The following is an 89,864-nucleotide window of genomic DNA, read 5'->3' on the forward strand; positions in this document are numbered from 1 at the left end:
AGTAGAGGGCCTAGAGCAAAAAAAATATTAACCCCCCCCATAGGGCAACCTATGTAATATTTGTAAATGAAGTGTACCCTTGGCAAGCACCTTTGGTGTTTAAGTTGTTTTATTTTATTTGGTATAGTTAAGCTATCTGCACAATCTGGTGATGCCGGGAACTTTGGCATTGAGGCAAATCTATACTCCGGTGAGCCCAGTCCGGGAACTGACGATTGGTTTAGCGCAGGTACCGGATTGGGTGTCATTGACGAAAGCGATCTTGTTTCTTTTCAACAAATAATAAATTTGGGTCAAAATGAGGCTTTTCAAGCATCCATGGCGAAACCTAATTATAGTACCCAAAATGGGAGACTGTGGTATGGAGCCAATTTTGGACATGACTATATTGCCGATAATAATGATAAGACCGCATTTTCCAAAGGACGCAATGGAGAGAATCCGGCAGATTGGAAAGTAGAGTCTTCCAAAATTTCCAAAAAAGCCGATATCGTTGATTCCTATGTGCATGTGAGGAGGGACGGACTTAGTCTAGCTGATGATCTTTGGGTTACCGCGGCGGTAAGTACCGCTGATAACGGAGGTTCACATTATACGGATGTTGAATTTTATATTGAAGAATTGAAATTGGAAAGTAATTCCTTTTCCAATTTGGGACAGGAAGAAGGGCATACCGCATGGCAATTTGATAATGAAGGTAAGGTTTTAAAAATTGGAGACCTTGATCTTGGGCTCAGCTATTCGGGGTCTAGTGTAATGAGTTTGGATGTCAGAATTTGGATATCCCGGGAAGATTATCAATCCAATAATGGATTTAATTACAATAGTTTTCATGGGGAAGGAGATAATTCAATATATGGGTATGCTCATGTAGATTACGGAGCAAACACCTTTAGTAAAATTAACAGCAAGGCTACAAATGCTCCGCCTTGGGGTACATATGACGATGATTTAAGTCCAAAAGCTACTTATAGCAAAGAAGCCTTTGCTGAGGTGGGTGTCAATTTATCAAAATTGGGTTTTGATCCAGCATTGATTTATGGATTGGACGGCCCATGTTATTTTCCCTATAGTGCTGTTTTGATAAAAACAAGGGGGTCTTCATCTTTTGATTCCGGCTTGGTTGATTTTGCAGGGCCATATCCCTTTTTGGGGACGGCAACGGAAGGACAGATAGATACCAGTATCCTAGAACCGCTAAATATTGACAGTTGTACCCCTGGGACAACTATAGCTTTGGAAGCAAATTTTAAATCAGCTGCTGCGATTTACTTCTGGGAATCCCTAACAACGGATGTTACTTTTCCAGATGGAAGTACCACTTTGGAGGGAGTAGGCCTGGATAAGGTAGATATAGATAGCCCAGGGACCTATTCATTAAATATAGCACCCTGCCCAGGTTGTGTACCGGATCCTTCCAACGCCAGCAGCATTATCGTTAAGGCCAGCCCATGCGCCAATGATGACGAGGAACAGGTTACAAAAAATGGTACAGTCGTAATTCAGGTAATAAATAATGATATGGACCTGGATAACAATATAGACATTACAACTGTAGATAATACCGGACTTCTACAGCCCTCTAACGGTAAGGTCACTATTTCAAAACCAACAGGAGAGCTTGTATATACCCCATATACTAATTATTTGGGTACGGATGTTTTTGAATACAAAATTTGCGATACGGACGGACTCTGTGATATAGCTCAGGTAACAGTGGAAACCTATGAGAATATACCGCCCCCTTTTGTGGACTCTGACAAGGACGGAATTCTGGATCGTTCCGATCTGGATGATGACAATGATGGCATCCCCGACCTTCAGGAGCTAAATACCATCATAGCCAATTCCCAACCAGAATGTGGGGGAGAGACCACCTTGGATTTTAGTTCCAATGCCATATTGATTTCGGGGTCGGCACTGCAACAGGGAGCTGTTTATAGAATCCCTAATGTGACTACGGGAACCGATGCCTTGGTTACTATAGTCCAAATCTATAATGCCACGGTAACCGAAATAGATAATAATAGCATGGCCAAAGAAGCCTTTAGGCCCTATACAGCCTTTAATTTTGCAAACAAGGGAGACCAAGGGCTAATAGAATATAAAATTCGTTTTGTTACCACCGGGGGATCAAGTCCGGTTGTGCTGGATAAGATATTCATGAACTTTAATGACATTGATGGCACCCATCAATACGGAGAGCAGACTTGGAGTTATAACCCAACGAGTTATGTAATTTCAAACCCCACGGAATTAACCATGTCCACAGATGGTAAATGGGTTATAGGTACGGCCGGAACCACCACTTACCCCACAGGGAGCAATGTTGTGCCACAAGTTAATTTTGGAGTAAACTATAACTCCAGATCTGAAATATCCATTCGTGTAGGTGCCGTGGCCAGGGTAGCAGGGGCATCTTCTACGCAAAGGCAGCACAATATAGAGTTTGGATGTGTTACCAATTATATAGACCCACAAGTTTATGGGTTGGACAATGATTGGGATGGGGTTACCAACCAATTGGACCTTGATGTGGATAATGACGGTATTTATGATGCCGTGGAGGCTGGCCATGATCAACCACATACCAATGGTATTGTAGACGGGAGTTATGGGGGCAATGGTTTGGCCAACAGTGTTGAAACTGTAGCGGACAGTGATATTATTAACTATGAAATAGTAAATACCGATGGCACACCGGGCCCGGATTATATGGATACGGATAGTGATGATGACGGATGTAGTGATGCCAACGAGGCATATAATGACCCTAATGCCGATAGGGGGGACAATGCTTTTTATGGCAGTGGTTCCCCCTCTAAAATAGATGAGAATGGTCTGGTTGTAGATGCCGCCTATACCCTTCCAGCGGATTTGAATACTAATAGTATATTTGATTTTAGAGAAAATACCGCTCCTTATTTTATTAGTCAGCCCACAGATAGATCCATCTGTCCGAATGGCACGGCTACTTTTACCGTAGAGGCACAAAATACTACTGCTTATCAATGGCAGATGTTCAATGGATCGGCTTGGGAAGATCTTGCTGATAGTGGCATACATACCGGTACCAAAACCAACATACTTACTGTAACCAATGCTTCATTGGAGGATAATGGAAACAGCTATAGGGTTGTTATTTCCAATGATATCCATATTTGTCCCATTGATGCTTCCAATCCGGCAACCTTAAATGTAAATACTCCACCAACTGTTACGGCCAACGCCTCCAGTACCCGTATCAATTCTGGAGAATACGTTACCTTAACAGGATTGGGAGCCGAGATCTATGTCTGGGACAATGGTGTAGTTGACGGGGTTCCTGTTCAGTTATTTAAAACAACAACCTTTACAGTTACCGGGAAAGATACCCAGGGTTGTGAGAGTATAGATACCATTACCGTTGAGGTAATGGGAGATTCGGATCTTAGTCTCAGCAAAAGTGTGAATAATGCCAAGCCAAATATTGGTGATGTAATAAAGTTTACCTTAGAGATTGGCAACCAAGGGCCCGAGGAGGCAACAAATGTCACCATAGAAGACCTTATCCCATCGGGGTATACCATTAAATCTGTTGATGATGGTGCAACAATCAATGGGAATATTCTTAGCTGGACACTTTCTACGCTGGCGGTGGGTGAACAAATGTTAAGTTATGAGGTGGTAGTAAACCCACCCACTGGGGCAACGGATGAATATAAGAATGTGGCCCAAATTATTAAGGTAGATCAGCTTGATCCTGATTCCAGTCCCAATAATGATGATAATGACCAAAGTGAGGATGATGAGGACAGCCTAACCATTCCTACGCCAATGGTAGATGTAAGCATTACCAAAACGGTGGACAAAGACGAAACCTATATAGGGGATACGGTGACCTTTACCATAGAAGTGGGCAACACTGGGGATTATAGTGCTACCAATGTGGTTGTTACGGATCCATTACCATCTGGGTATTCCCTAATTTCTTCCCAAGCAGATAACGGTAGCTACAATCCTTCAACTGCGCTATGGGAAATACCATTTTTAGATATCAACCAAACCGCAACTCTGGACATATTGGTCGCAGTAAAGGATATGGGCGATTATACCAATATTGCAAAATTGGAAAGTGTAGATCAGTTAGATTCAAATGCAAGCAATGACCAAGATGAGGCGTCTATTACTCTTGTTCCATTGGTGGATATCAGCCTTAGTAAATCGGTAGACAAACTTGCACCCAATGTGGGGGAATCTGTTCTCTTTACCCTTACCCTTACCAATAACGGGCCCGATACGGCAACCAATTTGGAAGTGGAAGATGTGCTTCCTTTAGGATATACGGCAGGGGTAATAAGTGATAACGGAAATATTGACGGAAACATAATAAAATGGTCTATATCCAGTCTTCCTGTTGGTTCGGTAAACTTATCTTATGAGGCAATCGTTAATATCCCTACTGGAGTATCCGGAGAGTATAAAAATACGGCACAGTTAACAAGGGTAGACCAAATAGACCCGGATTCGAGCCCCAATAATGATGATAATGACCAAAGTGAGGACGATGAGGACAGTCATATCATCCCTACGCCTATTGTAGATATTGGTATAGTCAAGTCTGTGGTGCCGGATATTGGCGCTGTTGGCGATGAAGTAGTGTTTTCCATTCTAGTGACCAATCACGGACCCTATGTGGCAACCAACCTTGGAGTGATTGAAGACCTTCCAGAAGGATATAGTTATGTGTCCGCCACTGCGGAAAGAGGTAGCTATGACCTTGTGTCAGGAGTATGGGAAATTGAAGCTTTGGGTATTGATGAGACCACAGAATTAAGTATTACTGCTGTTATAACCAATAAGAACGATTATTTTAATATTGCCTCCTTGGCCTATGTTGATCAGCTAGATTTTATGCCAAAAAATGATACCTCAATGGCCAATATAAGTTTGACAGAATATGAGGTCAACGATATTGATTCGGATTGTATGGTGGTCTTTAATGAGTTCTCTCCCAACAGCGATGGATTAAACGATGTATTTTATATAGAATGTATAGAAGATTACCCCAATAACTATCTTCAAGTGTTTAATCGTTGGGGGAAAAAGGTTTTTGAAACCAAAGGGTATAAAAATAATTGGGACGGTACGGTCTCTACAGGAATCTTAAATGGTTCCGATACGAATCTTCCGGTGGGCACCTATTTTTACCTCCTTGATTTTGGGGATGCAGAGACCCCTGTAAAAAGCGGATGGCTATATATAAGCCGTTAAAACAATATTCTAATTCTAAAAGAGAAAAATACCTTTGATGATTTCCCCTAAAGCCTTGTTATTTACAGTTTTATTATTTCTTGTATTTTTATGTTCCCAGGCACAACAAGAGCCTCAATATACCCAATACAATTATAATACCATGACGGTAAATCCGGGATATACCGGTTCTCGTGGTCATTTGACCATATTGTCGCTTTACCGTAATCAATGGACGGGAATTGAAGGGGCGCCAACCACAATAACCTTTGGTATAGAATCGCCGGTTGGACTTTTTGATGGGGTTGGACTATCTATTTTGCATGACGAATTGGGCCCTTCCCAAGAAACCTATATAGATGGGAATTACGCCCATCATTTGATCTTGAACCGAAATGGGGACCGTCTTGCCCTGGGTTTAAAGGCAGGAATCAAATTCCTCAGCCTAGATTGGTCAAAAGGGCGGTATAGGGAGCCCGAAGCTGCTTTTAATGAGAACATAAATAGTGAGTTGCTACCATCATTGGGGGCTGGCCTATTCTACTATACCAATCGGTTTTACTTGGGTGCTTCTACACCCAATATACTAACTGGAAAGCACTATGATGCCATAGCAGAATCTGAAGCTTCGGATAAAATACACCTGTATTTTATAGGAGGTTATGTCCTTGATTTAAATCCGGATTTAAAATTTAAGCCATCCCTCTTTGTACAAAATGTTGTAGGAGGTGCGGTGTCTATTGATGTGTCTACGAACTTTTTATTATACGAAACTCTAAATTTAGGCGTTAACTATAGACTAGAGGATTCGTTGAGTGCTCTTTTGGGTTTCCGCATAAGTACCCAGATAGATATGGGATATGCCTATGATTACAGTATAAATGACCTAAATAATTACAATAAGGGAACCCATGAGATATTTTTTAGATATCAGTTGATTTCTAAAAGTAAAAAACTCAAATCCCCTAGATTTTTCTAATTAAACCATTATGAAAAAAATTATAACGTCCTGTTTGCTTGCGTTTGCCCTAACTGGCAGTGCCCAGGAAATTGGTAATAATGGCCAGTCCGCCGCAGACGAGCGGTTTAATAGTGTTGACCATTATACCAAATTTAACTCCAATACCAGCCTGGCCTATAACAGAGAGATTACTCCCAAGAGCTTTAAAAGAAGAACCCAGAGTAATAATATTAAGAGTAGAACTTTTAAGAATTTGGGAGCGGTAGCAGAAGGGTTTTATATAATTTCCGGGGTATTTTCCAATTTGGACAACGCTAAGAATTTGGCTAAAAAATTGGAGGGGCAAGGATTTAAATCTGGATTCATTAGCAATGCCAAGAACGGTCTTAATTATGTTTATTTACAGAAATACAACTCTTTGGAAAAGGCATTGGCATCATGTACTTCTAATTTAAACGGACGTTATACAGATGCTTTTTGGTTAATGAACGTGGATAATGGAGAACAAACCAAAACCGAGAGTGCAAAAGTAGATTTGGCTACCTCTGTTTCAATAGCGAAAAATACTAAAAAAAATAGTCCGCTAATTCAGAAGTCTACTAAGTTAGCTTCCATTGAAAAACTAAGTAATCCTAAGGAATCCCTTGCAGTTGATGAGGTAACTTACGAGATCCTAAGTGGAGCAGAGGTAGAGGCTAATAATACAAACATATTCCCTAACAAGAAGGGGTCGGTTTCCTCCACTGGGGGCAACAAACCCAATGCTAGCAAGCTTATTCAAAAAGCCGATCAGTATTTCGATAAAATGTGGTACGCAGAAGCGGCTAAATTATATGAACAAGCCCTGAACAAGAGCGAAAAGAATTACTCCCTTGAAATTCTTCAAAAAGCAGGGGATTCCTATTATTTTAATACCAATATGGAGAAAGCCTATTACTGGTACAGCATTTTGTATGAAAGGTACGAGGATGAACTTTCTCCAGAACACCTATTTAAATATGCCCACACCTTGAAGGGTACTGGTAGGTATGGTAAGTCTAAACGGTTGATGAGACTATATGACAAGGAGATGAAAAAAACTGGGGGTATAGGTTCCCAGGCAGTATTAAGAGCTGAAAAAAAAGAAACCGTATTGGATAATATCCTGAAGATGGAAGAGGTTTTTGGTATTAAGAATTTGGCAATTAACACCAAATACTCCGAATTTGCACCTATGTTCCACAATTCGGATCAAATTGTATTTGCCTCCGCCAAGGACTCCTCTATTTTTAGTACCAGACGGTATAAATGGAACAACCAGCCTTATTTGGATCTATATGTTGCCAAGGTAAACAAGGAATCTCAGGACCTTAAGGAGGCCATAAGATTCTCCAAGAAAATCAATACCAAATATCACGAGGCTTCCGTGACCTTTTCTCCAGACAATACAACCATGTATTTTACGCGTAACAACTATGGCAAAAAGTTAAAGAGGGATAAAAACGGAATTAATCACCTCAAAATTTATGTATCCCAAAAAGTAGATGGAGAGTGGACAGAGGCCAAAGAAGTGCCATTCAATAGTGATGAGTACTCTACAGGGCACCCAGCTTTGAGTCCGGACGGCAAAAAGTTATATTTTGTTTCGGACATGCCCGGAACAATTGGGGATACGGACATTTTTGTAGTGGATGTAATGGGTGATGGGCAGTTTTCAGAACCAAAGAATTTAGGCCCGGAAATTAATACGGAACGAAAGGAAATGTTTCCTTTTATCAATGAAAAAAAGATGTATTTTGCTTCCAATGGCCATGTGGGCTTAGGGGGATTGGACGTGTACGAGGTGGCCTACGATGAGGAAGGGTTTAAAGAAGTACGAAATATGGGAAAACCCATAAACAGTAGTAAGGATGACTTCTCCTATATTGTAAAGGAAGAAGACCAAAGGGGTTATTTCGCCTCCAACCGCCGCGGAGGCAAAGGGGATGATGATATTTATTCTTTTGAACGCTTGGTCATGGAAGAAGTGAATGAGAATGCTATCGCGGGGGTGGTCATAGAAATGGTTACAGACGAAGTAATGCCCAAGGCATTGGTTACCTTGTTGGATGAAAACAATATTAAACTCAAGGAAGTGGTTACTGGAGACGACGGTAGCTTTGTTTTTGAGGATCTGGATTCCAATACCAAATACACCATTAAAACTACCAAGGATGAATTTGTTGAAAATGTTATTACAACCAAGACCAAGGAAAATGAGGTGAAGCATGTTGATATTGGCATGAAAAGATTAAAGGAATTGGTGGTAATAGAAGATGGTATTAAAAAGTTGAAAACGGATATGATTCATTTCGACTTTGATAAATCCTATATTAGAAAGGATGCTTCCCAGGAGCTCGATAAGCTGGTGGAGGTGATGAAAACAAATACCAATATCGTTATAAAAATTGAATCCCATACCGATTCCCGGGGTCCAGCAGTCTACAATAAATACCTTTCGGACAAAAGGGCAAAATCTACTAGGGCCTATCTTATATCCAAGGGTATTGCCAAGGAGCGTATTAAAAGTGCTATTGGATACGGAGAAGAACGTTTAATCAATGAGTGTGGAGATGGGGTACGCTGTAGTAGGGAGAAACATGAGCTCAATAGACGTTCCGAATTTATAATCGTAGATATGTAGTTAGCTATAACGCCCAAAAAAATATAAGAGCCGCCGTCTAAAAAGTGATGGGCGGCTTTTTTTTTCTGTAATAGGAAATGTATTAATTATACCGAAAGGGTTTTTATTTGGTCAATAAAGTTGTATTATCTTGTTGTCCTATACGTCGGGGACAAGAACACGGCCCTTATATGCCCATGGGATTGTTGGTTAGACTTCAATCCTTGTTTTGGTGGGGTCGGGCTAAAGCTGTATTTAATTATAGACCAGTAGCTTTTTTGATGCCAACTCTATGCTGTATATCTCTTATTATTAATAAAGTTATACCCATCCCTCAGAGGAGAATTGCTCTACTGGGTTAGGGGACAAGGAGCTAAATGAGTACCCTATGGCAAATGACAGTTGCCATGCATGAGCTAAGACCCAAAAAAGGGCCTTTATAGGCCCTCAGTTAATACTTTGATTGAAAAAGGTACTATTTGGGGTCTTCGAACTTTATCGTTTTTAAAATAGCTTCCAACTGAAACATATTATCCCGTTTTTCGGTTGCAGGAGCAAATACAAAGCCTTCTACAACCACTTTTCTGTTGTTTTGGTCATCGTTGATGATATAGGTCAGAAATGGACCGGCCATGGGATAGCCGTTTATTTCCCATATACCACGTACTTCAGCTCCTTTCCTACCCGCAATTTCTACAGGAAAAACGTAGGGGGCAAAGGCTTTTTCGGTCATCATATGGGTAGTTTTTCCGGGTACATCCGGACCTGGTATATACTGTTTGCCAATAGAATCGCGCATGGCAACTATATCTTTAACAAAGGTAGAATCACTTGTAAAGTAGTCATTCGGAATATCGTAGGCAATAATATTCATGCTCCCTTTTTGAATCTGCCTATCTATCCAAATAAAATTGTTTTCCTGTTTTCCTACCTTGTAAATGGATGGTAAGGATAGGGTAATCCCCAACTTTTCCTTTAAGGCGGTTTCCTTACTCAGGGATTTTAAAAAACGCTTTTGGGATTCCTGGATTTCTACCGACTTAAAAGCCTCGATGACCTCATCTGCCTTGGCGTTTAAATTGTCAATGATTTCCTCGTCGGTTGTTCCTTTAATGACCCCGATCTTTTGAGGGGTGGCATATACATCACTTTTAATATGGGCAAGACTTAAGGTGTCCTTGGCAATAAATAGCACGGAACGGGTCTGTAAGATAGATCCAGAGAAGACCTTGGCCGGCATTTGGTTGATAGTAAAAAGTGGTTCCTCCCAGGTAAGCCCCAAAACAGGTGCTGCAAAATGTTGTCTTACATGGTCGCCAACTTTTCCTTCCCACAGCTCATTGTCCATTACTACGGCCAAGGAGTTGATAGCGCCTATGGATTCTGGTAAATAGCTTTTTTTCTGCTTTTCCTCACAGGAAATAAAGATGGTAAAAGTCAATAATAAAAGTGTCCCAATTTTTTTCATATAGTTGTTTATTTACGAAGAACAATCGCACAATTTTAATTTTGTGCCCGGTTTTATGTCATTACCACTAATACCGTTCCATTCTCGTAAATTATCTATACTAATTCCAGGATATTTTCTGGAAATTGTCCAAAGTGAGTCGCCTCGTTGTACTGTATGCACCTTAGAACCTGCCGCCGCAACAGAATTTGTTGAGCTCTTATTGGTGTTTTTGGAGCTAGTTGGAATCTTCCTTGGATAGATGGTCAGGCGCTGTCCTATTCTAAGGTTGTTGCTTCTTAACCCATTCCAACTTTTTATCTGACTTACCCTCACACCATATCTTTCGGCAATTTTACCCAGATAGTCGCCACTTCTTACCCTGTATCGTATTTGATCTTTGGATTGTACAATTTGCGGCAAGGGTTTCTCTTTTGTTTTAAATTGATTCTCTACATGCGCATAGATGGCCTCCTCGTTGGCAACAAATTTCCCCATAGCATCAATGGGAAGTCGCAAAGTATAGTTTTTGCCTTTTATATAGGGTATGGCGTCTAGCTTGTAGGCCGGGTTCAATACCTTTAATTCTTCTACCGTCACATTTACCAATTCGGAAATTTGGTCAAATGTAATGGTGCTCTTAACGTGTATGGTGTCCGTTTCAAAATAGGGCCTTTCTGCAACCCTTTGTTTTAATCCGTGATCCTCGGCATATTCAAAAAGATACATAGTAGCCATAAAAGCGGGTACATAACCTGCCGTTTCCCTAGGGAGGTTTCTTCTTATATTCCAGTAATTCTTATATCCCCCAGACCTTCTGATAGCCTTGTTTACGTTTCCGGGGCCCGAGTTGTAGGCAGCTAGGGCCAAATCCCAATCATTAAATATACCGTATAGTTTTTTTAGATAGACTCCTGCGGCTTTAGTAGACTTTATGGGGTCGCTACGCTCGTCTACATAACTACTCACATCCAAGTTTAACATTTTGCCTGTACCGTACATAAACTGCCATAATCCTGTGGCACCTACCCTGGAACGTGCCTTTGGATTTAAGGCAGATTCCACAATGGCCAAATACTTAAGCTCTAAAGGAAGGTTTTGGTTGTCCAATTCCTGCTCAAACAACGGGAAGTAAAACTGACTCGCCGTTAACATCCTATTCATAAAATCCCTTTTTCGCGTTAGGAAGTATTTAATTACATTCTCCAAGGAGGGATTATAGACAACGTTAAAGGGCGTTTTTTGGTTAATTATTTCCAACCTAGCCTTTAAAGTATCAGTGTTCATGCTGTATTCGTATACCGAATCTATTTCCAGGCTAGAAATATCCTCATAGATGGAATCGAATAAGGTGGAATTGTCGTACAATTCTTTCATCCATAAGCTGTCGTACAGAGCAGCCTGTGGATGATCCTTTAAATCATATCGCTTTTGTCCCTTCAGTAATACCAATGGATTGTCCTGAATGCTGTCCTTTGCCTCCATGATTTCCATCTGCTCCACTCCATCCATATCTGTTTGAGTGGTGTCTACGGTTATTGTATTGGTAGGTATGGCGTTAAGTCCGGTTTTGTTCGTGGGGATAGAGTCAGCCTCTTGAGCTACATTGGTAGCCACGAAACCCATGGACAGAACGCCCAGCAATATATATTTGGATGTGTTCATAAGGTTTATGTTTTAAAGCGGAACGAACGAAAAACGTGCTTTTCTCGTAAACGTATAATTTAATCCTTAATATAACATTAAAAATTAAATAATCCACATTGTATAACGCTACAGTTATGCCAATATTGCCGCAATACCAGGTAGCGTCTTGCCTTCAAGGCTCTCTAACATGGCTCCGCCGCCAGTGGACACATAACTCACCTTGTTTTCAAAGCCAAACTGCTTTACCGCGGCTACAGAATCACCCCCACCAACTAACGAAAACGCACCGTTTTTGGTAGCTTCATCAATAAAATTACCCACGGCAATGGTTCCTTTGGCAAAACTTTCCATCTCAAAAACACCTACTGGACCGTTCCATAGAATGGTTTTGGATTGTAGGATAACATTTTTAAAATTTTCCAAAGTCTGTGGTCCCGCATCCAATCCTTGCCAACCATTGGGAATCTCATTGGAATTTACCACCTTGGTATTGGCATCGTTGCTAAAATCGTCGGCAGCCAAAACATCTACAGGAATATGCACTTCCACACCTTTTTCCTTGGCTTTTTCAAGAATCTCCAGCGCTAAATCCATTTTATCATCCTCACAGATAGAGTCTCCAACCGTTCCTCCTTTGGCCTTAACAAAGGTGTAGGTCATTCCCCCTCCAATGATTAGGTGGTCTACCTTGTCCAATATATTTTCTATGATAGTGATTTTAGAAGATACCTTTGCGCCACCCAAAATTGCGGTTACGGGTTTTTCCCCAGTTCGCATCACTTTCTCTATGGCTTCAATCTCCTTGGCCAGTAGAAATCCAAAACATTTCTTTTCTGGAAAAAATTGGGCAACAATAGTGGTAGAGGCATGGGCCCTATGGGCAGTGCCAAAAGCATCGTTTACATAGATATCCCCCAATTTGGAAAGTTTTTCTGCAAAGCTTTCATCGCCTTTTTCTTCTTCTGAATGAAATCTAAGGTTCTCCAGCAACAGGACTTCACCACTTTTAAGGTCAGATACCGCTTTTTCGGCTTCAGGACCTACACACTCTGTAGAGAATTTAACCGTAACACCAAGTACTTCGGATACCTTGCTGCAAATGTGTTTTAGGGACAAGTCCGGATTAACAGCTCCTTTGGGTCTCCCCAAGTGGCTCATAAGTACAGCGCTACCACCATCTTCCAAAATCTTTATGATGGTTGGCTTGGCAGCTTTTATCCTATTGTCGTCAGTAACATTTAAATCTGCATCCAAGGGAACGTTGAAGTCTACCCTAATTAATGCTTTTTTATCTTTAAAATTAAAATCCTTGATGGTTTTCATTTGCCCTTTGGTTTTTAGAGAATGACAAATGTAAAGATTTATGGGTAGTGTAAAAAGGGACTGTTCCAAATATTTGTGGCCAAGCCTTCTTAATTTTATGATCCGGCACATAAGTATCTGTAATTGAGGACGGTTTTTAATGGTGGGTTTTTAGCTGACAAATTGGGTAAAAACCGTAGCATACCAAGCTGGGGGAAGCTGGTGTGGTAAGGATAAAAACCATTATATTTGGACCATGTTATTCAAGGATGTTTTGGGGCTTTCACATATTAAGAGCCATTTGGTTTCCAGTGCCGATGCTGGGCGTATTCCCCATGCCCAACTTTTTGTTGGTCCGGAAGGCTGTGGCACTCTGCCCATGGCCCTGTGCTATGTGCAGTACCTTCTTTGCGGGAACAGTGGAGGGGAAAATGATACAGGTAATAGCGCCTGTAATATAAAATTTAATTCCCTGGCCCACCCCGATCTGCATTTTGCCTTTCCAGTATCCAATTCCAGTAAAGTTAAGAGTCACGCTGTAAGTGATCACTATCTGGAAGATTGGCGTCAGTTTATAAAAGAACAACCCTATGGAAACCTTTTTGATTGGTACAAATTAATTGGAATAGAAAATAAACAGGGGCAAATAGGGGTAGATGAGGCGCAGGATGTGGTTAAAAAGCTATCCTTGAAATCCTACGAAGGGGGGTATAAGGCTTTGATTATTTGGATGGCCGAAAAAATGAATACCGCTACGGCCAACAAATTGTTGAAGTTGATAGAGGAACCACCCGACAAAACAGTTCTTATCTTAATTGCAGAGGATGAAGAGCAAATTATACAGACCATAAGATCTAGATGTCAGATTTTGCATTTCCCGCCATTGGCCGAAGAGGCCATAACCACCGCGCTGATAGAAAAGGGGCTTGGCCGGGAGGAGGCCATTAGGATTTCACATGAGGCCAATGGGAACTACAATAAGGCACTGGATTTTATGAATAACGATTCTGAGGATTTGGTGTTCGAAAAATGGTTTGTGCAATGGGTGCGCTCTGCCTTTAAGGCCAAAGGTAACAAGGCGGCTATACACGATTTGATAGCTTGGAGCGAAGTTGTGGCCAAGACAGGCAGGGAAACCCAGAAAAAATTCCTGAATTACTGTATGTCCGTAATGCGCCAAGCACTGATGATCAACTATAATACCCGGGAGCTGGCATTTATGAGGATCCATGTAGAGGGATTTCAGTTGGAGAAATTTGCTCCCTTTGTGCATGAAAACAATATTCTTAACATTGTTAGTGAGTTGGAAGACGCTATCTATCACATTGAGCGGAACGGCAATTCCAAATTAATTTTGATGGACCTGTCCATAAAACTCACTCGGTTGCTACATAAAAAAGCGGCCTAAATAATAAAATCGTAAAAACTTTTAACTATGACCAATTTGTATACCTATTCCACAGAATTGCTCTTACTTCTTTTTCTGATAATTACTTTTCTACAGAGTGCCTATGATAAGTTGGCAGATTGGAAAGGGAATCTATCTTGGCTAAAGAGCCATTTTGCCGAAACCCCGCTTAAGAATATGGTGCCCCTGCTTTTGGGTACCGTCCTGGTAACCGAATTGGTGGCCGGTGTACTTTGTGCCATAGGCTGGTATTTACTTTGTTTTCAAGGGGAATCCGGTACGGCATTAACCGGGGCCATAGTAGCCTGTTTGGCCTTGTTGATGTTACTTTTTGGGCAACGAATGGCCAAAGATTACGATGGCGCAAGGACCATCGCCATCTACTTTGTACCCGCCATATTCCTTGTGTTTCTGCTGCAAGGCTAATCTTGATCCGCCAGAATTTAGGTCTGGATGCAATATTATAATGTTAGCTTATTTAGTGAGGTACTGTTTGAGGATAGTAGTTATATAAACCGACCTTAAATGTTGCTTTGCCTATTTTTCCAAACATTGTGGTATTTGAAAACTGCCCTGTGGACTAAATAGATCCTTACCAACCACCTGGTTGGTTTATGGCGTATTGTTAAAAATTTATCCACAGAGAAATATCGATTTATGACCTTTCACATAGTTGATATGCCTGTTAAAGCCAAAGTTCTCTGGAATTGTAGTAGCAAACCAACCAGACGGTTGGTGTTTTATTCATTATTTGGTTGTTAAAATGACTTTGAAGTAAGCCCATAATGGTTAATTTTAACCCTATTGGGCAAGGGATGCCATATGATGGATTGCTAAAACTGACAAACACTATTTGTAATGAACTTATCGGAATTAAAATCCAAATCTGTTGGACTGGTTTTGTCAGGAGGAGGTGTTAAAGGAATGGCCCATATTGGTTTGATTCGGGCACTCAATGAATTTGGGATCAATGCCCATATGGTTTCCGGCACCAGTGTAGGTGCATTGATCGGAGCCCTATATGCCAACGGTAATTCGGTGGAGGAAATGCTCCAGTTTTTTAAGGAAACTCCATTGTTCCGATACCATTTTATGACCCTATTAAAGCCTGGCCTATTGGATACGGAAAGGTATTTTGACCTTTTTGTAAAGTATTTTCCAGAAAATTCCTTTGAAGCCTTACAGCGTAAATTATATGTGGTGGCCACAGATCTGCAAAAAGGGGATGAAAAAACGTTTTATGAAGGGGAACTTATAAAGCCACTTTTGGCCTCTGCAGCCTTGCCGCCAGTCTTTAGTCCGGTTGATATAGAGGGAAGTCTGTATGCCGATGGGGGGATTATGAATAATTTTCCCTACGAGCATGTGGCCAAAGAAAACAATTTTGTAATCGGTAGCAATGTGTCCGCCGTTAAGGAAATACCCAAAGAAGGTATAAAATCTTCACTGCAATTGGCTAACAGGACCACTTCCTTGATGATTTATGCCATAAACAGGAAAAAAGTGCATCAATGCGACCTGGTCTTTGAACCCCAAGCCTTGGAGCTCATCGGGATCTTGGATAAGAAGGGGATTGAAAAAGCCTATAATATAGGCTATGAGCATGCGGTAAGGGTTATTGAACAAAGGTTAGGCGCAACATAAATATTTAGGTTGTGGAATGGTTGCTTAAAAGCTGTTTTATATAAAAAATAAGCCCCATTGTCTTGTGGGACTTTGGGGCTTATTATACATCATATGTATTAACGCTCTTGTCGTAGTTTATACATCGTCATAATCTACTGTTAGGGTAGGTGTGGTAGGGTGTGCCTGACAGGTCAGGATTAACCCTTCTGCTATTTCGCCATCGGTAAGGATCTGGTTTTTGACCATATCGGCCTTACCTTCCTTAACACGTGCAATACAACTGCTACATACCCCTCCTTGGCAGGAATAGGGTGCGTCTATATTTTCCTTTAAAACGGCATCGAGGACCAAGCTGCCCTTGTCCATGGAAAGTGAGAATTCCTCGTCATCCACAATGACCTTAAGTGCTGTTTTTCCATCTGGCTTTTCTGGTAGTTCGTCCTTGATTTCAGTAGAGGTGAACAGTTCAAAGTGAATTTTATCTTCCGTAATACCCTTTTCCTTAAGGTTGTTTGTAACCAATTGGATCATGGCCTCGGGACCGCACAAGTAGTAGTCGTTGAAGTCTAAATTTTTGTGCTTGTTGTTGAGTACAAAATTTACGGTAGAAGCTTCAATACGTCCAAAAATGGATTCGTCTTCTTGGGTCTGACTCAAAATAAAATAGATATGGAACCTATTGGTGTATTCCAATTGCAGCTTCACCAAATCTGTATAAAACATGGTCTCCTTGTAAGACTTGTTACCATATACCAGAACAAAATTGTTATCCGGGTTGCTTTCCAATACTGTTTTGGCAATGCTCATGATAGGGGTTATCCCACTACCCGCGGCAAAGGCTATGATATTTTTATTGGCAGATGTAGGTTTGTATACAAACCTGCCCTCCGGTGGCATTACCTCCAATACATCCCCTACTTTTAGTTTGTTGTGGGCGTAATCTGAAAATCCCCCTCTATCCACTTTTTTTACACCTATGGTAATTCCTTCACAGGTAGGGGTGGAGCTAATAGAGTAGGCCCTTCTGAGTTCTTTTCCCTTGATTTCCTTTTTAATGGTGATGTATTGACCCGCAATAAAATTAAAAGTCTGGATCAAGTCCTTTGGTATAGTAAAGGTAATCGCTACAGAATTGGGCGTAAGTGCTTTGATCTTTTGAACGGTAAGTGGATAAAAATTGGCCATATTAAATATTTCGTGCAAAATTAAGGAAAGCTCGGACGATTTAAAACGGGAAATCAAAAAAATAAGGACGGTTTGTAACAAATAATTTAATTTAGACACTTACCAATATGATTTTCCCTATATCTGTTTTAGGATACTTTTTTACGATGGTTGGGGTAGAGCAATACATGTTATGCTGAAGCACTTTCTTAGACTGGAATGGAAGTCTTTTTTTAGATCGGCCTCTTTTAAGGCCAATATGGCCATTAAAATCGCCATGATTTTTGCGGCAATCTATTTTATGCTGGTTTTTTTGGGGTTGGGAATAGGCGCTTATTATTTTATTGAACAAAATAATTGGGGCGATCCCCTGCAGCTGGTAAATAAGTTTTTGGTCTATTATGTAGTGGCAGATCTGTACCTTAGGTATATGCTACAAAAAATGCCGGTTACCAATATAAGGCCGTTATTGTATTTACCTATAAAAAAGGATAAGGTTGTGGGATATTCCTTGGGGAAAACTATGTTCTCATTCTTCAATTGGTCCCATGCCTTCTTTTTTGTCCCTTTTTCCGTTGTATTGGTTATAAATGGCTACGCCACTGTTGGGGTAATAGGATGGCATTTAGGGATGATGGCCTTGCTGTTTTGTAATAACTTTATAAATATACTGGTCAACAATAAGGATGGCCTTTTTTACGTCCTTATTGCCTTATTTTCTGTCTTGGGCATTTGTCAATATTATGGTTTTTTCGATATAACTGTATTTACGGCCCCATTTTTTAATTCACTTTATGGGCAGCCATGGATGGCTTTCTTGGCATGGATCCTCTTGATTGCTCTCATTACCTCCTCATTCCTCTATTTTAAAAATCATATGTATTTGGATGCAGGTCTTGCGGGAAAGACCTTGGTGGCCAAAACCGAAGATTATATGTGGCTGAACCGTTTTGGTATTTTGGGAACTTTTTTAAAGAACGATATAAAGCTTATAAGAAGGAACAAGCGATCCAAAACAGCCGTCATAATGAGTGTTTTTTTTATTTTTTACGGACTGTTTTTTTTGACTGGGGGAATTGAAGCCTATGAGGGGCCTGTATGGAAAATTTTTGCCGGTATTTTTATATCCGGGGGCTTTTTGTTCAGTTTTGGTCAGTTTGTTCCAAGTTGGGACAGTTCCTATTACCCACTAATGATGAGCCAGAACATCCAATACAAGGAGTATTTGGCCTCTAAGTGGTATTTAATGGTAATAGCAACTTTGGTAAGCACTATTTTGGCCTCCTTTTATATCTATTTTGGATGGGACACCTATATGGCAGTCCTTGTGGGGGCTGTATACAATATAGGTGTAAATTCCTATTTGGTACTATGGGGCGGGGCGTATATTAAAACCCCAATAGACCTTAGCTCCAATAAAAAGGCTTTTGGGGATAAACAGGCCTTTAATGCCAAAACATTGATGCTGACCTTGCCGAAACTTATTTTGCCCCTTGGTTTTTATGCCCTAGGGCATTACTGGGTTAGTCCAAGTGCAGGCTACCTTTTTGTTGCCTTGGCCGGGGTTTTGGGTTTTGCCTTTAAAAACAAGGTTTTTGGCTTGATAGAGGAAATCTATAAAAAAGAAAAATACAAGACTTTGGCCGCTTACAAGCAAAAGCCATAAAAGAAACACGTTTATGATTACAGCTCACAATTTAACCAAAGTATACAATTCTGTAGCGGTTTTGAATATAGACAACCTGGAGATCCCCAAAGGACAGAGTTTTGGTTTGGTAGGTAATAATGGCGCGGGGAAGACCACCTTTTTTAGTTTAATGCTAGATCTTATTCAGCCCAGCTCTGGATGTATAAACAACAATGGGGTGCAGGTAGATCTGAGCGAGGCTTGGAAACCATTTACTGCCGCCTTTATTGATGAATCGTTTTTAATAGGATATTTAACTGCAGAAGAATACTTCTATTTCATAGGGGAATTAAGGGGCAGGAATAAGGCCGATGTGGATCAATTGTTATCAGGGTTTAAAGACTTTTTTCATGGAGAGATTCTGGGTCAGAAGAAGTATCTCAGGGACCTGTCCAAGGGAAATCAGAAAAAGGTTGGCATTGTTGCCACCTTTATAGGCGATCCGGAGGTAATTATATTGGATGAGCCCTTTGCCAACTTGGATCCCACCACCCAGATAAGGTTAAAAACCATCATAAAAGACCTGGTAGCCAAAAAGGAGGTAACCGTTTTGGTATCTAGCCATGACCTAAGTCACGTTACGGAGGTTTGTGAGCGCATTGTGGTCCTCCATAAAGGGGAGGTGGTCAAGGATATACAGACCTCTGCCCAAACCTTAAAAGAATTGGAAGTTTTTTTTGGGAGATAAATAGTTGGCATAGGAAGGTCATTACAGGCCAACATATAATTAAATGCTCCCTTTAGGGTCTTTATGCATCTTTGTAATGGGCGACAAGGAGACCTAGACAATTGCTTTGGTATAGTGCTTTATTATTTTTGCATGGTCGGAAATGGAATAGCCCCAACCAAAAATATTCCTGTATTTATAGACCAACTACATAATAATCCGACAGATTTTAAGTTAAGGTTACGTACGAATACATAGAATTTTGAAGCTTCGCAATACACTTATTTTAACTTTTGCTTTTGGAGGGTTGGTCTTTAATGCCTGTTCTACGAAGAAAGACGCCATGTTAAACCGTAACTGGCACGCCCTAAACACCAAATTTAATACCTTGTACAATGGCAATATTGCCTTTGAGGAAGGGCGTGAAGGGCTCAATGCTGTCTACCAGGACAATTATTGGGACATTTTGCCAGTAGAACGTTTGGAGGTAACCGATGATATTAAACTTGATTCCGAGGACAACAACCCCAATTTCCTTATTGCCGAAGAAAAGGCAACCAAAGCCATACAAAAACACAGTATGGATATTAAGGATGAGGAGAGAAATCCCCAGACCGATGAAGCTTTTTTGTTATTGGGGAAGGCCAGGTATTTTGATCAACGCTACATTCCGGCTCTGGAGTCCTTTAATTACATACTTCATAAATATACGCAGAGCGATAAGCTGAACGAGGCTACTATTTGGAGGGAAAAGGTAAATATTCGTTTAGAAAACGAGGAGCTGGCCCTTAAGAACCTTAAGCGCTTATTAAAACAAGAGTACTTAAGCGATCAGGAGTACGCCGATGCCCGCTCCATGATGGGGCAGGCCTATATAAACCTAAAAATAGCCGATACCGCCATTCAGCAGTTGAAAATTGCTTCGGCCTATACCAAGAAAAACCCTGAAAAAGGTCGGTATTATTACATTATTGGTCAATTGTACCATCAATTGGGGTATAAGGATAGTGCCAATTACGCTTTTGATAAGGTAATTGCCTTAAATAGAAAATCGCCCAGAGTGTATATGATAAATGCACATTTGCAGAAAATTCAGAATATAGAACTTACCGATGCCAATAGGGAGGAAGTGTACGAGTATCTGGTAGACTTGGAGGAGGATAGGGAAAACAGGCCTTTCTTGGACAAAATTTACCGCCAACTGGCAGAATTCCACAGGGAGAGCCAAAACGATAGTCTTGCAGTGGTGTACTATAATAAATCTCTCAGGGCCACAGTGAACATGCCACATTTAAATGCGCTGAATTACGAAAATCTGGCGATATATAATTTTGATAGGAACAACTATAAGATTTCCGGGGCTTACTACGATAGTGTATTGCCCAACTTAAAGGAGAACAGCAAAAAGTATAGGGCGGTAAAAAAGAAATTGGACAATTTGGAGGATGTTATTAAATATGAGGAAGTAGCCCAGTATACCGACAGTGTTATTAGCTTGTATGAATTTTCCATTGATGATAGGATTAAGTACTTTGAGAACCATATAGCCCAACTAAAATCCCAGGCCGAGAAGGAGAAAAAGAGGGAGGAAGGAATGGCCAATGCCGGTTTTGCGGCATTTGGCAAAACTAAGGGGGGTAAGGAAAACAAAGGAAAATTCTATTTTTATAATATTACGACCCTAGGATATGGCAAAAGCGATTTTAGGACCAGATGGGGCAAGCGCAACTTGGAGGATGACTGGAGATGGTCCAATAAGAACAAGGCACAGAACTTGGATTTAGCAGAGAATAATGTAGCGGGGGCCACCGTACAAAATGCCGTAGCAGCAGGGGAGGACCAGAAATTCAGCCTTGATTTTTATCTCAACCAAATACCTACCGATGCCAAATTGATAGATAGCCTAAGGAAAGAGCGAAATTTTGCCAATTATCAGTTGGGTTTAATCTATAAGGAAAAATTTAAGGAGAACCTCCTGGCAAGCGCCAAATTGGAAAATGTTCTGCAGTCTGATCCTGAAGAGCGATTGGTTATTCCTTCAAAATACAATCTTTATAAGATATATCAGGAAACACAGAGTCCGTTGGCCACGGAAATGAAGTATGACATCATTAAAAACCACCCGGAGTCCAGGTATGCCGAAATACTATTAAACCCACAGGCTGTATTAACGGGAAGCGCAGACAGTCCGGATGCCAAATATGTGCGATTGTATAAAATGTTTCAAAACCAGGAATTTTTAAAGGTTATTACCGGGGCAGAGGAACAAATTAACAAGTACACCGGCGATCCCATTGTGCCAAAATTTGAAATGCTAAAGGCCAACGCAATTGGTAGGTTACAGGGCTTTGAGGACTTTAAGGAAGCCTTAAATTATGTAGCCTTGAATTATCCCAACAATCCAGAAGGTAAAAAAGCACAGTCCATGGTAGCTGAACAATTGCCAAAATTGGAATCCAAAGCTTTTATTGTGGAGACTGGTGTGCAGGGGGCAGGAAACTGGAAGGTAGTATTCCCATTAAAGATTAGGGACAACAAAAAGGCGCTCAGACTAAAGGAGCTTTTGGAGAAATCCATAAAAGAACTTAAGTATAGGAATAAAGTGTCCAAGGATATCTATAATCTTGAGGATCAGTTTGTAGTGGTGCATGGGTTTAAATCCAAGGATTTTGCTCTAGGGTATGCAGAATTAATAAAAAACAATAAGGATTACAGGATCGATGACGAGAATTTCGTAATTTTATCGGCCAACTATAAAACAATACAAGTACATAAAAATTTAATGGAATACAGAGCCCAACAATAACCCCAAAATCCAAGAACAATGTTTTCAGACAACAAAAAACCTCGTGTTATGACAGAATTAGGTGGACAGCCCAATAGAATTGAGAAAAACACCAAAATAAAAGGTGATATTATATCCGAAGCCGATTTTAGGATTGATGGTAAGTTGGATGGTAATGTTAAGACTTCGGGAAAGGTGGTCATTGGGATAGATGGTTATATCCACGGTAAAGTGGAGTGTGTAAATGCCGATATAGAAGGTAATTTTAATGGGGAATTGATCGTTGCCGATTTGTTGTCCCTAAAATCTTCTGCTTTTATAGAGGGTACGGTTAGTGTTGCTAAATTGGCCGTGGAGCCCGGAGCAACCTTTAACGCCTCCTGTACAATGAGGGGCAAGGACGCTAAAACGGGCAGCGCCACATCCAAAAATTCAGTGACTGCGAATGAGTCAGCAAAAGCCTCCTAATAAGAACAATGGCCTTAAAAATGCCGCCATACTCTCTGGTATAGCGCTGGAAATGGGTGGGATAATATTTTTATCTGCCCAAGGCGGAAAATGGCTGGACACCTATTTTGAAATGGAGTCCAAAACCTTTGTTATTATTCTTACCCTGCTTGGTGTCGCCATTTCAATTTATTTGGTGCTACAGCAATTGAAACGCATTAAGTATTAATGTCCAAATATAATTTTCTTTTTTCTTTCTATTTCTCCTTGGGACTGGTTTGCTTACTGGTCTTTGGTGTTCACATCCTGGTATTGTATCTTTTGGGGTTACCACTCTTTGGGTATATGATGGTGCAGGCCTATCTTCTTAATGTATTTTTGGCCATTGTAATTTTTTCTTTTCTGTTTCTGTTCCGGGTGAAGTGGAAAGATCAGATCGGCTTTCTTTTTTTGGGAGGCAGTATGCTCAAGTTTGTATTTTTTTTCATCTTTTTTTATCCTGTTTACAAGAGTGACGGACAGATGGAAACCATGGAGTTCATTTCGTTTTTTATTCCCTATCTAGTCTGTCTGTTATTAGAGACACTTTTTACGGCTAAAATGTTAAATAGCAAGTCTTAAGGCCTATTTCCATATTCGTTTTCTTGAAAGCTTTAAAATAAACCAATTAATGCTTTTTTCTTTTTGATTTAAAAGCGTACATTTGCACGGATTTTTTGAGACCGATATTTTAAGCGATATGCAAAAACCATTTTACGTTAAAGTTCTTTTAGTTGTTACACTTCTTTTGGGTGTCAATGCTTTCGCAGGGGGAAATGACCCTTCAACCGGCGATGAAAAAGAAAGTCTAAAAAGTGAAATCAAGGAATTTATTGGGCACCACTTGTTGGACTCCCATGATTTTACGCTTTTTACCATAGATGAGGAGAAAAACGAGCACGTAGGTTTTCCGCTACCCGTAATTCTTTGGGATGATGGCTTAAAGGTTTTCTCTTCCGCAAAATTCCACCATGGTGAATCTGTTGCTGAGGTAGACGGTAATTACTACGCTCTTTATCACGGAAAGATAGTGAAGACCGATGCTGAGGGTACCATTAATTATGATGAGGATCACCACGCTACCAATGAAAAGCCATTGGATTTTTCCATAACCAAGAATGTTGTCTTTATCTTTTTGGTGGCACTTCTAATGTTGGTTCTTTTTGGTAAAATGGCCAAGTCGTACAAGACCAGCTCCTTGCCAAAGGGTGTGGGGCGTTTATTGGAGCCTATTGTATTGTATGTGCGTGATGATATTGCTATTCCAAATATTGGAAAGAAACACTACAAGAAGTACATGAGTTATTTGTTGACCGTGTTTTTCTTTATATGGATCATTAACCTTTTAGGGCTTACGCCTTTAGGGGTGAACGTTACCAATAACATTGCGGTAACTTTTGCTTTGGCCATACTTACCTATTTGATAACTACTTTTACGGCCAATAAGAATTACTGGAAGCATATTTTCTGGATGCCGGATGTGCCTGTGTTTATGAAGGTGGTTTTGGCGCCCATAGAGCTATTGGGGACCTTTATTAAGCCTTTCTCGTTAATGATTCGTTTGTATGCAAACATTACGGCAGGCCACGTAGTATTGATGAGTATTTTGGGAATGATGTTTATCTTCAAGAACTGGATAGGAAGTCCGTTGTCATTTGGTTTGGCCTTTGCGCTTTCTTTGTTGGAGTTGTTGGTGGCGGCCTTGCAGGCTTATATTTTTACAATGTTGTCGGCGCTGTATTTTGGTTCTGCCGTTGAAGAGCATCATGATCATTAATAAATTGAATGTTTAATAATTAATTATATATTTTATGGAAATCCCAACTATTGTAGGAGCTGGTTTGATCGTTATCGGTGCTGGTTTAGGTATTGGTAAAATTGGTGGGTCCGCTATGGATGCCATCGCTCGTCAGCCAGAGGCTTCAGGTAAGATCCAAACAGCAATGTTGATTGCTGCGGCACTTATTGAAGGTATTGGTTTTGCTGCTCTTTTTGCGGCCTAATCGAACAAAGCAAAGAAACAGCTATAACGGTTGGTTATAGCTGTTCTTTTCCCATTAAAAGTTAAACATATACATTTCATATATTTAGAACATGGAAAAATTAATAGAGCAGTTTTCATTTGGATTGTTTTTTTGGCAATTGTTTTTGTTTATAGGATTGCTTCTTTTGTTGCGCAAATTTGCTTGGAAGCCTATACTTGATGCAGTTGAGAATAGGGAAAGCGGAATTAAGGATGCCTTGGAGGCAGCGGAAAATGCCAAAAAGGAAATGCAAAATGTTACTGCCGATAGCGAGCGTCTTTTGCAGGAGGCACGTGTTGAGCGTGAGTCAATGATCAAGGAGGCACGTGAAATGAAAGATAAGATCGTTGCCGATGCAAAGGATTTGGCCCAGTCCGAAGCCGATAAGATGATCAAGCAGGCCCAAACAGCTATTGAGAGTGAGAAGAAGGCTGCTATGGCCGATATCAAGAACGAGGTGGCTACACTTTCTCTGGAAATTGCAGAAAAGGTGATAAAAGGTCAGTTTTCGGACAAGGGCAAGCAATTGCAGTTGGTAGAGGAAATGGTAGGTGATATCAAGCTAAATTAAGGATTGGGATATGAACGAATCTAGAGCAGCAGTAAGATACGCAAAAGCAATTTTGGACTTGGCGGTAGAGAAAAAGGCTACCGAAGAGGTGGAAAAGGACGTTAGAAATATTGTTTCCACTATAGCCAACAGCCCAGAGTTGAGGGAGATGCTTGGGAGTCCGGTTCTAAAAGGAGCGGATAAGAAAAGTGCCCTATTGGAAATTTTTAAGGGAAGTAGCGCTATCACTGAGGGGCTTATAAATGTGTTGATAGAAAATAAGCGTATTTCTATTTTAAATGATGTTGCCGAGAAGTTCATTATTTTAAATGAAGCACGTAAAGGTCAGGATGTGGCCATGGTTACTACGGCAGTACCTTTGAGTGCTGATCTGGAAAAGAAAATATTGGGTCAGGTGGTTAAGTTGACCGGTAAGGAATCCACTATACAGAACAAGGTGGATGAGAGTATCATTGCTGGGTTTATTTTAAGGGTAGGGGATTTGCAGTATGATGCAAGCGTTGCCAATAAATTAAGCAGTTTAAAAAGAGAGTTTACAAATAGTCTATAAATAATTTTTTTGGGCGACCTTGGTTATCAATGGGGTCCTAATCTTATATCTATAACAAATGGCAGGAGTAAAAGCCGCTGAAGTATCAGCAATATTAAAAAAGCAGTTATCGGGGTTTGAAGCATCAGCTTCATTAAACGAGGTAGGTACCGTTCTACAAGTTGGTGATGGTATCGCTAGGGTCTACGGACTGTCCAACGTTCAATATGGAGAGTTGGTTGAGTTTGAAGGTGGACTTCAAGGTATCGTTCTAAACTTGGAAGAAGATAATGTTGGTGTGGTATTGTTGAGTCCATCCAGAAATGTAAAGGAAGGATCTGTTGTAAAACGTACCCAGACCATTGCTTCCATAAAAGTGGGTGAAGGTATTGTAGGGCGTGTTGTAGATACGTTGGGGGCACCTATTGACGGTAAAGGTCCCATCACTGGTGAACTATACGAACTACCCTTGGAGCGTAAAGCACCAGGTGTTGTTTTCCGTCAGCCGGTAAACGAGCCATTGCAAACAGGAATCAAGGCAATTGATGCCATGATTCCTGTAGGTAGAGGTCAAAGGGAGTTGGTTATTGGTGACCGTCAGACCGGAAAGACTACTGTTTGTGTAGATACTATCTTGAATCAAAAGGAATTTTATGATGCAGGAGAGCCTGTATACTGTATATATGTTGCCATAGGTCAAAAGGCCTCTACGGTAGCCAACATCGCCAAGACATTGGAAGATGCAGGAGCTTTGGCCTATACTACTATTGTAGCCGCCAATGCTTCGGATCCTGCTTCAATGCAGGTATATGCACCTTTTGCCGGAGCGGCCATTGGTGAATACTTTAGGGATACCGGTAGACCTGCATTGATTATTTATGATGATTTGTCCAAGCAGGCAGTTGCTTACCGTGAAATTTCTTTGTTGTTAAGAAGACCACCGGGACGTGAGGCGTATCCTGGGGATGTATTCTATCTTCACTCAAGATTATTGGAGCGTTCCGCAAAGGTTATTGCCGATGACAGCATTGCTAAGAATATGAACGATTTGCCAGACGCTTTAAAGCCAATGGTAAAAGGAGGGGGTTCCTTAACGGCCTTACCTATCATTGAGACCCAAGCAGGGGATGTATCTGCTTATATCCCAACAAACGTAATTTCTATTACGGACGGGCAGATCTTCTTGACCCAAGACTTGTTTAACCAAGGGGTGCGTCCTGCGATTAATGTGGGTATTTCGGTATCCCGTGTAGGAGGTAGTGCCCAGATAAAATCAATGAAAAAAGTAGCTGGTACCCTTAAGTTGGACCAGGCCCAGTTCCGTGAATTGGAGGCTTTCGCCAAATTTGGTTCTGATTTGGATGCTGCTACCTTGAACGTTATTGAGAAAGGACGTAGAAACGTTGAAATATTAAAGCAGGCACAGAACGATCCTTATACGGTAGAGGATCAGGTGGCTATTATATATGCGGGATCAAAGAACTTGTTAAGCAAGGTTCCTGTTGAAAAGGTTAAAGAGTTTGAAAGGGATTATATTGAATTCTTGAATGCCAAGCACCGTGATATATTGGATCTACTTAAGGCCGGGAAATTAACCGATGAGGTTATAGATGTTTTGACCTCTGTGGCTAAAGATTTATCCGCAAAATATAATTAAGCTTAGGGTGTAGAAAGTGGGATAGGCGACGTTTTTGAACATTGCTTTAAAATTATTCCCAGCTCCAAACCCTTAATTCAGAATTAGAAAAATGGCCAATTTAAAAGAAATACGTAATAGAATTGCTTCGGTATCTTCGACTATGCAGATTACCAGTGCCATGAAAATGGTATCGGCTGCTAAGTTGAAAAAGGCACAGGATGCCATTACCGCTATGCGCCCATATTCTGATAAGTTATCGGAATTGCTACAAGGGCTTAGCGCTAGTTTGGATGCTGATTCCGGAAGTAAATTTGCAGATAATCGCGAAGTAAATAAGGTGTTAATTGTTGCCATTACCTCCAATCGTGGTCTTTGTGGTGCTTTTAATTCCAATATTATAAAGCAATGTAACCTTTTGGCCAAGGAAACTTATGCTGGCAAAGAGGTAGATTTCGTGGCTATTGGTAAAAAGGCAGATGATGCCTTGGCTAGAAAGAATAATGTAATAGCCAACCATAGTGGTGTATATGACGACCTAAGCTTTGATAATGTGGCAACTATCGCGGAAGAGCTTATGGATTTGTTTTCTGCCGGTGATTATGATAAGATCGAAATAGTCTACAACAAGTTTAAAAATGCGGCTACCCAGATCGTAATGACAGAGCAATTTTTGCCTATTGTTCCTATGGAAGGAGAGGTTAATGTTGCTGCCGATTATATTTTTGAGCCTTCTAAGGAGGAGATCGTGGAAGAATTGATCCCTAAATCCTTAAAGACCCAATTGTACAAAGGTGTTCGTGATTCCTTTGCGAGTGAACACGGTGCCCGTATGACGGCAATGCACAAGGCAACGGACAATGCGACCGAATTGAGAGATCAGTTGAAGCTTACCTACAACAAAGCAAGACAGGCAGCCATTACAGGTGAGATCTTGGAAATTGTTGGCGGTGCAGAAGCGTTGAACAATTAAAAAACTGTTGGTTTTTAAGTTGGTCAGCTTCGAAGGGATTAACATTTGGGCGTAGCGGTAGCGGAGCCAAATTCACTAATTCAGAGCCCCTGAACAATTAAAAAACTGTTGGTTTTTAAGTTGGTCAGCTTCAAAGGGATTAACAATTGGGCGTAGCGGTAGCGGAGCCAAATTCACTAATTCAGAGGCCCTGAACAATTAAAAAACTGTTGGTTTTTAAGTTGGTCAGCTTCGAAGGGATTAACAATTGGGCGTAGCGGTAGCGGAGCCAAATTCATAAATTCAGAAGCGTTGAACAATTAAGTAGTAGCTATATTTCCTTTTTTGGAAAAAAATATAATGCCCCACAGAAATGTGGGGTTTTTTTGTGCGGTGGTTTTTGGGTAAGTGGTAGGCGGCAGCAGGGGTTTCCAATGGGGCAATAGATGGTTTACTGTGCTATTTTCCAAATAAGCTATTTAACTATCTTTGTCAACATTATTTAATTGCCTAATTTTAAAGCTAATTCATAGATTTCTTTGAATCCACTTAAAAAACTATTTAAACAGACCTTTATCTATGGCTTGGCTACCGTGTTGCCTCGGATGCTATCTTTTCTTTTAACGCCTCTATATGTCAGTGTTCTCCCTACCGATGGGTATGGGGAAGTTTCCATTATTTTTGCTTGGTTTGCTATTTTCAATGTGCTGCTGGCTTATGGTATGGAAACGGCTTTTTTCCGTTTTTACCACGATGCCTCTTTAAACAAGAAAACTGTGGTGACCACCTCCTTATTATCCATAGGGGCTTCTTCCTTTACTTTTTTGCTGTTGGCTTTTATGTTTAGAGGAGCTATTTCAGCTATCAGTGACATAGATCCACAATTTATCACCTATGCAATATTGATACTTGTTTTGGATGCTTTGGTAATAATTCCCTTTTCGTGGTTGCGGGCCAATGAGAAGCCTATGCGGTATGCTTTGGTGAAGATTGCCAATGTGGTAATCAACCTTGGGTTGAATGGTTTTTTCCTAATAGCTCTTCCTATAATGGTGGAAAGCAATCCAGAAGCTCTTTTAAGTGGGCTGTATAGGCCTAACTTTGAAATCTCATATATATTCATTTCCATGCTAATTGCTAGTGGTACAACGCTTTTATTGATGTTGCGCCTCTATTTAAGAAGGCCCTATGTTTTTGACAGGGATATATGGACCAGCATGATAAAGTATGCTGCCCCTGTTTTAATTGCGGGTATCGCCTTTACAATCAACGAAGTATTTGATCGAATTATGCTGGATTGGCTTTTGCCAAATGATATTGCGGAAAGTGAAATAGGGAAATATTCTGCCTGTTATAAACTATCGGTTTTTATGACTTTGTTTGCAACAGCCTTTAGAATGGGGATAGAACCCTTTTTCTTTAGTCACTCCAATTCCGAAAACCCCCAAAAGGCCTATGCGCAGATAACCAACTATTTTGTGATTTTAGGTAGTGTTATTTTGCTCTGTGTGGTGGTCTATGCCGATATTATAAAACTGTTCTTGGTTCCCAATTCGGACTATTGGGAGGCCATGTCCATAGTGCCATTGGTGGTTCTGGCCAGCTTTTGTTTGGGGATTTATCACAACCTATCGGTTTGGTACAAGGTAACCGATCGAACAAAATTTGGCGCCTATATTTCAATTATCGGTGCCGTACTGACTATCATTATCAATTTTGTCTTTATTCCGTATTTTGGGTACATGGCCTCGGCCGTGGCTACTCTGGTGGCCTATGCTTCTATGGTGATGCTTTCTTTCTATTTTGGAAGAATGTATTACCCAATTCCGTATAATCAAAGAAAAATAGTCTTCTACTTATTTTTTTCCATTCTGTTTTCCATGCTGTCTTTTTATGTTTTTAATCGTAATTTGATTATTGGCAGTATCTTTGTTATACTATTTTTTGGAATGGTGTATAAGTTGGAAAGCGATAGACTCAAACAAATATTTTTAAGAAAATGACCATAAAGATCATCAATAAATCGTCCCACGCCCTACCTGGTTATGAGACCTTGGCTTCCGCTGGGATGGATTTAAGGGCCAATCTTACCCAATCTGTGGTATTGCAGCCCATGGAAAGAACTATTATCAAAACCGGACTTTTTTTGGAACTTCCTATAGGCTTTGAGGCACAGGTAAGGCCTAGGAGTGGTTTAGCGGCAAAAAAAGGAATAACCGTACTCAATGCTCCCGGCACAATTGATGCCGATTATAGAGGTGAGGTGGGGGTAATTCTGATTAATCTTTCCAATGAGGCATTTACCATTGAAAATGGGGAACGGATAGCCCAAATGGTCATAGCCAAGCACGAAAGAGCCGATTGGATCGCTGTGGGAGAGCTCTCGGAGACTTCTAGGGGTGAAGGTGGATTTGGGAGTACAGGGGTTAAATAAACAATTAGTTCCAAATGTACTGAAGCTCCTAGGCTTACTTTGGTTGGGAGGGTTTTTGTGAAGCCTTAAACATGGCTGGCCATTACGTTTTGGTACAGTTTTGGTTTGAGGTATGGGAGCCTATTTAGGTAAAGGGATTAATTATGATATGAATAGACGTGTTCAGATATTGTTTTGGGTCTTGGGATTAATTATGCTCCCTGCGGATTACTATGCCCAGGAAAATGGGATACCTGAAACGGAGAGTTCAGAAGTCTTTTTAGAGGAATATACCGATGAGTTTCAAGAAAAGTTTTTTGCTGCATTACAGCAAAAGAGCATAGGAAACTATGACAGGGCCATAAATCTTTTTTTGGAGTGTAAGCAATTGGAGCCGGGAAATGCGGTTTTGGATCACGAATTGGCAAGATCTTATTTGGCCTCCAAACAATTTGTATTGGCGCAACAATATGGTATCGCTGCCGTAGCGGCCAAACCAGAGGATTATTGGGTGTTGCATACATTGGTGGATATTATGAAGGGTCAAGGTGGCTCAGTAGAAGGCGTAAAGGCAAGGATTCCATTTGATGACCGTGTTTTAAAAGAAAACTTGTCGCTGATATATTATCGAGAGGGGAATTATGAAGAGGCTTTAAAAATACTTAACGGTATGCAGCGTTCGGAATTTGCTCGGGAACTAAGTATGAAGATCAATGATTCCTTACAGCTTGGCAAGTCGGCAGCGCCAGAAAAGGAAAACTTGGAACCAGCGGCCGTAGAGGATAATCCTATGGAGCACTACATATCCATAATATCCAATTTGCTGGCCAAAGAGGATTTAAAACGCGCGGCAGCGGTTAGCGCCGAGGCCCTGGAAAACTTTCCCCTACAGCCCTATTTTTATTATTCATCGGGTTTGGTTCTTAGCAGGGAACAGAAATATGGGGAGGCAATCGACATTTTGGAATCTGGTTTGGAATTTCTTCTGGAAGATGTGGATCTGGCAAATAAAATATACAAGGAGTTGGCCGATGCTAACAAGGCTTTGGGAAATTCTTCCAAGGCAAATATGTATCTTAGTAAAATAAAATCGGGCTTATAAGGCTATGAAATACGGTATTAAAAAATATTATAATTGCGCAGTGCTTTTCGCTTTTTTTATAACGGTGGTGTCCTGTAAAAGTACTAGCCTGCTAAAGAGTGGTGCAGTAGATGAAAATATGACAGCAAAGGCGGTCATTAGGAACCATTATTACTCGCACATTAATTTTAAGACCTTAAGTGGCAGGATGAAAATTGATTATTCGGATGGCAATGCTACACAAAGTGTTAGCGTAAGTGTTAGAATGGAAAAGGACAAGGCAATTTGGCTAAGTGCTCCATTGGGCATAGTCAAGGCCTACATTACACCGGAAAGGGTCTCTTTCTACAATAAATTGGACAATGAATTTTTTGATGGGGATTTCTCCTATTTAAGTGATCTGTTGGGAACCGAACTGGACTTTAGTAAGGTGCAAAACCTCCTATTGGGAGATGCTTTGTTCGATTTAAGAGATGGGAAATATACCGTGGATATTGCTAACGATAACTACTTGCTAAAACCTAAAAAAGCAGGAGACTTATTTAAAACCTTGTTTCAGGTAGAGCCCTTGAACTACAAAATGGCTACCCAACAATTGGCCCAGCCTTGGGAAAAACGTATGCTGGAAATTAATTATAATAACTATCAGAAGGTAAACAAATGGATACTGCCCAGTGAGATTTCCATTGTGGCTATTGATGGTGGGCAAACTAATAATATTAAGGTAGAATTTAGAAATATGGAGTTTAATAGGGCTTTGAATTTTCCATATAATATACCAAATGGTTTTAAAGAAATTGTATTAAATTAATATGAGAGGTAACCATTCGTATGTTATTTATATTGTGTTGTTTGCGTTCATGTTGTGTGGCGGTGGAATACTGGCGCAAACTAGTGAGCAGAAAGCACTGGAGTCCAAACGGGAGCAACTTCAAAAGGAAATAGCTGAAATAAATAGGCTATTGTTTGCCGAGAAAAAAGAAAAGGGAAATGTCTTGGATCAGATGGAGGCCATGGACCAAAAGATCAATGTGCGCCAACAGCTGATTAGGGTTACCAATCAGCAATCCAATTTGCTCAACAGACAGATCAATACCAATATAAGAAACATTGGTAAGCTAAGAAACGACCTTGCTTTTTTAAAGGAAGAGTACGGGACCATGATCCAGAAATCCTATCAAAACAAATCCGGACAAAGTAGATTGATGTTCCTATTGTCTTCGGAGAATTTTCTTCAGGCTTTTAAGCGATTTCAATACATGAAACAATATACCCAATACCGTAAGGAGCAGGGAGAGCAAATTGTGTTAAAAACCGAGGAACTTACCAAATTGAACAAGGACCTGTCTCAACAAAGAAAGGAGAAGGATAAATTGGTGGCCGAAAATACACGTATAAAAAATCAGCTTTATAAAGAAATCCAATCTCAGAAGGATTTGCTTAAAAGTATAAGGCAGAACGAGAGCAAATATGCTGCGGCCATAAAGAAAAAGAAACAGGAGGCCAAGAGGATAGACCAACAAATAGAAAGGTTGATTCGCTCTGCCATTGCTGCGTCCAATAAGGCAGCCGGAAAATCAACGGCAAGTAGTGCTGCAAGTAGCAGCAAATTTGTTCTTACCCCGGAAGCCACCATTGTGGCCAATAATTTCTCCGCCAATAAAGGGAAACTCATATGGCCGGTGGAAAAAGGGATTAAAAGGCAGGGTTTTGGTATCTATAGCGATGCGGTCTACCCTGGAATAAAGCACCAAAGCAATGGTGTAATCATTGCTACGGACGAGGGCTCCAAGGCTAGGGCAATTTTTGAAGGGGAGGTCATAGCCATTCTCTCTGTGCCAGGAGGAAACAAGGGGGTTCAGATAAAGCACGGTAATTATATTAGTACCTATTACAATCTTTCCAGAGTTTATGTCAAGAAAGGGGACAAGGTGGGGACCAAGGCAGATTTGGGGGATATCCATACCAGCAAGGCCAATGGTACCACCCAGCTAAAATTTTATCTTTACAAGGATACTACCAGGCTTAATCCGGAAGAATGGATATATCAATTATAACCGATTATGGATTTGAAAACAATAACCGATTTAAAAGGAACTTTTACTTTACACAATGGCGTGCAAATGCCCTATTTTGGTTTGGGGGTCTATTTGTCCGAAGATGGCGAGGAGGTAGCTAACGCGGTTAATTGGGCTTTACAGGAGGGGTATCGACATATAGATACCGCTTCTATATACAAGAATGAAGCTGGAGTTGGGGAAGGGATAAGGCAAAGCGGTATAGATCGCCAGGACCTTTTTGTGGTAAGTAAAGTTTGGAATGGGGATCAAGGCTATGAGAGTACCCTAAAAGCGTTTGAGGATAGCTTAAATCGACTTAAATTGGATTATTTGGACCTTTACTTGGTGCATTGGCCTGTAGAGGGAAAATATAAGGAAACATGGCGGGCCATGGAATATTTGTACCGGGAGAAGCGGGTCAGGGCCATTGGGGTGAGCAATTTTTTGCAACATCATTTGGAAGATCTGCTGGCCGATGCCGAGACAGTGCCTATGGTGAACCAGATGGAATTCCATCCGTATTTGGTACAGCAGGATTTGATAGATTTTTGCAATAAAAATACCATTCAGTACGAGGCTTGGTCGCCTTTGATGCAGGGTCATATTTTTGAAATGGATATAATGAAAGAAATGGCCCGCAAATACAATAGGACCATTGCGCAGATAGTTCTAAGGTGGGACCTGCAGAAAGGGGTGGTTACCATTCCAAAATCATCCAAAAAAGAACGTATCATAGCCAACGCCGATATCTTTGACTTTGAATTGGCGCCGGAAGATGTAAAGCTAATGGACGGATTGGATAGGGGGAAGCGGTTTGGTCCGGATCCCGACAATTTTGATTTTTAAAGTGATATTTTATTTCCTAGTTTTCAACAGCGCAATATCCTTGACTTATGTTTGTCTGTTATAATGGATGAGGGAATATCGGTTACCCCATAAACAGCGCCTTGAGTTCTGTGGCGTCCTGAGGGTTCATTTTGCCTGCAAGTACAAGGCTGAGTTGTTTTCTTCGCAAAGCGGCTTCAAATCGCTTTATTTCCTGTTCGGTTTCGGGCTTAAGTTCTGGAACATTGGTAGGTTTGCCAGTGTCGTCTACCGCTACAAAGGTGTAAATTGCCTCATTTACCTTGGACCGCTCGCCGTTAAAACGATCTTCCATCCAAACATCTATATAGACCTCCATAGAGGTTCTAAATGCCCTGGAAACAGCAGCCTCCACTGTAACTACGCTGCCCACGGGAACCGCTTGGTTAAAGGCTACATGGTTAACCGATGCCGTAACGGTGATACGCCTACTGTGCCTTCTGGCAGCAATACTGGCCGCCCTATCCATACGGGCAAGTAATTCGCCCCCAAAAAGGTTGTTCAAGGGGTTTGTTTCACTTGGTAGGACCATATCGGTCATCAAGGTACGGGATTCACTGGGTGTCTTAGGTTCCATATGATAGTTTTGCGTAAAGATACGCCCCTAATTAAAAAGAGAAAATGTGGAAGGAGTTATTTTACCGAACGTAACCAGGCCTCCGGTGATTCGGATTTTTTAATTTTCCTTAAGTAGTTCAATGCTTCATTGGTGTCATCAAAACTGCCATAAGCTACCATGTGCAGACCGTACTGGTTGGCACCTATGTAAGAGGCGTCATAGCCCTTTTTCTTTAATTGAAGTACCTTTTTTTCTGCATTTTCCTTTATTCTGAAGGCTCCGGCTATTACTTGGTGTACTGCCGTCTTTTTCTTCTTAGTGATAACATTTAGGGAAACTGCAGGCAATTCCAAAGGGGCTGTATTAAAAAATGTAGCCTCTTGGATGTTTTTGGAAACTTGTTGCTGTGCCTCCTGTTGCGCCATTACAAGATTGGATTCCTTGTCGTTGTAGAGACGGTACCCTGTAAATCCGGTAGCAATGGCCAACAAAATCACTGCTGCGTACTTTAAATAAGGTCTAAACTTGGATTCCTTCCTGGTCTCAGGAGTAATAATGAAAGGTATCTTTTCTTCAAGTTCCTCAACTTCCTCTTTTAGTACTTCCCTGGATACAGGGGTAGATACAAATGAGGACAGTCCAAAGGATGAAGTAAGGTAGTTTACCTGATAGGAAGGTTGGAATTGTATCTTACCTTCCTTATTTAGCCACAATTGTCCAATGTTGGACAGGCTAAGGCGTTCTCCTGCAGTCAAAAGCTTTTTCCATTCCTGGGAAACGCCTGCAATCTGCTGCTGCATTTCTTCATATGAAGTCTTTTCGGCATCCGCCATATAGGAGACCAATAGGCCATCATTTGAAGATAATTGCTCGTTAAAAGAAACAATTTTGGATGGGGGGTAGAATGAATTTGTGGTATCGTTGATCACCGCAGATTTCATCTGCGTCAAGAAAGCGCCAAATTCCGGTACAATTACACAATTATACCTGTACAGTAGCTCCGCTATATAATGTTCCGTTCCCATAAGGACAAAGATTGTAAAAAATACAGAAGTTCAAAACTGTTCGCATAACTTTTTATTAACATTATAATTTGTGTATTTTGTAGAGAATTAAGTCTGTTCCATAAATGTCTAGAGATGAAATAATTGCCGCGCTTCGCTTACAGAACGTCCCTAATATAGGGGATATTACCGCCAAAAAATTAATTGGAAACTGTGGTAGCCCGGCTGCAATTTTTGAAGAACGGACCCATCACTTATTAAGAATTGATGGTATTGGAAAGCACACTTTAAAGGGGTTAAAAGACCTAGAACACCTAGAGGCTGCCCAGGCGGAGTATGAGTTTTTTTGCAATCGTGAAATTGACCTGCATTATTTTATGGATGCTAGTTATCCGGCTTTGTTAAAACACTGTGTGGATAGCCCTATCCTTTTATTTGGTTCCGGGAATATAGACCTGAACAATCAGCGGATAATTAGTGTTGTGGGGACTAGGAATATTACCAGTTATGGGAGTGCTTTTTGTGAGGAGTTTATAGCGGATTTGGCGCCTTTGAATCCTGTGATTGTTAGTGGGTATGCTTACGGGGTAGATATATGTGTGCAAAAGGCAGCTATAAAACACGGCTTGCAAACTATAGGATGTTTGGCCCACGGACTCAATCAGATCTATCCCAAGAAACACGAACGCTACGTTTACGAGGTTGAAAAAAATGGGGGTTTTTTCACGGAATTTTGGAGTACTAGTCAGCCCGAACGGGAAAATTTTTTAAAACGCAATAGAATTATTGCCGGAATGAGCGAAGCCACCATAGTGGTGGAATCAGCTGACAAAGGGGGTAGTTTGGTTACGGCTGATATAGCCAATAGCTATAATCGCGATGTATTTGCCGTTCCAGGGAGGACCCAGGACAAATACAGTAGCGGATGTAATAATTTAATTAAACAGCAAAAGGCCCACATGCTTACCTCTGCGGCAGATCTGGTTTATATGCTGGGTTGGGAAATTGAAGAAAAAAAGGCAGAGCCTGTTCAAAAACAACTTTTTGTAGAACTCAGTGAAACCGAAAAGGAGATTTATGATTATTTGCAACAAGGGGGCAAGCAAATGCTAGATCATATTGCATTGGCCTGTAAGCTGCCCATCTTTAAAGTGTCATCCACCCTTTTAAACCTGGAAATGAAGGGGGTGGTAAGGCCTTTGCCGGGCAAACTTTTTGAGGCCATATAACATGCTGAATATAGGTTCAATGCACTCCCCGGTGTACAGGAATATATTCCCGCAATTGGCTTTGCCCAGCCAAAAATAACAAACCAGGGAGTCGGTCATTTTGTTGTGCCACTATCAATCTTGGGTTTTAAGGGTGTTTTATCGATTGTTCCCACCCATTGCTCTAAATGCTACGCTAAGTTTGTTTAAGTTGATATTGAAAACCGACCACTGGGTATAAAACCATCAATTTAATACCCCACCTTTTTTCTAACCCTGGCCAATACATCATCGGCCACTTTTTGGGCCTTTTCGGCACCAATGGCCAATGCTTCGTCTACCTCGTTTAGGTGGTTCATATAATAATCGAATTTTTCACGGGCCTCTCCAAAACGTTCCAGGATTACTTCATAAAGCGCTTGCTTGGCATGTCCGTATCCATAGTTGCCATTTAGGTAGTTGCTGCGCATTTCTGCAACCTGTTCTTCGGAAGCTAGAATTTTGTACAGGGCAAAGACATTATCAGTGTCCGGATTTTTAGGGGCTTCCATTGGGGTGCTGTCTGTTTGTATCCCCATGATCTGCTTTCGCAGTTTCTTATCTGGCTGAAAAAGACTGATCAAGTTTCCTTTGCTCTTGCTCATTTTGGAGCCATCGGTGCCCGGAATGTACATGGTCTCTTCCCTTACCTTGCCATTGGGTAATACGAAAGTTTCCCCTAATTGGGCGTGAAAGCGGGAGGCCACATCGCGGGTTATTTCCAAATGCTGCATTTGGTCCTTACCTACAGGGACTATCTCCGCATCGTATAAAAGGATGTCTGCCGCCATTAGCATGGGATAGTAGAACAATCCGGCATTTACATCATCCAGACGATCGGCTTTGTCCTTAAAGGAATGTGCCAATGTAAGTCTTTGGTATGGGAAAAAGCAACTTAGGTACCAGGCCAGTTCGGCGGTTTGCGGTATGTCGCTCTGCCGATAAAAAACGGTTTTTTCAATGTCCAGTCCAAAAGCCAACCAAGTAGCGGCCACGGCATAGGTATTATGTCTCAATTGTTCCCCGTTCTTAATTTGGGTAAGCGAGTGCATATCCGCTATAAAAAGAAAAGAATCGTTCTTGGGATCATTCGCCATTTCTATGGCGGGGGCAATGGCCCCTAAAATATTTCCTAAATGTGGAGTTCCCGTACTTTGTATGCCTGTTAAAATTCTTGCCATTTGTATTTTTTCAAAAGAAGGACAAAGGTAAAAGAAATCCTAAAAAAGGACTTAAAATTATTACTTTTGATCTCATGCTATCTGTTATAAAAAAAATAGGCTACTGCTTGTATCGGATTTGGTTTTATATTTTAGTGGTCTTGCCCATCCTTGCCTTGTTACCCTTTTTGGTGATCTTTACCCTTTCGGAGAAAACCTATTCGCAGTTTTTTTGGATGGCACGTAACATTTGGGCCAATTTTATACTCTACGGTATGGGCTGCTTTCCTGTTATAAAAAGGGAGCAACAACTAGTAAAAGGCCAAAGCTATATGTTGGTTGCCAATCATACCAGCATGCTAGATATTATGTTGATGCTAAAGGTGAGCAAAAACCCCTTTGTCTTTATTGGAAAAAAAGAGCTGGTCAAGATTCCGCTATTTGGCTTTTTCTACAAGCGCGTGTGTATCATGGTGGATAGGGAGAGTTTAAAAAGCAGGACGGCAGTGTACAGGCGGGCGCAAAAAAGACTTAATCAAGGTCTCAGTATTTGTATTTTTCCTGAAGGTGGGGTGCCGGAAGAACATGTTGTATTGGACCAATTTAAGGATGGAGCTTTTAAAATGGCGATAGCCCATAGTATTCCTGTGGTGCCCATGACATTTTACGACAACAAAAAACGATTTTCCTTTACTTTTTTTAGTGGTGCCCCAGGTAGGTTACGGGTTAAGGTGCACAAGTTTTTTTCTACGGACCAACTACAAGAGCAAGATAAGGCCGAGCTTCGGGAAAGCGTAAGAGAGGTAATATTAAAGGAATTGAAAAAGGAGGGCCAATAGCCGTTATAAAAGCGCGTATTTCACCTTTGGCGTATAGCAGCTACTGGTTAATGCAAGGGTGTCTATTTCCTTCTTTTTTCTTCAGAAAAACAAGCTAGCTTAAAACTTTAGGCTAAACCCACTGTAAACCCCTAATGAATATGGGTTAAAACTTCCAGAAGTATCGGAAAAAGTATTCAATTGATATTTAAAAACGGGTTCTACGTTAAATCTCAGTTTGGGGGTAAATTTGTAATGCAGGCCTAGCCCCACATTGGTACTAAAATTAACATTGTTGATGTTGTTGGCTTCCCCTACTTCCGTGGTCTGTCCATTAGATTTGAGTATCACTAGGTTGTCCATGAGGAAAAGGGAGCTTAATCCTCCGATAAGGTTCACACCAAATTTATGGTCCAATAAGGCATAGTTCAATTCCAATGGCACCTCTATATATCCAAACTGCTGCCCCATGGTTCCCAGTCTAGTTGGGTTTTTACCGGTTACATCAGGGGCAAATAAAGCTCCTTGTTTGGTAGGGCTATCTTGGGCACTTGGGTCGTTCAAAATAATGGACTGCGAGTCCTGGCTGTAGTCAATATTCTTTAGTTGGTTACCAGAGGAGGCGTTGAAGGAGGAGGTAAAGGAGACATCATTGGTGTTATAGCCAAAATCTACCTTGTGCACTCCGGAACGAAGGCTAAGCTTTTTGGAAATTTCATATGCTACGGTAACACCAAAGCTTAGGGTAACATTTCCTGTTTTGGAATTACTGGCCAATATGGAATTTATGGGCGACCCTTGGCCCATGCCGTTAAAGTAGACCGGTGCCACGCTGGGGCCTGCAGACCACTTTCCGCCTTTTTCTGATTCTGCGGTCAGAATTTCGTTATGCTCTATCTCATCAAAAATAGATTTTTTGTTGGAAGAATTCTGTTCTGTAGCGGTTTGGGGAGGGTTGTTTTCCTTCTCATTGGTTTTTTTGTGGCTTTGGAAAGCAAGGTCTTGTTTTTTGTTTGCCGTTGGGCTTTCTTTGTCCTCATTTGCGGCAAGGCCTTGGGCGTTGCTGTCGTTTTGCCTCGATTCTTCCTTTGTAACTTTGCTGGTTTTTTCAAGACTTTGCGACTCCCTTTTATTAGGGGATAGCTTGTTTTTTGTTGGGTTCTTGGTGGTGGCTAAATCTATTTCCGTGCCGTGGGGAGCGGGGGTAGTCTTGTGTTCAACGCCGGGGCCAGTTTCTTTTGTGGCTGTTTGGTTAGGGGCTTTCTCGTTAGCGGTGATGCCCGTTGCTTCCTTATTGGCATTGGGTGTATTGCCGTCCTCCAGCTGGGTGTCGTTTTGTTCAACATCGGTAATCACCGGATAATCCTGCTCGGTGTTAAGGAGAGGATTAATGGCAAAGAATAATATGGCCAATACAGCGGCTATTCCAGCGGCTTTCCACCAAATAGGGAAAACCTTTCGGGACTGCTTCTTGTTGTCCAGGGAGGCGGCTATGGAATTCCAGACCTTGTCATCTGGGGTTTCCTGAAAGTTTGCCAACTTCTCCTGGAATAACTTGTCTAAATTGTTTTTACTCATTTTGTCTTTTGTTCAGCTGGGACTATTTGGTAAGGTTTTACCTTTCCATGATGATCCTAGCTTTATTTGCCTCAATTTTTTCTTTTAAAATCATTCTGGCCCTTGCAAGATTGGATTTGGAGGTTCCCGGGGAGGTTCCTAACATATCACTGATCTCTTTGTGGCTGTAGCCATCCAGCACATATAAATTGAAGGTTAAGCGGTATTTGTTTGGGAGTTCCTGTATGTAGCCAAGTAAGGTGGCCAAATCAAGGTTCATATAACCGGTATCTTCAGGTTCTTCTTCTTCCTCAATATTATCGGTTACCAGGGATAAATTTTCCTCTTTTCTATATTTTTGGAGCACCGTATTCACTGTAATACGCTTTATCCACCCCTCAAAGGACCCCTGGTTTTTAAATTGTTCTATTTTGTTGTAGATAGTCATAAAACTATCATGAAGATTATCTTCCGCCTCCGTTTTATTGCGTGAGTATTTAAGACAAATACCGTACAGTATCCGGGAGTATTCCCGGTATAACTGTTCCTGTGCTTGTCTGTCCCCCTTTTTGCAATTGTTTATGAGCTCTACTGGATTACTCAAAATATGGATTGGGTTATAAGCTTAATTTTTTAAAGCGGCCGAACTGTTGTTGTTTGTTGCTGGCGCCTTGGCCGAGTTATAACTGTTTACAGGTACCGAAATTTCCAAATAAGTTGGCTCCCCGTTTTCATCCTCTCCCGTCCAATATCTAAATAAATAGGTTTCATCATAGATTACCTCAAAGTTAAATGAGGATACCAATTCTTCTCCTGCACCTGTGCATTCCTCATCTTCGTCTTCTACCACGGTACCTATAGTAACCACCTTTCTGGTGGTGGTATCTTCTTTAACAACATCAAAACCTTCGAAAAAGGTACAATTATCTGGTCTAAAATAAGTAACTTTTATATTATAGATTTCACCGAAATCAAAAGATTCGGGCATTTCAACGGATTTTACCTCTAAGGCTTCAAAGTGATAGTTTACGTCATCGTCTATTTCACAAGAGGTAATAAGTGCAAAAGTGGCAACAAGCAGCAAAAAGATTACTCGTTTCATAATTCTAAATTTCATTTTATTTTAATAGTAAGGATTTTGGAAACCTATTGCCTATTTATTGACCAAAACAATATTGATATGTTCGGGGGCAAAGGGGTTTCATAACAATTGCTTTTTGCTATTAGATGTAAGTGGGTATTAAAGGTTGCGTGTAGAAAGAAAAAATCCCGATTGGATCGGGATTTTTAATTTAAGATTTTACTGTTTTAATGGCTTCTATTATTTTGCCTTCCAATTCCTCCAGTAGTTCGGGATTGTCTAGCAGTAAATTTTTAACGGCATCCCTGCCTTGGCCAAGTTTTGTGTCCCCGTAGCTAAACCAGGATCCACTCTTTTTAATGATTTCAAATTCAACTCCCAGATCGATAATCTCCCCAACCTTGGAAATTCCTGCGCCGTACATTATATCAAATTCTGCTGTTCTAAATGGAGGGGCTACCTTGTTTTTAACCACCTTCACCCGTGTTTTGTTCCCTTGTACCTCACCATCGGTGTCTTTGATCTGTGTAGATCTTCTAATATCCAACCTTACCGAAGCGTAGAACTTTAAGGCGTTACCCCCAGTGGTTGTTTCTGGATTCCCGAACATTACCCCAATTTTCTCACGCAATTGGTTAATGAAGATTACGGTACAGTTTGTTTTGCTGATAGAACTCGTTAATTTACGCAGTGCTTGGGACATTAATCGTGCATGCAGCCCCATTTTGGAGTCACCCATTTCCCCTTCAATCTCGCTTTTTGGTGTTAAGGCCGCTACAGAATCCACAACTACAATGTCAATGGCCCCGGAACGAATAAGGTTATCGGCAATTTCCAAAGCCTGTTCCCCGTGGTCTGGCTGGGAAATGATAAGATTGTCTATATCTACCCCTAATTTTTGGGCGTAAAAACGGTCAAAAGCGTGCTCGGCATCTATAAAAGCTGCTATGCCACCGTTTTTTTGAGCCTGGGCCATGGCGTGTAAGGTAAGAGTGGTCTTACCTGATGACTCCGGACCATATATTTCTATTACTCTACCCCTTGGGTAACCCCCCACTCCCAAGGCTACATCCAAGCCCAAGGAACCAGAGGAAATTACTTCCACGTCCTGCACTACACTGTCCCCCATCTTCATTACGGCACCTTTGCCGTAGGTTTTGTCCAGTTTATCCAGGGTAAGTTTTAGTGCTTTTAATTTTGCGTCTTTTTCGGAACTCATTTTCATATTGTATTAGGGTTGCTAAAATACCAATTCTTTTTGCATAATACCTCCTTCCTGATCTATTTTATCTCAAGATATCAATGGCTTGTTGCTATTTTTTTAAAATTAATTAAAGGCTACTGTTTATAGCTGATCTTAGGGATAATGGGGGCTGATCAGCGGGTACAGTGGCTATTTTATCCCTGTTTATACAAAAACGGCAATTTTTTTTGCTGTCCTAACGCAACCCTATTGTTTTTCATGCATCTAAAAAATAACTAACTCAAATTAGGTTGCTTATTGTTCTGGTAAAACAATAAGGGTTGTGGGTCAATATTTTTATTTTAATTCTATGAAAAAGAAAAAATGATATTGACCTTAAAAAGGGTCTTGATAACTTCAAGGTCCTTTTTTGCTTTTCATAGGGTCACAGATAAGTGTTCACCACACCTTATTTTCTTTTGGCTGTGTTAATGCAGCTGCTTTACTTGAAGTCAAAAAACAGTATTAATCCTTTTTAACCACACCTTTATATCCTATTTTTGCACTCAGTAAAATTTATTCTTTAACTTAAAATATTAGTATAGTATGCAACTGTACAATACCTTAAGTGCAAAGGAAAGGGAAGCTCTTATAGAGGAGGCGGGTCAAGAACGCCTTACCATTTCTTTCTATAAATATGCACGTATTGGCAATCCGTCAATTTTTCGAAATCACTTATTTATTCATTGGAACGAACTGGATGTGCTGGGTCGTATCTATGTAGCCCATGAAGGTATCAACGCCCAATTGTCGGTTCCTGCAGAAAATTTTGGGGCTTTTAAAGCGCATTTGGATAGCATTTCTTTTTTGGAAAACGTTAGGTTGAATATTGCTATAGAGCAGGATAACAAGTCATTCCTGAAGCTCAAGGTAAAGGTGCGCCGTAAAATTGTTGCCGATGGATTGAACGATGAAACTTTTGATGTAACCAACAAGGGGGTCCATGTGGATGCGGAGAAGTTTAACGAGCTTATAGAGGATTCGGATACCATCTTGGTAGATATGAGAAACCACTATGAAAGTGAGATAGGGCATTTTAAGAATGCCATAACCCCTGATGTGGATACGTTTAGGGATTCCTTGGATATTATTGAAAAGGATTTAGCGGCTCACAAGGAGGATAAGAAATTGGTCATGTACTGTACCGGAGGTATCAGGTGCGAAAAGGCCAGTGCCTATTACAAGCATAAAGGATTTAAGAATGTATATCAACTGGAGGGCGGTATTATTGAATACACCCGACAAGTGCAGAATCGCAATCTGGAAAATAAATTTTTGGGAAAAAACTTTGTTTTTGATCACCGTAGGGGAGAGCGGATCACCAATGACGTAATTGCCAATTGTCACCAGTGTGGACAAGCCTGTGACACCCATGTTAATTGTGCCAATGAAGCCTGTCACCTACTTTTTATTCAATGTGAGGATTGCGCCAAGGCTATGAACAATTGCTGCTCTGTGGAGTGCAAGGAGATTCATGAATTGCCGTATGAGGAACAAAAGAAATTGAGAAAAGGAAAGGTGGTGAGCAATAAAATATTTAAAAAGGGGCGTTCCGAAGTGCTTAAGTATAAAAAGTAGGCTACATTTTTGCAACTGCGGTTTATGTAGTTAGAAGAAGCTGCTATTTTTATATCAGGGTACCAATTATACCTGCCTTTGGGCCAAGCCGATAAAAAATAATTTTCAACAGTGGTTTTCAGGGTGCAACAGACTGTGCTGCACCCTCTGAAGGCTGGACTTTTAGTGTGCTAAAGCAGGCGTTGTACGGTCTGAAAAACACTTTCTTTTCATCGCATCAAAAAAACACTATCTTTACGGTTAATAATTTTATGAACCTTTTTTAGTAAAAGTGTTACATTTTTACTGAATCAACATATGAAATATGGGTTGTAGCAGTTGTTCAACCGCAAAGGACGGACAGCCAAAAGGATGCAAGAACAATGGTACTTGCGGCTCCGATGGCTGTAATAAATTGACGGTTTTTGATTGGCTTTCCAACATGTCACTTCCAAATGGGGAAAAACCATTTGACTGTGTGGAAGTCCGTTTTAAAAATAGCAGAAAAGAATTCTTCAGAAATTCAGAAAATCTTTCACTTTCTATTGGGGACCTGGTAGCTACGCAAGCTACTTCTGGCCATGATGTGGGTATGGTTACGCTTACCGGAGAATTGGTAAGGGTGCAGATGAAAAAGAAAAAAGTAGATTATAAAAAGCCCGATCTTCCGAAAATTTACCGCAAGGCATCGCAGAAAGACATTGATATCTGGCAAAAATGTAGGAATAGGGAAGAGGAAATAAAGAAAAGGGCAAGGGAGATAGCCATTGTTCTTAAACTGCAGATGAAGATCTCTGATGTTGAATTTCAGGGAGATGGGTCCAAGGCTACATTTTATTATACGGCAGAGGAGCGGGTAGATTTCCGTCAACTGATAAAGGATATGGCCAAGGCTTTTGGGATACGTATAGAAATGCGCCAAATTGGCTACAGACAGGAGGCGCAGCGATTGGGGGGTATAGGCTCTTGTGGTAGGGAGCTTTGTTGCTCTACCTGGTTGACCGATTTTAGGTCGGTAAGTACTGCGGCGGCCCGTTACCAACAACTATCGCTTAATCCACAAAAATTAGCTGGACAATGTGGTAAACTAAAATGTTGCCTCAACTATGAGTTGGATGTGTATCTGGATGCCTTAAAGGACTTCCCCGGACAGGATACCAAACTGTTTACCGAAAAGGGAATGGCCTTCTGTCAGAAGGTAGATATTTTTAAGGGTTCCCTATGGTTCTCCTATAAGGACGAGCCTTCCAATTGGCATGTTTTGTCCAAGGATCAGGTATTGGAGATCGTGGCCAAAAACAAGAAAAAGGAAAAAGTGGCCAGCTTGGAGGAATATGTTACCGAGACTTTGCCGGAAGTAGAAAAAGTTTTTGAAAATGTGGTAGGACAGGATAGCCTTACCCGTTTTGACAAGCCCAAGAAAAGAAGAAACAACAGAAATAACAGGAATAAGAAAAAGAAGAGGAACAATTACAAAAAAAGACCTACTAACAATGCTTAGGAGTGTAATTGCATTTTTTATCGTGGTCCTAGGGGTTTCTTGTGACCGCCATCTTGTTAAGTCCCATTATAATTCTACAGATAATGGGCGCTGGAACAAGGACAGTATAATGGAGTTTAGCTTTAGTGAGCTGGATAGCCTTCAGCAATACAATATGTTTATCAATGTTAGGAACGATGCCACCTACCCTTTCAGCAACCTTTTTTTAATTGCGGAATTAAGTTTTCCCAATGGGGATAGGGTACGCGATACCTTGGAATACGAAATGTCCAAACCTGATGGGCAATGGTTGGGAACGGGCTATGGTAGTTTAAAGGAAAATAAACTTTGGTATAAGGAAAACGTCGTTTTCCCGCTTTCGGGCGTATATACCTTAAAACTTTCGCACGCCATGCGCAAAAATGGCCAGGTGGAGGGAATAGTGGATTTAGAAGGTATTACAGACGTGGGGTATCAAATTGAAAAAAGTAATTAGTAGGCTTATGGCAACAGCTACAAAGAAGAAGAAAAAGAAAAACAACAACAATTTTAAATTCATTAAATGGTTTTGGGCCCTGTTTTTCGCAGGGGTATTATCTATTGTTCTAATTTTTTTAGTCGCTTCATGGGAATGGCTGGGTGAATTGCCCACTTTTGAGACTCTGGAAAATCCACAAACCAATTTGGCCTCACAGGTTATTTCTTCTGATGGTGAATTGTTGGGAAAGTTTTATTTGGACGATAACAGGACCGATGTGGCCTATGAAGATTTACCGGAAAACTTGGTAAATGCTTTATTGGCAAGCGAGGATATCCGATTTTATGAACATTCCGGGATCGATGCGCGAGGAACTTTAAGGGCTGTGGTTTACTTGGGAAAAAAGGGAGGTGCCAGTACAATTTCTCAACAATTGTCCAGACAGTTATTTGTCGGGGTACGTTCTAAAAATACTTTTGAAGCCATTGTTCAAAAAATAAAGGAATGGGTTATTGCTACCCGTTTAGAACGTCAATATACAAAGGAGGAAATCATAAAAATGTATTTGAATATTTATGATTTTGGCAATACGGCTGATGGAATAAAGTCCGCCGCCCGTATCTATTTTGGTAAAGCTCCCATAGATTTAAAAATAGAGGAATCCGCTATGTTGGTGGGTATGTTGCAAAATTCATCTTATTTTAATCCCTTGCGCCGCAAGGAAAAGGTGAGACAGAAACGGAACATGGTTTTGGGCCAAATGGGAAAGTACGGTTATATTACGGAAAAGGAAAGGGATTCCTTGCAGGCAATGGAAATTGACTTGAATTACCATCCTGAATCACATCGAGACGGTATTGCAACCTATTTTAGAATGTATCTACAAAGATTCATGAATCAATGGGCTAAAAAGAATCCGAAACCGGCTTTAAAAGGAGAACGGGACAAGTGGAATATTTATTTGGACGGACTTCGTATTTACACCACTATAGATTCACGTATGCAAAAAAATGCGGAAGAGGCTGTGGCAGAGCATATGAAACGCCTACAGGCCGAATTCTTTCACCAAAATACGCCCGATCGTAACAAAACGGCACCTTTTATAGAAGAGGTGCCCGGAGAAATTGATAGGATTATGGAAAGGGCCATAAAATCTTCCCATAGATGGCACAACCTAAAGAATCAAGGTAAGAGTGAAAAGGAAATAAGGGCTTCCTTTAAGGAGCCCGTAGAAATGACCGTTTTTGATTGGAACAGTGAGACCAAGGAGAAAGATACGGTTATGACGCCATTGGATTCCATAAGGTATTATAAATCCTTCCTTAAGACGGCAATGATGTCCATGGAGCCACAGACCGGCCATGTAAAGGCTTGGGTGGGGGGAATAAATTATAACCATTTTCAGTATGACAATGTTATCCAAGGGGCAAGGCAGGTAGGGTCTACGTTTAAACCCTTTGTATATGCTGCCGCCATAGACCAATTGCGTTTGTCGCCCTGTGACTTGCTACCGGACAATCAATATTGTATAGAGGCCAATAAGCACGGCAATCCAGATCCTTGGTGCCCAAAGAATTCCGATGGCAAATATTCCGGGGAAATGCTAACGCTTAAAAATGCTTTGGCCAATTCAGTAAATACCGTCACAGCTCAATTAATAGACAAGGTGGGGCCTAGATCCGTGGTATCCATTGCTAGAAATTTGGGCATTACTGGAGATATCCCGGAGGTGCCTTCCATAGCCCTGGGTACGGCAGACCTTAATGTGTACGAAATGGTAGGGGCCTATGGTGCCTTTGCCAATCAGGGGGTATATGTTAAACCGGTGATGGTAACTAGAATAGAGGACAAAAATGGTACGGTGCTGTTTGAATATGTACCGGAAACAAAGGACGTGTTAAGCAAGGATGTGGCCTATGCCATGGTCGATTTAATGTCAGGGGTGACCCAAGGTGGTTCCGGAACTAGGTTAAGAACTACCGGAGCAGAGAAATACAATCCTGCATACAAGGAGATTATAACGGGATATCCCTATGAATTTAAGAACCCTATAGCGGGTAAAACGGGGACTACCCAAAACCAAAGTGACGGCTGGTTTATGGGAATGGTACCCAATTTGGTTACCGGCGTTTGGGTAGGAGGTGATGATAAAGCGGTGCATTTTAGTAGTATAAGATATGGGCAAGGAGCGTCCATGGCACTTCCCATATGGGGATTGTATATGAAGAAGAACTATGCCAATAAGGAATTGGGAGTGTCCGATGGTGAATTTGAAAAACCCGAAGAGCTATCAATCAATGTGGATTGTGACAAAGTTGAGGAAGATACAGAGAACGTTATAGACACCGAAGACGATTTGGATTTCTAGAGCAATTAGAAGAGAAAATACACGAAAATGCCCTTGCTTTTAACCAAAAGTTAAGGGCATTTTCCGTTAAAAACACGTATTTTAGAGTAAGCAAGGAAATAAGTTTAATTAAGTTGGTTTTATATGATACGAAAAAATGTTGCCAATGTTGAAGAGGCCTTGGAAGGAGTACAGGATGGGATGACCTTTATGCTGGGGGGATTTGGATTGTGCGGTATTCCTGAAAATGCCATTGCAGAACTTGTAAGGCGTGGGGTCAAGGACTTAACCTGTATTTCCAATAATGCCGGTGTGGACGACTTTGGGCTGGGGCTATTATTGCAGAAACGTCAGATAAAAAAAATGATATCGTCCTACGTAGGGGAGAATGATGAGTTTGAAAGGCAAATGCTAAGTGGTGAGCTGGATGTTGAGCTTACCCCTCAAGGTACCTTAGCCGAGAAGTGCAGGGCGGCGCAGGCGGGTTTCCCAGCTTTTTATACGCCGGCCGGATATGGTACGGAAGTGGCGGAAGGGAAGGAGACCAGGGAGTTTAATGGCAAAATGTATGTGTTGGAAGAGGCATTTAAATCCAATTACTCCTTTGTTAAGGCATGGAAGGGGGATGAGGCCGGAAACTTAATTTTTAAGGGGACGGCACGTAATTTTAATCCGGCTATGTGCGGGGCTTCAAAAATTACCGTGGCTGAAGTTGAAGAATTGGTGCCGGCAGGAGAATTGGATCCCAACCAAATACATGTACCAGGAATTTTTGTACAACGCATTTTTCAAGGTGAAAATTATGAGAAAAGAATAGAACAATTAACAGTGCGGAAAGTCAATTGATTTGAAAGTTATATGATTTGAAAATTTGATAATATGAGGAATGATAGGGAGAATTTAATTGTTAATAAAACTTTCGGTTTCTCCTTGCAAATTATTGAATATTGTGAGGAATTGAGAGCTTTAAATAAGTATGAAATGGCATCTCAATTGTTTAAAAGTGGAACCTCTATTGGAGCAAATTCATGGGAGGCTCAAAACGGAGAAAGTTCTGCTGATTTTATACATAAATTTAAGGTCGCAGCTAAAGAGGCTGATGAAACCTTATATTGGATCGAACTTTGCCAAGCCTCAAGACATTATCCAAATCCGCATGAATCACTTTTTTCAGAATTAGAATCTATCATTCGAATTATCTCAAAAATTATAGGTACAAGTAAACGTGCCAAATCATCAAATTAACTAATCATCAAATCAACAATTATGTTGGATAAAAACGGTATAGCAAAACGCATTGCAAAGGAAGTGAAGGACGGTTATTATGTTAACCTAGGGATAGGAATACCTACTTTGGTGGCCAATTTTGTAAGGGACGACATAAGTGTGGAATTTCAAAGTGAGAACGGAGTATTGGGTATGGGGCCCTTTCCCTTTGAAGGGGAGGAGGATGCCGATATTATCAATGCAGGCAAGCAAACCATCACAACCCTGGCTGGAGCCTCGTTTTTCGACTCTGTAACGAGTTTTGGCATGATTAGGGGGCAACATGTAGACCTAACAATTTTAGGGGCAATGGAGGTCGCTGAGAACGGTGATATTGCCAACTGGAAAATTCCGGGGAAAATGGTGAAGGGAATGGGAGGGGCCATGGATCTGGTGGCTTCTGCCGAGAATATTATAGTAGCTATGATGCATACCAACAGAGCGGGTAAATCCAAGCTGTTAAAGAAGTGTACCCTACCACTGACCGGAGTGGGATGTGTTAAAAAGATTGTAACCAATTTAGCTGTTCTTGAGGTGGTCCCTGAAGGTTTTTTGTTGTTGGAAAGGGCAGCAGGGGTTAGTGTGGATGAGATTGTTAAGGCCACAGAGGGTAATTTATTAGTAGAAGGTGATATCCCAGAAATGGATATTTAACTGGGATGCTTAATTATGACGCCCTTAAACTATTGATTTTTTATTTTGGGACGCATTTAAATAAATTGTCTCCATTTAACATTTTTGCACTTGTTTGCATATCCATGAAATACTTATTTTTACGCTGAAGAGACATTTAAGGCAGATTGCACAACATATATGTTATTTCTGCGTTACTTTAAAATAAATTGAGTATATAACCCATTGTTAGACCCCAAATTTAACAGTAATTAAACCTAATTTACTATGGAAGCCCAGATGAACCACGCGCCAGCGCAAGAAGAAATTCAAGTTTATCGAAATGACTTTTTTAGAGGCATTTTACGATTGACAAAAAAATTATTTATGCTGTAAGTTCTACTGCAAAAATTTTAAAGGGAGCAAGGCTATAGTATCTTGCTCCCTTTTTTTTATAGGCTACATAGAATGTCCGATGCGCTCTTCAGGGTGTCGTTGGTCTTTGCGAAACAGAATCGTAAAAGATGGTTATCCAGTCCGTTGGTATTAAAGCTGGAAATTGGAATACAGGCTATTCGTTTCTCCCTAACTAAGCGCTCAGCATATGCTTCATCCTGTTCTTGGGTAATTTCACTGTAATCCAAGAGTTGAAAGTAGGTGCCCATACAAGGTCTTATTTTTAATCTGGAATGTGATAGTCCGGATTGGAACAGGTCCCTTTTTTCTTGATAAAATTGGTTTAGGCCCAGATAATGTTGTGGCTCTTTTAAATAGTTGGCCAGGGCTCTTTGTACGGCATGGTCCGCACTAAATACGTTGTACTGATGAACTTTTCTAAATTCATGCATCAGTTCAGCAGGTCCGGCGCAATAGCCCATTTTCCATCCAGTGATATGAAAGGTTTTACCAAAGGACCCACATACAAAGGTTCGTGAAGCCAAGTCGGGGTATTTGGAAGCACTGTGATGGGCATTGCCATCAAAGATGATGTGCTCGTATACTTCGTCACTAATTACAATTATATTGGTCTTGGTCAGGGACTGTTGTAATTGAAGCATGTCCTGATCCGAAAAGATGGTGCCACTAGGATTATGCGGGCTGTTAATAATGACCATTTTAGTCCTGTTGGTAAGACGACTCCTAAAGTCGGCCCAATCTACCTTAAAATCTTTGTTGTTCATTTGGATTAGGATAGGGATCCCTCCATTTACCTCAATAGCGGGCTCATAGCAGTCGTACGCCGGTTTAAATACAATTACCTCATCACCATGGCCAATGAAGGCTGTAATGATGGTAAAAATGGCCTGTGTAGCACCTATGGTTATGGTTATTTCTGAATCGGGCTGGTATTGTTGACCGTAGAGGGTGTCAATTTTTTGGGCAATTACTTCCCTGAGTTCCAATACACCTGCCATGGGTGCATATTGGTTATAGCCTGCATTCATGGCTTTGGTAACTAGCTTGATGAGTTTGGGGTCAGGATCAAAATTAGGGAATCCTTGCGAGAGGTTTAAGGCATTGTATTGATGTGCCAATTGTCCCATACGGGTAAAAATAGTGGTTTTTACTTCTGGTAATTTGGAGGGTATTTGGTCTTTGTAATGTGGCATGCCTGTGGCTTAATTTTATTTATGGGTTGATGGATTTTAAATGGTCAATTACTTTTTTCAAGCATTCGTTCAGTTCCTTTTTGATGGATCTTTCCCAAAAGCGGAATACGGTATAGCCTTGGTTTTTTAAGGCCTGATTAACCTCTTGGTCTCGCTGTATATTGCGTTCTATCTTGGGAATCCAAAATTCCCGATTGGTCTTTATTTTTTGCTTTCTTTCTTCCCAATTATAACCGTGCCAATATTCACCGTCAATAAAAATTACCGTTTTGTATTTTTTGAGTACGATGTCCGGTTTACCAATTAATTTTTTGTAGTCTATTCTATATCTATATCCAGCTTTGTAGAGGGCTTTTCTAAAGGCCAATTCCGGTTTAGTGTTTTTTCCGCGGATCTTGCCCATAATCTTGGAGCGTTCCGGCGTGGTATAAAAACCTGATGCTTCATTGAAGCGGGGAACTTTAATTCTTTCTTTTGGATATTCTTTGGACATAGTTAAAGTTAAGGAAAATATAGGCCATAGTGGTAATTGTAAAAAGTTGGGGTAGGAGAGCGGAACTTAACTAACGGACTTGGGTTTTAATGGAACAAAAAATCCCAAACACCGGAGATGGCATTTGGGATTTTTATTAGGTATATTGAAAGGGGTTATCCCTTGATTTTGGCACTGAAGAATTCGCGGTTCATACGGGCAATGTTTTCCAGGGAAATACCCTTTGGGCATTCCACTTCACAGGCCCCTGTATTGGTACAATTTCCAAAACCTTCAAGGTCCATTTGGGCCACCATATTCTGAACCCTGTCCGTAGCTTCTACCCTACCTTGTGGCAATAAAGCATACTGGGATACTTTGGCTCCTACAAACAGCATGGCCGAAGAGTTTTTACAACTTGCTACACAAGCACCACAACCAATACAGGTGGCGGCATCCATGGCTTCATCGGCTGCGTGTTTGTCTATCAGAATGGCATTGGCATCCTGGGTGTTCCCGGAAGTGTTTACGGAGATAAATCCACCTGCGTGCTGTATGCGATCAAAAGAACTTCTGTCTACCACTAAATCCTTGATAACAGGAAAAGCTTTGGCCCTAAAAGGTTCTATGGTAATGGTATCGCCATCCTTGAACATACGCATGTGTAATTGGCAGGTAGTAACCCCTCTGTCCGGTCCATGTGCTTCACCATTGATGTACATAGAACACATGCCGCAAATTCCTTCGCGACAGTCATGGTCAAAGGCAACAGGCTCTTCCCCTTGGTTTATAAGCTGCTCGTTCAAAACATCCATCATTTCAAGAAAAGACATATGTTCCGAGATCTCGGTCACCTTATAGTCTACCATTTTACCTTTGTCCTGAGGTCCCTTCTGTCTCCAAATTTTTAGTGTAAGATTCATTCTTATAGTTTATTAGCCAAAAAGCCAATAGGCATTAGTTATTTGTCTATCGATTTAATGAAGGCATTTAACATTTTACTTTCTTCGGTTATTAAAGCTTGTATTCTATTATAACTATCGGTTGAAATAAAGTTTAATTCTTTTGATATTATTATTTGAGTTTCCAATTCCAATAATGAGCCTCTGGAAACTCTTAATAGTTGAACATAATTTTTGGTATAATTGCGTCCCCATCCCTCAGCAATATTTGACGGAATTGAAATAGATGAACGTTTAATCTGACTTTTCAACCCAAACAATTCGTCGTTTGGAAGCTCTTGGCATATAGAATATACTTCTTTGACCAGTTCTATGCCTTTTTGCCAAATCAGTAAATCTTTATACGTTTTAACTTCATTCATTATGGCAATTTCCCTTTGCTTCTGGCTTTTGCCTTCTGCCTATTGACTATTTATAACTTCTTTGTTTTAATTCTATATCCTTAAATTCCAGTTGTTCTTTATGTAACACGGCATCGGCAGGTTCCCCTTTGTATTCCCAGGCGGAAACATAAGCAAATTCGGCATCGTTACGTTTGGCCTCTCCTTTTTGCTCGCCATCCAGCTCTACTGATTCTTCACGGAAATGTCCGCCACAGGATTCCTCGCGCATAAGGGCATCTTTGGCAAACAATTCTCCAAGTTCAAGAAAATCGGCCACGCGACCGGCTTTTTCCAGTTCCGGGTTCATTTCGTTGGCAGAACCGGGTACATTAACCTCCTTGTAGAATTCCTCGCGGACAGCTTTTATTTCGCTCATAGCCTCTTTTAGTCCGGCTGCATTCCTGGACATTCCACATTTGTCCCACATAATCTTGCCTAATTTTTTGTGGAAGTAATCCACGGAATGGGACCCTTTATTATTGATAAAGAAATTTATCTGATCGGTTACCGCTTTTTCTGCTTCTTCAAACTCCGGCGTATCGGTAGGGATTGCCCCAGTCCGTATTTCATTGGATAAATAATCACCTATGGTATATGGTAAAACAAAGTATCCATCGGCCAAACCTTGCATCAGGGCCGAGGCTCCTAGACGGTTGGCGCCATGATCGGAGAAGTTGGCCTCCCCAATACAGTATAATCCTTCCACCGTGGTCATTAAGTTGTAATCTACCCAAACCCCTCCCATGGTATAATGGGTTGCCGGATAAATCATCATAGGGGTCTTATAGGGATCCTGATCTACAATTTTCTCATACATCTGGAAAAGGTTCCCGTATTTGGCTCTTACGATACCTTCGCCCAATTCTGTTATTTTCTCTTTGCTAGGGTTGTTTAGTCCATGTAATTTGGCTTGTTCGTTACCGTAGCGTTCTATGGCAGATTTAAAGTCTAAGTAAACGGCTTCTCCAGTGGCGTTGACACCATATCCGGCATCGCAGCGCTCCTTGGCAGCCCTGGAAGCTACGTCCCTAGGTACTAGGTTGCCAAAGGCAGGATACCTTCTCTCCAGATAGTAGTCCCTATCTTCTTCGGCAATTTGTGTAGGCTTTAATTTGCCTTCCCTTATAGCCAATACATCTTCCATTTTCTTAGGTACCCATATACGCCCATCATTACGAAGGGATTCTGACATCAATGTTAATTTGGATTGATAGTCCCCTGAACGCGGAATACAGGTAGGGTGAATCTGTGTATAGCATGGATTGGCAAAAAATGCTCCTTTTTTATGAATTTTCCATGCTGCTGTAGCATTGGACCCCATGGCATTGGTAGATAGGAAGTATACGTTCCCATAGCCTCCTGAAGCAATTACCACGGCATGTGCGGAATGGCGTTCTATTTCTCCGGTAACCAAATTACGGGCTATAATGCCACGTGCTTTGCCGTTCACCTTTACCACGTCTAACATTTCATGGCGATTGAACATCTGTATCTTACCTCGTGCTATTTGCCTGTTCATGGCAGAATAAGCACCCAATAATAATTGTTGACCGGTTTGTCCCTTGGCATAAAAAGTTCGGGATACCAATACCCCACCAAATGAACGGTTGTCCAATTGTCCGCCATAATCACGGGCAAAAGGAACTCCCTGTGCAACACATTGGTCTATAATATTGGCCGATACTTCTGCCAAGCGATATACATTGGCTTCCCGTGAACGGTAATCCCCACCTTTTACGGTGTCATAGAACAATCGGTAGATGGAATCCCCATCACCTTGGTAATTTTTTGCAGCATTGATCCCCCCTTGTGCCGCAATGGAATGGGCTCTACGCGGGGAATCCTGGTAACAAAATGCTTTTACGTTATACCCCAGTTCTGCCAAGGTGGCCGCAGCCGATCCTCCTGCCAAACCAGTACCAACAATAATAACATCTATATTACGCTTATTCGCAGGGTTTACTAAATCGATATGATTTTTATAGTCGGTCCATTTATCCTTTAACGGTCCTTTAGGTACTTTAGAATCCAATACAGACATAGAGTTGTAGTGTTATATTAATGGTTGAAATGGTGAAAAAGCGCAATAAAGATAAACCCTAAGGGGATTATGATTGCGTAGGCCTTTCCAAATCCTTTTAAGCCTTTGGTGTATTTATTGTTGGCACCTACCGATTGAAAAGCGGAACTAAATCCGTGCAGCAAGTGAAGGGAAAGAAATACAAACCCTATACAATATAGTGCCACCCTCCAAATTGGGACGAATTTATGGGTGAGTTCTTCGTAATACCTGTACCCATCTCCGTCAGCGAGCAAGCCAGACATATCGCCCTGTATGTATTTGGTGTTGATTTCGGGAAACCAGAAATCCAAAAAGTGGATAATTAGGAAAACAAGTATAAAACCGCCACTCCAGATCATATTCCTACTCATCCAAGTAGAATTGGCCGCTCCATTGTTCCTTACGTATTTTACGTCACGGGCATTCCTGTTCTTGATTTCCAAGATAAAGCCCATCACAAAATGATAAATAACCCCAAACAACAATACTGGCTGCAGAGCGTATTGTACCAGCGGATTGGTGCCCATAAAATGGGAGGTTTCATTAAAGGTATCCGCACTAAAAACAGAAAGGATGTTTATGGCAAAGTGTTGAAGGATAAAGATCATTAAGAAAAAGGCCGAAAGAGCCATGGTATACTTTCTACCTATTGAAGAGTTTAAAAATCCACTCATTAGTTATCAGTTTTGCATACAAATTTACTCTAGAATGCATTTATTAACAAACTTTGTTGAAATTATATGCCATATTTAGAACCAATTTAAAGAAAGTGGCAAAGAAGTGCTTTCCGGCTATGATTTGCATTCTTGTCTATCTTCAAGGCGTCTATGACCTAACGGCATAGTTGACCGTCTATAGGTCCTAGTTAGGGCATTTTTGCCGTCAAAGCTTGTGGGTTGTTCTTGTATATTATTCCATAGTTCCATGTCAGTGGTAGCTAAGGAACCATATAAGTGTTGGTGTAGGATGTCGCCGCATGGTCCAAACAACACACCATGAGGTACTTTACCACTATCTTTTGGGTAGGCAAAACTTTATGCGGAAGCAAAGCGCTTTATTTTTCCAGTTCGGCTATAAACATTTTAGTTTGGGACTCAATCACATTTTGAGCCTCTAAAATGGCTTTCTCTAGAGCTTTGTTATTTTCTGCGATAGCCAAATCCTTGGTAGCGGCTATGGCCTCTAGGTACCAATTTCCCCATGCCTGTATAATGGAAACTTCATCTTTAGGCAGTTTTCCCTTTATAAGTTGCCTTTCACTGATCAAAAACTCATCTGCGAGTCGGTTTGTTCCGGCCTCTTTTACAATATCAACTATGTCCATTGCCGTAAAGCTGTCCCCGTTTACCAGCGTCAATGCCGTGGCCAGGGCGGCAGTGCCTACGTTCTTCAGGGTTTCATGGGACACCTTGTCCAGTCGGTCATTATCCGTGTGGTAAAACTGATCGGTAAAATGCCAAAATAAAAGGCCGGGAATTTTAGCTTGTAAAAACGGACTGTGGTCACTGCCGCCCTCATAGGGATTGCTGTTCACCGTCCAGTTGGCAAACTTGGCCTGGTTTTTAAAATTATAAAGGGTAAAGTCATTAAGATAATGGGGTTGCATATCTTCTAAAGTGAGGGTCCTACCTCCCCACTCGGTATGCTTGTCTTTTCCCCTGGTCCAAATGGCACTGGGATCTGGCATTTTTTCTATTAAAAAGGAGCCACCCGTAATGGCGGTATTTTCACCTACCATATCCAAGCTTAGGCCCCATTTGATCCCGGCGGCCCTTTTTTTATCTTCCAGAATGTATCTTTGGGTGGCTATTATTTCATCTCCCCATAGGAAGGTTAAGCTTCTATTGGCATCCAGGGAGCCATCTTTAATGAGTTGGGCCAAGACTGTTGCCATTTCCAATTGCGCACCGGTGCCGCTGGCGTTGTCGTTGGCACCAGGTTCCTGTACGTGGGCGCTGAATACTAGGCGTTCGTTGGGAATTTTGGCACCTTTAATATTGGCTACCAGGGTTAATTCTTCAGAGGGGTATATTTTGCTGGCTATCTTTACTTTTGCGTATACCCGTCCCTTGCTTAAGGCCGATTTTAGGGTTTCCCTGGCTTGGAAGGACAGGGCAATGCCCCAACGGTTGTTGGGGGTGTAATCTAGGCTTCTAAATTGAATGGAAGTACTGTTTTTTTCGGGTTGTAGGTAGCTTGGGTTGTCATAGCTCATAAGTCCCAAGGCCCCTTGTTTTAGAACACCCTGTTTGTACATTTCTTGGACATTGCTTTCGGTAAATATAATTTTGCCTTTTACCGAAACCCTTTGTAGGTCATGTATGTTTTCTATATGAACAACCTCTGCAGTAGCTCCATTTTGGGGGGTGGAAACCGAGTTGAGGTATACCATATTACGATTGGATTCGTAGCGTAGCAGTGGCTCGGGGCTATTGTTTAAAAAGACCGCCGCATCCAAAATTTCCCATGTGGGCCGTTGCAGGGGCCTTTTCTCTATTCTATACGTAAATCTATCGGCAGGGGAGGCATGTTCTTCGGATACAAAACCGGCAGCCTCCAGATGGGTGGCTAAATGATGGATGGTCTTGTTAAAACCATCGTTCCCAACTACCCGCCAATATTGTTCTGCGTAGGCTGTGGTATTATAGGCCAATTCTCCCGTTAAATTACTGCGGACCAGATTAAAATAATCTTGGGTGGTAAGGGTAGGTTTTTTTAGCTGCGCACAGCTGAGTGAGCATAGTGCAACAAAGAAAAAAAAGAAGTTTTTGGTCATAATAATGCCGATTTGTAAGGCTCTAAAACATGTAAGGACAATGCCATTTGTATTAAAAAATGTAAGTACGAAGATAGCTTATTTTGGTATTGTTTGGGGCGGGGCATTCTGGTTTTAAAATTCATTTAACGCTTAGTGGGTATTGCATTTCCTATTTCTTAATTTTACGGCAAAAGTAAAGACATGAAATATCATCAAATAGACAATAACTTATTTATTAAGAACCGTAAGAAGTTTATGGACAGGATGCAGCCCAATAGCATTGCGGTTTTTAATTCCAACGATTTATACCCTATAGGGGCCGATAGTACCCTGCCTTTTGAGCAGAATCGGGATTTGTTTTATTTAAGTGGTGCGGACCAAGAAGAGACCATTCTTTTGTTGTTCCCAGATGCCGCAGACAAAAAACATCGGGAAATACTTTTTGTTAGGGAGACCAATGACCATATAGCCGTGTGGGAAGGGGAGAAATTGACAAAGGAGAAAGCTACCGAAGTTTCGGGCATTGAAACGGTGTGCTGGTTGAGCGATTTTGATAAGACCTTCTTTGATCTTATGACCGAGGTAGATACCGTCTATTTTAACACCAATGAACATTACAGACAGGCAGTTGAGACCCAAACGCGGGAAGATCGGTTTATTATACGATGCAAGCAAAATTTTCCAGCACACAAATGGGCAAAAAGCAGTACTATTCTTCAGGATTTAAGAGGGGTAAAGGAACCGGAGGAAATAGCCATAATGCAGACCGCCTGTAATATTACCGAAAAAGGATTTAGACGCCTATTGGGTTTTGTAAAACCAGGGGTAATGGAGTATGAGATTGAGGCCGAGTTATTGCACGAATTTATACGAAACAGGTCTAAAGGTTTTGCCTATACCCCCATTATTGCTTCTGGGAACAATGCCAATGTGCTACATTATATAGAAAATAACAGGGAATGTAAGGACGGGGATATGTTATTAATGGATGTGGCAGCAGAATATGCCAACTATTCTAGCGATTTAACACGTACCATTCCCGTAAACGGGAGGTTTACCCCAAGGCAAAAGGCGGTATACGAGGCGGTTTTGAGGGTGAAAAATGAGGCAACGGCCATGTTGGTACCTGGTACCATGTGGGCAGAATTCCACAAGGAGGTGGGTAAATTAATGACTTCTGAGCTCTTGGGGCTGGGCTTGTTGGACAAGGCCGATGTGCAAAATGAAAATAAGGACTGGCCTGCCTATAAAAAATATTTTATGCACGGAACCAGTCATCATATTGGCTTAAATACCCACGATTACGGGGCCTTAAAAACACCTATGGTGGCCAATATGGTCTATACCGTAGAGCCTGGTATCTATATTCCTGAAGAGAAAATGGGGGTGAGATTGGAAGATGATGTGGTGATACAGGAAAAAGGAGCTCCTTTTAACCTTATGGCGAATATTCCTATTGAGGTAGAGGAGATAGAGGAGCTGATGAATGCCAAGAAATAGTCCTAAAGGTTTTATGCATAGTTGTAGCTAGATTATTTTATTTGCTAAGCAAATACTTTAATAAATCCCCATGGTTCTGCCTTGGGGATTTTTTTTACTCTTACACTGCCTTTCCATGCTTCTTGGTTTTATGATGGTTTTTAGGCGTGTTTGTTACGGCCGTTTCACAAACACCCTTGTTTATTCCTTTAATTTCCAATAAATTCACTTAGTCCAAGTAAAAGCCTCTCTATATTGGTATACGGTGGTCCTTGGGTTTGGGATGTGGATTTTGTTTAAGTTAATCGGATTGCAATCATGGATAATAAAAGAAGAAGTATTATTCGGAGTCTGGTCCTTGCTCCCTTGTTTTTTGGTACAAGGGGTCTATTGGCCAGTCACAAGGGTGGGGCTTTGGTAAAAAACAGGGTGCAATATAGCGTCAATGCTTACTCCTTCAATGCAATGTTGAGGAGTGGGGAAATGACCTTCTATGATATGATGGAATTTGCGGCCCATATTGGTTTGGATGCTGTAGATCTCACTGGCTATTATTTTTCTTCATACCCCCAAGTGCCCAACAATAATGAACTTTTTTTGTTAAAACAGCGGGCATTGGAGCTTGGCTTGAATATTAGTTGGACCGGGGTGCGCAATAATTTTGTTGACCCTGATCCGGATATGCGTAAAGCCGATAGGGATATGGTAAAGAATTGGTTGGCCGTTTCATCCCTATTAGGGGCTAGCATCATGAGGGTATTTACCGGAAAGTACAATTATAAAGACTTCACAAAAGGCGAAGTAAAGGCTTGGCTTGTTGAAGAATTTAAAAGTTGTGCTCAATATGGTGCGGAACATGGCGTGATGGTGGGCTTGCAAAATCATAACGAATTTTTATTTGGCAGTAACGAAATAATAGACATCATTAGGAGGGTAGGTTCTAAATGGTTTGGTTTAATTCTGGATGTGGGCAGCCTCCATGCCAGTGACCCTTATAGTGAAATTGAAAAACTGGCTCCTTATGCAAACTATTGGTTTGTAAAGGAGCATGTATATCCAAATGGCATAAAAACCCCGGTGGATATGAAAAGAATAGCCGGTATTGTTAAAAACCAAGGATATCAGGGGTATATATCGTTCGAGAGCCTTTCTGAAGGTGACCCCAAAAAAATAATTACTTCCATGCTTGCTTCCTTTAAGGCGGAATATGAAAAACTTTAGTCTTAGGTCCATCGGTTGGGCACTTGGCCATCCATAGATGCTTAAGTAAGTTAATAGGATTTTTTTCCATAGATGTACTGTAGTCCCTATTTAGGTAAATACTGCCTATAATTATTGAATTGTTCCGATTGCAATAACCCAAGCTGCCCCTAATTTGTTTAGCGGAAACTTTAATGGGTATAGTGGAGATAAATAGGTTGAACCTAAAAAAAACGGGAATTACCACCTGCAACAATCATATTGGTTAATTCTTAGGTGATTACCGAAAAAATGGTGTAAAATTAGGATAAAAACCACCTGGTCGGTTCTTTAACTTTTTAGGGGGTGAAAGTGTATTTGGTCGAAAAAACAAATTTTTATTTCGAAAAAATCAAAAAAAAACAGGTTGTGCCCAATAAAAAGTACTTCTGTGGCGTTAGTTACTTGAAAGTGTTTTAGATAGCACTTTATAACCATTAATTTAGAAGTTTAATTTTTGCATTTTACGGTTCCCAAAACCTTACCAATGCCCCTTTAAAATCTGCCTTATGAAGAAAGTTATATCAGACTATGGAACCAAATTCAGCGCTATTTGCTGCAGCATTTTCGGACACCATTACATTATTTCCAAAAATGTAACCTCGCACATTAAGGAGTACAAGTGTGTTCACTGTGCCAAACAGGTCACCACGGATGTTAGTGGTAACCTTTCTGTGCTTACACCGGAGTTGCAGGATATCAACAATACCTTACAGGATATTTATCAAAAAAGACATAGGTCCACCCAACAGGTGGCCTAAGCCTTGCCTTGGAAATTAGATTCTGATCCTGATGGACATCGGAATTTATAAGTTATTCCCGTAAATTGAAAGGATGTCCTTATGCTGAACTGTCTTGCGCCCCTTGACAGTTAGGTGTTATACGTGCTTAAATTTCGGGAATTTTTTTATCCAAATCCTACCGTTCACACTTCATTGCTCTAAGAAAAGGAATTCCATCCTTGGGCCGTAAGCGGTATTTTGGCGTCGCCTCTGGAAATTAAATGCGCCCCTTCATTTTTGTCGGTCATATGTCCGATCACCGTAAAATGTGGGTTCCCTTTTATTTTTGGAAAATCTTTCTGGTCTATAGTAAATAAAAGCTCATAATCCTCTCCCCCACTTAGGGCAACCAAGGTGCTATCAATTTTAAATTCCTCACAGGCCGATATAACAGTAGGGTCTAACGGAATTTTGTTCTCATATACATTGCAGCCTACTGCACTCTTGCTGCACAAATGCAAAATTTCTGAAGAAAGTCCGTCACTAATATCGATCATAGAAGTGGGAAGGATTTCCAATTGCTGTAGCAAACCTTTAATATCCTTTCTGGCTTCCGGTTTTAGTTGGCGCTCCACAATATAGGTGTAAGGCGATAGGTCTGGTTGATTGTTGGGGTTTACCTTAAAAACTTCCTTTTCTCTTTCCAATACCTGTAGGCCGCAGTAGGCGCCTCCTAAATCACCTGATACCACAAGGAGATCATTGGGTTTGGCTCCGCTTCTATACACTATATCCGCTTCGTCTGCCTCACCAACGGCAGTTACACTTATTAACATGCCCTTTGTGGAAGAGGTAGTGTCCCCGCCAACGAGGTCTACCTTGTAAATTTCACAGGCCAGGGCAACCCCACTGTAAAATTCTTCCAGGGCCTCTAATGGAAACCTGTTGGAAACAGCAATGGATACGGTAATTTGGGTGGCAATGGCATTCATGGCATAGATGTCCGATAGGTTTACCATTACCGACTTATACCCTAAGTGTTTTAGGGGCATATAGCTAAGGTCAAAATGCACCCCTTCTATAAGCAGGTCTGTAGACATCACCGCTTTTTTATTACTAAAATCCATCACGGCAGCATCATCTCCTATGCCCATTATGCTGGACTTGTGTTGTAGTGTAAAGTTTTTGGTTAGATGATTGATCAATTCAAACTCTCCCAATTGATCCAATCCGGTCTTTTCTTGATTTTTATCTTCTATCATTTTGCAAAAATAAGGAGTAAATCTATCATATCCCCGCTTTAAGCTTATAAAGATGGGGATGTATAGGGATTGAAAACGCCGATCCAAATATAGCAGCCATGGGCTTACTTATTTAAATCGGCGTTTTGTTTTGTACACTACTTTAATAATGTCTATCCCAAAGAATAACCATTTCTATAGTTGCGTTTCACATATTTGTTGGCAGGTTCAAAGTTGGTAACCTTCATGTTTTCGGCATCCCACAATAGACGTTTTCTACCGTTGTATTTAGAGCCGCCCCAGAAACTGGTTTTATCGGCATTGGGGTCTACCTCAAAATAGGCTTTAAGGGCCAGATTTCCAATTAGGATACTCTCTGTAAACGGACCGGCGTAATCAAATGACGAACTGGTCTCGGCATTGCCGTAACCGGCCATACAGGCGTTTACCCATTGTAGGTAATGCCCTTCCGGTACACGTGCAATGGTTTCTTCCACTTCAAATTGCTCGTTCAGCGTTAGTGGGAGCAGTCTAGGGTTGGCCCCGTAACAATCTGCCAATAATTTTCCTTTGGTTCCTATAAAAAGAACGCCTCCATCCCAGTTGCCCAAGGCTTCGTCATCACCCATTTCATCTGGTCTCTCTGGCAGGAGTCCGCCATCCATCCAAGTTACTTTTACGGTACCCTTGCCATCGGTTCTTGGGTAGCTGAGGTGTATTTTACTGGAGTTGGGAAAACTCTTGGGGTAATCTGCGGTTTCAAATTTGCCTTTAAAGGAGTCGGAAACACTACATTCAACCTGGTTAGGATACAGTATAGGCAATATTCTGTATACCGGGTCCATGATATGGCAGGCCATATCTCCTAGGGCCCCCGTTCCAAAGTCGGACCATCCCCTCCAATCAAAAGGTAGGTAGGCGTCGTTGTAATCCCTCATTTCGGCTGTTCCCAACCACAGGTCCCAATTTAGTCCCTTTGGAATTCTATCTTTTTTAGTGGGAGTTTGCAGTGCTTGTGGCCATATGGCCCTATTGGTCCAACATTTCACGGTGTGCACATCACCAATGATGCCCGTATCATATATTTCCTTCATTTTTCTAACACCATCTCCAGAGCCACCCTGATTTCCCATCTGGGTAACTACTTTGAATTTTTTAGCGGCTTCGGTTAGCATTCTGGCCTCCCAAATGTCATGGGTAAGGGGCTTTTGTACATATACGTGTTTGCCCATTTCCATGGCCATATACGCGGCGACGGCATGATTGTGGTCTGGAGTAGATACCGATACGGCATCAATATTGTCCTTTTCGTTTTCCAACATTTTTCTAAAATCGGCATAGTATTTTGCCTTAGGGAAATTCTTTCTGGATTCCACGGCCTGTCTGTCATCCACATCGCAAAGCCCTACAATGTTAACGTTTGGACTTTCTGCAAAGGATGCAATGTCGCTTCTTCCTTTACCACCAGCTCCTATGCCGGCAATGTTCAGTTTGTCACTTGGAGCAACAAAGCCAGGACCTCCCAATACGTGTCGTGGTACGATCATAAAACCGGCAGTTGCCAAGCCGGTGCCTTTAATAAAATCTCGTCGCGAATTGTTACTAAATGCGGTCTTCTTTTTGGACATAATATTCGTATGTTTTTCTGTTTTTTTAAAATGCAGTTGAATTTAAATTAAATTTTTGTAACTAGCATAAAGATGTTTTATTATTTTCTTTTCCCATGGCCATTATTTTGTTAAGTCGGTAATTATTTGGCCAAGCTATTCCCAATATCAAAAAAAATGGCAGTTCCCTTGCAAATGGTACATGAAAGCGGTACCGACGCTTTACAGGGGAGGAAATAGGGTTGTATGGATCTTTTCCAGTGCCTATAGGGAAGGGGCTTTGTAGTTGGTTTTGTGCCATAGAGAACATTGATTTTACTATTCGTTATATTAATGTTAGTAAATATGGTAAAACCCTACTTATGTAGTATATTTGTAAACTATTTAGATTAAATCCAATTAGCAATGATTAAAGTATCTGAAACAGCTAGGGACAGGGTGATGGCCCTCATGGCGGAAGGAGGCTTTGACGCCAGCAAAGACTATGTTAGGGTTGGTGTTAAAAGCGGTGGCTGCAGCGGTTTGTCCTATGAGCTGAATTTTTCAAAAGAGGCCGGTGAGTCCGATAAAATATTTGAAGATAATGCCGTACGTATCGTAGTGGATAAAAAGAGTTTTCTTTATCTGGTAGGCACGGTATTGGAGTATTCGGGTGGACTCAATGGCAAAGGATTTGTGTTCAATAACCCCAATGCACAAAGAACCTGTGGATGTGGAGAGAGTTTCTCTCTCTAGCATTTTAAAGGGGTGATGATAAAAATGTACCAATGATAGTGTTGGGGACGATAAATAATTAGTCAATTGTGGTCTTGAACAATTGTTAAATTAAGAAGAATGGCATATACAGAGGAAGAGTTAAAAAAAGAATTGGAAACCAAGGAGTATGAATACGGTTTCTACACAGATATAGAATCGGATACCTTTCCCAATGGTCTTAATGAGGAAATAGTGATAGCTATTTCCAAAAAGAAGGAGGAGCCGGAGTGGATGACCTTATGGCGCTTGGAGTCCTTTAAAATTTGGAAGGAGATGGTGGAGCCCGAATGGGCAAATGTGAGGTATGAAAAACCCGATTTTCAGGCTATTTCCTACTATTCGGCACCAAACAAGAAGCCAAAGTACAATAGTTTGGACGAGGTAGACCCCGAGTTGTTGGATACTTTTAAGAAGTTGGGTATTTCTTTGGACGAGCAAAAGAAGTTGGCCGGCGTAGCGGTAGATATTGTTATGGATTCTGTTTCGGTTGCTACTACCTTTAAAAAGACACTTGCGGAAAAAGGCATTATATTTTGTTCTATTTCCGAGGCTATTAAAGAGCACCCGGAACTGGTAAAGAAATACATTGGTACCGTAGTGCCCCAAAAAGATAATTTTTATGCAGCCTTGAATTCGGCCGTTTTCTCGGACGGTTCTTTCTGTTACATTCCCAAAGGGGTGAAATGTCCTATGGAACTTTCTACCTATTTTAGAATTAATCAGGCGGGTACCGGGCAGTTTGAAAGAACCTTGGTAATTGCAGACGAGGGTAGTTATGTTAGTTATTTGGAGGGTTGTACGGCTCCATCACGTGATGAGAACCAGCTGCACGCCGCCGTAGTGGAATTAATTGCATTGGACGATGCCGAAATAAAATACTCCACTGTACAAAACTGGTTTCCTGGAAACAAGGAAGGTAAGGGCGGGGTCTATAACTTTGTTACCAAGAGGGGGTTGTGTGAAAAGAACGCCAAAATTTCTTGGACACAGGTTGAAACGGGATCGGCCGTTACCTGGAAATATCCTTCCTGTATCTTAAAAGGGGATAATTCCATTGGGGAATTCTATTCCATTGCAGTGACCAATAATTACCAACAGGCAGATACGGGTACTAAGATGATCCACCTTGGGAAAAATACAAGAAGTACTATTATATCCAAAGGTATTTCTGCCGGTAAATCCCAAAACAGCTATCGTGGATTGGTACAGGTGAACAGTAGGGCAGAAAATGCCAGGAACTTCTCCCAGTGTGATTCGCTGTTGATGGGCAACGAATGTGGTGCACATACCTTTCCCTATATTGAGGCAAAGAACAAATCTGCACAAATAGAGCATGAGGCGACGACCAGTAAAATTGGGGAAGATCAGATATTTTATTGTAACCAGCGGGGTATAGATACTGAAAAGGCCATAGCCTTGATCGTAAATGGTTTTAGTAAGGAAGTGTTGAATAAATTGCCGATGGAATTTGCCGTAGAAGCCCAAAAATTATTGGAAATAAGTTTGGAAGGATCAGTTGGTTAATGACCATTGTTGTTCCCTTGTAGGGGCAGTTATGCTGAGACTGGGAACAATAAGCCATACATAACAAGATATTATTAAAATGCCATAGGCATACCATATTATAAAATAATTAGAATTAAGAACAATGCTGAAAATAAATAATTTACACGCTAGAGTAGAAGACAAGGAGATCCTTAAGGGAATAAACCTAACGGTCAATGCAGGGGAGGTACACGCCATTATGGGACCCAACGGTTCCGGGAAAAGTACTTTGGCGTCAGTAATTGCTGGTAAGGAAGAGTTTGAAGTGACCAAGGGCGAGGTGTTTTTAGAGGGTGAAAACCTTGAGGATACTGCTCCCGAAGATAGGGCGCATAAAGGGGTGTTTCTTTCTTTTCAATATCCGGTAGAGATTCCCGGCGTATCTGTTACCAATTTTATGAAAACGGCCATAAACGAATCCAGAAAGGCCAAGGGGTTGGAAGATATGCCGGCCAAGGACATGTTAAAACTGATTAGGGAAAAGTCCGAGTTGCTGGAAATTGACAGAAAATTTTTATCACGTTCCTTAAATGAAGGGTTTTCCGGTGGCGAGAAAAAGCGTAACGAGATCTTTCAGATGGCAATGTTAGAACCTAAATTGGCCATCTTGGATGAAACTGATTCCGGTTTGGATATTGATGCCTTGCGTATCGTGGCCAATGGGGTTAACAAGTTAAAGAGCAAGGACAATGCCGTAATTGTTATTACCCACTACCAAAGGCTGTTGGAATATATTGTACCAGACTATGTTCACGTACTGCACAATGGTAAGATCGTGAAATCTGGGGATAAGGACCTGGCCCTTGAATTGGAAGAAAAAGGATATGACTGGTTAAAACAGGAAGCAGCGGTTTAATGCCAATGTTGAAAGTTTAAGAGTCAAAATTGAAAATAAATCTAAAATGTCAAGCGGAAGTGCAAAGTATTTTGGTCATAGGGCCAGGACCTTTCCAACACATGGCATTTAGACATTACAACTTGTAAAAATGGATTTAAAAGAAAAATTGGTTTCCTCATTTTTGGCATTTGAAAACGGTGTGGACGTGGATAACCCAGTTCATGATATTCGTTCAGAAGCCATTAAAAAATTTGAGGCAAAAGGGTTTCCCACCAAGAAAGAGGAGGCTTGGAAATACACTTCCTTAAATACACTTCAGAAAATAGATTTCAGTATATTTCCCAAAAAGGAGAGTAATCTGGAGTATAGGGACGTTAAGAAGTACTTTCTTCATGAAATAGATACCTTTAAGATTGTTTTTGTAGATGGGGTATACAGTTCCTTTTTATCGGAGACCACCCATGATGGGGTGGATGTATGCCTAATGAGTTCGGCCTTGAACAAGCCTATGTACAAGCAAATAATAGATGTTTATTTTAATAAAATAGCTTCTCAAGAAGACTCCTTGACCAGTTTAAATACTGCTTTTAGCAAGGAAGGCGCCTATATCTATATTCCAAAAAATAAGATTCCCAAGAAGCCTATAGAGATTATTCATTTCGCAACAGGAAATGAAGCGGCCTTATTATTACAGCCTAGAAACCTGATCATTGCCGAGGAGAATGCCGAAATGCAGATTATTGAGCGCCATCAGAGCTTAACTAGCAATGAGGTGTTTACTAATTCCGTTACCGAAATTTTTGCGGCCAAGAATGCTATAGTGGACTACTATAAGGTGCAGAACGATTGTACTACCGCTTCTCTAATAGATAACACCTATATAGATCAAAAAGGCGGCAGTGCGGTGAATGTGCACACTTTTTCCTTTGGGGGCAAATTAACGCGTAATAATCTTAATTTCTATCAAAACGGGGAACATGTAGATTCTACTATGAAAGGGGTAACCATTATAGAGGGGAAACAACATGTAGACCACCATACCTTGGTACACCATATTGAGCCCAATTGTGAGAGCCATCAGGATTACAAGGGGATATACGGCGAGAACGCCACTGGGGTATTCAATGGGAAGATCATAGTAGAAAAAATAGCCCAAAAGACAAATGCTTTTCAGCAGAACAACAATATCTTGGTGAGTGACAAGGCCACAATAAATACCAAACCACAATTGGAGATTTTTGCAGATGATGTAAAGTGTTCCCATGGCTGTACTATTGGTCAGTTAGATGAAGAGGCCTTATTTTATCTTCAATCCAGGGGTATTCCAAAAAAGGAGGCCAGGGCATTGTTGATGTATGCTTTTGCCAATAACGTTCTGGAAAGTGTTCGGATTCCGGAATTAAAGGTGAGGATCAACAAGCTGATAGCCAACAAATTGGAGGTTAGATTAGGGTTTGATCTATAATACCTCCTATTTCTGCGATTGCCATAACTTCAAATATCATCATGATAGATACTGTTTTAGACATATTGAGTATACGTAAGGATTTTCCAATTTTAAATAGGAAAGTTAATGGGTATCCACTGGTGTATTTGGACAATGCAGCTACCTCACAGACCCCGCAAAAGGTTATAGATGCCATTGTGGATTATTATTCCAGATACAATGCCAATATCCACAGAGGGGTACATAGCTTGTCCCAAGAGGCAACGGATGCTTATGAGCAGGCTAGGAAGAAAATACAGCTGCATTTTAATGCGGCCCATACACATGAGATTTTATTTACCTCCGGTACAACCCATGGGGTTAATTTAGTGGCCAATGGCTTTGGTTCTTTTTTAAAGGAGGGCGATGAGGTTATTGTTTCGGCTTTGGAACACCATTCCAATATTGTGCCTTGGCAGATGATGTGCGAACGTAGCGGAGCTGTTTTAAAGGTAATTCCAATGAATTTGGAAGGGGAATTGGTCATGGAGGCCTATCATGAATTACTTTCTGATAGAACAAAATTAGTATTCTGTAATCATGTTTCCAATGCTTTGGGCACCGTGAACCCAATTAAGGAAATTATTGAGGCTGCGCACCGTGTAGGTGCTGCAGTATTGATTGATGGGGCACAGGCCGCTCCGCACCTGAAAGCCGATGTTCAGCAATTGGATGTTGACTTCTACGTGGTATCTGCACATAAAATGTGTGGTCCAACCGGGGTTGGGGTGCTTTATGGTAAGGAAGAGTGGCTTAACAAACTGCCACCATATCAAGGAGGAGGGGAGATGATAGCGGAAGTGACATTTGAAAAGACCACCTATGCAGAGCTTCCCCATAAATTTGAGGCGGGAACCCCAAATATATGTGGGGGAATAGCCTTTGGTGCGGCTTTGGATTATATGAATGCTATTGGGTTTGAAGCTATTGCACAGTACGAACATGAACTACTAGAGTATGCTACCAAAGAATTATTGGCTATTGAAGGCTTAAGAATCTACGGTAATGGTAAGGAGAAAACTGCGGTTGTGTCCTTTAATATAGAAGGCTTGCATCCCTATGATATAGGGAGTATATTGGATAAGTTGGGCGTTGCAGTAAGAACGGGACACCACTGTGCACAGCCAATAATGGATTTTTATAAAATACCAGGTACGGTAAGGGCCAGTTTTAGTTTTTACAATACCAAGGAAGAGGTAGATGTGCTGGTAAAGTCCGTAAAGCGTGCACAAGCCATGCTGTCCTAACTACAGCCAGTTAATTTTCAATGTTTTAAATAGTTGATAGGCAAATATACTTGTTGTATTTTTGTTCAAAATTGTTGGCCCATGGTAGAATGGGTTTCAAAAATCAGATATGGGTATAAAGGAAATACAGGAAGAAATCGTTGATGAATTCTCTATGTTCGAGGATTGGATGCAACGCTATGAGTATATGATCGAATTGGGTAAATCATTGCCATTGATCGAGGAGCAGTATAAAACAGATGATAATATCATTAAGGGCTGTCAGAGCAAGGTATGGGTGCATGCCGAATTGGAGGGTGATAAATTGGTGTTTACGGCAGATAGTGATGCCATAATCACCAAAGGGATAATTGCGATACTGATACGTGCCTTTAGTAATCAAAGACCGCAGGATATCATAGATGCGGACACCGCTTTTATAGATCAGATTGGTTTAAAGGAGCATTTATCGCCTACTAGGGCCAATGGTCTTGTAAGCATGATCAAGCAGTTGAAATTATATGCTGTAGCCTATCAAACCCAATTAAATTAATGTGTTTGCAGTTTGGTTTTTTTTAAAAGAAAAACCCCAATTGCTTATCAATAAACATTTATCAAATGAGTGACGAAATAACAACAATAGATACCCAGGAATTGGGTGAAAAGATAGTAAGGGTTTTAAAGACTATTTACGATCCGGAAATACCTGTGGACATCTATGAGCTAGGGCTTATTTATGATGTCTTCGTGAACGAGGACTACGAAGTTAAAATACTTATGACGCTAACCTCTCCCAATTGCCCGGTTGCGGAATCCCTGCCCATGGAGGTTGAGGAAAAGGTGAAGTCTCTTGACGAATTAAAGGATGTTGAGGTAGAGATTACTTTTGATCCGCCTTGGACACAGGAATTAATGAGCGAGGAAGCTAAGTTGGAATTGGGAATGTTGTAGTACCTTGTAGTCTATTTACGGTAATTTTGGCCGTATAAAGGCCAGAGGTGTTTCACTTAATAGAAGCATCAATGCCAAGCAGCTGTTACACCGGATTTTCCAACAATAAATTTCATTATTATGTCTGAAATCATCAATCGTGTTGCCCAAAGTAAACTGCTGACCTTTAACCTTGAGGATTATTACCCAGTAGGGCAAAGGGTATTATTGGATATTAAAGATTGGCTATACGAGGGCCTTATACTTAGGGAAAAAGATTTTAGGAGCCAATTGGATAACCACGATTGGAGTGGGTATCAAGATGCCTACGTAGCGCTTAACTGCTCTACAGATGCCGTTATACCTGGATGGGCCTATATGCTTATAGCTACCAAACTACAGCCTTTTGCCAAAAAAGTGGTGATTGGAGATCTTGAAGCACTGGAGTCGTCACTCTATCAATCCATATTGGAAGATTTGGATGTTTCAGTATTTGAGGGCAAACCTGTGATTATCAAAGGTTGTTCCCATAAACCTGTTCCACCCAACGCTTATTTATGGGCTACTACCAAGATTCAATCGGTTGCCAAAAGCGTTATGTACGGGGAAGCCTGCTCATCTGTCCCTCTGTTTAAGTCAAAATAACCCTTAATAAGGTTATTTAAAATTGTATTGCAATTCTTACTTTTGCCATAATAAATAAAACACTATCTATTATGAAAAAAATTGTACTAGGGGTAGTCGCGTTGTTGGCTATGAACATTACGGTGGCCCAAACCTTGGAGGGGTTAAAGGCCGAAAAAGCAAGTAAAAAGGACTCTATAGCCGCCATTCAGAAAAGAGTAGATGCCATTCAAGGCAAAATAGATGCCATACCAGGCTGGAAAACGGGTGCCTTTGGTACTATTGGGGCCACTATTTCTGGATTCAATAATTGGTATGCAAAAGGGGCACCAAATTCGGACGCGGGAAATATTGGTATTACGGCCAATGCTTTCGCCAATCTTAAAGAGGCTAAATATTTCTGGAGGAACTCCCTGAATGTTAACTTGGGATGGGTCAAAATTGATGATAAGGATATTGATACGGATGATGATAGTTTTCGTTCCTCCACCGACGTCTTTACCATTACTTCGTTATACGGACAGAAACTAAGCGAAAAATTTGCCATATCTACCCTTGGGGAATATAGGACAACCATTATTGATAATTTTAATGATCCAGGGTATTTGGACGTGGGTCTTGGTGCCACATGGACGCCCATTGCCGATTTGGTAGTAGTGATCCACCCGTTGAACTACAACTTTGTGTTCAGTAGCGGGGATACCGTTTTTGAATCGTCCTTGGGAGCCAAAATAGTGGCAGATTATACCAGACAATTGGGCAAGGTAAACTTTAAGACCAATCTATCCCTATTTCAGAGCTATAAAAGTGCGGACTACTCCAACTGGACCTGGACCAATTCTTTTGGGTATACCTTATGGAAGGGTATTGGCTTAGGATTTGAATTTGGACTAAGGAACAATAGACAGGAGGCATTGAATTATGCCATTAGCAACCTGGATACAGGGGATCCAACACCTACTTTTGATTCTATTGACAATGATTTACAGACCTATTGGTTATTTGGTTTAAATTATTCCTTCTAAAAACAGGAATAATCATGTTAAAAAAAAAGGCCCCTTGCGGGGCTTTTTTTTAGCTAAGTAGATTTTTTGGTAAAATTTGGTTTATTATTATAAATTTTCACCTTAGGTTAAGTGCTGATTTGGGGAAAAAGCACTTGAAAAAAGATTGATATTTGATTTGGGGATAAATACCTTTTCTTAATTACATTGTAAAGATAGGCCTAATTGGTGTCCCTGTTTCATTTTTGTTGTGAACGTAGTATAGTATGTTGTGAACAAAACCAATGGTATCGTTTGTCCGATGAACGGCATCGTAGCTGTGGCTATTTTCTTCGTTTTAAGCGGTATAGGGTTAAAAATGCTGTGTGTCTCCTTTTGTAAAAAGACCATAGTCTATCCTTTAAGCCATTTTCATGGCCCTGGAATAATAGGTTTGTTTCAACGTAAAGGCCCCTAGATCTTTTTAACTTCTATAGGGGCAAATCGCCATGTTTCTAGTACTCGTCCAGGTTTTCTGGGTATAGAAAGTTGTTATAGGGAAATCGGGTAACGTGAATATCGCGTACCTCATCATAGACACGTTTTCTAAACTCCTTAAGGTTTTCCTTGTTTAATGCCGATATAAACAGCGCCTTGTCACCCACCCGTCTCATCCAAGTATTTTTCCATTCCTCTATGGTGAAATGCTTGGTTGTTTTTTCGGTTACCAAGTCGTCATCATCAATGGTCTTGTGTTCATATTGGTCTATCTTATTGAAAACCATAATGGTTTTTTTATCAGAACTGTCTATTTCTGAAAGGATTTGGTTTACTGAATCTATATGTTCCTCAAAATTGGGATGCGAAATGTCTACCACATGAAGAAGTAGGTCGGCCTCACGAACCTCGTCCAAGGTACTTTTAAAGCTCTCTACCAACTGTGTGGGCAGTTTTCTAATAAATCCTACCGTGTCGCTCAATAAGAACGGTAGGTTGCCTATAACCACTTTCCTGACCGTAGTGTCCAAGGTGGCAAATAGTTTGTTCTCTGCAAAAACATCACTTTTGCTAATGACGTTCATTAAGGTAGATTTCCCTACGTTGGTATAGCCTACTAGGGCAACACGTACCAAGGCCCCTCTATTGCCTCTTTGGGTCTCCATCTGCTTATCTACTTTTAACAGTTTTTTCTTAAGAAGGGAAATACGGTCGCGCACAATACGTCTGTCCGTTTCAATTTCTGTTTCCCCGGGTCCGCGCATTCCAATTCCCCCTTTTTGGCGCTCCAAGTGGGTCCATAATCCGGTTAGTCTTGGAAGTAAGTATTCATATTGTGCCAATTCTACTTGGGTTCTTGCATAACTGGTCTGGGCCCTTTGTGCAAAAATGTCAAGGATTAAACTGGTTCGGTCCAAGATCTTACATTTTAATTGTCGCTCTATGTTCCGCTGTTGACCGGGACTAAGTTCGTCGTCAAATATAACGGAGCCAATGTCGTTCTGTTTTACATAGGACTCCACTTCCTGCATCTTACCACTACCTATATAAGTTTTGGGGTTGGGGACATCTATACGCTGTACAAAGCGCTTACAGACCTCACCTCCTGCAGTGTAGGTAAGAAATTCAAGTTCGTCCAAATATTCTGTTACCTTTTCCTCGTTTTGGTCCTTGTTCATGACTCCTATGAGTACGGCCTTTTCGTATTCTATGGTCTTCTTTTCTAACATATACTTATTTAAAGTACAAATCTAATCAATACTTGCAAAGGGATTTTCGTATTTTAGCAATCGGTTAATAATTTTGAATGAAATTTTCATTTTTTAAGAAAAAATCGGTCAATACCCTACATACGGTAGCCTTCTATAATTTAGAAAACCTTTTTGACACTGCCGATGCTCCACATACTTTGGATGATGATTTTACCCCAAATGGTTCCAGAAAATGGACTCCAAGACGATATCAAAAAAAATTACAAAAACTCGCTAAAACAATAAGTAAGATAGGTAGGGCGAGTACTGGACAGCCTCCGGTGTTGGTAGGAGTGGCCGAGGTGGAGAATAAAACCGTAGTCCAGGATTTATTGGCAACCGGCCCTTTGTCCGATTACAATTACCATTATATACATTATGATTCCCCAGATGAAAGGGGAATAGACAATGCCCTGCTTTATAACCAGGACAATTTTAAGGTTATTTCCTCAGAGCCCATAGCTTTACTTCTTTATAGTGAAAACGGACAGCGCGATACTACTAGGGATATTTTATATGTGCACGGTGAATTGAATGGGGAAGAGGTGCATGTTTTTGTAAACCATTGGCCTTCAAGGCGAAATGGAGATCAGCAAACCGATCATAAGCGTATCCAGGCAGCCCATACCATAAATGAATACATGAAGGGGATAGAATTGCGGTTTAATGACCCTAACTACATTATTATGGGCGATTTTAACGATGGTCCCTCCTCCGCAAGTGTACAGACCTTAATGGGCAATAATAGGCTGTACAATCCCATGGAAAAATTAATGGCCCCAGGACGGGGCAGTGCCTATTATAAAAGAAGATGGAGCCTTTTTGATCAGATAATTGTGTCCCATAACTTCTTAAATTTTGAAAAGGGTACCCATAGTTTTACAGAGGCCAATATTTTTGATGAGGCTTTTTTAGCCGAGAATAAAGGAAAATACAAGGGCAATCCGCGTAGGACCTATGTAGGAAGAAGGTATGTGGGCGGATTTAGTGATCATTTTCCCGTCTATGTTCAGTTAAAACTCAATTCCTAAAAAAAATTATAGTAGCATAAACATCTTTTCATGACGTTTTTTTGAGCGTTCACAACAAATCCATGCATTTCATCGAATAAAAGCGTGCGTTTATCGAGTATATTGCTGTGTTACAGTATATTTGTAATCCAAATCTTACTGTAGACTTTGCCATGGCTTACGCAAAACACTTAATGATTATTCTTCGCAAATGCAGCTTTGTTGTTGCATTGTGCTTTGCTGTCCATGGTTCCTATGCGCAAACACAGAAGCAGATTCAGATAATTAAAGGGAACTACAGCAGTGCAAAGCTTCAAAGGATCACCACAGATCTTAAAAGAAATTTCACCCAAGAGAAAAATACGTTATTGCAAGCAGCCAAGACAAATGGTTGGAAGCTTACCGAACGATCGGCAGATGGAAATTTTTCTGAATTGACTTCCATAGGTGCAGATGGTAGTCCATTATACTATAGTACTTTTAGTACAGAACTAAATAATGCTACCAGGGCCAGTGCCTTACATGATGATGGATTGCTAGGATTGGGGTTAAATGGTGAGAATATGCTTGTTGGTGTTTGGGATGCAGGGTCTGCACTAACCAGCCATAAGGAATTTGATACCAGGGTTCAAACCTTGGACGCCAGCGAAATAGTGGATTCACATGCTTCTAGGGTAACCGGTATTTTAGTAGCTTCAGGGCTCGAGAATAAAGCCAAAGGTGTTGCTTATAAGGCCAAGGCTGTTTCCCATGATTGGAAAAGGGATAAAATTGAAGTGGCCGAAATGGCCGCCAATGGTTTGTTGCTATCCAACCACTCCTACGGAATTATGTCGGAAAGGGTTCCCGATTGGTATTTTGGTTCCTATATCCAAGTTTCCAGGGATTGGGACAAGATCATGTACAATGCTCCATATTATTTAATGGTGACTGCGGCGGGTAATTCACAGAAAAGCAATGATAATGAATCGCCAATTTATGGTTCTTCATCCAACGGATTTGATCTAATGTTGGGATTTGCTACTTCAAAGAACGGAGTTACTGTAGCTGCTGCCGATATTGCAACTAATGATAAAGGCGAGCTAAGAAAAGCTACCGTAGCCTCTTATTCTAGCTTTGGCCCCGTTGATGATGGTAGGATTAAGCCGGACATTGCTGCTTATGGAACCAATATTTATACCACTGGTAGTGGTAGCGACAGTAGGTATGAGACCGCCAGTGGTACATCGGTGGCCACCCCAGGGGTTACCGGCTCTATGTTGTTGCTACAGGAATACTATGAGAAGATGGAAGGTAGCTTTATGAAGGCTGCGACCTTAAAGGGTTTGGTACTGCACAGTGCGGACGATGTGGATGCTCCAGGACCAGATTATAAAATGGGATGGGGTGTTATCAACTCAAAATCGGCTGTTGAAATTATTACCAATAAAGGATATGCAAGCCTTCTTTCAGAGGAAACTCTGGAGGATGGCGAAACAAAAACATTTGTGGTGCAAGCAAATGGCAATGACCCTTTGTCGGCTTCCATATCTTGGACCGATCCGGCAACCGGTGCTGTGAACTCCGGAGTGTTGAACGATATGTCCGCAGCCTTGGTCAATGATTTGGATATCAGGATCAGTAAGGACGGGGAGACTTTCTTTCCGTGGAAATTAAGTGCTGTGAATGCCGATGCAGCTGCTACTGCTGGCGATAATAAGGTAGATCCTTTTGAGAGAATAGATATACAAAACGCCCAAGGCGAATATGTAATTTCTGTAAGCCATAAAAACACGCTTGACCAAGGTTCTCAGCATTTCTCCTTAATCGTTAGCGGGATATCACTTACCGATTGTGTACTTAGTACTCCGGAAGATATAGAGTTGACCACTGCTGATGACAGCACAGCAACCTTGAGCTGGACCGCCAATACCGATGCACTATTTCAAATAGAGTATAAGGAAAAAGCGAATGAGGAGTGGACTATTGCCAATACCTTTGACCATAGTTTTACCCTACCTCAATTGGTGGCCGGTACAGACTATGTTGTAAGACTAAAGACCTTTTGTACAGAGAATGTAGGTTCTGAATATACCCCGGAATATGAGTTTACCTTCCAGGGTGACGAAACAGCGTTTACCGATGACTTGGAATATGAAACCCTAAGCTTGCAAGTGGCCTTCTCTATTTTTCCTAATCCGGTGGAGACATCTATGACCATTCATGGAAACGTTTCCGATGATGCTATGTACAAAATAGTTTCCTTGAACGGAATAGTAGTTAAATCGGGTAAGGCAGAACAAAAACAGATTTATATTGCCGATCTAACGCCTGGGCTTTATGTGCTTACCCTAGCAGATTTGGAAGGGTCAAAATCCATTAAGTTTTATAAGTCCTAAGCTTGGATAAATGCCTAAGCTGATCTGGGCAAAGTAGCGGGGCCCTACTATTATTTTCATTCCTTGGTCAAATTCTTATAATTTCATCTTCTTCCAAGAGTTTGTCGTTTCGCAAGCGTAGAAATACCTGAGCGGTGGTCACCACATCCAATTCGCAATATTTAATAATACGATCTATATCTTTTTCCTCGTAATAAACAGCTTTTACCATACTCCCGTCAATATCCTCTTTAGGGGAAGGGATTCCCAGTATATTGGCCATTAACTTTAGGGAGGTAAAGTGTTTGTAATCACCAAATTTCCATAATTCCATAGTGTCCAAATGGGGTATTTCCCATGGCTTCTTGCCAAACAGATCCAGTTTGTGGGGTAGGTCTATACTGTTAATGATCATGCGTCTGGCGATATAGGGAAAATCAAATTCCTTTCCATTGTGGCCGCACAATAAATGATGGGGCCCATTAAAGTGGGTGTCCAAGAGATTCTTAAAATCCATTAAAAGTTTTTTCTCCTCTCCGTAAAATGAGGTTACCCTAAAGTTCCTACTGTTACCTTTAACGTTAAAATATCCGACGGATATAGTAACGATTTTACCAAATTCGGCCCAAATACCTGCCCTTTCATAAAACTCCTCGGCCGTAAATTCATCCTTGCGCTGATACTGTGATTTATGTTCCCAGAGTTCCTTTTTGGCATTGCTCAAAAGCTGAAAGTTCTCTTCCTCGGGAACGGTCTCTATATCCAGGAAGAGGATGTGTTCCACATTAATTTTTTGAAGCATCTAGGTATGTTTTAAATGGTAGTTGCCAATGACTGGTTATAGCAAAATAACACCGGATGTTTTACATCGGATCGATTTAAATATACAAACAAATTTAGAATTTGTTAAAAGGTGATGCCATTGGCTTTGATACCATATCCCCTTGGTTCAGATCAACTGCATAAACAAACCATCTAGTTGGTAGAATAGTATACCGTGTACCTTAGCTATGGCGATAAAATCTGTAAAATGTACGTTTAGTTGGATGTATGTTCGCCATGTTCTTATAAACAGGCCAAGTATTAGATTTTACCAACCGTATGGTTTGTAAACTTTAAAAAAGTGACTCCTGTTTTACGGGGCTCTCATGGTTTAACAGCCATTTTTTTCGATATAATCCACCGGCATAACCTGTTAGGGAACCATTGCTCCCAATCACTCTGTGGCATGGTACCACGATCCATAAGGGGTTATGCGCATTGGCCGAGGCAACGGCCCTGATAGCTTTTTGGTCTCCCAAGGTCTTGGCCAACTCCAGATAGGAAATAGTTTTTCCATAAGGTATTTGTGGCAGTGCTTTCCAAACTTTTTTTTGAAATTCTGTTCCCTCGGGATTCAGGCTTAGACTAAACTCCTGTCTTGCACCTTTAAAATATTCCTGTAGTTGATATACGGCATCCTCAAGGACTTCGGGAATAGTGGTGGATATTTTTTTTTCGCTGTCTAAAAGGGTAAGTGCCGTTAAACCGTATTCGTCCCCTTCTATTTTGGCAATTCCCAAAGGGGTTTTTAGGTAGGCGGTTTCCATCATTCCAAGTTATCGGTTTGATCTATTATCCCCAATCGTTTGGCTCGCTCTTTCCAATTTTTACGGGCCAAATGCTGTAAATTTTCCACACTGTCACTTTCATCCATAATTTCGAGTCCCAATAAGGTCTCCAATATATCCTCCATAGTTGCTACGCCGCTCACAGAGCCATATTCGTCTACTACAAGGGATATGTGTTCCCTTTTGGAAATAAAGGTCTCAAAGAGCTCAGGAATGGGCATTCCTCTGTGGCTGACCAATATTTCCCTTTTTATAGAAGAAAGTGGGGCATCCCCATTATTGTTGATTATTTCCTCCAAAATCATATCCTTGAGTACAAAGCCAGTTATATTATCTATTTTCTTGCTGTAAACGGGTATCCTGGAGAAAGGCATATTTCTATTGGCATCGTAGAATTCCTTAATAGTTTCTGCTTCACTGGCTATTTTGACTACCGCCCTTGGTGTCATAATATCTTTTACCTGAACCTCGTCAAAATGCAATAAATTTCTAATAATGGTGGATTCCGATTCTTCAAAAACACCCTCTTCGTGTGCAAGGTCGGTCATAGCGCTAAAATCCTCCCGGCTGAACATGCTGGCATGTACCCCCTTTTTTCCTATTAGCTTCGTAAAGAGCTGTAAGATCCATAAAACTCCGGTCCATTTTAGGGACCAGACCATAAATTTAAGGATTATGGTGGAAGCATGCGCCAATTGTCTCCAATAGGTGGCCCCTATGGTCTTGGGGACAATTTCTGAAGCTACCAAAATTAATATGGTCATGATGGTAGAAACCAACCCTACCATACTGGCTTCGGTGAAATCCATGCCCAGCACGGATATATTGGCATTTGCATAAAGTTCGGAATAGGCCACCTTGGCCTGTACCCCTACAAGGATGGCCCCAACGGTATGCGCTATGGTATTAAGGGTGAGAATGGCAATAAGCGGTTTGTCCACATCTTTTTTCAATACTTCCAATTCTGAAGCGTAGCTTTTATTCTCTTTTTTATTCAGATTGATGAATGTTTGTGGAACACTCAATAAAACAGCCTCCAAAATGGAACATAGAAAGGATACGAGGATCGAAATAAGTGCATAAAAAATAAGTAACCCCATAGAAAAGTATAAAGGACTAATGTACTAATAAATTAAGAATTGCCTACCTCAATTAACATTGGCTTCATAAAAAACTTCTTGTACCGCCGAGCGTATATTGTATTTATAGATATTACTGTGCGTTCTGCTGGGATATACCCTGTTGGATAAAAATATATACACCAATTCATGAGTGGGGTCTGCCCACACAAAGGTACCTGTAAATCCACTGTGGCCAAAACTTTCCGGGCTGGCGCTAGGTGCAGGATAGGAATCCGCAAGGGTCAGTTCCCCATTGTTCAATTCTGGTTTGTCAAAGATAAGCCCCCTACGGTTTTCATTATCAGGATACTGCACCCTGGTAAATTCCCGTACCGTTTCTTCGGATAAATAACGTTTTCCGCCATAACTGCCGTAGTTCATATACATTTGCATCATTTTCGCCAAATCGGTAGCAGAGGCAAAAAGACCGGCATTGCCCGATACTCCTCCCATGAGAGCCGCGTTTTCATCGTGTACCCAGTTTTTGGTGAGCCCATGTCTAAATAAAGTATCCAATTCCGTAGGAACTATATTGTTGGGGTAATTCTTGGTTTTGGGCTTAAATCCCAGCGTGGTGGCTCCCAAAGGGGCGTAAAAATTTTGAGTCAAATAAGTTTCGTAATCCGTTCCTGTCATTTGTGAGATCATCTCTGGATATAACAAAAAAGTAAGCCCGGAATACTTGTATTTTTTGATATCCGAGACCTTGGAGCGTTTTATCTTGCGGTATATTTTCTTTTTAAACTTATCCTTGATATAAATGTTGTCGTAGGCGCGGGAGCTAAACTTGTCATTGGGTTGATGCCGAACGAAACGTTTTTTTAAAGATCCGTTCTTTTTCATCACATCTTGAAGGAATATGATATAGGGTATCAAGCCGGCCTGATGGGCAAAAACCTCCCTAACGCTTAGGTCTTTCTTGTCCCTTCTATTTTTCCAATCTGGCCAATAGGTGCTGAAAGGGGCGTCTAAATTTAGCTTTCCCTGATCGTGCAACTTCATTAATGCGGGCAATGGACCAATTATCTTGGTTACCGAAGCCAAGTCATAGATATCGGTCAGCCCTACCGCCTGCAGACTGTCATAGGTGTGGAATCCGTAGGCCTTGTGGAAAATTATCTTGCTGTTTTTGGCCACTAGTACCTGTGCTCCCGGGAAGGCCTCTTCCTTTATGGCCATAGTCATTATAGAGTCTACCTTAGCGTGTATGTACAAGGAGTCCATTCCCACTGCCGAGGGGTTGGCATAGGTAAGCAAGTCCGACTTCAAGGCTTGGGAATTAAGGAACTGTACATTAAGGAATGCCGTTGATGCCAATAAAAAATAAGTAAGTATTCTTTTGCCCATACTATTCAAAATTACCAGCCCACATATTTGGGGGGCTCTATATTGTTGAGGTTTAAGTATACAATTAGCTGACCCCTATGATGGGATACATGATCTTGTAACAAATTTAATATTTGCAATTTGGTTTTGGTCCCGGCAAAGAAATCCACTTGCTCGGACAAGGAAGACGGTGAGGTTTGTTGCAAAATCTTGCTCACCCTATCAAAGGAAATTTTTAAAATTTCTAGTGTTTCTGCCTTAGAAAGCTTATCCCCGCCGCTGCTGTTTCTGGATGCTTTTTCGGCGCCAAAGTAGTTGGTTGCCAGCCAATCCATATTGCTTTTAATATGTAATAGCTGTTCCCTAAATTCCATTTGTCTGTCCGTAGGTCTAAAATCGAACTTTTCTTCTGGCATGGCCTCTGCTACGGCCAGAAGATAATCCCTGGAATTTTCCCATTTTTCCAAAAAGGTGGGGATAGTAAGATCTTGGGATTGCATGGGTATCAAAAAGAGTCCTGTAAGGATAAAAAATAATGCTCTCATAGCGATGGTCACGTATATTAGGGTGAATAAGGGTCGGGTAGCACCTATGTTCTACCGTACGCTGCCTTTTATCTAACCTAAGACGCGAACGGCGTCCTTGGCGAAGTAACTGGCAATTATATTGGCCCCTGCTCTTTTTATAGCGGTCAATTGTTCCATCATTACGGCATCATGGTCTAACCAGCCCTTTTCCGCAGCGGCCTTTACCATAGCGTATTCCCCTGATACCTGGTATACGGCTACTGGTACATCTACCTCATTTTTTATTTCACGAACAATATCCAAATAGCAGAGCCCTGGTTTTACCATGACAATATCGGCACCTTCATCAATGTCCATTTCCGTTTCCTTTATGGCTTCAAACCTATTGGCATAATCCATTTGATAGGTCTTTTTGTCTCCAAATCCGGGCGCGGAATCCAAGGCATCCCTAAAGGGGCCATAGAAGGCACTGGCGTATTTGGCACTATAACTCATAATGCCGGTATCTACAAATCCTTCATCTTCCAAGGCTTCGCGTATACTCAATATTCTGCCGTCCATCATATCGCTCGGGGCAACAAAGTCGGCCCCGGCTTCTGCGTGGCTTATGCTCATATTGGTCAAGACTTCAACAGAATCGTCATTGATTATTTTACCGTCTTCTACAATGCCATCATGGCCATAGGAAGAGTAGGGGTCCAGGGCCACATCAGTCATCACCAGCATATCCGGACAAGTATTTTTTACCGTTTTGATGGCCTTTTGCATTAGACCATTGGAGTTTACCGCTTCCTTGCCCTTGTTGTCCTTTAAGTGGTCTGGAACCTTTACAAACAATAGAACCGATTTAAGGCCCATGGTCCATAGGTCCTTTACTTCTTTTTCCAGTAAATCCAAGCTATATCGGTAGTAGTTTGGCATCGATGGGATTTCTTCCTTAACCCCTTTGCCCTCTACCACGAATAGGGGCACTAAGAAATCATTGGGCGAGATTATGGTTTCCCGTACAAGGGATCTTATGGCCGCATTGGTGCGGAGTCTTCTATTTCTTCTAATTGGATACATGGTTTGTAATTTTAAATCTCAAAGATAATGGAACAAGTCCATATTCACTATATAGTATAGGTTGATCTTGCTACTAGTCTGCTAGCCCCAAATACATCCACAGTCCCTTTTCCTTGACAAAGGCCGACTTTTCATGGATAATCTCCACTTTGCCCTTCTCAAAATAATAGGCGTTGAAGGTAACCGTACCGTTTTGGTCTTTTGCACCTCCTTTTTTGCTTTCCAAAACCTCCAATCTAATCCAGTTTACGGATTTGGCCCAATCCTCTATGGCCTTTTTTTCTTTTATTGGCCTTGTAGAACTGTGGTGACTTTCCATGAGATAGTCTCCCTTGACCATTACAAAGGCCGTATAACGGGAACGCATCAACTGCTCTGCAGTAGTAACGGCCGAAAGGCTTTTATGGGCCAACTCACAGCAGTTGGCATAAGGTTTATTGGATCCACAGGGGCAGTTCATTTTTACAATATGAGCTTAAGTTCAACGACTAATTTTTAAGGAAACTATAAAACAACATTTTATTGTCTATTTTAGCTAGGGCAAATGTATCCATATTCATTAAATAATTAAGAGACCAACTTTTTAATTTGAAGTCCCTTTCCCATATCCTTCAATTCAAATATTCTTGGCGTAGTTACCAGAAGGTATTTTTGGACAATTTTGAATCCTATGTTGCTGACGGTCATTTGCACCTTGTGGCGCCACCTGGTTCAGGGAAGACCATCTTAGGGCTAGAGATGATAAGTAGGTTAGGGGGCAATACGCTGATTCTGGCTCCAACACTTATCATAAGGAACCAATGGCGAAAAAGAATGTTGGAGTTTTTTGTTCAGGATGAAGAATTCAATGATTTTACCATAAACTTAAAACGCCCTAAACGCATTACTATTTCAACCTACCAATCCTTATATCGTTTAAATAAGTCTTTGGAAGTTCATGCTGGTAAGGATGGGTTGCTAAAATTTATTAAGGAGCATAATATTAAGACTTTGGTTTTGGATGAGGCCCATCATTTGAAGAATGAATGGTGGAACAGTCTGTTCCATTTAAAGGAAATCGAGGGTTTAATGGTAGTTGCGCTGACGGCCACACCGCCATATGATAGTGAGCGCAGCGAACTGGATAAGTATTTTAGATTGTGTGGGCCCATAGATGAAGAGATTGCTGTGCCCGATTTGGTAAAAAATACAGATTTATGCCCGCATCAGGATTTTGTATATTTTTCCAGGCCCGATGAGCCGCAGATAAGATATATAATAGCTTTTCGGGAGCGGGTCATGCAATTTGTAGGTGCTATTGTAAAGGACAGTGAGTTCATTGAAATTTTGATAAACCATCCCGTTTATAAAAATACCGATAATGAGCTGGAGCAGGTTTATGAAGACCCGGCTTTTTTTTCCTCTATCCTTATTTTTTTGAGGGAAGCTCAAAAAGAAATTGATAGGGATAAGTTAAGGGTGTTGGGTTTTAAGGAACAGCAAATTGATTTTCCCGCTCTTTCCTATGAATGGCTGCAAATATTAATTCAAAAACTTTTGGTTGATCAACGGAGCTTATTAACTGCATATGAAGGGGTACTAAGACGGATTGAGAAAGAATTAAAGGAAATTGGGGTATTTGAAAGTAAGAAGGTCGATTTTATAGGGGGTGATCATTTGTATGCTTCTCTGGCCAACAGTCCAAGTAAATTAAGGAGTATTGGGAGTATTGTGTCTATAGAGCACGATCTTTTGGGCGAATCGCTGCGGATGGTGATTTTGACCGACTTTATACGTAAAGAGTTCTTGGGATATTCCGGTTTGGATCCACAAGAGTTGAATAAACTGGGGGTTATTCCAATTTTTCAGTACTTGCGAACCACTTCTGTACAGAAGGAGCAATTGGGAGTTTTAACCGGGTCAATCGTTATTTTACATAAAACGGCAATGGCGATGTTTGTTGAACAGGTGAACAAAGAGTTGTATCACCTAACTCCATTGAAGGAAGAGGAAGATTTTATTGTGATAACTCCAATCGGTAAAGGAAGGAATGCCATAGTAAGTACCATAACCAGCTTATTTGAATCAGGTGTTGTAAAAATACTTATTGGTACAAAAGCATTGTTGGGTGAAGGGTGGGACGCTCCGGCCATAAATAGCTTGCTTCTTGCTACCTATGTGGGCTCGTTTGTTTCGTCTAACCAAATGCGGGGAAGGGCCATCCGTGTAAGGGCAGGGCATCCAAATAAAACAAGTAATATTTGGCATTTAGCCTGCTTGGATTCCACTGTAGAGGATGGGGGGCAGGATTTGGAGAGACTAAAAAGAAGGTTCGAGGCATTTTCGGGCGTTTCATTATCCGGAACACCTTTTATAGCCAACGGTTTAGACCGATTGTCCCTTCCTAAGGCCTTTAATGCAGAGGTGGATGTTGAAGTATTGAATGCCAAAATGGCCAAGATGGCAACTGAAAGGCAGCTGTTACAATCCCGATGGGTTACTGCCATTGAAAATGGAAATGTATTACAAAGGGAATTAAGGGTATTCTACCAAAGTAGCCTTCCCTATAAGAAACAACGTAAATTGTTGTCATTGAATATGGTTAAATACATGGCACTGGAAGTACTGTTGGGGGTGGGACTTTTTTTGCCAGAGTTTTTAGTTAAGAATATGCAGAGCATATTACAAAAGAGGTATTTATCGGTATTTTATTTATTTGTAGTTGGTATTATGATGGGGTTTGCTCCCAAAACTTTTAAGGCACTTAAGCTTTATATTCTTTTTGGAAACACCCAGAATAGGACAAAAAAAATAGGAAAGGCCATTTTGAGCGTCCTAGTGGGGACTAAAATACTGCAAACAGATTCTTCCCAAGTAGAGGTGATATTGGAGGAACATGGTAACGGAGAATTTACAATTTGTCTTAAGGGAGGCAGTCAACATGAGAGCAGTATCTTTATAGATCTTTTGGAAGAAGTAATTTCCCCTGTTGAAAACCCACGATATCTATTGGTTAACCGAAATTGGATACAACGTAAAATGGGCATAAGAAGATATTATGTGGTGCCAAATATGTTTGGAAGAAGGAAGGAAGATGCCATAGCGTTCCACAGGAGTTGGCAACAGCATGTGGGTAGATCCAAGTTGTTATATACTAGGAGTATTGAAGGTAGAACAGAACTTCTTAAGGCTAGACTGGGCCATATAAAATACCAGTTCCATGAGATATTGCGTAAGGCGATAATCTGGAGATAAGAATCAAAATTTCAGGTGGAGGAAGGAGCCCATCACCTATTAGGTATTCTGTTTTTTCCTAGATAGGTCCATAATTGCCTTCAGCCGCTCTTTTCGGGTTTCTTTTTCCTTTTTCAGTTTGTTTTTTTTCCTATTGAGGAGCTTGGTGTGTTTGGCTTTGTTGACAGTATTTTTTTCCTTTCCTTTTTTGCCCATGGTCTTTCGGTTTAGTTATACCCATTCCCTAGGTTGGGCAAGTACTTTTAATAGACGTTCCTCTTCGCTTCCTTCTTCAGGTTTATGGTCGTACACCCATTGCACATGTGGCGGTAGGCTCATTAGTATGCTTTCTATTCTTCCATTGGTCCTTAATCCAAACAGGGTGCCTTTATCATGTACCAGGTTAAACTCCACATAGCGGCCGCGGCGTATTTCTTGCCAGTCCCGTTGTTCTTTGGTATAGGGAAGGTCCTTTCTTTTTTCTACAATAGGAATGTAGGCTTCCAAAAAGCTGTTGCCCACTTCGGTCTCAAAATTATACCAATCTTCCATGGATATTTCCTTATTCGCCTTACAATAATCATAGAAAAGTCCACCCACTCCCCTTGCTTCGTTCCTATGGGTATTCCAGAAATAGTTGTCGCATTTGGCTTTGTAGGTGGCATAGAATTCTGGGTGGTGTTTATCACAGGCCGACTTACAAACCGTGTGAAAATGCTGTGCGTCTTCGTTAAAAAGATAGTAGGGGGTAAGGTCTTGTCCGCCACCAAACCATTGATCTACCAGTTTGCCTTGCTTGTCATACATTTCAAAATAGCGCCAATTGGCATGAACTGTTGGGACCATGGGATTCTTGGGATGTATGACCAAGCTAAGGCCACAGGCGAAAAAATCGGCTTCTTCTACCCCAAAGTATTTTTGCATGCTTTCTGGAAGGGCACCATGGACGGCAGAAATATTTACACCGCCTTTTTCAAATACGGCCCCATTTTGGATTACTCTGGAACGTCCGCCACCACCTTCTGGTCGCTCCCAGATATCCTCTTTAAATTTGGCAGTCCCGTCTACCTTTTCCAATTTGCTCGTTATTGTATCCTGTAGTTGTTGAATGTAAGCGTAAAATTTATCTTTCATGTTCCTTTTTTTTTCGACTTCTTAACCTGCAAGGTCTTTGGCACCTTGTAGGTTTTGCTCCAACTCTTGAGTCAGCTTTTCTGTTTCATGTTCCTAGACCTACAAGGTTTTGGAAACCTCGCAGGTCTCCCTGTTTTTGCCACCTTGTTTGTTTTGCTCCAACCCTTGAGTCAGCTTTTCTGTTTCATGTTGTTAGACCTACAAGGTTTTGGAAACCTCGCAGGTCTTCCTGTTTTTG

At 41.1% G+C, this 89,864-nt stretch carries 77 protein-coding genes; 48 read left to right on the forward strand and 29 right to left on the reverse strand.

The window, feature by feature from the left end; all coding sequences use genetic code 11:
• Positions 1-66 precede the first annotated feature (66 nt).
• From EHW67_RS06880 to EHW67_RS06890, 3 genes are read left to right on the forward strand one after another with little or no spacing between them, the layout of a single operon-like run.
• Complete coding sequence (locus EHW67_RS06880) at positions 67-5,253, forward strand: T9SS type B sorting domain-containing protein (RefSeq protein ID WP_126161613.1); 5,187 nt, start codon at positions 67-69, stop codon at positions 5,251-5,253.
• Between the two features lie 37 nt (positions 5,254-5,290).
• The gene (locus tag EHW67_RS06885) at positions 5,291-6,211 is read left to right on the forward strand and encodes a PorP/SprF family type IX secretion system membrane protein (RefSeq protein WP_126161614.1); all 921 of its coding nucleotides are present in this window, start codon (positions 5,291-5,293) and stop codon (positions 6,209-6,211) included.
• 10 nt (positions 6,212-6,221) lie between these two features.
• A complete protein-coding gene (locus tag EHW67_RS06890) occupies positions 6,222-8,855 on the forward strand; it encodes an OmpA family protein (RefSeq protein WP_126161615.1) in 2,634 nt (877 codons plus the stop codon).
• 454 nt (positions 8,856-9,309) lie between these two features.
• Here EHW67_RS06890 and EHW67_RS06895 read toward each other — a convergent pair whose 3' ends face one another.
• The 3 genes from EHW67_RS06895 to EHW67_RS06905 all read right to left on the reverse strand — a co-directional run bounded on the left by EHW67_RS06895 (position 9,310) and on the right by EHW67_RS06905 (position 13,251).
• Entirely contained in the window at positions 9,310-10,302 is a 993-nt protein-coding gene (locus tag EHW67_RS06895; protein WP_126161616.1) for a DUF4837 family protein, read from the reverse strand.
• A gap of 12 nt (positions 10,303-10,314) precedes the next feature.
• A complete protein-coding gene (locus EHW67_RS06900) occupies positions 10,315-11,946 on the reverse strand; it encodes a lytic transglycosylase domain-containing protein (RefSeq protein WP_126161617.1) in 1,632 nt (543 codons plus the stop codon).
• A 114-nt stretch (positions 11,947-12,060) separates the two neighbouring features.
• Positions 12,061-13,251, reverse strand: a complete 1,191-nt coding sequence (locus EHW67_RS06905; RefSeq protein ID WP_126161618.1) for a phosphoglycerate kinase — start codon at positions 13,249-13,251, stop codon at positions 12,061-12,063.
• A gap of 235 nt (positions 13,252-13,486) precedes the next feature.
• Between EHW67_RS06905 and EHW67_RS06910 the strand changes: the two genes are divergently transcribed.
• The 3 genes from EHW67_RS06910 (at position 13,487) to EHW67_RS06920 (ending at position 16,282) form a co-directional block, all read left to right on the forward strand.
• Positions 13,487-14,638, forward strand: coding sequence for a DNA polymerase III subunit (locus EHW67_RS06910; protein ID WP_126161619.1), 1,152 nt, complete (start codon positions 13,487-13,489; stop codon positions 14,636-14,638).
• Positions 14,639-14,665: 27 nt separating this feature from the next.
• A complete protein-coding gene (locus EHW67_RS06915; RefSeq protein WP_126161620.1) occupies positions 14,666-15,064 on the forward strand; it encodes a DoxX family protein in 399 nt (132 codons plus the stop codon).
• A 432-nt stretch (positions 15,065-15,496) separates the two neighbouring features.
• Positions 15,497-16,282 carry a patatin-like phospholipase family protein gene (locus EHW67_RS06920; protein ID WP_126161621.1) on the forward strand — a complete coding sequence of 262 codons (786 nt, stop codon included), beginning with the start codon at positions 15,497-15,499 and terminating at the stop codon, positions 16,280-16,282.
• 117 nt (positions 16,283-16,399) lie between these two features.
• On the opposite strand, the gene EHW67_RS06925 is transcribed toward EHW67_RS06920, so the two are convergent.
• A complete protein-coding gene (locus EHW67_RS06925; protein WP_126161715.1) occupies positions 16,400-17,449 on the reverse strand; it encodes a ferredoxin--NADP reductase in 1,050 nt (349 codons plus the stop codon).
• A gap of 172 nt (positions 17,450-17,621) precedes the next feature.
• On the opposite strand from EHW67_RS06925, the gene EHW67_RS06930 reads away from it, so the two are divergent.
• The 18 genes from EHW67_RS06930 to EHW67_RS07015 all read left to right on the forward strand — a co-directional run bounded on the left by EHW67_RS06930 (position 17,622) and on the right by EHW67_RS07015 (position 35,165).
• On the forward strand, positions 17,622-19,094 hold the full coding sequence (locus EHW67_RS06930) for a DUF5687 family protein (protein WP_126161622.1): 1,473 nt from the start codon (positions 17,622-17,624) through the stop codon (positions 19,092-19,094).
• A 13-nt stretch (positions 19,095-19,107) separates the two neighbouring features.
• Positions 19,108-19,803 (forward strand): ABC transporter ATP-binding protein, encoded by a 696-nt coding sequence (locus tag EHW67_RS06935; RefSeq protein ID WP_126161623.1) that lies wholly within the window; start codon positions 19,108-19,110, stop codon positions 19,801-19,803.
• 241 nt (positions 19,804-20,044) lie between these two features.
• A complete protein-coding gene (gene porW, locus EHW67_RS06940; RefSeq protein ID WP_126161624.1) occupies positions 20,045-22,588 on the forward strand; it encodes a type IX secretion system periplasmic lipoprotein PorW/SprE in 2,544 nt (847 codons plus the stop codon).
• 18 nt (positions 22,589-22,606) lie between these two features.
• Positions 22,607-23,035 carry a bactofilin family protein gene (locus EHW67_RS06945; protein ID WP_126161625.1) on the forward strand — a complete coding sequence of 143 codons (429 nt, stop codon included), beginning with the start codon at positions 22,607-22,609 and terminating at the stop codon, positions 23,033-23,035.
• Positions 23,013-23,243 carry an AtpZ/AtpI family protein gene (locus EHW67_RS06950; RefSeq protein ID WP_126161626.1) on the forward strand — a complete coding sequence of 77 codons (231 nt, stop codon included), beginning with the start codon at positions 23,013-23,015 and terminating at the stop codon, positions 23,241-23,243. Before EHW67_RS06945 ends, EHW67_RS06950 begins: the two co-directional genes overlap by 23 nt.
• Positions 23,243-23,635, forward strand: a complete 393-nt coding sequence (locus EHW67_RS20655) for a DUF6168 family protein (protein WP_126161627.1) — start codon at positions 23,243-23,245, stop codon at positions 23,633-23,635. Before EHW67_RS06950 ends, EHW67_RS20655 begins: the two co-directional genes overlap by 1 nt.
• A gap of 118 nt (positions 23,636-23,753) precedes the next feature.
• Positions 23,754-24,830: a F0F1 ATP synthase subunit A gene (gene atpB, locus EHW67_RS06960; RefSeq protein WP_126161716.1), complete on the forward strand. Its 1,077-nt coding sequence runs from the start codon at positions 23,754-23,756 to the stop codon at positions 24,828-24,830.
• Positions 24,831-24,864: 34 nt separating this feature from the next.
• A complete protein-coding gene (gene atpE / locus EHW67_RS06965; protein WP_126161628.1) occupies positions 24,865-25,056 on the forward strand; it encodes an ATP synthase F0 subunit C in 192 nt (63 codons plus the stop codon).
• Positions 25,057-25,147: 91 nt separating this feature from the next.
• On the forward strand, positions 25,148-25,648 hold the full coding sequence (locus EHW67_RS06970) for a F0F1 ATP synthase subunit B (protein WP_126161629.1): 501 nt from the start codon (positions 25,148-25,150) through the stop codon (positions 25,646-25,648).
• 10 nt (positions 25,649-25,658) lie between these two features.
• Complete coding sequence (gene atpH, locus EHW67_RS06975) at positions 25,659-26,198, forward strand: ATP synthase F1 subunit delta (RefSeq protein WP_126161630.1); 540 nt, start codon at positions 25,659-25,661, stop codon at positions 26,196-26,198.
• Positions 26,199-26,256: 58 nt separating this feature from the next.
• Entirely contained in the window at positions 26,257-27,834 is a 1,578-nt protein-coding gene (gene atpA / locus EHW67_RS06980; RefSeq protein WP_126161631.1) for a F0F1 ATP synthase subunit alpha, read from the forward strand.
• 91 nt (positions 27,835-27,925) lie between these two features.
• Positions 27,926-28,786, forward strand: a complete 861-nt coding sequence (gene atpG, locus EHW67_RS06985; protein WP_126161632.1) for an ATP synthase F1 subunit gamma — start codon at positions 27,926-27,928, stop codon at positions 28,784-28,786.
• A gap of 518 nt (positions 28,787-29,304) precedes the next feature.
• Complete coding sequence (locus EHW67_RS06990; protein WP_126161633.1) at positions 29,305-30,768, forward strand: oligosaccharide flippase family protein; 1,464 nt, start codon at positions 29,305-29,307, stop codon at positions 30,766-30,768.
• Entirely contained in the window at positions 30,765-31,199 is a 435-nt protein-coding gene (gene dut, locus EHW67_RS06995) for a dUTP diphosphatase (protein WP_126161634.1), read from the forward strand. The genes EHW67_RS06990 and dut overlap by 4 nt, the downstream gene beginning before the upstream one ends.
• A gap of 148 nt (positions 31,200-31,347) precedes the next feature.
• Complete coding sequence (locus EHW67_RS07000) at positions 31,348-32,280, forward strand: tetratricopeptide repeat protein (protein ID WP_126161635.1); 933 nt, start codon at positions 31,348-31,350, stop codon at positions 32,278-32,280.
• Positions 32,281-32,284: 4 nt separating this feature from the next.
• Entirely contained in the window at positions 32,285-33,070 is a 786-nt protein-coding gene (locus EHW67_RS07005; RefSeq protein ID WP_126161636.1) for a DUF4292 domain-containing protein, read from the forward strand.
• 1 nt (position 33,071) lies between these two features.
• Complete coding sequence (locus EHW67_RS07010; RefSeq protein WP_126161637.1) at positions 33,072-34,316, forward strand: murein hydrolase activator EnvC family protein; 1,245 nt, start codon at positions 33,072-33,074, stop codon at positions 34,314-34,316.
• Between the two features lie 6 nt (positions 34,317-34,322).
• On the forward strand, positions 34,323-35,165 hold the full coding sequence (locus EHW67_RS07015; protein WP_126161638.1) for an aldo/keto reductase: 843 nt from the start codon (positions 34,323-34,325) through the stop codon (positions 35,163-35,165).
• Between the two features lie 82 nt (positions 35,166-35,247).
• Here the strand turns inward: EHW67_RS07015 and EHW67_RS07020 are convergent, their stop codons facing one another.
• Both EHW67_RS07020 and EHW67_RS07025 read right to left on the reverse strand, forming a co-directional pair.
• Complete coding sequence (locus EHW67_RS07020; RefSeq protein ID WP_126161639.1) at positions 35,248-35,760, reverse strand: acyl-CoA thioesterase; 513 nt, start codon at positions 35,758-35,760, stop codon at positions 35,248-35,250.
• Positions 35,761-35,816: 56 nt separating this feature from the next.
• Positions 35,817-36,767, reverse strand: a complete 951-nt coding sequence (locus EHW67_RS07025) for an HU domain-containing protein (protein WP_126161640.1) — start codon at positions 36,765-36,767, stop codon at positions 35,817-35,819.
• Positions 36,768-36,871: 104 nt separating this feature from the next.
• On the opposite strand from EHW67_RS07025, the gene dprA reads away from it, so the two are divergent.
• The gene (dprA, locus tag EHW67_RS07030; RefSeq protein WP_126161641.1) at positions 36,872-37,975 is read left to right on the forward strand and encodes a DNA-processing protein DprA; all 1,104 of its coding nucleotides are present in this window, start codon (positions 36,872-36,874) and stop codon (positions 37,973-37,975) included.
• A gap of 230 nt (positions 37,976-38,205) precedes the next feature.
• On the opposite strand, the gene trpS is transcribed toward dprA, so the two are convergent.
• Positions 38,206-39,174: a tryptophan--tRNA ligase gene (trpS, locus tag EHW67_RS07035; protein ID WP_126161642.1), complete on the reverse strand. Its 969-nt coding sequence runs from the start codon at positions 39,172-39,174 to the stop codon at positions 38,206-38,208.
• Between the two features lie 74 nt (positions 39,175-39,248).
• On the opposite strand from trpS, the gene EHW67_RS07040 reads away from it, so the two are divergent.
• Positions 39,249-39,992 (forward strand): lysophospholipid acyltransferase family protein, encoded by a 744-nt coding sequence (locus EHW67_RS07040; protein WP_126161717.1) that lies wholly within the window; start codon positions 39,249-39,251, stop codon positions 39,990-39,992.
• Between the two features lie 99 nt (positions 39,993-40,091).
• Here the strand turns inward: EHW67_RS07040 and EHW67_RS07045 are convergent, their stop codons facing one another.
• From EHW67_RS07045 to recA, 4 genes are all read right to left on the reverse strand, one after another.
• Entirely contained in the window at positions 40,092-41,549 is a 1,458-nt protein-coding gene (locus EHW67_RS07045) for an outer membrane beta-barrel protein (protein WP_126161643.1), read from the reverse strand.
• A 37-nt stretch (positions 41,550-41,586) separates the two neighbouring features.
• Complete coding sequence (locus tag EHW67_RS07050) at positions 41,587-42,132, reverse strand: RNA polymerase sigma factor (RefSeq protein WP_126161644.1); 546 nt, start codon at positions 42,130-42,132, stop codon at positions 41,587-41,589.
• A gap of 21 nt (positions 42,133-42,153) precedes the next feature.
• Positions 42,154-42,630 (reverse strand): hypothetical protein, encoded by a 477-nt coding sequence (locus EHW67_RS07055; RefSeq protein ID WP_126161645.1) that lies wholly within the window; start codon positions 42,628-42,630, stop codon positions 42,154-42,156.
• 190 nt (positions 42,631-42,820) lie between these two features.
• The gene (gene recA / locus EHW67_RS07060; protein ID WP_126161646.1) at positions 42,821-43,828 is read right to left on the reverse strand and encodes a recombinase RecA; all 1,008 of its coding nucleotides are present in this window, start codon (positions 43,826-43,828) and stop codon (positions 42,821-42,823) included.
• A gap of 570 nt (positions 43,829-44,398) precedes the next feature.
• Between recA and trhO the strand changes: the two genes are divergently transcribed.
• The 7 genes from trhO to EHW67_RS07095 all read left to right on the forward strand — a co-directional run bounded on the left by trhO (position 44,399) and on the right by EHW67_RS07095 (position 51,634).
• A complete protein-coding gene (gene trhO / locus EHW67_RS07065; protein ID WP_126161647.1) occupies positions 44,399-45,430 on the forward strand; it encodes an oxygen-dependent tRNA uridine(34) hydroxylase TrhO in 1,032 nt (343 codons plus the stop codon).
• 304 nt (positions 45,431-45,734) lie between these two features.
• The gene (locus EHW67_RS07070) at positions 45,735-46,910 is read left to right on the forward strand and encodes a PSP1 domain-containing protein (RefSeq protein WP_126161648.1); all 1,176 of its coding nucleotides are present in this window, start codon (positions 45,735-45,737) and stop codon (positions 46,908-46,910) included.
• Entirely contained in the window at positions 46,903-47,385 is a 483-nt protein-coding gene (locus EHW67_RS07075) for a gliding motility lipoprotein GldH (protein ID WP_126161649.1), read from the forward strand. Before EHW67_RS07070 ends, EHW67_RS07075 begins: the two co-directional genes overlap by 8 nt.
• 7 nt (positions 47,386-47,392) lie before the next feature.
• Complete coding sequence (locus tag EHW67_RS07080) at positions 47,393-49,735, forward strand: penicillin-binding protein 1A (protein ID WP_126161650.1); 2,343 nt, start codon at positions 47,393-47,395, stop codon at positions 49,733-49,735.
• Between the two features lie 123 nt (positions 49,736-49,858).
• The gene (locus EHW67_RS07085; protein ID WP_126161651.1) at positions 49,859-50,560 is read left to right on the forward strand and encodes a CoA transferase subunit A; all 702 of its coding nucleotides are present in this window, start codon (positions 49,859-49,861) and stop codon (positions 50,558-50,560) included.
• A gap of 33 nt (positions 50,561-50,593) precedes the next feature.
• Positions 50,594-50,959, forward strand: coding sequence for a four helix bundle protein (locus EHW67_RS07090; RefSeq protein WP_126161652.1), 366 nt, complete (start codon positions 50,594-50,596; stop codon positions 50,957-50,959).
• Positions 50,960-50,980: 21 nt separating this feature from the next.
• The gene (locus tag EHW67_RS07095) at positions 50,981-51,634 is read left to right on the forward strand and encodes a 3-oxoacid CoA-transferase subunit B (protein ID WP_126161653.1); all 654 of its coding nucleotides are present in this window, start codon (positions 50,981-50,983) and stop codon (positions 51,632-51,634) included.
• Positions 51,635-52,044: 410 nt separating this feature from the next.
• Here EHW67_RS07095 and EHW67_RS07100 read toward each other — a convergent pair whose 3' ends face one another.
• From EHW67_RS07100 to EHW67_RS07130, 7 genes are all read right to left on the reverse strand, one after another.
• Positions 52,045-53,202 carry a methionine aminotransferase gene (locus EHW67_RS07100; RefSeq protein ID WP_126161654.1) on the reverse strand — a complete coding sequence of 386 codons (1,158 nt, stop codon included), beginning with the start codon at positions 53,200-53,202 and terminating at the stop codon, positions 52,045-52,047.
• Positions 53,203-53,221: 19 nt separating this feature from the next.
• The gene (locus EHW67_RS07105) at positions 53,222-53,695 is read right to left on the reverse strand and encodes a very short patch repair endonuclease (protein WP_126161655.1); all 474 of its coding nucleotides are present in this window, start codon (positions 53,693-53,695) and stop codon (positions 53,222-53,224) included.
• Between the two features lie 155 nt (positions 53,696-53,850).
• Positions 53,851-54,597 carry a succinate dehydrogenase/fumarate reductase iron-sulfur subunit gene (locus EHW67_RS07110; RefSeq protein ID WP_126161656.1) on the reverse strand — a complete coding sequence of 249 codons (747 nt, stop codon included), beginning with the start codon at positions 54,595-54,597 and terminating at the stop codon, positions 53,851-53,853.
• 38 nt (positions 54,598-54,635) lie between these two features.
• Positions 54,636-54,998, reverse strand: a complete 363-nt coding sequence (locus EHW67_RS07115; RefSeq protein ID WP_126161657.1) for a four helix bundle protein — start codon at positions 54,996-54,998, stop codon at positions 54,636-54,638.
• A gap of 46 nt (positions 54,999-55,044) precedes the next feature.
• The gene (locus tag EHW67_RS07120; RefSeq protein ID WP_126161658.1) at positions 55,045-57,060 is read right to left on the reverse strand and encodes a fumarate reductase/succinate dehydrogenase flavoprotein subunit; all 2,016 of its coding nucleotides are present in this window, start codon (positions 57,058-57,060) and stop codon (positions 55,045-55,047) included.
• 17 nt (positions 57,061-57,077) lie between these two features.
• Positions 57,078-57,755 (reverse strand): succinate dehydrogenase cytochrome b subunit, encoded by a 678-nt coding sequence (locus tag EHW67_RS07125; RefSeq protein WP_126161659.1) that lies wholly within the window; start codon positions 57,753-57,755, stop codon positions 57,078-57,080.
• Between the two features lie 380 nt (positions 57,756-58,135).
• The gene (locus EHW67_RS07130; RefSeq protein ID WP_126161660.1) at positions 58,136-59,857 is read right to left on the reverse strand and encodes a M28 family peptidase; all 1,722 of its coding nucleotides are present in this window, start codon (positions 59,855-59,857) and stop codon (positions 58,136-58,138) included.
• A gap of 183 nt (positions 59,858-60,040) precedes the next feature.
• On the opposite strand from EHW67_RS07130, the gene EHW67_RS07135 reads away from it, so the two are divergent.
• The 3 genes from EHW67_RS07135 to EHW67_RS07145 all read left to right on the forward strand — a co-directional run bounded on the left by EHW67_RS07135 (position 60,041) and on the right by EHW67_RS07145 (position 63,318).
• A complete protein-coding gene (locus EHW67_RS07135; RefSeq protein ID WP_126161661.1) occupies positions 60,041-61,339 on the forward strand; it encodes an aminopeptidase P family protein in 1,299 nt (432 codons plus the stop codon).
• A gap of 297 nt (positions 61,340-61,636) precedes the next feature.
• Complete coding sequence (locus EHW67_RS07140) at positions 61,637-62,539, forward strand: sugar phosphate isomerase/epimerase family protein (protein ID WP_126161662.1); 903 nt, start codon at positions 61,637-61,639, stop codon at positions 62,537-62,539.
• 527 nt (positions 62,540-63,066) lie between these two features.
• Complete coding sequence (locus EHW67_RS07145; RefSeq protein WP_126161663.1) at positions 63,067-63,318, forward strand: hypothetical protein; 252 nt, start codon at positions 63,067-63,069, stop codon at positions 63,316-63,318.
• Positions 63,319-63,497: 179 nt separating this feature from the next.
• Here the strand turns inward: EHW67_RS07145 and thiL are convergent, their stop codons facing one another.
• Together thiL and EHW67_RS07155 are read right to left on the reverse strand one after the other, a co-directional pair.
• On the reverse strand, positions 63,498-64,541 hold the full coding sequence (gene thiL, locus EHW67_RS07150) for a thiamine-phosphate kinase (protein WP_126161664.1): 1,044 nt from the start codon (positions 64,539-64,541) through the stop codon (positions 63,498-63,500).
• 152 nt (positions 64,542-64,693) lie between these two features.
• Entirely contained in the window at positions 64,694-66,148 is a 1,455-nt protein-coding gene (locus tag EHW67_RS07155; RefSeq protein ID WP_126161665.1) for a Gfo/Idh/MocA family protein, read from the reverse strand.
• 384 nt (positions 66,149-66,532) lie between these two features.
• Between EHW67_RS07155 and EHW67_RS07160 the strand changes: the two genes are divergently transcribed.
• The 9 genes from EHW67_RS07160 to EHW67_RS07200 all read left to right on the forward strand — a co-directional run bounded on the left by EHW67_RS07160 (position 66,533) and on the right by EHW67_RS07200 (position 74,557).
• Positions 66,533-66,862, forward strand: a complete 330-nt coding sequence (locus EHW67_RS07160) for a HesB/IscA family protein (RefSeq protein WP_126161666.1) — start codon at positions 66,533-66,535, stop codon at positions 66,860-66,862.
• Positions 66,863-66,961: 99 nt separating this feature from the next.
• Positions 66,962-68,407, forward strand: a complete 1,446-nt coding sequence (gene sufB, locus EHW67_RS07165; protein ID WP_126161667.1) for a Fe-S cluster assembly protein SufB — start codon at positions 66,962-66,964, stop codon at positions 68,405-68,407.
• Between the two features lie 124 nt (positions 68,408-68,531).
• On the forward strand, positions 68,532-69,284 hold the full coding sequence (gene sufC / locus EHW67_RS07170) for a Fe-S cluster assembly ATPase SufC (RefSeq protein WP_126161668.1): 753 nt from the start codon (positions 68,532-68,534) through the stop codon (positions 69,282-69,284).
• A 130-nt stretch (positions 69,285-69,414) separates the two neighbouring features.
• A complete protein-coding gene (gene sufD, locus EHW67_RS07175) occupies positions 69,415-70,731 on the forward strand; it encodes a Fe-S cluster assembly protein SufD (RefSeq protein ID WP_126161669.1) in 1,317 nt (438 codons plus the stop codon).
• Between the two features lie 41 nt (positions 70,732-70,772).
• Positions 70,773-71,999, forward strand: coding sequence for an aminotransferase class V-fold PLP-dependent enzyme (locus tag EHW67_RS07180; protein WP_126161670.1), 1,227 nt, complete (start codon positions 70,773-70,775; stop codon positions 71,997-71,999).
• Positions 72,000-72,108: 109 nt separating this feature from the next.
• Complete coding sequence (locus EHW67_RS07185; protein WP_126161671.1) at positions 72,109-72,531, forward strand: SufE family protein; 423 nt, start codon at positions 72,109-72,111, stop codon at positions 72,529-72,531.
• A gap of 65 nt (positions 72,532-72,596) precedes the next feature.
• Positions 72,597-72,929, forward strand: coding sequence for a DUF59 domain-containing protein (locus tag EHW67_RS07190; protein WP_126161672.1), 333 nt, complete (start codon positions 72,597-72,599; stop codon positions 72,927-72,929).
• 120 nt (positions 72,930-73,049) lie between these two features.
• Positions 73,050-73,553, forward strand: a complete 504-nt coding sequence (locus tag EHW67_RS07195) for a DUF2480 family protein (protein ID WP_126161673.1) — start codon at positions 73,050-73,052, stop codon at positions 73,551-73,553.
• Positions 73,554-73,624: 71 nt separating this feature from the next.
• Positions 73,625-74,557, forward strand: a complete 933-nt coding sequence (locus EHW67_RS07200) for a DUF3078 domain-containing protein (protein ID WP_126161674.1) — start codon at positions 73,625-73,627, stop codon at positions 74,555-74,557.
• A gap of 473 nt (positions 74,558-75,030) precedes the next feature.
• Here EHW67_RS07200 and hflX read toward each other — a convergent pair whose 3' ends face one another.
• Entirely contained in the window at positions 75,031-76,242 is a 1,212-nt protein-coding gene (gene hflX / locus EHW67_RS07205) for a GTPase HflX (protein ID WP_126161675.1), read from the reverse strand.
• 77 nt (positions 76,243-76,319) lie between these two features.
• On the opposite strand from hflX, the gene EHW67_RS07210 reads away from it, so the two are divergent.
• Both EHW67_RS07210 and EHW67_RS07215 read left to right on the forward strand, forming a co-directional pair.
• Positions 76,320-77,294 (forward strand): endonuclease/exonuclease/phosphatase family protein, encoded by a 975-nt coding sequence (locus EHW67_RS07210; protein ID WP_126161676.1) that lies wholly within the window; start codon positions 76,320-76,322, stop codon positions 77,292-77,294.
• A 173-nt stretch (positions 77,295-77,467) separates the two neighbouring features.
• Positions 77,468-79,651: a S8 family serine peptidase gene (locus tag EHW67_RS07215; RefSeq protein WP_158285091.1), complete on the forward strand. Its 2,184-nt coding sequence runs from the start codon at positions 77,468-77,470 to the stop codon at positions 79,649-79,651.
• A gap of 67 nt (positions 79,652-79,718) precedes the next feature.
• On the opposite strand, the gene EHW67_RS07220 is transcribed toward EHW67_RS07215, so the two are convergent.
• The 7 genes from EHW67_RS07220 to EHW67_RS07250 all read right to left on the reverse strand — a co-directional run bounded on the left by EHW67_RS07220 (position 79,719) and on the right by EHW67_RS07250 (position 85,739).
• On the reverse strand, positions 79,719-80,432 hold the full coding sequence (locus EHW67_RS07220) for a 3'-5' exonuclease (RefSeq protein ID WP_126161678.1): 714 nt from the start codon (positions 80,430-80,432) through the stop codon (positions 79,719-79,721).
• 313 nt (positions 80,433-80,745) lie between these two features.
• Positions 80,746-81,219 (reverse strand): methylated-DNA--[protein]-cysteine S-methyltransferase, encoded by a 474-nt coding sequence (locus EHW67_RS07225; protein ID WP_126161718.1) that lies wholly within the window; start codon positions 81,217-81,219, stop codon positions 80,746-80,748.
• Positions 81,219-82,340 (reverse strand): CNNM domain-containing protein, encoded by a 1,122-nt coding sequence (locus EHW67_RS07230; RefSeq protein WP_126161679.1) that lies wholly within the window; start codon positions 82,338-82,340, stop codon positions 81,219-81,221. The genes EHW67_RS07225 and EHW67_RS07230 overlap by 1 nt, the downstream gene beginning before the upstream one ends.
• A gap of 48 nt (positions 82,341-82,388) precedes the next feature.
• Positions 82,389-83,708, reverse strand: coding sequence for a serine hydrolase domain-containing protein (locus tag EHW67_RS07235; RefSeq protein WP_126161680.1), 1,320 nt, complete (start codon positions 83,706-83,708; stop codon positions 82,389-82,391).
• A gap of 11 nt (positions 83,709-83,719) precedes the next feature.
• Positions 83,720-84,232, reverse strand: coding sequence for a DinB family protein (locus EHW67_RS07240; RefSeq protein WP_126161681.1), 513 nt, complete (start codon positions 84,230-84,232; stop codon positions 83,720-83,722).
• A 72-nt stretch (positions 84,233-84,304) separates the two neighbouring features.
• Positions 84,305-85,279 (reverse strand): porphobilinogen synthase, encoded by a 975-nt coding sequence (gene hemB, locus EHW67_RS07245; protein ID WP_126161682.1) that lies wholly within the window; start codon positions 85,277-85,279, stop codon positions 84,305-84,307.
• Positions 85,280-85,352: 73 nt separating this feature from the next.
• Positions 85,353-85,739: a YchJ family protein gene (locus EHW67_RS07250; protein ID WP_126161683.1), complete on the reverse strand. Its 387-nt coding sequence runs from the start codon at positions 85,737-85,739 to the stop codon at positions 85,353-85,355.
• A 128-nt stretch (positions 85,740-85,867) separates the two neighbouring features.
• Here EHW67_RS07250 and EHW67_RS07255 point away from each other — a divergent pair, with 128 nt between their 5' ends.
• Entirely contained in the window at positions 85,868-88,513 is a 2,646-nt protein-coding gene (locus tag EHW67_RS07255; protein WP_126161684.1) for a DEAD/DEAH box helicase family protein, read from the forward strand.
• 210 nt (positions 88,514-88,723) lie between these two features.
• Here the strand turns inward: EHW67_RS07255 and hemF are convergent, their stop codons facing one another.
• Positions 88,724-89,626, reverse strand: coding sequence for an oxygen-dependent coproporphyrinogen oxidase (gene hemF / locus EHW67_RS07260; RefSeq protein WP_126161685.1), 903 nt, complete (start codon positions 89,624-89,626; stop codon positions 88,724-88,726).
• Between the last annotated feature and the right edge of the window lie 238 nt (positions 89,627-89,864).

This window comes from Arenibacter aquaticus (genome assembly GCF_003957295.1).
Classification (GTDB): domain Bacteria; phylum Bacteroidota; class Bacteroidia; order Flavobacteriales; family Flavobacteriaceae; genus Arenibacter; species Arenibacter aquaticus.

Excerpts from the sequence above, each read along its gene's own strand:
- atpB (WP_126161716.1), top strand. The coding sequence starts at position 23,754 with ATGCAAAAACCATTTTACGTTAAAGTTCTTTTAGTTGTTACACTTCTT.
- hflX (WP_126161675.1), bottom strand. The coding sequence starts at position 76,242 with ATGTTAGAAAAGAAGACCATAGAATACGAAAAGGCCGTACTCATAGGA.
- EHW67_RS06935 (WP_126161623.1), top strand. The coding sequence starts at position 19,108 with ATGATTACAGCTCACAATTTAACCAAAGTATACAATTCTGTAGCGGTT.
- EHW67_RS07195 (WP_126161673.1), top strand. The coding sequence starts at position 73,050 with ATGTCTGAAATCATCAATCGTGTTGCCCAAAGTAAACTGCTGACCTTT.
- EHW67_RS06920 (WP_126161621.1), top strand. The coding sequence starts at position 15,497 with ATGAACTTATCGGAATTAAAATCCAAATCTGTTGGACTGGTTTTGTCA.
- EHW67_RS07105 (WP_126161655.1), bottom strand. The coding sequence starts at position 53,695 with ATGTCCAAAGAATATCCAAAAGAAAGAATTAAAGTTCCCCGCTTCAAT.
- EHW67_RS07125 (WP_126161659.1), bottom strand. The coding sequence starts at position 57,755 with ATGAGTGGATTTTTAAACTCTTCAATAGGTAGAAAGTATACCATGGCT.
- EHW67_RS06950 (WP_126161626.1), top strand. The coding sequence starts at position 23,013 with ATGAGTCAGCAAAAGCCTCCTAATAAGAACAATGGCCTTAAAAATGCC.
- EHW67_RS07045 (WP_126161643.1), bottom strand. The coding sequence starts at position 41,549 with ATGAGTAAAAACAATTTAGACAAGTTATTCCAGGAGAAGTTGGCAAAC.
- EHW67_RS06900 (WP_126161617.1), bottom strand. The coding sequence starts at position 11,946 with ATGAACACATCCAAATATATATTGCTGGGCGTTCTGTCCATGGGTTTC.
- EHW67_RS07135 (WP_126161661.1), top strand. The coding sequence starts at position 60,041 with ATGAAATATCATCAAATAGACAATAACTTATTTATTAAGAACCGTAAG.
- EHW67_RS07140 (WP_126161662.1), top strand. The coding sequence starts at position 61,637 with ATGGATAATAAAAGAAGAAGTATTATTCGGAGTCTGGTCCTTGCTCCC.
- EHW67_RS06880 (WP_126161613.1), top strand. The coding sequence starts at position 67 with ATGAAGTGTACCCTTGGCAAGCACCTTTGGTGTTTAAGTTGTTTTATT.
- EHW67_RS06895 (WP_126161616.1), bottom strand. The coding sequence starts at position 10,302 with ATGAAAAAAATTGGGACACTTTTATTATTGACTTTTACCATCTTTATT.
- EHW67_RS07250 (WP_126161683.1), bottom strand. The coding sequence starts at position 85,739 with ATGAACTGCCCCTGTGGATCCAATAAACCTTATGCCAACTGCTGTGAG.
- EHW67_RS07200 (WP_126161674.1), top strand. The coding sequence starts at position 73,625 with ATGAAAAAAATTGTACTAGGGGTAGTCGCGTTGTTGGCTATGAACATT.
- EHW67_RS07070 (WP_126161648.1), top strand. The coding sequence starts at position 45,735 with ATGGGTTGTAGCAGTTGTTCAACCGCAAAGGACGGACAGCCAAAAGGA.
- recA (WP_126161646.1), bottom strand. The coding sequence starts at position 43,828 with ATGAGTTCCGAAAAAGACGCAAAATTAAAAGCACTAAAACTTACCCTG.
- EHW67_RS06890 (WP_126161615.1), top strand. The coding sequence starts at position 6,222 with ATGAAAAAAATTATAACGTCCTGTTTGCTTGCGTTTGCCCTAACTGGC.
- atpG (WP_126161632.1), top strand. The coding sequence starts at position 27,926 with ATGGCCAATTTAAAAGAAATACGTAATAGAATTGCTTCGGTATCTTCG.
- dprA (WP_126161641.1), top strand. The coding sequence starts at position 36,872 with ATGTCTAGAGATGAAATAATTGCCGCGCTTCGCTTACAGAACGTCCCT.
- EHW67_RS07130 (WP_126161660.1), bottom strand. The coding sequence starts at position 59,857 with ATGACCAAAAACTTCTTTTTTTTCTTTGTTGCACTATGCTCACTCAGC.
- EHW67_RS07015 (WP_126161638.1), top strand. The coding sequence starts at position 34,323 with ATGGATTTGAAAACAATAACCGATTTAAAAGGAACTTTTACTTTACAC.
- EHW67_RS07080 (WP_126161650.1), top strand. The coding sequence starts at position 47,393 with ATGGCAACAGCTACAAAGAAGAAGAAAAAGAAAAACAACAACAATTTT.
- EHW67_RS06915 (WP_126161620.1), top strand. The coding sequence starts at position 14,666 with ATGACCAATTTGTATACCTATTCCACAGAATTGCTCTTACTTCTTTTT.
- EHW67_RS06910 (WP_126161619.1), top strand. The coding sequence starts at position 13,487 with ATGTTATTCAAGGATGTTTTGGGGCTTTCACATATTAAGAGCCATTTG.
- dut (WP_126161634.1), top strand. The coding sequence starts at position 30,765 with ATGACCATAAAGATCATCAATAAATCGTCCCACGCCCTACCTGGTTAT.
- EHW67_RS07160 (WP_126161666.1), top strand. The coding sequence starts at position 66,533 with ATGATTAAAGTATCTGAAACAGCTAGGGACAGGGTGATGGCCCTCATG.
- sufB (WP_126161667.1), top strand. The coding sequence starts at position 66,962 with ATGGCATATACAGAGGAAGAGTTAAAAAAAGAATTGGAAACCAAGGAG.
- EHW67_RS07120 (WP_126161658.1), bottom strand. The coding sequence starts at position 57,060 with ATGTCTGTATTGGATTCTAAAGTACCTAAAGGACCGTTAAAGGATAAA.
- EHW67_RS07225 (WP_126161718.1), bottom strand. The coding sequence starts at position 81,219 with ATGGAAACCGCCTACCTAAAAACCCCTTTGGGAATTGCCAAAATAGAA.
- EHW67_RS07090 (WP_126161652.1), top strand. The coding sequence starts at position 50,594 with ATGAGGAATGATAGGGAGAATTTAATTGTTAATAAAACTTTCGGTTTC.
- EHW67_RS07180 (WP_126161670.1), top strand. The coding sequence starts at position 70,773 with ATGATAGATACTGTTTTAGACATATTGAGTATACGTAAGGATTTTCCA.
- EHW67_RS07210 (WP_126161676.1), top strand. The coding sequence starts at position 76,320 with ATGAAATTTTCATTTTTTAAGAAAAAATCGGTCAATACCCTACATACG.
- thiL (WP_126161664.1), bottom strand. The coding sequence starts at position 64,541 with ATGATAGAAGATAAAAATCAAGAAAAGACCGGATTGGATCAATTGGGA.
- trpS (WP_126161642.1), bottom strand. The coding sequence starts at position 39,174 with ATGGCAAGAATTTTAACAGGCATACAAAGTACGGGAACTCCACATTTA.
- EHW67_RS07190 (WP_126161672.1), top strand. The coding sequence starts at position 72,597 with ATGAGTGACGAAATAACAACAATAGATACCCAGGAATTGGGTGAAAAG.
- EHW67_RS07110 (WP_126161656.1), bottom strand. The coding sequence starts at position 54,597 with ATGAATCTTACACTAAAAATTTGGAGACAGAAGGGACCTCAGGACAAA.
- EHW67_RS07185 (WP_126161671.1), top strand. The coding sequence starts at position 72,109 with ATGGGTATAAAGGAAATACAGGAAGAAATCGTTGATGAATTCTCTATG.
- EHW67_RS07095 (WP_126161653.1), top strand. The coding sequence starts at position 50,981 with ATGTTGGATAAAAACGGTATAGCAAAACGCATTGCAAAGGAAGTGAAG.
- EHW67_RS07025 (WP_126161640.1), bottom strand. The coding sequence starts at position 36,767 with ATGGGAACGGAACATTATATAGCGGAGCTACTGTACAGGTATAATTGT.
- hemF (WP_126161685.1), bottom strand. The coding sequence starts at position 89,626 with ATGAAAGATAAATTTTACGCTTACATTCAACAACTACAGGATACAATA.
- EHW67_RS06925 (WP_126161715.1), bottom strand. The coding sequence starts at position 17,449 with ATGGCCAATTTTTATCCACTTACCGTTCAAAAGATCAAAGCACTTACG.
- EHW67_RS07055 (WP_126161645.1), bottom strand. The coding sequence starts at position 42,630 with ATGAAACGAGTAATCTTTTTGCTGCTTGTTGCCACTTTTGCACTTATT.
- EHW67_RS06905 (WP_126161618.1), bottom strand. The coding sequence starts at position 13,251 with ATGAAAACCATCAAGGATTTTAATTTTAAAGATAAAAAAGCATTAATT.
- EHW67_RS07000 (WP_126161635.1), top strand. The coding sequence starts at position 31,348 with ATGAATAGACGTGTTCAGATATTGTTTTGGGTCTTGGGATTAATTATG.
- EHW67_RS06885 (WP_126161614.1), top strand. The coding sequence starts at position 5,291 with ATGATTTCCCCTAAAGCCTTGTTATTTACAGTTTTATTATTTCTTGTA.
- EHW67_RS07145 (WP_126161663.1), top strand. The coding sequence starts at position 63,067 with ATGAAGAAAGTTATATCAGACTATGGAACCAAATTCAGCGCTATTTGC.
- sufC (WP_126161668.1), top strand. The coding sequence starts at position 68,532 with ATGCTGAAAATAAATAATTTACACGCTAGAGTAGAAGACAAGGAGATC.
- EHW67_RS06970 (WP_126161629.1), top strand. The coding sequence starts at position 25,148 with ATGGAAAAATTAATAGAGCAGTTTTCATTTGGATTGTTTTTTTGGCAA.
- trhO (WP_126161647.1), top strand. The coding sequence starts at position 44,399 with ATGCAACTGTACAATACCTTAAGTGCAAAGGAAAGGGAAGCTCTTATA.
- EHW67_RS07235 (WP_126161680.1), bottom strand. The coding sequence starts at position 83,708 with ATGGGCAAAAGAATACTTACTTATTTTTTATTGGCATCAACGGCATTC.
- EHW67_RS07040 (WP_126161717.1), top strand. The coding sequence starts at position 39,249 with ATGCTATCTGTTATAAAAAAAATAGGCTACTGCTTGTATCGGATTTGG.
- EHW67_RS07230 (WP_126161679.1), bottom strand. The coding sequence starts at position 82,340 with ATGGGGTTACTTATTTTTTATGCACTTATTTCGATCCTCGTATCCTTT.
- EHW67_RS07085 (WP_126161651.1), top strand. The coding sequence starts at position 49,859 with ATGATACGAAAAAATGTTGCCAATGTTGAAGAGGCCTTGGAAGGAGTA.
- EHW67_RS06930 (WP_126161622.1), top strand. The coding sequence starts at position 17,622 with ATGCTGAAGCACTTTCTTAGACTGGAATGGAAGTCTTTTTTTAGATCG.
- sufD (WP_126161669.1), top strand. The coding sequence starts at position 69,415 with ATGGATTTAAAAGAAAAATTGGTTTCCTCATTTTTGGCATTTGAAAAC.
- hemB (WP_126161682.1), bottom strand. The coding sequence starts at position 85,279 with ATGTATCCAATTAGAAGAAATAGAAGACTCCGCACCAATGCGGCCATA.
- atpA (WP_126161631.1), top strand. The coding sequence starts at position 26,257 with ATGGCAGGAGTAAAAGCCGCTGAAGTATCAGCAATATTAAAAAAGCAG.
- atpE (WP_126161628.1), top strand. The coding sequence starts at position 24,865 with ATGGAAATCCCAACTATTGTAGGAGCTGGTTTGATCGTTATCGGTGCT.
- EHW67_RS07005 (WP_126161636.1), top strand. The coding sequence starts at position 32,285 with ATGAAATACGGTATTAAAAAATATTATAATTGCGCAGTGCTTTTCGCT.
- EHW67_RS07155 (WP_126161665.1), bottom strand. The coding sequence starts at position 66,148 with ATGTCCAAAAAGAAGACCGCATTTAGTAACAATTCGCGACGAGATTTT.
- EHW67_RS07240 (WP_126161681.1), bottom strand. The coding sequence starts at position 84,232 with ATGAGAGCATTATTTTTTATCCTTACAGGACTCTTTTTGATACCCATG.
- EHW67_RS07010 (WP_126161637.1), top strand. The coding sequence starts at position 33,072 with ATGAGAGGTAACCATTCGTATGTTATTTATATTGTGTTGTTTGCGTTC.
- EHW67_RS20655 (WP_126161627.1), top strand. The coding sequence starts at position 23,243 with ATGTCCAAATATAATTTTCTTTTTTCTTTCTATTTCTCCTTGGGACTG.
- EHW67_RS06945 (WP_126161625.1), top strand. The coding sequence starts at position 22,607 with ATGTTTTCAGACAACAAAAAACCTCGTGTTATGACAGAATTAGGTGGA.
- EHW67_RS07075 (WP_126161649.1), top strand. The coding sequence starts at position 46,903 with ATGCTTAGGAGTGTAATTGCATTTTTTATCGTGGTCCTAGGGGTTTCT.
- atpH (WP_126161630.1), top strand. The coding sequence starts at position 25,659 with ATGAACGAATCTAGAGCAGCAGTAAGATACGCAAAAGCAATTTTGGAC.
- EHW67_RS07215 (WP_158285091.1), top strand. The coding sequence starts at position 77,468 with ATGATTATTCTTCGCAAATGCAGCTTTGTTGTTGCATTGTGCTTTGCT.
- EHW67_RS07100 (WP_126161654.1), bottom strand. The coding sequence starts at position 53,202 with ATGCCACATTACAAAGACCAAATACCCTCCAAATTACCAGAAGTAAAA.
- EHW67_RS07220 (WP_126161678.1), bottom strand. The coding sequence starts at position 80,432 with ATGCTTCAAAAAATTAATGTGGAACACATCCTCTTCCTGGATATAGAG.
- EHW67_RS07020 (WP_126161639.1), bottom strand. The coding sequence starts at position 35,760 with ATGGAACCTAAGACACCCAGTGAATCCCGTACCTTGATGACCGATATG.
- EHW67_RS07115 (WP_126161657.1), bottom strand. The coding sequence starts at position 54,998 with ATGAATGAAGTTAAAACGTATAAAGATTTACTGATTTGGCAAAAAGGC.